This window comes from Gluconacetobacter dulcium, from assembly GCF_014174165.1.
Taxonomy (GTDB): Bacteria; Pseudomonadota; Alphaproteobacteria; order Acetobacterales; family Acetobacteraceae; genus Gluconacetobacter; species Gluconacetobacter dulcium.
In genome coordinates this window covers 113173-197513 of record NZ_JABEQN010000006.1, presented here as the reverse complement: position 1 = coordinate 197513, position 84341 = coordinate 113173, and the positions used below count along the sequence as shown (strand labels likewise).

The following is an 84341-nucleotide window of genomic DNA, read 5'->3' as shown; positions in this document are numbered from 1 at the left end:
CTCCAGAACGTCAATGCCTATGACAGTAGGCTCAAGGACTGGATGCGCCGCTTCAGAGGCGTCGCTACAAAATATCTCGCAACCTATCTCGGATGGCGCCGCATGATCGAGACGCTCCAAAACGCCCTCGCTCCCCCTTCTATCCTTATCGCTTGCACCCAGCCAGCCTGCCTCAACACCTAACGACAACAGAGCCTTTGGAAACCAGTCGTTGGAATGAAACGTCCGGTTGATAAAAAAAGGCCGCACGGCACGCGCCGCGCGGCCCTTTTTATGGTTCCCGGCCGGAGGGAGATCAGTTCGCGGTTTCGGATTCCCGCTCGCTGCCCTCGTCGCCCTCGGTGGCCGTTTCGCTCTTGGCTTCGATATATTCGAAATCCAACGCGCCGTCCTTCAGTGTGATCTTGACCGCGCCGCCCTTGACCAGCCGGCCGAACAGCAATTCCTCGGCCAGCGGCTTCTTGATGTTCTCCTGGATCACCCGGCCCAGCGGGCGGGCACCGTAGAGCCGGTCGTAACCGCGTTCGGCCAGCCACTCCTTGGCCGCCGACGAGATTTCGATCGTGACGTTGCGATCGGCAAGCTGGGCTTCGAGCTGGAAGACGAACTTCTCGACCACCCGGCCCACGATCTCGGGGGTGAGGTTGGCAAAGGGAATGATCGCGTCCAGACGGTTGCGGAATTCGGGGGTGAAGATGCGCTTGATCGCTTCTTCATCCTCGCCCTCGCGCGAATCGCGGCCGAACCCGATGGCTTCCTTGTTCAGATCGGCGGCCCCCGCATTGGTCGTCATGATCAGGACGACATTGCGGAAATCGACGGTCTTGCCGTTATGGTCGGTCAGGCGACCATGGTCCATGACCTGGAGCAGGACGTTATACAGGTCCGGATGCGCCTTCTCGATTTCGTCCAGCAGCAGCACGGCGTGCGGATGCTGGTCGATCGCGTCGGTCAGCAGGCCGCCCTGATCGAAGCCGACATAGCCCGGCGGCGCACCGATCAGGCGCGAGATCGAATGGCGTTCCATATATTCGGACATGTCGAAGCGGACGAGTTCGATCCCCAGCGTCTGGGCAAGCTGCTTCGCCACCTCGGTCTTGCCCACGCCCGTCGGGCCGGAGAACAGGTAATTGCCGATCGGCTTCTCCGGGTCACGCAGGCCGGCGCGCGACAGCTTGATCGCCGCCGCCAGCGCGTCGATCGCCTTGTCCTGACCGTAGACCATGCCCTTCAGGTCGCGCTCCAGGGTCCGCAGCGTCTCCTTGTCGTCCGACGAGACGCTCTTGGGCGGAATGCGGGCGATCTTGGCGACGATGTCCTCGACATCCTTCAGGGTCACGGTCTTGCGGCGCCGGTTCTCGGGCACCAGCATGCGCGAGGCCCCGACCTCGTCGATCACGTCGATCGCCTTGTCCGGCAGCTTGCGGTCATGGATGTATTTCGCCGCCAGTTCCACCGCGCCGCGAATGGCTTCCTCGGTGTAGCGCACCTTGTGGTGGCGCTCGTAATTGACCTTCAGGCCGCGCAGGATCTTGACCGCGTCCTCGACCGAAGGCTCGGCCACGTCGATCTTCTGGAAGCGGCGGACCAGCGCGCGGTCCTTCTCGAAATGCTGGCGATATTCCTTGTAGGTGGTCGAGCCGATGCAGCGCAGCGTGCCGGCGGCGAGCGCGGGCTTGAGCAGGTTGGAGGCATCCATGGCCCCGCCCGAGGTCGCACCGGCACCGATTACGGTATGGATCTCGTCGATGAAGAGAATGCTGCCCGGATTGTTGTCCAGTTCGGTGACGACCGCCTTAAGCCGTTCCTCGAAATCGCCGCGATAGCGGGTGCCGGCCAGCAGCGCACCCATATCCAGCGAATAGATCGTGGATTTCAGCAGCACTTCGGGCACGTCGCCTTCGACGATGCGCTTGGCCAGCCCTTCGGCGATGGCCGTCTTGCCCACGCCCGGATCGCCGACATAGAGCGGGTTGTTCTTCGTGCGGCGGCACAGGATCTGGATCGTGCGCTCGATTTCCGAATCGCGGCCGATCAGCGGGTCGACCTTCCCATCCTCGGCCTTGCGGTTGAGGTTGGTGCAGTAGGCGCTGAGCGCGTCCTGGTTCTTCTGGCTGCTCTTGCCGCGTTCCTCGCGTTCGCTTTCCGGGTTCTCCTGCGCGCTGCCGGTGATCGGGCGGCGCGTCGAACGGTCCGGCGCCTTGGCGATGCCGTGCGAGATGAAATTGACCGCGTCCAGCCGCGTCATGTCCTGCAATTGCAGGAAATAGACGGCGTGGCTTTCGCGTTCGGCGAACAGGGCGACCAGCACGTTCGAGCCCGTGACTTCATCCCGGCCGGTGGACTGCACATGAATGGCGGCGCGCTGGATCACGCGCTGGAACGCGGCCGTGGGCTTGGGATCGACCGTGCGGTCGGACGCCAGGCCGGCCAGATCCTTGTCGAGAAATTCGGTGAGGTCGGAGCGCAGCTTGTCGAGATCGACGCCGCAGGCGCGGAAGACCGTCACCGCGTCGCTGTCGTCGACGAGGGCCAGCAACAGATGTTCCAGGGTCGCATATTCGTGACGCCGATCCCCCGCTAGGGTCAGGGCACGGTGAAGCGTCTGTTCGAGATTGCGTGACAACATCCGTGACGCTCCTTTTCCTGGGCCGGACACGAACCCGCCGGGGCGGGTCGGTCGAACAGGATCATATTTGGTGTGTTTTGGACGGAAAGCCAGTGGAAAGAACGATAAAGTTCCGACGATGCCGCGCGGGCAGGGCAAGGCACCAGGAATCACGCGCGTCGCACGCGCCTGCGCGGGGTGTCCGACATCGGGGAGGGAAGCGCCTGCCCCGAGGCTTCCGGCTCTGCCGGAATGGGCTGAGTTCTGTTGAGTAATATTTAAAAACAATACCTTGGACGGGTCGTCCGGTTTTGCGGCACCCCCGTCGTCAGGCGCGGGCCTAGTCTTTCTCGATCGTGCATTGCAGCGGGTGCTGGTTCTGCCGCGCCAGGTCCATGACCTGCGTCACTTTCGTCTCGGCGACTTCGTAGGTGAAGACGCCGCAGACGCCGACGCCGCGCTTGTGGACATGCAGCATGATGTCCGTCGCTTCCTCGCGCGATTTCTGGAAGAATCGTTCAAGGACATGAACGACGAATTCCATCGGCGTGTAGTCGTCGTTGAGCATCAGGACCTTGTACATCGCGGGCTTGCGCGTCTGCGGGCGGGTCCTGACGACGACGCCGATCGTCGGGGAATCGGGGTTGTCCGGGTCGGAATCCTGTCCGTTGCCATCGCGTCGGGTCGGGTTGTTGCCGCCATGCGCCCACACCGAGCCCGACGCGCCTGTAACGCGCGGGCCGATCATGGGACGGACAGGGAAAAATGCTGCTGTCATGGTCATACCATATTGGATCGGCATCGTGGGTTGAAAGAGCGAAACAAGGGAATTTTAAGCATGGCTGGGCTCGCTTTCGGTGATCGAAGCCACCGAAAGCGGCGCATGGCTACCCGGCTCCACCCGCGGCCGGGGAGAGGTGACGCTGAAAAGACTGTATTTTCTTCCCCTTATCGCGGTTTTCTCTGGACGGGTTCAGAAAAATGGCCATAGAGTTACCAAATGACGCGGATCCTGTGACTGAGGGGACAGGCGGTGGCCGACGGAGCATGGATGGACGAGAAACGGGGATGGCTCGCCCTCCTGTGTCGCGCTGTGGTGTCCCTGGTTTCTGACGGCGGGTGCCGGCAGGCCGGTCGTGGGCGCACCTTGCGGTTGACCGTGGGTCTGGCGGCCGGGTACCTGGCGACGACCGTCATCGCGACGCCCCGCGCCCATGCCCAGTATGTCGGCCAGATCAGTTCCATCGTCATGGACGCCCGTACGGGCGCGGTGCTCTCGCAGAGCAATCCCGACCTTCAGCGTTTTCCCGCCAGCCTTACCAAGCTGATGACGCTCTACATGGCTTTCAAGGCCATGCGGGCGGGACAGATCACGCTCGATCAGGCGGTGCCGGTCTCGGCCCATTCCGCCTCCATGGAGCCGTCGAAGCTGGGGCTGGTGCCCGGCAGCTACCTGACGGTGGAGCAGGCGGTTCTGGGTCTGGTGACCAAATCGGCGAATGATGCCGCCTGCGCGCTCGGCGAATTGCTGGGCGGGGGAGACGAGGCCCGGTTCGCCGATCTCATGACCCGTCAGGCGCGGGCGCTGGGCATGGCCAACACCACGTTCCGCAACGCCTCGGGCCTGCCGAACGAGGAACAGATGACCTCGGCGCGCGACCTCGCGGTGCTGACCCGGCATATCATCACCGAATTCCCGGAATATTATCATTATTTCGCGGTGCCGGCCTTCTATTTCCACGGTCGGCAGGTGCCCAACCATGATCCGATGCTGCGGATCTATCCGGGCGCGGACGGGCTGAAGACGGGCTATACGGCGTTGGCCGGGCGCAATCTGGTCACTTCGGCGGTTCGCGAGAATGTCCGGCTGATCGGTGTGGTGCTGGGGGCGCGGACCAATCCGCAGCGCAGCGCCCTGATGGCCGGCATTCTCGATGACGGCTTCCGTCAGGAAGGCGTGGCCGATGTGCGCCGGCCGCTGGTGCTGGCGCGCGGCAACCGCCGCCGGGCGGCGGTCATGCTGGCCGCCGCGACGCGCGGCAGTGCCGGGCCGGAGCAGGTGGCGGAACTGCCGAGCACGCCCCGGCATCATGTCCTGTCCCGCCATGGCCATGCTCATGCGCCCGTGCATATGGTCGCGGCGGGCCATACCGGCAGTCGTCACGCCGCCGCCCACAAGCGCGGGCGCACCCACGGTTGACGGCCTGATCGGACAGGCGCGTGGAGGGGTAACTTCGCGCGTGTTTCCTGCCCGGCTGTGTGCTCCTCCGTGGTGTGAAAACAGCGGGCGGATGCGGGCTGTGCCCGTTCAGTCGATATCTGCGGTCGGGTTCTCGGACGGGGGTGGGCGGATGCGTCGCCCTTGCCTTGCGGCGCCGTCCCGCGCATTTATCCCCTGAGAGGCTGTCCGCGCATTGTCGGTTCGGCCTTTGGCGTTGAGGGTGCCGTTCTGCGGCGGATGAACAAGCGAGGGGCATCGTTATGGACGGTGATACGGACGCGCGGCGCGTGATCCTGCATACGCAAGAGGATTTTGCCGGCATGCGTGCGGCAGGACAATTGGCCGCGCGTACGCTGGACATGATCGTGCCGCATGTTCGCGCGGGCGTGACGACCGGGGAACTGGACCAGGTGATTCATGAGTTCATGGTCGCCAATGACGCCACGCCGGCGACGCTCGGTTATCGCGGTTATCCGAAATCGAGCTGCATCTCGCTCAATCATGTGGTGTGCCACGGTATTCCCGGTGATCGGCAGTTGCAGGATGGCGATATCCTGAACATCGACGTGACCGTGATCCTCGACGGCTGGTTCGGCGACACCAGCCGCATGTACACGGTCGGCGCGATCCCGCGGAAAGCGGAGAAGCTGATCGAGGCGACATATGAGGCGCTGATGCTGGGCATCGCCCAGGTCCGTCCGGGCAATACGCTGGGCGATATCGGCCACGCGATCCAGGAATTCGCCGAATCGCGGCGTTTTTCGGTAGTGCGCGATTTCTGCGGCCACGGCATCGGCCGGACGTTCCATGCCGCGCCGAACGTGCTGCATTACGGCCGCCCCGGCCAGGGGCTGGTGCTGCGTCCGGGCATGTTCTTCACCATCGAACCGATGCTCAATGGCGGCCGGCCGGACGTGAAGGTGCTTGATGACGGCTGGACAGCGGTGACCCGCGACCGCTCGCTTTCGGCCCAGTTCGAACACATGCTGGGCGTGACCGAAGATGGGTGCGAGGTGTTCACGCTTTCGCCCGCCGGCCTGAATCACCCGCCTTATACAGTCTCGGCCTGAATATAGTCTCGGTCTGGGGCGCGTTGCCGCGCGCCGGCCGGTTGCCCCTGACGAAAATTCCCTTGTCATTGAAAGGTTCGTAATGCGCTTTTCCCCGCTTCGTGTTCGCTGTGCCGCCCTCATGCTGGCGGGGTCGATGCTGGCGGGGCTGGCGACGCCGCTTGGGGCAGTATCGGCGGTGGCGGCCCCGGTTCAGGGGGATGTTCTGACCTTCGGCCAGGCGCAGGGCGCGTTGCCGCCGCTGGCTCCGGCGGAGGGGGCGCATGGCATGGTCGTGTCGGCCCAGCATCTGGCCTCCGAGGTCGGGGCGCATATTCTGGCGCAGGGCGGCAACGCGGCGGATGCGGCCGTGGCGGTGGCCTATGCGCTGGCGGTGGTTTATCCGGCCGCGGGCAATATCGGCGGTGGCGGCTTCATGACGCTGCGGACTCCCGATGGGCATGCCGTCTTCATCGATTTCCGCGAGCACGCGCCGCTGGCGGCGACCCCGACCATGTATCAGGATGCCAAGGGCAGCGTGGTGCCCAATCTGTCGATCACGGGCTGGAAGGCCGTCGCGGTGCCGGGAACGGTGGCGGGTATGGACATGATCCTGAACCGCTGGGGGCATCTGACGCGCCAGCAGGTGATGGCGCCCGCGATTGCCCTGGCACGGGATGGCTTCGTGCTCGCCGAAGGCGACGTGCAGTTGCTCAACACGTCGACCGCCGATTTCGCCCGCGATCCCGAAGCGCGGCGGATCTTCCTGCGGCCGGACGGCACGCCGTTGCAGGTCGGCGACCGTCTGGTGCAGGCCGATCTGGCCGACAGCCTGTCGCTGATCGCGCGGAGCGGGGCGGCCGCGTTCTATCGCGGCCCCATCGCCGATGCGATCGTCCAGGCCAGCAAGGTCGGAGGCGGGATTCTCCAGTCCGACGATTTCCGTCGTTATGCGCCCCGCGTGCTGCCGACGCTGACCTGCTCCTATCGCGGCTATCAGGTCGATACCGCGCCCCCGCCGAGCGGCGGCGGCGTCGCGCTGTGCGAGATGCTGAACATTCTCTCGGGCTATGACATGCACAAGCTCGGCCTGTACACCGCGCCCGCGGTGCAGCGCGAAGTGGAGGCGATGCGGCGTGCCTATGCCGACCGGCAGGATCTGGGCGATCCGGCCTTCGTGCAGAATCCGGTCACGCATCTGGTCGATGTGCGCTATGCGCGGCAGGTGCGCGCGGCGATTCCCACCGACCGCGCTGTGCCCTCGGCCTCGCTGAAGCCCGGCCAGATCGAGCCCGAAAAACACGAAACGACCCAGTTCTCGGTCATTGATGACAAGGGCATGGCGATTTCGGTCACCTATACGCTGAACGGCTGGTTCGGTGCGAAGGTGATCGGCGGCCATACCGGCATCTTCCTCAATGACGAGATGGACGATTTCTCGTCCCGCCCCGGCGTGCCCAACATGTTCGGCATTGTCGGCAGCGCCGCCAACGCGATCGCGCCGGGCAAGACACCGCTTTCCTCGATGTCGCCCACGATCCTGTCGCGCAACGGCAAGCCGGTGATGGTGATCGGGAGCCCTGGCGGATCGCGCATTCCGACCATCGTGCTGGCCACGATCCTGGGCGTGGTGGATTACGGGCTGGATATCCAGCAGGCGGTGGACCTGCCGCGTATCCATGAGCAATGGCAGCCGGAGCCGGTCGAGGTCGAGCAGGGGGCGCTGACCGATGCCGTCGCCGCGACGTTGGAGCAGGAAGGCTACAAGCTGGCCCCGCATGCGCCGTGGGGCGTGGCCGAAGGTATTCTGGTCGGGGCGCCGCGTCTGGGCGTGCGGCATGTCGGGACGGCACGGTATTTCGGCGGCTTCGACCGGCGGCATCCCGGTGGGGCGGCTGTCGGGGAGTAATCCCCGTTCCCTGTTCGTGAGACAAAGGAACGAGGCTTATGCTTCGTTCAGCCAGTCCTCGATCATCCGGCGGGCAATCGTTGTCGGCGCCGGGAGGGTAAAGCCCGCCGGATTGCGCACGTCATCCCGGCTCAGCCACCGTGCCTCGGCGATTTCCTGTGGGTCCAGGCGCAGGGTTTCGTCTTCGGTAAAGGCGGTGAAGCCCAGCATCAGGGCGCTGGGGAAGGGCCAGGGCTGGGCGGAATGGTAGCGGATGGCGTCCACGCGGATGCCGACTTCCTCCCATACCTCGCGCGCCACGGCTTCCTCGGGTGTTTCGCCGGGCTCGACGAAGCCGGCGAGAGCGGAAAACATGCGGCTCTCGGGGCCGAAGCGCGTGCCGCGCGCCAGCAGCACGCGCGCGCCGCGCCGGACCAGCATGATCACGACCGGGTCGGTGCGTGGAAAATGCAGATGCGTCGGGTCGGCGGTGCAGACCAGGCGATGCCCGGCCTGGTCGGGCTGATTCGGCGCGCCGCAGACGCCGCAGAATCGGCTGCGCGTGCGCCAGTGCACCATGCCGCGCGCCTGCGCCAGAATCGCCGCATCGCCGGGCGGCAGCAGTCCGGCGAGGGGGCGCAGTTCGCGGAACGTGCCCCGTGCTTCGGGAAAGAGCGCGTGCGGCTGCTCCAGGCGGTCGAGATCGAGGGCGAAGAGCGGGCGCGCCTCCAGATAGCCCAGGAACGTCCAGTGCGCCGGGTCGCGCCATCCGGGGGGTGGGCGGAGCGTGCGCAATCTCGGGAGTTCGATGCGGGCCGTATCGTCGCGCTCCTGCACGATCAGGTGCAGGCCGCGCCAGCAGGGGACGAGAAGCGTGTCGCCGTCGGTCAGGTAACGGGCGATTCGGTCGGGCTCCGTGCGGTCCTGCGCCGCACGATCAATCGGGCTGCCGGCGTAGAAAATATCGCCGGTCCGGCCGGGATCGGGTGAGGCAGGGGGCATGGTCGGCGTTCCTGTGTGTCCGTCTCTTTGTCCGGGGGAGTGTGGACGCGAAATGGATAATAATAAAATCAATAGTTTAATGGAATTCTGATGGGGGAGGTCCATCTGCGTCGTGGCGAAGCCGGCCCGGCGCCCCATTCGCCCCCTTGTATCCGACACCGGTTTGCGTGCTAAGAAGGCCGTGGGAGACCGGCAACGGACGGGCGCCTTGCCAACCCGGTCAGGTCCGGAAGGAAGCAGCCGCAGTGAGTTTCGCCCGGGTCGTCTGTCCGGTCTCCCACCTCGGGATTGATGTTCTTGAAGACGCCGCTGCCCCGGATGCGGCGCTGTATTCCCTCCGGAAATCGTGATGACCGTGTCTTCGGACCAGGAATTTTCCGGGGACCCGGATCTGCCGCTTCCGCCCGATTCGGGCATGGGCCTGTTCGGAGAGGCTCCGGCCCCCGCCGCCCCCCCGGTAACCGCTCCCGCGCAGGGGCCTTACCGTGTGCTGGCGCGCAAATATCGCCCGACCACGCTCGATGACCTGATCGGCCAGGAATCCACCGTCCGAATCCTGCGCAATGCCTTTGCGCTGGGGCGGGTCGCCCATGCCTTCATGCTGACGGGCGTGCGCGGCGTGGGCAAGACGACCACCGCGCGCATCATCGCCCGGGCGCTCAACTGCATCGGGCCGGACGGCAAGGGTGGTCCCACCGCCGATCCGTGCGGCGTGTGCGCCAATTGCGTGGCGATTCTGGCCGACCGTCATCCTGACGTGCTGGAAATGGACGCGGCCTCGCGCACCGGCGTGGACGATGTGCGCGAGATCATCGAGGCCACGCGCTTCCGCCCGATGCAGGGGCGGATGAAGGTCTTCATCATCGACGAGGTTCACATGCTCTCGCGCAACGCATTCAATGCGTTGCTCAAGACGCTGGAGGAGCCGCCGGCCCAGGTCACGTTCATTTTCGCCACGACCGAACTGCGCAAGGTGCCGGTCACGGTGCTGTCGCGCTGCCAGCGATTCGACCTGCGTCGCGTACCGCAGGCCGAACTGGCGGCCCATTTCGGCCGCATTGCCCAGGCCGAGGGCGCGGAATGCACGCCCGACGCGCTGGCGCTGATCGCCCGTGCCGCCGACGGGTCGGTACGCGACGGGCTCTCGCTGCTCGATCAGGCGATTGCCCAGGGTGGAGCCGAGGCCGGTGGTGGGCCGATCGGTGCCGAACGGGTGGCGGACATGCTGGGGCTGGCCGATCGCGGCCGGGTGTTCGACCTGCTGGAGGCCGTGCTGTCCGGCCAGCCGGACCAGGCGCTGACGATTACCGACGAAGCCCATGCCCGCGGTGCCGATCTGGGCGTCATGCTGGGCGACCTGCTGGAATTGATCCACACCGTCTCGCGCCTCAAGGCCGTGCCGGCATTGCGTCGGGCCGCCGATCTGCCGGAGGCCGAGCGCGAACGGGGCGGTGCGCTGGCCGACCGGCTGTCGGTGCCGGTGCTGGGGCGGACGTGGCAGATGCTGCTGAAGGGCCTCTCTGAGGTCGAGATGGCGGCCGACCGGCGGCAGGCGGCCGAGATGGTGCTGATCCGGCTGTGCTACGTGGCCGATCTGCCGCCGCCGGGCGACCTGGTGCGGCGTCTGACCGAAGGCGGGGCGTCTGTCCCCGCCGGTCCGGCGGTGCGGACCGGGGTATCCGATGGCGGGCCAGGCCCCATGACGGGCGGATCGGCGCAATCCGGCACGATTGCGTCCGGGCGACCGGGCGGCGGGCAGGTGGTGGCCCATGGCGGATTGCGCATGGTGGCCAATGGCGGCGTGCGGATTGCCGATCCGGCCGGGGAGCCGGCAGGCGAATCGGTCGTGGAGATGGCACCGGAGGCTGAGGATGCGCCGGCGCCGGAAGACGATACCCCGCCTGCGCTGACGACATGGCGCGAGGTCGTGGCGTTCGTCTCCGGGCGCGATGCCATGCTGCATGGCCACCTGCGCCATTCCACCCATCTGGTGGCCTTTGCGCCGCCGCGCATCGATATCCGGGTGCAGCGCGCCGGGCTGCCGGGGCTGGCGCGCCGGCTGGAAACCCTGCTGCGCCGCGAAACCGGGCAGGAATGGGAGGTTCGTTCCTCGACCGAGGAAGGGCAGGCGACGCTGGCGGAACAGGGTGCCGAGATCATCCAGTTCCATCGGGCGTCGGCCGAGAGCCACCCGCTGGTCCGCGCGATTTTCGCGCGCTTTCCCGATGCCGTCCTTGGGGCGGTGACGGATCATTCGCTTGACGATTACGGCCTGCCGCCCGAAGAGGCGGCATCCGTCACGCTGGCGCCGGATCTGGAATTCGCCCCGCTCGATGCCGAACTGGTGGACGAGGACGATCTGGACGCGGGCGACGAGAGGTAAGGAGAGACGATCGATGAAGAATCTTGCCGGGTTGATGAAGCAGGCCACCCAGATGCAGGCCCGCATGGAAGAAATGCAGTCCAAGCTGGAAGGCATGACGATCGAAGGCAGCGCCGGAGCCGGTATGGTGCAGGTGACGCTGAACGGCAAAGGCGACATGAAGGCCATCAGGATCGACCCCAAGCTGGCCGATCCGAACGAGATGGAAATGTTGCAGGATCTGGTCATTGCCGCCTGCGCCGACGCGCGCAAGCTGCTGGACGAGCGCGCCTCCGAGGAAATGAAGAAGGTCACTGGCGGCATGAACCTGCCGGCGGGCCTGAAGCTGCCGTTCTAAGAGTCGGCGCGGGTCGGGCGGCCGCATGGGTGGAGCGGACATCGAACGGCTGATCGCGCTGCTGGCGCGCCTGCCGGGATTGGGGCCGCGTTCGGCCCGGCGGGCGGCGCTGGCGCTGCTGCGCCAGCCGCAGACGCGCATGCTCCCGCTGGCCCAGGCGATGGAACAGGCGGCGCGCACCGTGCGCACCTGTTCCACCTGCGGCAATCTGGATACGCATGATCCCTGCGGCATCTGTGCCGATCCGGCGCGCGACCGGGGACTGGTCTGCGTCGTCGAAACAGTGGGCGACCTCTGGGCATTGGAGCGTGCCGGTGTCCATCGGGGCGTCTATCAGGTGTTGGGCGGCACGCTGTCGGCGCTGTCTGGCACCGGCCCCGACGATCTGAACCTCGCACCATTGCTGGCGCGGCTGGAAGAAGGCGGGGTGCGCGAGGTGATCCTGGCGCTGGGGGCTACCGTCGAGGGGGCCGCGACCACGCATTGGTTGCAGGATCGGCTGGCGGGCTTCGACGTGCCGGTCAGCCGCGTCGGGCAGGGCGTGCCGATGGGCGGCGCGCTGGACGTGCTGGATGATGGAACGCTCGCCGCCGCCCTCACCGCGCGAAAAATCTATTCGTGAACGCGCGCTGGTGGCGATCCGACGCGCGCCCGCTGTGTTCCGGCGCTCACGGCCCATAAGGCCGTTCCGCTCCGGTGCTCGCGGACACACGACGGGCGCGGCCCTATGGGCCGCTCTCGCTCACCGGCCCCCGTTTCCGAACAGATTGTTGGAGATTATGGGGAGAGGGGAATGACGATGTGGCCGATATCCGAAGCGATTCCCCGGGTGGCGTTTGTGACGGGTGGAGCCGTGCGGCTGGGGCGGGCGATCGCGCTGGCGCTGGCGGATGCGGGCTTTGCCGTGGCCATCCATTACCGCTCGGGGGAGGACGATGCCCGGCGGACGGTGGAGGACATCGCGGCGCGAGGGCAGCGCGGCTGCATGCTGCGCGCCGATCTCGCCTGCGAGGCAGAGGTGACGCCGCTGATCGACCGGGTGCGGGCGGAACTGGGGCCGGTCGGTGTGCTGGTGAACAATGCCAGCACCTTCGACCGCGACGAATGGAACGATGCGACCCGTGCCAGTTGGGATGCGCATCTGGAGCCCAATCTGCGCGCGCCCTTCGTGCTGACGCAGGCTTTCGCCTGGCAGGTGCCGGAAGGGGCCGAGGGCATGGTGCTGAACATGCTCGACGAGCGCGTCTGGTCGCTGACGCCGCATTTCGTCAGCTATACGGTGTCGAAATCCGCCCTGTGGACGCTGACACGCACTCTGGCGCTGGCGCTGGCGCCCAGGCGCATCCGGGTCAATGCCATCGGGCCGGGCCCGGCACTGCCGAGTCCGCGCCAGAGCAGGGAGCAGTTCGCGCGGCAATGCGCATCGGTGCCGATGGGGCGTGGGACGTGCCCGGACGAAGTCGCACGGGCCGCGTTGTCGTTGCTGTGCCTGCCGTCGGTCACCGGGCAGATGCTGGCGCTGGATGGCGGGCAGCATCTGCAATGGTCCCCGACACCCCAGCCCGGCCAGATGCCGGAAGAGTAACCAGAAGAACCAAGAGGCCGTTCAATGTCGATTTTCGCCGCATGGCCGGTCCAGCCGCCGCTGCGTCGCGTGTTCCTGAAGGATATGGTGCTTCAGGCCAATATCGGGGTCTATCCTCACGAGCAGGGCGTGACCCAGCGCGTCCGCATCAATATCTCGTTCGGCGTGCCGGACGAGCCGGGGCTGACGGTCGGGCGCGACGATCTGAGCCGTACCGTATCGTATGAACGGATCGTGCTGATGGTGCGGCGGATCATCGCCGAGGGCCATGTGCGGCTGGTCGAGACGCTGGCCGAGCGCATAGCCATCGGCGTGCTGGCCGACGAGCGGGTGCAGGTGGTGCGGGTACGGGTGGAAAAGCCCGACATCTTCCACGATCTCGACGCCGTGGGCGTCGAGATCGAGCGCTGGCGCACCGAATGAAAAACCCCCGCCGGAGGCGGGGGCATCTCATCAGTTGTCGTGTTCGTCGGAGTCGGTGCTGACGTCGATGTCGGCGCTGATCTCGTCGTCATCGTCGTCGAGATCCGAGGTGTCTTCCATCACGTCGTCATCGGCCTCGTCGTCGGTATCCAGATCGACGGCGGTATCGATGTCACCATCCTGGGCCTTTTTCGGGCTCTCGGGGACGGCATCCACGGGCGCGCGGCGCAGGCGGGGCACATCCGCCGGCTGCTCGGTGCCGCATTTGGGGCAGACGGCCGGGCTCTTGCCCAGATCGTAGAAACGGGCGCCGCAGGAGACACAGACGCGCTTGGTGCCGAGATTGGGCTGGGCCATGCTTGAAACCTGTCGATCCTGGAATGGGTTGGACGAAAGCCGCGGCGAAGGCTGCTTAGGGCGGAGCCCCATGCCAGCTTGTGCGCCGTATGTCAAACCGCGATCGTTGCATCCATGACATTTTCGCGTTTTTTGGTGCCGTCATGCATGGCGGTAATTGACTTCGTTGCGAACAATCCGGAAGGGATTGGTTCCATGGAAAGCATCACCGCCCCCGCTTCTCGCCCGCTGACTGTCCTTGCGGCGACGACCCCTCTTGCCGGGGCCGTCGCGGTGCCGGGCGACAAGTCGATCAGTCACCGCGCCCTGATGTTCGCGGCGCTGGCGCGCGGCGAAACCGGGATCACCGGCCTGCTGGAGGGTGAGGACGTACTGCGCACCGCCGCCGCCATGCGGGCGCTGGGCGCCACCGTCACCCGTACGGCGCCGGGCGCCTGGCAGGTGACCGGCCGGGGCCTGGGCGCGTTGCAGGAGCCGGACGACGTGCTGGACATGGGCAATTCCGGCACGGCGGCGCGGCTGCTGTCGGGCATCCTGGCCAGCCACGGCATTTTCTCGGTCATGACCGGGGACGGCAGCCTGCGCGGCCGGCCGATGAAGCGCGTGACCGATCCGCTCTCGGCCACGGGCGCACGCTTCACGTCGCGCTCGGGCGGGCGGCTGCCGCTGGCGATCGAGGGCGTGGCCGACCCGGCGCCGCTCTCCTACCGGTTGCCGGTGGCCTCGGCCCAGGTGAAATCCGCCGTGCTGCTGGCCGGGCTGAATGCCGCCGGCACCACGCGCGTCGAGGAACCGGTGGCGACGCGCGACCATACGGAAAACATGCTGCGCCATTTCGGCGCCGAGGTTTCGGTCGCGCCGCTGGGGGCGGGCGGGCGTGTCATTACCCTCACCGGCCGGCCCGATCTGGTGGCGCGCGATGTGGCGGTGCCGGGCGATCCGTCATCGGCGGCGTTCGTGCTGGCGGCGGCGCTGCTGGTGCCGGGATCGTCGGTGACGGTGCGGGGGGTGGGGCTGAACCCGCTGCGCACCGGCCTGTTCACCACCCTGCGCGAGATGGGCGCCGACCTGCGCCTGTCCAACGAGCGGGTGGAGGGCGGCGAGCCCGTGGGCGACCTGACGGCGGTGGCGGGGCCGCTGCATGGCGTGGACGTGCCCGCCGAGCGCGCGCCGTCGATGATCGACGAATATCCGATTCTGGCCGTGGTCGCCGCCCATGCGTCCGGCCCGTCGCGCTTCCGGGGGCTGGAGGAACTGCGCGTGAAGGAAAGCGACCGCCTGTCGGCGACCGTGGCGCTGTTGCAGCGCAACGGCGTCACCGTGGACGTGGTGGGGGACGACATGCTGGTGACCGGCACCGGCGGCGCGGTGCCCGGCGGCGGGCTGGTCGAGACGCGGATGGATCATCGCCTGGCCATGAGCGCCACCGTGCTGGGGCTGGTCGCGGCCGAACCGGTGAAGGTGGACGATACCGCCTTCATCGATACCAGCTTCCCCGGCTTCATCGACCTGATGAACAGCATCGGCGCGGGGCTGACGGTATGAGCCGCGCGCTGGTCATCGCCGTCGACGGCCCGGCGGCGGCCGGCAAGGGCACGTTGGCCCGGCGGCTGGCCGATGCGCTGGGCCTGCCCTATCTGGATACCGGATTGCTCTATCGCGCGGTCGGGCGGCGGATGCTGGATGCGGGGCTGGACCCGGCGGCCCAGCCGGCCGACGAGCAGGCGCGGCGGGTCACGCCGGAGGACCTGAAGCGCGGCGACCTGCGGGTGCCGGAGGTCGATCGCGCGGCCAGCCTCGTCGCCGCCCAGCAGGCGGTGCGGGCGATCCTGGTGGATGTGCAGCGCGATTTCGCCCGTGCTGCTGGCGGCGTGCTGGACGGACGGGATATCGGCACCGTCATTTTCCCCGATGCTCAGGTCAAGCTGTTCATTACCGCGTCGCCCGCCGCGCGGGCGCGCCGACGGTGGGAGCAACTGGCGCGAGACCCCGACGCGCCGGACCGCGAGGCCCAGATCGCGCGGGTGGAGGCGGAACTGGTGGCGCGTGACGCCGCCGATGCCGGCCGCGCCGTGGCGCCGCTGAAGGCCGCCGCCGATGCCGTGGTGATCGACACCGACCAGATGACGGCGGAACAGGTCCTGGCCGAGGCGCTGCGATTGGTGCGGGTGCGGGCGGGCGCTCTCGGCACCGTGTAGGCGGATTCGGCCTTGCGGGGCCGATCTGTGCCGGTTTGTGTTGACAGGCCGGGGTGCGAGGGTGTCTGTGCTTCCCACGCGCGGTCCCGCCCTGGGAGTGCGTGCAAGCATCGGCCGTCAGGCGTGTCGCGACAAGGGTCGTGGACCAAGCCGGGCAAGTCGTTCCGCCGGTGACCGGCGGTGCGCAAGACATCCGGCCCGCCTGTCGTGCCGGAGACGGGATTTACAGGTACCCCATGGCTTCAGCCACCTTACAGTCTGCCACCGACCATTTCGGCGGTGAAGATTTCGCGACCCTGCTGGACGAGACCCTCGGCCGCGACACCGCGTTCGACGGTTCGGTCGTTACCGGCCGCGTCGTGCGCCTGACCGACGAATTCGCCATCGTCGATGTCGGCCTCAAGAGCGAAGGGCGCGTGGCGCTCAAGGAATTCGGCCCGCCGGGCGTGTCGCCCGATGTGAAGCCGGGTGACGTCATCGAACTGTTCGTCGAGCGCTACGAAGACCGCGATGGCTCGATCGTCCTGTCGCGCGAGAAGGCGCGTCGCGAGGAAGCCTGGACGAACCTGGAAAAGGCGTTCGAGAACAACCAGCGCGTCAACGGCACGATCTATGGCCGCGTCAAGGGCGGCTTCACGGTCGATCTCGGCGGCGCCATGGCCTTCCTGCCGGGCAGCCAGGTCGATATCCGCCCCGTGCGCGATGTCACCCCGCTGATGGGCGTGCCGCAGCCGTTCCAGATCCTGAAGATGGACCGGGCGCGTGGCAACATCGTCGTTTCGCGCCGCGCGGTGCTGGAAGAGACGCGCGCCGAGCAGCGCAGCGAGCTGATCCAGGGCCTGAAGGAAGGCATGATCCTCGACGGCGTGGTCAAGAACATCACCGATTACGGTGCGTTCGTCGACCTGGGCGGCGTGGACGGCCTGCTGCATGTCACCGACATCGCCTGGAAGCGCATCAACCACCCGTCCGAGGCGTTGCAGATCGGCCAGCCGGTGCGCGTGCAGGTCATCCGCTTCAACCCGGATACGCAGCGCATCTCGCTGGGCATGAAGCAGCTTGAGGCCGATCCGTGGGAGAACGTGGCGATCAAGTATCCGCCGGGTGCCCGCTATTCCGGTCGCGTCACCAACATCACCGACTACGGCGCGTTCGTCGAGCTGGAGCCGGGCGTCGAAGGTCTGGTGCACGTTTCCGAAATGTCCTGGACGAAGAAGAACGTCCATCCGGGCAAGATCGTCGCGACCTCGCAGGAAGTCGACGTCATGGTCCTGGACGTGGACAGCGGCAAGCGTCGCATCTCGCTGGGTCTGAAGCAGGTGCAGCGCAACCCGTGGGAGCAGTTCGCCGAGGAGCACAAGATCGGCTCCACGGTCGAGGGCGAGATCCGCAACATCACCGAGTTCGGCCTGTTCATCGGCCTGTCCGCGGACATCGACGGCATGGTCCACATGTCCGACCTGTCGTGGGACGAGACCGGCGAAGTCGCCATGACCCACTACGAGAAGGGTCAGGTCGTCCAGGCGAAGGTGCTGGATGTGGACGTCGAGAAGGAGCGCATCTCGCTCGGCATCAAGCAGCTGCATGAAGACCCCGCCGCCGATGCGCTGGGCAAGGTGCAGAAGGGCGCGATCGTCACCTGCATCGTGACCGCCGTGCAGTCGAACGGCATCGAGGTGAAGGTCGACGACGTTCTGACCGGCTTCATTCGCCGCGCCGAACTGGCGCGCGACAAGGCCGAGCAGCGTCCGGAGCGTTTCGCCGTCGGCGAGAAGGTCGATGCGAAGATCGTGTCGGTCGATCGTGCCGCCCGCAAGCTGGCCCTGACCATCCGCGGCCGCGAGGTCGAGGAAGACAAGCAGGCGATCAACGAGTACGGCTCGTCCGACAGCGGCGCCTCGCTGGGTGACATCCTGAGTGCCGCGATCCGTCGTCGTAACGCCGACGCCTGATCGCTCCGTCTCACGGATCGACTACGAAAGGGGCGGTGCCGGAAACGGCACCGCCCTTTTTCTTTGTCCGGCGCCTGGAAGGGGAGGTCGATGGGGTGCTGCAATATTTTGTCGTGTTGCTGTCTATTGTGAAATGTAACCGAATCGGTGCAGATCTCACCTATTGAGAATGATTATCAAACTCGAATGAGGTGGTGGTGAAGATCTCGGCCCGGCGGACGATCCGTTCCGCATTTCTGTTTTCGTCGATATTATCGTCGTTGTTCTGGATTGTACCGTCATGCGCCGCCGCAGCGCCCGACAGGAGCGACCAGGACCCGAAGGGTGTGCAGCGGCAAAAGGCGGCCGGGGATGCGGCAGGCAAGGGGAATGCGAGTCGGGGGAGTGCGGCTCCGGCGGATGTGACCGATGGCCGGGAGAGCGGCGACAAGGGAGCCGAGGGCAGGAAGGCGGCCGCCAAGCATGCGGCTGCGGGCACTTTGCCGCCCAAGCCGGCGGTGACCGGGGAACATATCGAAGTGCGCTCCCGCCGGGCGAAGCGGGGGAGCTATACGGTGTCGGAGGCGAGTGCCTCCACCGGGCTGGCGCTGAGCCTGCGCGAGACGCCGCAGACCGTGACGGTGCTGACGCGCCAGTTGATGGACGACCAGCAGATCAACACGCTGGACGACGTGCTGACCATGACGCCGGGCGTGACGTCCTATGCCAACGACAATGCGGGGCGTACGACGTATCGCGCGCGTGGCTTCGACATCACCAACTACAAGATCGACGGCATGCAGATCGACGGGAGCACGAGCTTTGCCGGTCTCGGTTCGTCGATGAACATGGACCTGTACGAGAACGTGCAGATCGTGCGGGGGGCCAACGGTCTGCTGGGCGGCACGGGCGACCCGTCGGCGACGATCTATCTGCAACGCAAGCGGGCGGGGCGGACCTTCGGGGTGAACGGGTTGCTGCGTCTGGGAAACTGGAACGAGCGCCGCGTGATGGCCGATGTGAACACGCCGCTGAACAGGTCGGGCTCCATCCGCAGCCGCTATGTCTTCAGTTGGGACGATACCGACACGTTCCGCGAGCGCGAGCATGTCAACCGCATCGGCGCGCTGGCCAGTTTCGCCGCCGATCTGTCGTCGCGCGACGTGCTGAATTTCGGCTTCCAGTACGAGCGGACGCGCAATGACGGCGCATCGTGGGGGACGAACGTGCCGATCTGGTTTGCCGACGGCACGCCGGCCCATCTGCCGCGCAAGACCAATCCGGTGGCGGACTGGAGTCAGGCCACCCGCGACATGTATACGGCCTTCATCAACTACGATCATGATTTTTCCGCAGGCTGGCATCTGATGGTCGGCTACATGCGCACGCAGGGCGGATCGCTGAGCGATCTCGGCGTGGCGAAGATCAACAATGCGGCGCGCAATGTCGGCGGGTTCGCCGGGTTCTGGAAGCAGGACGGGACCGGTGGGTATCTGAACGCGCTGCACGCCGATTATGCCGACGCCCGCGACAATGCCGACGTGCATATTTCCGGCCCGCTGCATGTCCTTGGCCGCGAGCATCAACTGATGTTCGGTTTCAACGGCTATAACGATGAACTGACGCAATATACCTTCAGCAAGGCGCTGGGGAATTGTAGCATCGCCGGTGTCGCGCCGTGGTCGGGCTGCCAGTATCGCGCGGCGGGGCTGCCGATCGCCAACTGGCGGACGTGGGATGGTTCTTATCCCGGTTTCTCGACGCATCGCACCCGCGCGCGGGAGGTCGATGTGAGCCGGAATTACGGGGCCTATGTCTCCGGCCGGTTCATCCTTGCGAAGGGGCTGTCGCTGATCCTTGGCGGGCGTATCAGCACATACGAAGCCTATAGCGACCTTTATAACGTGGCCAACCGCTACACCAAGATGGCGGGCGGCGCGCGACAGAACGCGGTGCTGACGCCTTATGCCGGCATGGTCTATGATTTTACGAAGACCATGTCTGTCTATGGCAGCTATACCAATGTCTTTACGCCACAATCGAACCTGCGCGACGCGGACAACCGTCCGCTGGACCCGGTGATGGGCAAGAGTTACGAGACCGGCCTGAAAGGGGCGTTCTTCGGCCGGCGGTTGAATACGTCGCTGGCGTTCTACCTCAACCGGCAGAGCAATGTCGCGCAGGCGACCGGGGCTGTGAACGAGACCACCGGCAATGCGATCTATACCGCCATGAGCGGCGTAAAATCGGAAGGCATCGATTTCGATGCGTCGGGTGAGGTGCTGCCGGGCTGGAGCGTCTTCTTCGGCTACAGCTACCTTCAGACCAAGGGGCTGAGCTATCAGCAGGACCCGCATCATCTGGTGCGGCTGACGACCAGCTACACCTTTCCCGGCGCGCTGCATCGCCTGACCGTGGGGGGCGGGATTTCGAGCCAGACCCATACCGACTGGACGACCAATCCGGGCCGGCCGCTGGGTGGGGGGCGCTATGACAGTTCCAACATCAAGGTCAACGGCTATACGCTCATCAATCTGATGGCGCGCTATCGGTTGACCAACTGGCTGGATATTGCCGGAAACATCACGAACCTGACCGACAAGACCTATGTGCGGCAGGCCGGATTCTATGACGGCCAGATTTTCGGCGAGCCTCGGACGTTCAATTTCACGATCCGCGGCCGATATTGAGGGGGACGGCGGTGGCCTGATCGGCCGTGCACCGCCGTCCGTGCCCGTCAGGGCGTGGGGGCGGGGCCCTTGACGATTTCCGCCATGTCGCGCGGGCGGACCCAGGTGCGGAAGGCGGTCTGCACGGTGGCGGCCGTCATGCCGTAATAGGCGCGGGCCGCTTGGTCGGGGGTGTCGAGCGGCAGGCCCAGCTCGATCAGTTGCAGGTCCAGCGACGCGATCGCGTCGAGGCTGGCGCGGGCCAGCGGCAGGCCGCGCAGCAGGGCGGCCTTGGCCAGCGTCAGTTCGTCGTCGGTCACGGGATGCTCCTGCATGGTTTGCAGGTCGTGCAGGGCGGCGTCGCGCGCGCGGCCGACCTTGTCGGGATCGGCGCCGAAGCTGATGCTGTAGCCGCCGCGATGGCGCGACCACGAGAAGCTGCTGCTGACCGAATAGACGTAGCCCGTGCGCACCCGCAGGTCGCGGTAGAGGCGGGACGAGAAGCCGTTGCCCAGGATCTCGTTGCCGACGGCGAGCGCGAAATGGTCCGGGTGGGCGGCGGTCAGGCCCAGGCTTTCGGCCAGGACCGCGGTATCCTGCACGCTGGTGCGGTCGGGCACCTGCGTGCGCGAGGCGCGGCTGTCGGGGCGGGGGGGCAGGTCCACCGTGGGGGTCGGGCCGGCCGGCCGCGCCCAGGCGCCGAAGGTGCGGCCAATCACGTCCTGTGCCTGCTCGGGAGTCACGTCGCCGACTACGACGATGGTGGTCAGGTCGGGGCGATAGGCGCCGGCATAGAAGGCGCGGACGTCTTCGGCCTTCAGCGCCATGATCCTGCGCGGGTCGGGCTGGCGCAGCGTGGGGTCGCCGGCCGGCGAGACGGCGGCCTTGATCGCCCGGCCGAACAGGTAGTTCGGCGTGGTCAGCAGCCCGGCATAGGATTGGGCCGTCTGCATGCGCACGACCTGGAACGCACGGTCGGGCAGGGCCGGGTGCATTTCGTTATCGGCCAGCAGGCGCGTCGCCTTTTCGAAATCGGGCGTGAGGACCGATACGCTGAAGCCGGGGCCGGCGCTTTCGGTGGCGGCGATGTCGTCCAGCGCCTTCTGGAAGGCCAGCCGGTCGAGCGTCTGCGTGCCGTAGCTGAACAGGTTCTCGGTGATCGCGGCGATGCCGTCCTGGTCTTTCGGCTCCTGCATGTTCGCGTTCTGGCGGATCTGGCCGTAGACCGATACCGTGTGGCTGACATGCGCGGGGTGGACGATCAGTCGCAGCCCGTTGGGGTAGGTGAAGACGCTGGGCAGGCCGACCGGCGGCGGCAGGTTGACGGTCGAGAGGGCCTCGCGCGCCCAGTCGGGCAGGGCCACCGGGTGGTCGGGCGGGGTGGCGAAGGATTCGGAGCCGCCGAAGCCCTTGCCGGCGACGGGGTGGCCGGAATCCTCGGGGGTCAGCAGGGCGGTGACCGCCTGGTGGGGGTCGAGGATCTGTCTGGCCAGCCGGTTGACGTCCGCCACCGTGACGGCCTTGAGCGCGGTGCTCAGGGCGTCGGGCGAGTCGAGGCCCATGACCGCCAGCGCCTGCGACCAGGTTTCGGCCAGGCCGCTGATGCTGTTGGCGGAGAAGCCGAGTTGCGCCAACTCCTTGCGGCGCGCGGCCTCGACCAGATCGGGCGGTACGCCCTTGTCGCGGATGGCGGCGATGATGCCGTTGATTTCCGCCAGCAGGGGGGCCGGGTCCTGGGTGCGGGGATAGGCCGCCACCGCGATGCCGATGCCGGCATTGGCCTTGGGCGCGAATTCGAAGCCGGCGAACAGCGCCTTGCCGGAGGGCACCAGATCATACAGCGCGCCGCGCTGGCTGGTCAGCACATCGGCCAGGATCTGCGCGGTGGCGTACTCTTTCGAGCGCAGGCCGGGCATGCGCCACGCGACCGTGGCCAGCCCGACCGGGTAGTCGGTGGGGAAATGCAGCGTCTGCCCGGTGACCGGGCCGGGCTGGACGGGCGTACGTGCGGGCAGCGTGCGGCTGGGGATGTCGCCGAAGATGGCCTTGACCCGTTCGATCGCGTGGTCCGGGTCCACATCGCCGGCGATGACCAGGATGGCGTTGTTGGGGGCGTACCACGCATCGTAGAAGCGGCGCAGCAGGGCGGCATCGGTCTTGTCGAAGGAGGGGCGGGTGCCCAGGGCATCATGCTCGTAGGGCGTGCCGGCGAACAGGATGGATTGCAGGCGGGTCAGATACTGGTAGCTGGGGCTGGACAGGTCGCGCGCCACCTCCTGCTCGATCGCGCCGCGTTCCTTCTCCCAGTCGGCATCGGCCAGCGTCAGTCCGCGCATGCGCAGCGCCTCGATGCGCAGCATCACGTCCAGATCTTCCGCCGGAGCCGTGTAGAAATACTGGGTGACGTTCTCGGTCGTATCGGCGTTGTAGCTGCCGCCCAGTCGTGCGCCGATGGCGGATAGCTGGTCCTTGTCCAGCCCGGCGCTGCCCCGGAACATCATGTGTTCCAGCGCGTGGGCGGTGCCGGGAAAGCCTTTCGGGGCTTCGCTGGACCCGACCAGATAATTGACCTCGGTCGTGACCACCGGGGCCAGGCGGTCGCGCACCACCACAACGCGCAGTCCGTTCGGCAGGGTGGCGCGAACGGCGGTATCGGCGACGGCCGTGGCTGGTGCCGCCACGGGCCGGGCGCCCGGAACATCGGCCCAGGCATGTGGCATGGCCATAAGGGCCAGGGAGAGGCTTAATGCGGTGGTGGCCAGTCTCGCGGTCATGATTCGCTGGTACTCCTGCTGATGCTGGCAGCGTAGACGCCAGATTTCAGTGTGGAAACCGCGAAGCGGCCATGCAGGAAACGCGACGGAAAAAGGAGGATGCGATGAGCGAAACCATGCCGGTTGCGGGAATGGACGAACGGGTCGGTCAGGTGATGGACGCGGCTGTGGCGCGCGGACGGCTGGTAGGCGCCACGGTGCTGGTGTCGGTGGATGGCAGAACGGTGGTGCGCCGTGCCGCCGGGCTGGCGGATCGCGCGGCGGATGAGCCCATGCGGCCGGATACGCTGGTGCGGCTGGCGTCGCTGACCAAGCCGGTGGTGACGGCCGTGGCCCTGGCGTTGGCCGAACGGGGGGCGCTGTCGCTGGACGATGCGGTGACGCGCTTTCTGCCCGATTTTCGGCCTGCCTGTGCCGACGGATCGGTGCCGACGATCACGCTGCGGCATCTGCTGACGCATACGGCGGGCCTTTCATACAGCTTCGCCTTTCCGCGTGACGACAATCCTTATGCGAAAGCCGGAATCTCCGATGGCATTGCCGAGCCGGGCATGGCGTTGGAGGAGAATCTGGCGCGTCTGGCCTCGGTGCCGCTGCTGTTCGCGCCCGGCGAGGGCTGGGCCTATTCCCTGGCGCTCGATGTGATGGGGGGCGTGCTGGAACGCGCGGGTGATGCCGCGCTGCCGGATCTGGTGCAGCGGCATGTCGGCGCGAAGCTGGGTTGGAGGCATACCGGGTTCGCCGTGCCCGACCCCGCCTTGCTCTGCCCGCCTTATGCCGATGGCCGGCCGGCTCCGGTGGAGATGGGCGCGCGTTATGTGATGCCGCGCCAGTTGGGCGGCGGCAAGGTCAGCGAGATCGTGTTCGCGCCCGGTCGGGTGCTGGACCCTGGCTCCTATCCATCGGGCGGGGCCGGGATGGTCGGCACGGCCGAGGAGTTTCTGTCGTTTGTCGAGGCGCTGCGCGGTGGCGGTGGCCCCATCCTGTCACCGGACAGTGCCGCGCTGTTCGGGCGGAATGCCATCGGCGATCTGTCGATGGGGCCGATGAATGCCGGCATGGGATTCGCGATCGGTGCGGCCGTGGTCGAAGACCCGGCGCGGGCACGGACCCCGGTTTCGCGAGGCGGCTTCACCTGGGGCGGAGTGTACGGCCATCAATGGATTGCGGATCCGGCGCGCGGCGTGTCGATCGTGATGATCAGCAATACCGCGCTGGCGGGGATGGCGGGCGCCTATCCCGATGCGGTGCGGGATGCGGTCTATGGCGCGGGGAGATCGGGCTAGGGGGTGGCCCGATCTTTCCATGCGGTCATGGCTTCCCGATAGTTCCGCGAGTCCCGCAGCCGCCGCATGTAGGTGATGGGACGCCGGCTGGTGAGGGGCAGGGTCTGGTGCATCAGGCTGCCGCGCATGCCGCAATAGGATTTGCAGGTATTTTCGGCGTCTTCGATCAGCAGGTCCGGGCCGCGATGCGACAGGCTTAACGTGCAATGCGGCAGGGTCGGCAGCGGCGGCGGATTGGGGTCGCGATAGACGAGACGCGCCCCTTCGGCCCGACCGACGCCCCAGATATCGCAGCTATGGCCGTTATAGAATTGCAGCGAGACCCGGATATAGGCGGCCTGCGCGCCGACCGGGACGATTTCGACGACATCGTCGCTCCAATACTCCTCGCCGCTGACCAGGCCATTGCGAAAATGCGTGCTGTAGCGTCCCGCGAAGGACTGGACCGTCGTTTCGGGAGGGGGGGGGGCGGCGTGAACCGCCGCGGGAAGGGCGGCGATCAGGCCGACGGTCGCAAGCATGAAGCGGAGGCCAGCGCTGGTCTTCATCGTTCCGTCTCCTGCGTTGGAGGTGACGAGTGTATCGGACGAATGGCCGCCGTCCAGCGTGCGGAGGCAACGGGTAGGCACCATGCGCCGTGAGCGAAGGTGCCATACGTGGACGGGAGATGAGAATGCTATTGCGAACTATTATCAGTCGTGCTTGAAAGGGCGGGCACGGAGATGAGACGTCTGATGTTTGTCTGTTCTTGCAATATGCTGACCGACCAGGATGTGAAACGCGCGGTTGATGACGGGGCCACCCGCCCGCGCGAGATCTATGCCGCACAGGGATGCCGTGCGCAGTGCGGTAATTGCGTTCCGGGTGTGTTGTGCCTGTTGCGCCGGGCGCTTCAGGCGCGCAGCGAAATGGCGGCGTCGGAACCCTTGCCCGCGATGTGAGGGTCTGTCCGGCCCGATTGCGCATTTGCCTGCCGGCCTCCGAAAAGGGGATGCGGCGGTGAGGCGGGCTTGATAAAAGATTGAGCATGTCTTTCGGTGACCGCATCAATCAGTTCGACGTCTGGCTGCTGGACCGCGTGTTCCAGCCATTTGCCGATCGCCTGCCCGAGCGGGTGCCGGCGATGGCGGTCGGGATGAGCTTTCAGCTTGGCGCCATCATGCTGTCGGCGGCGTCGATCATCGCGATGATCGTGATCGGGCACATGGCGCTCAGTGACGCGATGTTCAATGTGCTCGTCTGGTGCCTCGGTCTGGCCTTCTATGTGGGCATCAACCGGGTGCGGCCGATGGTCAGGCCAGGCCATATGAACCCGTTGCGGGTGATGCTGGCGGGCATGCGGCCGCTCTCGATCCCGTTTGCGATCTATGCGCTCTATCAGGGGGCGACGGCGCCGCCGCATTTCGAGATCGCGCTGTGGTTCAATTCGCTGGCCAATATCATCTTCGTCGCCGGGATCTACCTGATCTCCTGCGAGGTCCGGCCGCCGGGACACCGCCAGACCAGCCGCGTACGCTTCGGCCGCATGCAGGAACAGGGCAGCCTGTAGGCTCGCACACGGTCTATTGTTGTGCGTACAGCCGGTATGCGCTGGTGGAGAACGATTATGTCCGCGCCGGGCGAATGGTGCTGAAGGATGCCAGCCCCGTTGCCGCGAGGGCATCGGACGGCACGGCATTGTTCGCGGCCACGCCGACCCCGGATGGTTCGCTGAATGCCGAAGCCAGTCAGTGGGCCTGCGGCGCGGCGAAAGATGCGCTGTTCTGAACGGACCTAGAAGTCGATGCAGCGGCCTTTGACGGTCCAGTCGCCATAGCGCGTCGGCTGCTTTTCCTTGGGGCCGCCATATTCCTTGGCGTCAGACGTGGTCGCCGCCGCGTCATCGGCCGGCGTGGCGGGCGAGGGGGTTTCGTTGTCGGTATCGGTGCTGGTCATGGCGCCAGCTTGGCCCGACTTTCGGCCGGCGGCAAGAAACGGGCGTGTGATCGGTCAGGGTTTGTCGGGCGGCTTCATCCAGCGATCGCCGGCATGGCGGGAATGGGCGATGAAAAAGCCGATCAACCCGCCGATCGCCGCCGCCAGGGCCGCCAGTTGCAGCCCGGCGCCGATCAGCAGCATGAAGACGGGGCCGGCCGTCACTCCGACGGCGAAGGTCAGCAGGCTCTCGCGCAAGGTCGGGCCGAAGCGCCGTTCCGCGCCGCAATGAGGGCAGATTTCCGCCGTGCCGCGAATGGTCTTGTGGCAGAACGGACATTGCTCGACGGTGCCGGCGATGGGTTCGATCATAAAGGGGCCTTCAGGTCGCCGGTGTGTCTATTGATGCTCGGACTCGGCGATCCGCTGCTGGGCGGCCATGCGCCATGGCGCGTCGGCCGGTGCGGCATCGAGCGCGCGGCGGAACAGGGCGGCGCTTTCCGGCGTCACCCGGCCGTCGGCCAGGGTCTGGGCCTCGGCGGCGCGCGCGGCGATTTCGGGGATGAACTGGATCGCGGTGGCCTGGCGCCAGGCTTCGGCCGCGGCCGCGTAATGGTTGCGCGCGGCCTCGGCCTGGCCCAGCAGCAGGAAGCCCCGGAAGCGATTGGGATCGTCGGGCGACATGCGGCCCAGTCCGGCGCGCAATTCCGCCAGCAGCCCGTCATCGCGCTTGTCCTGCGCCTTCTGCGCCAGCAGGCGCGGGGCGAGGGGCTGCGCGGGCAGGGAGGGGTGGCCACACAGCAGATACAGGCCCGTCGCGCTGACGGGCAGCAGCAGCAGGCACGCCAGCACGATCGGGGTGGTGGCGGCGCGGCCGAGACCCCGCGTCGGCGCGGCGTCGGACGCCAGCAGCCGGCGCTGGATTTCCAGGCGCGCGCCTTCATGTTCGCTGTCGGCGATCAGGCCGGATTCCCGGTCGCGGTCCAGTTCGGCGAGTTGCGCACGCAACAGGACGAGGGCTGCTTCGCGTTCGTCCCGCAGGCGGGTGGTGCGGCGGAAGGCCAGGAAAGAAGGCAGCAGCACAACGGCGCTGAGCAGGAAAATGCCAATCCAGATCATCATTATCTCAGCGCGGTCAGGTCAGGTCGGTCAGGCGCGTGCGTTCGTCGTCGCTCAGCGGCGCGGGGCCGGAGCCGCGCGCTCGGCGGAAGGACAGGAAGGCGACAAGACCGCCGACCAGCAGGGCAAGGACCGGCATCACCCACAGCAGCACCGTACCGGCGGTCAGCGGCGGGCTCAGGCGGATGAAATTGCCGTAGCGGCCGACCATCCAGTCCATGATCTGGCGGTCGGATTCGCCTTTGGCGACGTGCTCGCGCACCACATGGCGCAGGTCGCGCGCCAGTCCGGCGCTGCTGTCCTCGATCGATTCGTTCTGGCAGACCAGGCAGCGCAATTGCGACCCGATGGCCTGGGCGCGGGCTTCCTGGCGGGCGTCGGGCAGCATTTCCGACGGATCGTCCACCGCGACGGCGGCCAGTGGCGAGAGGCCGATTGCCACCGTCAGCACGGTCGCCAGCACGAAGGCCAGCCGACGCATCGCAGCCTTCATGTCCGCAGGCTCGCGGCCAGAGGCAACAGGATATCGTGCATCGTGGCCTCGTCCAGCGCAGCGGCGGAATGCCACCTGATGACGCCGCCCGGCCCGATCAGGAACGATTCCGGCACCCCGGACACGCCCCAGTCGATTGCGGTCATGCCCGACAGGTCGCTGGCGATGCGGGCATAGGGATTGCCCGCGCGGTGCACGAAACCCTGCGCGTCGGTTGGCTTATCCTTGTAGGCGATGCCCCAGATCGGTAGCCGGTCCTTCAGCGCGTTGAGCTGCGGCATCTCGGCGACGCAGGGAATGCACCAGGAGGCGAAGAAATTGACCAGCACCGGCACCTTCAGTGTCCGCAGATCGGCGGCACCGAAGCCCTGGCCGGGCGACTGGTCGGGCAGGGTGAAGTCCGGCACCGGCCTGTTCAGCGCCGGGGCCTTGATGTCATGCGGGTCGAACGAGCCTTGGCGCATACCCGACAGCATCTGCCAGAACGCGACCCCGGCGCCGCCCGCAACCACCAGCGGCGCCGCCATCAGCAGGCGCCGGCGCGTGAGGCCCGGCTGGGCTGTCTTGTCGCTCATGACGTTGCCACCAGCCCGGCCGTCGCGGCCCGGCGCGGCGCGCCCACGCGCATGCGCCGGTCGGACAGCGAGAGCACGCCGCCCAGCGCCATGATCAACCCGCCCAGCCACATCCATGGCGCCAGCGGATTGTAATGCAGGCGCAGCACGTAGGTCGTCTCCCCGCCATTCTCGTGCCGGTCGCCCAGCACGCCGTACAGGTCGGACATCAGGTTGGTATGAATGGCCACCTCCGTCGTCGTCTGGTTCTGGCTGGCGAAGGTGCGCTTGGCCGGGTGCAGCACCGTGACCAGCCGCCCGTCATGCCGGACCTCGATCGTGGCGATCAGCGCCGTGTAGTTCGGGCCGGGCGCCGCGCGCACGTCGGTCAGCGTCCACGCATCGCCGGCCAGCATTTCGGTCTGGCCGACATGGACCTCCACGATCCGGTGCTGGGCCTGCGACATCGCGGCCAGCCCCAGCACGCTGACACCGACGCCGGCATGGGCCAGCGCCGCCCCCAATGCCGCGCGCGGCAGCATGCGGGCACGCTGCCAGCTTGCCCCGACGGGAATGCGGAACAGGCGGATGCGCTCGGCGATATCGGCGATGCTGCCGGCGATGACCCAGACGGCGCATGTGGCGGCCAGAAGCGGCAGCAGGTCACGCACCCGCCATGCCATGAGGGCGAAAGCCAGCATCGTCAGGGCGCCGGACCACCACAGCCGACGCAGCACCGGCCAGAGTTGCGCGCGCTTCCACGGCATCATCGGCCCCAGCCCCATGAAGACCATCAGCGGGATCGCCATCGGTGCCGCCGTGGCATCGAAGAACGGTTTGCCGACCGAAATCGTCTTGCCGAACAGCAGCGACATGAAGGGCGGATACATCGTGCCCGTCAGCACCACCGCGCAGATCGAGCACAGCAGGATGTTGTTCAGCACCAGCAGCCCCTCGCGCGATACCGGGGCGAACACGCCGCCGGCCGTGAGCGAAGGCGCGCGGATGGCGAACAGCAGCAGCGATCCGCCGATCACCAGCCCCAGCAGGCCCAGGATGAAGATGCCGCGCGCCGGGTCGTTGGCGAAGGCATGGACGGAATTGAGAATGCCCGAGCGCACCAGGAAGGTGCCGGAGAGCGAGAAGGAAAAGGTGCCGATGGCCAGCAGCACGGTCCAGATCTTCAGCGCCTCGCGCTTTTCCACGACGATGGCGGAATGCACCAGAGCGGTGCCCGTCAGCCACGGAATCAGCGAGGCATTTTCCACCGGGTCCCAGAACCAGTAGCCGCCCCAGCCCAGCACGTAATACGACCACCACGACCCCAGCGCGATGCCGCAGGTCAGGAAGCACCAGGCGGCGACCGCCCACGGGCGCACCCAGCGGCCCCAGGAGGCATCGACCCGGCCTTCGATCAGCGCCGCGACGGCAAAGGCGAAGGGCACGGCAAAGCCGACATAGCCGGTGTAGAGAATGGGCGGATGGAAGGCGAGGCCGGGGTCCTGCAACAGCGGGTTCATGCCCTGACCGTCCATCGGCGCCGGCCACACCCGGTCGAACGGGTTGGAGGTGGTGAGGCAGAAAAGCTGGAAACCCGCCGACACCCCGCCCAGCACCGCGATGACGCGCGCGCGCAGGGCCGAGGGCAGGTCGCGGCCGAACAGCGCCACCGCGCCGCCGCACAGGCCCAGGATCAGCGCCCACAGCAGCACCGACCCCTCGTGATTGCCCCAGACGCCGGTGATCTTATACAGCAGCGGCTTGGCCACCGAGCTGTTGGCCGCGACGTTCTGGACCGAGAAATCGTCCTGGATGGCCGAATGGACCAGGCAGGCGAAGGAATAGAGCAGCGCCAGAAGCTGCCCGATGGCCAGGGCGGGGGCGAGCGCCATCAGGCGCGGGTCGCGCCGCTGTGCGCCGACCATCGGCAGCACCGCCTGCCCGGCGGCCAGGCAGCAGGCCAGCGCGAGGGCGAAATTTCCCAGTTCCGGGGTCATGTTCAGTCAGCTTCCATGCTGCGGGGCCGCTTTATCCTGGCTCGTGGCGGTCTTGGTCATGCTGTTCCAACTCGCGGCGTCGGGCGGCTTGCCGTAGCGCGGGTCCCATTTGCCGCTGCGGCGCAGGGCCTCGGCGACTTCCTTGGGCATGTAGGTTTCGTCATGCTTGGCCAGCACCTCGCTGGCGCGGAACGACCCGTCGGCCTGCACGCTGCCGATGGCCACCACGCTCTGCCCCTCGCGGAACAGGTCGGGCAGGATGCCTTCGTAATGCACCGTCACGGCGTCTTGGCCGTCCGTCACGTCGAACTGGTTGGTCGGCGTGTCGCCGTGCTTCTGCTGGCGCACCGACCCGGCCACCACCATGCCGCCCAGCCGGATGGTGCGGTCGGCGGACGGCGGATGGGCATGGACCTGCGACGGCGCCATGAAGAAGACGATGTTGGACGAAAACGCGCTCAGCGTCAGCGCGGTGGCGGTGCCCAGCCCGATCAGGCACCCCCCCACCAGCCACAGGCGGCGACTCTTGCGGGTCATGGCGCGGATACTCCGCCGGCGCGTTCGGCGCGGGATGGGCGCTCGATCGCGGCCAGCCGCGCGCGGGCCCGGCGCAGGCGCAGCGCGGCGCCGGTGCCGAGGATAACGGCCAGCCCGATGGTCATGCCGTAGGCGGCGACGATATAGGGCAGGTGGGTCATGCGACGGCTCCGCTCAGGTCGGGGCCGGAATCCTGGGCATCGCCCGGGGCCTCCGTGCGGCCCCGGCGCATGGCCAGCGCCGTGCGGACCCGGCTTTCCATCACGGCGGCGCGCAGGCGTGCAACGAGAATGGCGGCGAAGCCAAAGGTGAAGCCGATGGTGCAGACCAGCAGCGGCCACAGCATGTCGGTCGACATGGTGGGGGCCGCGGTCAGCGTGATGCTGTCGGGCTGGTGCAGGGTGTTCCACCACTGAACGCTGAACTTGATGATCGGCAGATCCACCGCCCCGGCCAGTCCCAGGATCGCGGCGGCGCGATAGCCGCGCTGCGGTTCGTCGAAGGCGCGGATCAGCGCGATATGGCCCAGATAGAGGAAGAACAGCACCAGCACCGATGTCAGCCGTGCGTCCCACACCCACCAGGTGCCCCACATCGGCTTGCCCCACAGCGAACCGGTGGCGAGGCAGATCGCGGTGACCGAGGCCCCGACCGGCCCGATTTCCACCGCCGCCAGATCGGCCAGCGGATGGCGCCACACCAGCGACAGCAGCGAACAGACCGCCAGCCCCATATAGCCGGACGATGCCAGCCATGCGGCCGGCACATGGACATACATGATCCGCACGCTGTCTCCCTGCTGCCAGTCGGCGGGCGAGAGGAACAGGCCCCAGACGATGCCGGCGACCGACAGCACGATGGCGGGCCACGTCAGCCAGGGTTGCAGGCGCGCGCCCAAGCGGAGAAACCGCCCCGGATTGGCGTAGCGGTGGAAGAAGGTGCCCGTGCGCGCGGCAAGGCTCGGTGTGGCGTTCAAGACGGTCTCGTACTCCCCACGCGCGGGGGGCTCCTGTCTGTCTGTGCGTCCGTCTGGCGACGGCGGGGCGTTTCGCTTTCCGTTCCTACACGAACATGCGAAGAAAGGCACGGCCCACGCCGGAACCATGGAGCGTTGTTCACATCCCGGCCGGGTCCGCGATTTCCGGAGGGAGATGTTCCATGCTGTTCGCCATCATCTGCACCGACAAGCCGGGGGCGCTGGAAACGCGCCTCGCCACGCGACCGCAGCATCTGGCCTATCTCCAGGCGTATCAGGACCGGATCGTTCAGGGCGGTCCGCTGATGGGCGCCGACGGGCGGCCCTGCGGCAGCATGCTGCTGATCGACGTGGCGGATCGCGCGACGGCCGAAGGCTTCGCCGCCAGCGACCCCTATGCCAAGGCCGACGTGTTCGAAAGCGTGGTGATCCGCCCCTTCCGCCCGGTCTTCCGCGACGGCGCGCTGGTGGAATAGCGGATGGCATACTGGCTTGTGAAATCCGAACCCGACGCCTTTTCGTGGGACCAGCAGGTGGCCAACGGCGTCGAGCCGTGGACGGGCGTGCGCAATCATCAGGCCAAGCGCAACCTGATGGCGATGGCGAAGGGCGACCGCGCCTTCTTCTATCATTCGAATATTGGCCGCGAGATCGTGGGCGTGGTCGAGATCGTGCGCGAAGCCTACCCCGACCCCTCGGCCAGCGACGGTGGCTGGGTCTGCGTCGATGTGCGCGCTATCGGGCCGATGCCGCACCCGGTCACCCTGGCGGCGATCAAGGCCGATCCGGACCTCGCCGATCTGGCGCTGGTCCGTCAGTCGCGCCTCTCGGTCGTGCCGGTGTCCGACACGCATTGGGCGCATCTCTGCCGCATGGGGGGCTGGGCAGGGGATTAAGTCTGCCTTCCGGGCTTTTCTACGTTCTCGGCTGGTTGGCGGGCCGTCATGGCTCGCCGGCCGCGCCCTCCGCGCCGATGGCCTCGATGCCGCGTCCCGGCTGGCCCGCATAGGTCGAATAGGTAAAGGATGCGTTATAGGCCGGCTGCACCGGGGCGTTGAACTTCACCGGCACGTCGAAGACGCTGAAATGCGAGGGCACGTCGTTGGAATCGCGTGGAGTCTGACGGGCCTCGATCGAAGGCAGGCCGGGTCCGTGGAGGGCTGCGATCTCCGGGCTGAAGGTCCGGGCGGTCACGTCTTCGTCCTCCACCACCTGATAGCCGTCGGGCGGTGGCGGGGCCGGAGGATTGTCCGGATCGACAGTCGGATCGTGGCGGGCATCGACCGGCTCCAGCGACGCGGCAACCGGCGCATTCAGGCTGCCGGTCGCGGCCGCCGACCTGGCGCGGTGCGGTGCGGCCTCGGCGCCTGGTGTCGTTGCCAGCACGCTCCAGCCCGCCACGAGGGCCATGCCGGTGCGGGAAAGCAGGCTGAGGCGCATTGGCCACATGGCGGCCCGTCTGGCCTTCTTCGCATCCATAAGGGTTCTCCTTGCGTTCGGACTGTACCTGGGCTGTGACCGGTTCGTCCTCTCCCGGCATGGACATGGCGGCCCTGCGTCACGAACCATATACGGCGTGACGGCGGATTTGCGAGAGGGGTAATATGCTTGATAAAGCGACGCCCGCCGTTACCGGTGGGGCATCATCTATTGGCCGTCGCTCCGCCCATCCGGGCGGGCGGGGGCGCATGATCGGCAGGAGGGTTGGGGAATGACCATTCAAACCGGGGGCGAGATCGCGCCAATGGTCCTGGACGCCCCGGCGATCGCCGAATTGCAGCGGGCGCTGGAAAAGGTCGAATCGGGCCGCGGCGTGCTGGTGCGGCTGGCGGACCTGATGGGCGGAGCCGTGGGCCAGGCGGCAATGCTGGGCATGCGCGGCCTGGGCATGGCGCCCACCATGCAGGCCAAGCTGAAGGGAATCGCCGAGACCGCTATTTCACGCGCTTTTGATGTCGCAATCGTCGGCATGACGCCTCTCAAGGGTGAGCAGGTGGTCTCCGACTCGTCTTCGCCGGCGTCTGCCGCTCTTTCTTCTTCGGCGCCCGTTGCCTCGGCGCCTCTCGCCACGCCGGCTTGGCGGGGGCCGGCCTTGCAGGCCGCGGTGACGGTCTCGGGTGCTGTCGGCGGCTTTGCCGGCCTGGCCGGCCTGCTGCCCGATATCACCTTCACCACCATGGCCATCATGCGCGAGATCGCACGCATCGCCCGCGAGGAAGGCGAGGATCTTTCCTCCCAGGATGCCAGGCGCGCCTGTCTGGAGGTGTTCGCGCTGCGCGCCTTCCCGGTTGGGGCCTCGGACGACGAGAGCGAACTGGGCTATTTCTCGGCGCGGGCCATGCTGCGCGGGCGGCCGGTGGTGATGCTGGTATCCGAGGTGGCGTCCCATTACGGGCTGGGCCTGTCGCGCAAGCTGGCGGTGCAGATGATGCCGGTCGCGGGCGCCCTGTGCGGGGCGTCGCTCAACGTGGCGTTCCTGGCGCATTATCGCGCCCTGGCCCGCGCCCATTTCACCATCCGGCGCCTGGAGCGGGAGCATGGGCCGGAAGTGCGGCGCACCGCCGAATCTCTGCGCGCCACCATGACGGGCGCCAGCCAGCCATTCTGACCGGCCGGCGCTTGGTGGACCCGGTCGGCGTCAGGCCAGCGCTTCGCCCTTCGCGGGCGAGCGCATCAGCAGGCCGATCAGCACGGCACTGACGACCGTGCCGGTCAGCAGCGCCACCACATAGGCGCCCAGATGCGTGACGGCGCCAGGAATGGGCAGCACGAAGACGCCGCCATGCGGCACCTTCAGTTCCACGCCCGAGACCATGGTGATCGCGCCGGCGGTGGCCGATCCCGCCATCAGGGCGGGGATTATCCGCAGCGGGTCGCGGGCGGCGAAGGGAATGGCGCCTTCGGTGATGAAGGCCAGCCCGAGCACCGCCGCCGTGGCGCCGGCCTCGCGTTCCTCGGCCGTGAAGCGCGCGCGGAACAGCCGCGTCGCCAGCGCCGCCGCCAGCGGGGGAACCATCCCGGCCACCATCGTCGCCGCCATCGGCGTATAGACCGCGCTGGCAATCAGTCCGACCGAAAAGGCATAGCCGGCCTTGTTCACCGGGCCGCCCATGTCGAAGGCCGACATCGCCCCCAGGATCAACCCCAGCAGCAGTGCGCTGGAGCCCTGCATGCCGCGCAGCCAGTCGGTGAGAAAGGCCATCAGCGCGGCGACCGGGCCGCCGATCGCATAGACCGTCAGCAGGCCGGTGATCAGCGTGCCCAGCAGCGGCAGGATCAGGATAGGCTTCAACCCTTGCAGCGTACGCGGCAGGCGGATCAGCCGGTTGAGTCCCTCCACCGCGTAACCCGCGATGAATCCGGCCGCGATGCCGCCGAGAAAACCGGCATCGACATTGGCGGCGAGCAGGCCGCCGATCATGCCCGGCGCCAGCCCCGGCCGATCGGCCACCGAAAAGGCGATGTAGCCCGCCAGCGCCGGCACCATCAGCATGAAGGCGGCTTTGGAGCCGATGGTGAACAGGGTATGGGCCAGCGTTCCGGCCGAGGCCGCATCGCTGGCATGGATACCGCCCAGTGCGAAGGCAAGCGCGATCAGCAGGCCGCCGGACACGACGAAGGGCAGCATGAACGACACGCCGGTCATCAGGTGCTTGTAGGGGCCGGCCCGTTCACCCTTGCCGGCCGGCCGGGATGCGGACGATCCACCATCGGCCACAGGCTGCACCGTCGCCTCGGCCAGAGCCTTGCTGATGACGGCGGCACCGCCGGTAATGGCCGGCTTGGCCCCGGTGACGTAGACGCGCTTGCCGCCGAAGCGGCTGCGATCCACCTCCCGGTCGGCTGCGATCAGCACCAGATCGGCCTCGGCGATTTCCGCGTCGGTCAACGGGTTGCCCGCTCCGACCGAGCCCTGGGTTTCGACGCGCAGCGTGTAGCCCAACTGGCGCGCCGCCTCCTGCAAGCCCTCGGCCGCCATGAACGTATGGGCGATGCCGGTCGGGCAGGATGTCACGGCGACGATGCGCGGCGCGCGGGTATCCGACGGCGCGGCGCCGCGCGTATCGTCCAGCGCCGCAAGGGCCCGGCCCGGATCGGCCAGCACGGCTTCCAGCGTCAGGTGACGGTCGGCCCGCGCGGCCAGCGCGTCATCGGTCGGGGCATTCGCGCCGACCAGCAGCAGCACGTCTTCCTTGCGCGGTGCGCCGTCGGGCAGGGGATTGAGGATTCCCTGCGTGGTGCGGATCTCGATATCCAGCGTGCGCCCGGTTTCGCGCCCCGCGCGACGCAGCGCCTCGCCGGCGAGAACGCCCGTCACGCTCTCTTCGCCGGCCTGGATCACCGCCAGGATGTGTTTCATGTCGTCTCTCCCGCCTCGCCGGCTTCTGTTCGTCCGGCTGATGCGATCGTCACCTGTTCCATCAGGGCCAGGATCGTTTCCCGATCCGGAAGATTCGGGCCGGCGAGGCCCAGCTTGCCGACCGCGAAGGCGGTGGACCGGCGTGCGATCTCTTCCAGCCCCACTGCGTCGGACAGGGCGGCGACCAGGCCCGCAACCATGGCGTCGCCCGCGCCGACCGTGCTGGTCACGCCCTCGGCCCGTAACCGGGCGGTCAGGGCAACCGAGTGGAACAGGAACAGCGCGCCCTCTGCCCCCATCGAGACCACGATCAGTTCCACGCCTTTCGCGGCCAGCCGGGTCGCGATGCGTAGCGCATCCTCGGCCGTTTCCACGGGTTCGCCCGCCCACTCCGCCAGTTCCCGCAGGTTCGGCTTGATGATGTTGGGCGGGGTATCGCCCTGGAGCGCCAGCAGCAGCGGCAGGCCGCTGGTGTCCAGCAGCACGCGCGCGCCCCTGCCGCGCAGCCGGGCGATCAGTTCGGCATAGAGGCCGGGCGGGCACCCCGGCGGCAGGCTGCCCGAGAGCACGATCAGGCTGTCGCTGCCGGCGAATGCCTCCACCTGCGCGATCTGTTTTTCCAGCGCAGGCGCATCGACGGCGGCCCCCCCCATATTGATGTCGGTGGTGTCCCGGTCATCCACGATCTTGAGATTGACGCGGGTGGCGCCGGGAATGCGCAGGAAACGGTCGGCGATCGTCTTTTCCGCGCACAGTGTCTCGAACAGCGCGGCATTCTCGCGGCCCAGCAGCCCGAACGCGGTGACCGGGATGCCCCAGTCGGCCAGGCAACTGGCGACGTTCACGCCCTTGCCGCCCGCATTCTGCCGCACGGCACGCGCGCGATGCACTTCGCCGGGAATCAGGTGATCGACCGTGATGGTCTGGTCGATCGCCGGGTTGAAGGTGACGGTGGCTACGCGCATCACACGGTCTTTCCATCGGGCGCGCCATCCAGCGCGCGCACTGCATCGGGTGTTCCGGCTTCCAGTGCCCGCGCGGCGAGGGCGCGCAGGGTGGCGAGGTCGGTACCGCGAATCCGCGCCTTCACGGCGGGAATGTCGCGCGGCGTCATCGACAGTTCATCGACGCCCAGCCCGGTCAGCAGGGCGGCGCCGAACGGATCGCCCGCCAGCCCGCCGCACACGCCCACCCAGCGGCCATGGCGCCGCGCGCCCGCCACCGTCTGTGCGATCAGGTTCAGCACGGCGGGGTGGAGGCTGTCGGCCTCGCTGGCCAGTTCCGGATTCTGCCGGTCGATGGCCAGCGTGTATTGCGTCAGGTCGTTGGTGCCGATCGAGAAGAAATCGGCATGTTCGGCCAGGATATGGGCCTGCACCGCCGCCGCCGGGACTTCGACCATGATGCCGACCGGCACGACCGGCGCGCCCAGTTCCACACGGATGGCCTCGCACCGCTGCCGCAGCGCGAGCAATTCGGGCACCGACGTGATCATCGGGAACATGATCAGCAATTCCCCGCCCGCCTTCGCCGCCCGATAGAGCGCGCGCAATTGCGGGTCCAGCAAATCCGGCCGGCGCAGCAGCAGCCGCGCGCCGCGCACGCCCAGGAACGGATTGTCCTCGTGGGGCAGGTCGAGATGCGGCACCTGCTTGTCGCCGCCGATATCGAGCGTGCGCACGATCAGCGGGCGATCGCCCAGTGCCGCGATCATCTCGCGGTAGACGGTGTATTGCTCGTCCTCGCTCGGGGTCTCGCCGCGTTCGAGGAACAGGAACTCGGTCCGCATCAGGCCCACGCCCTCGGCCCCCTGCGACAGGCAGAACGCGACCTGGTCGGGCCGGTTGACGTTGGCGCCGATCGCCACGCGATGGCCGTCCGTCGTCTCGGCCGGGTTGGCGCGCTTTTCTTCCTCCGCCGCGCGCAGGCGGGCACGGTCGGCCAGCCATGCGCGGGCCGAATCCAGGTCGGCCGCCGTCGGGTCCAGCCAGACGCGCCCGGTATCGCCATCGACGATCGCCGTGGCGCCGGGGGGCAGGGCCAGCAATCCGGGTCCGCCGGCCACCACCGAGGGCAGGCCGAGCGTGCGCGCCAGGATCGCACTGTGCGATGTCGGGCCGCCCAGCGCGGTCGCAATCCCGGCCACGCGGCCGATGTCCAGCGTCGCGGTGTCGGAGGGCGACAGGTCGCCGGCCACCAGAATGCAGGGTTCCTCCGGCAGGTCGTCAAGCGTGCCGGTGCCCAGATCGGGGTCGATCTGCGCCAGCACCCGGCGCCCGACATCGCGCAGGTCCGCCGCCCGCGCGGCCAGCACCGGGTTGCCGAGCGAAGACAGCTTCGCCGCCATCTGTTCCACGGCCTGATGCCAGGACCATGCGACGCCATGCCCTTCGACCATGATCTGGCAGGTCAGCGTGATCAGGTCGGTATCGTCCAGCAGTCCCGCCTGCGCGATGAAGATGGCCGCGTCTCCGGCCCCCAGGCGGCGCGTCGTGTCGTCGATCAGCCCCGCCATCTGCGCGCGCGTGCGCACCAGCGCGCCGTTGAGCAGTGCGCCGCCGGTCACGAGGTCCACGGGTTCGTCCGGAACGTCCGCTTCGGCGGCGGCAAGGATATGGATCTTGCCGATGGCCAGGCCAGGGCTGGCCGCGACGCCGGAGATCAGGCGTGGGGTGCCGGCCGGCGTCCAGCCTTTCAGCGGCCCCTTGCGGGCTGCCGCCTCGGCCTTTTCGGCGGCGCGTGCGGCGTCGGCCTTTTCCTGCACCGTCAGGCGCGTGACGACACCATGGAACCGTTCCAGCGCCGCGCGCGCATTGGCGCCGGCGGCCGAGATCACGATGCTATCCCCGGCCTTCAGGCCCAGTTGCAGCAGGGCGACCAGACTGCGCGGATCGGCGGCTTCCCCGCCATGCCGTACGCGCAGCGGGCTGCCGGCGCTCTTCGCGGTTTCGGACCATGTGGACGCCGGGCGCGCGTGCAGACCGGCCGGATAATCGACAATCCATTCGATGCGCTCGGGATAATCCTCCGCCGCGCCGGATGCGGCGGGGGGCGGTGCTTCGTCGCGCAGGGCGGCGGCAATCACCTCCGGGTCGCGCGTGGCGATCAGTTCGCGCAGGCGGGTCTCGTTCTGGATCAGGCGCGTCAGGCGGCGCAGGATCGCAATATGGCTGTCGGACCCGGCGGCGATGCCGACCACCAGATGCGCGACCTGTCCGGGATTCCATTCGATGCCATCGACGAATTGCAGCACCACGATGCCGTCGCCGCGCACCAGCCCCTTGTCCTCGCCGGTGCCGTGCGGGATGGCGACGCCGGAGCCGAGATAGGTGTTGGCCACCTGTTCGCGCCGGATCATGCTGTCTTCGTAACCGGGGACCACGCAGCCGGCGGCGACGAGCAATTGCCCGGCCTGCCGAATGGCATCCTCCTTGTCCGCCGCGCGGGCGTCGATCCGGATCAGGGTTTCGACCGTGGGGCCGATCGGGGTGGGGAGCATGCGATGCGCCTCTCCATTCTTGTTTTTCGGGTAGAGAAAACGTTCTCTCAGCCTATTGTCAATAGACAGGTATGGGAGAAGGATGCCATTGGCAGAGCATCTTCCCGTGTAGGCCATTTTTACATGGCGTGTGGAGAGAGAACGATTTCTCGATGAGCGTCGGAATCAAGGATGTTGCGCGCGTGGCGGCGGTCTCGCCGGCCACGGTTTCGCGCGTGCTGGCCGGTCGCGCCGTCGATCCGGCGATGCGCGACCGGGTGGTCGCGGCGGTGCGCGAGACGGGCTACCGGCCCAATCTCGCGGCCCGGCGCCTGCGTTCGCGCCACTCCAACACCATCGGCCTGATCGTCGCCGATATCCGCAACCCGTTCTTCACCGCCGTCGCCCGGATGGTCGAAGGCATCGCCTATGAGCACGGCCTGCGCGTCATCTTCAGCAATACCGACGAGGACGCGGCGAAGGAGGCGATGTATCTGCAATTGATGCAGGAGGAGCGCGTCACTGGCGTCATCCTCGCCCCCACACGCCATGGCGTGGACAACATCGCCCAGTACCAGAGCGATTTTCCGATCGTCCTCATCGACCGGGCGGCGTCGGACGGCGCATGCGACAGTGTGGTGCTCGATAACGGCGCCATGGCGGCACGGCTCGTCGCCCATCTTCACGCATGCGGGCACCGTCGCATTACCGGCCTGTTCGGCACCGCCACCGTCACCGGCAACGAGCGCTGCGCCGGCTACGAGCGCGCCATGGCCGATTTCGGCCTGTCGGCGCATGCCGTGCGGGTGCCGCATGAGCGTGCGGAGGCCGAGCGAATCGTCACCGATCTGCTCGCCGATGAATCGCGGCGGCCGGGTGCGCTGATCGTCAGCAACGGGGTGATGCTGCTGAGCGTGCTGCGCGCCATCAATGCGCTGGGGCTGACGATTCCCAGGGATATCGCGATTACGAGCTTCGACAACGAGCCCTGGATGGAGTTCGTCGGCGGCGGGTTGAGCGTGATCGAGCAGCCGGTCGAGGAAATCGGGCGCGTCGCGGTGACGATGCTGCTCGACCGGCTGGACCACGCCGATCAGGTCACGCGCCGGGTCGTGCTGGCTGGGCGATTCATCGCCAGGGGATCGGCCGGATGACGCAACTCCCCCCCCAAAAAAAATAAGGAGAAGATGGACATGAAACCGCCGATTGGTCGCGATACGAAACTGTGCATGTCGCTGTCGGGCCGGCCCGGCAATGCGGGGTCGCGGTTGCATAACCGGCTCTATGAACTGCTGGACCTCGATTATATCTACAAATCGTTCAGCACCACCGACCTGCCGGCGGCGATCGGCGGCGTTCGCGCGCTCGGCATCCGGGGCTGCGCGATTTCCATGCCGTTCAAGGAAGCCGTGATCCCGCTGATCGACCGGCTGGAGCCGTCGGCCCAGGCGATCGAGAGCGTCAACACCATCGTCAACGAAGGCGGCGTGCTGGTCGGGCATAATACCGATTACATCGCGGCGCGGAGCCTGCTGGCCCGGCGGGAGATCGACCCGGCGACCCCCTTCCTGCTGCGCGGCAGCGGCGGCATGGCCCGCGCGGTGGTGGCGGCCCTGCGGGATAGCGGTTTTACCGACGGCACGATCGTGGCCCGCAATGAAGAGGCAGGCCGGATTCTGGCCGACGAATACGGCTATCGCTGGCGCCCGGACATGCCCGACCAGGGGGGGCTCCTGCTGGTCAACGTCACGCCGCTGGGGATGGAAGGGCCGGACAGCACGGCGCTGGCCTTCCCCGAAACGCTGATCGGGGCCTGCGCCATCGCGTTCGATGTCGTCGCCCAGCCACCGGAGACGCCATTTCTGCGTGCGGCCCGCGCGTCCGGAAAAACCGTCATTTCCGGTGCCGAAGTCATCGTGCTTCAGGCTATCGAGCAGTTCGTGCTCTACACCGGCATTCGTCCGTCGCCGGCGCAGATCCGCGAGGCGGTCCTGTTCGCCCACGGCACCACCACGGCCGATGCCCTGGCCCTGTCAGCGGACTGAAGCCGGGGCGCGGGAGAGATTCAGGTCCGGACAGCCATTTTTGTCGCCGTCATCACGGCGCCCAGAAGATAGAAGCCGATGAGGGTGTGGGCCATGCCGGCGTAATGCGGCATGGCCAGTTCCAGGACGATGGCCGCGGCGCAACCCGCGAGGCAGGAGAGGAAGAAAGTCTGGCCAGCCTGCATGGTCATCATCCCGTGACGGGGGTCAGGGCCGGGCGGCCGGCAAGGACCGCATCGACATTATCCAGCGCCAACATGCACATGTCGGTGCGGGTCTCCACCGTGGCACTGCCCACATGCGGCGTCAGGAACAGGTTGGGCAGGGCCAGCAGGCGCGGGTCGGGGTTCGGTTCGTTGCGGCAGACATCCAGCCCGGCACCGGCGAGTTGCCCGTCCTTCAGGGCGGCAATCAGCGCGTCTTCATCCACCAGGCTGCCGCGTGCGGCGTTGACGAAGATGGCGCCGCGCGGCAGCAGGCCGAACAATTCGGCCGTCATCATCGGCCTGCCGTCCTTGCTGCCCGGCATATGCAGGCTCAACACGTCGCAATGCGGCAGCATCTCGCGCGGATCGGCAAAATAGGTGGCACCCTCTTCCTGGTCCGGTGCCAGACGGCGGCGGTTGGAATAGAGAACCTTCATCTCGAAGCCCCGCGCCCGGCGGGCGAGTGCCCGGCCGATGCGCCCCATGCCGATAATGCCCAGCGTCTTGCCGGTCACGCGGGTGCCCAGCATTTCGTCCAGCCCCAGGGACCGGCCCCAGCCCGACTCGACCAGCGCGAGATATTCCTTCGCCCGGCGTGACGCGGCCAGGATCAGCAGCATCGCCATGTCGGCATTGCAGTCGGTCAGCACATCGGGCGTGTTGGTCAGGGCGATGCCGCGCGCGAGAATCGCGGGAATGTCCAGATGGTCGGTGCCGACGCTGATGGTGGCGATTACGCGCACGCTGTCGGGCAGGGCGGCGACGGTGGCGGCGGAGACCGGCGTGCTGCTGGTCACCACCACGGCATCGGGGCGGAATGCCTGGGCCTGGGCAACCAGTTCGTCTTCCGTCAGCTTGTGGTCCGGGGCGGGGGGCGTGTCATAGTCCCGCGCGATGCGGGCGTCCGCGGCGGCCAGCAGGTGCTGGGAAACGATCAGGCGGGGGCGTATCCGGGACATGGGTCGACCTCTTTTTCGTGGGTGCCGCGCAGCCGGCGTCGGTTACAATTTCGACCGATTGCCGGTGTGTGTCCAGCCGCTTGGCACGGCACGAGGGAAAATGCGATGGGCGAGGGCATGGACATCACTCCCGAAATCATGATCCAGGCTTATTCGATCGGCCTGTTTCCAATGGCGCCCGATGCCCGGTCGGCGCGGCTGGAATGGTACGATCCGGAATTGCGGGGCATTCTGCCGCTCGACGGCTTCCATGCGCCGCGTCGCCTGTTGCGCACCGTGCTGTCCGACCGGTTCGAGATCGTCTCCGACCGCGATTTCGAGGCAACGATCCGCGCCTGCGCCGCCCCCGCGCCGGGGCGGGAGGACACATGGATCAACGAGCGGATCGTCCGACTATTTTGCGACCTGCACGCGCAGGGCCACGCCCACAGCGTGGAAAGCTGGTGTGACGGGCACCTGGTGGGCGGTCTCTACGGGGTTGCGATCGGTGGTGCGTTCTTCGGCGAGAGCATGTTCAGCCGTGCCCGCGATGCGTCCAAGGCGGCACTGGTCTCGCTGGTCGCGCGGCTGCGGTGCGGGGGCTTCATATTGCTCGACACCCAGTTCGGCACCGAGCATTTGGCGCAGTTCGGCGGGATCGAAATTCCCTCGTGGCGATACAAGAAGGACCTGGCGGCCGCATTGCGCCTGCCGGCCCGTTGGCCGGATGACGCATCGCCTCCGGAGCGCGATGCGATCCGTCATGAAATTATCGCCATGCGGGGCGGAAGCGACGCAGGCGCAATTTCGTCCGGCGACGGAAGCGGATAGGGTCGTCGGACATGATCGAAATAAGCAGGAAGGAATTCAGGACCATGATCCATCCGACAGGGGCGCGCGCGGGCCTGGCTGGCGCGCTGGCGGTGAGCCTGATGACGGCCATCGCGGTTCAGCCCGCGCGGGCGCAGAGCGATGCGGACCATCCGCCGCTGGCCCCCGCGCGCGACGTGCAGGTGCAATATGCCGTGCAGCCCGACGGCGCGCCGGCCCCCAAGACGATCGAGGCGTGGTTCACCGCCAATGGCGGCATGATGCGCATCGACAGCCCCGAGGCCATGGGCTCGACCATCCTCAACCGCACTACGCGGCAGGTGACGATCGTGCTGAACAAGCAGAAGGTCTACACGCAGTTCGACGCCCATAACGGCATCCGCAACCCGTTCCTGCTCGATCTGTCCATGCAATTCACCCGCAAGGGCAAGGCGCAGGTCGCGGGCGTATCCTGCACCGAATGGGGCGTGGTGTCGGGGCGCGGCACGGCGACCGCCTGCGTCACCGATGACGGCGTGATCCTGCGCGAGGACGGGGTGGATGGCGACGGCATGAAGGGCCGGCTGGAAGCGACGCGCGTCACCTATGGCCCTCTTCCGGCCAGCACGTTCCAGCCGCCCGAGGGCTATCAGATGGTCACGCGCCATCGGGTCGCGCCCTCGCACGCGGTGGGCAGCGGCCAGCCCGTCACCGGTGGGGTGGCGCAGTCCGGCCAATGAGGGGCGACGTGCGCCGTCTGGCGTTGGCTGGCCTGGTCCTCGTTCTGGCCCAGCCTGCCGGATCGGCGGCGCGCGCGGCCGAAGATGCGCCGTTCGTCACGCCGCAGCAGGATGTCGATATACGGTACGCCCTGGCGTCGCCCGACCCGTCGATTCCGTTGCAGCACCAGCGCATGCGCTGGTCGGCGGCCACCCGTCGGCAGCGCGTCGATCCCGAAGGGTCGGCCACATACATGATCACCGATTATCGGGCGGGCAGCCTGACGGTGATCGATCAGGCCCGTGGTGCCCGCACGGTCATTCCCGCCCCCGGTGCGGCCTTGTCGGAGCCGGGGCAGCGGGCAGCGGGCAACTGGGCGCGCGGCGAGACCATGCTGGTGGCCGGCGAGAGCTGCACCGTCTGGCATACGCATGACAGCGACGGCCGGGTCAGCGATGTCTGCTACAGCGAAGGTGGCGACATGTTGCAGGTCATGCAGGGCGACCAGATCGTGGTGCGCGCCGAGCAGGTTACCCATGACGCCCAGCCGGACACGGTCTTTGCCGTGCCGGAGGGACTGAAGGTCATCCAGGCCGCCCACCCCTGAAACGGCGGTTTCCGTCTCCTTCACTTCATGACGGAAATGGGGCGAAACCTGCCCGTAAATCGCCATGAGGGCATGGTGTGTTTCCTTTCATGCAGGATGGTTCGGTTCCTGCGCGCAAAGAAAGGGTACGGCCATGCATAAACTGGCTCGGCTTCTGCTGGTGGTTCCGGTGATGGCGGCGGGACTTGCCGCCGCTGCTCCTGCGGCCCACGCGCAATGGCGCGGTCCCGGATATGGCGGTCCCGGTCCCGGCCCCGGCTGGCACGGCGGCTGGCATGGGGGAGGCTGGCACGATGGCGGCTGGCGCAGGGGCTATTATGGTCGTGGTCCCGGCTGGGGTGGCCGGGGCTATTACGGTCGCGGCCCCGGCGTGGGCGGGGCTTTTGTCGGCGGCCTCATCGGCGGGGCGCTGATCGGCGCGGCCGGAACGGTGATCGCCGAACAGGCCTATGCGCCGCCCCCTCCGCCGCCCCCTCCGCCACCGCCGCCTCCGCCGGTCTATGTGCAGCCCTACGGGTACGCCTATCCGATCTATTGATCGGCATCAGAGTTCGGACGCCGCCTTCATCACCTCGGCGACATGGCCGGGCACCTTGACGTTCCGCCACACGCGGGCGACCCGGCCCGAGCCGTCGATCAGGAAGGTGGCGCGTTCGATGCCCATATATTTGCGGCCATACAGCGTCTTTTCGACCCACACGCCATAGGCTTCGGTTACCGTGCCGGTGGCGTCGGAGGCCAGCGGAAAGGCGAGGTTCTGCTTGGCGGCGAAATTGTCGATCGCCTTCATGGAGTCCCGCGATACGCCGATGACGGGGATGCCGGTGCTGCCCAGCGCGCCCAGCGCCTCCTGGAAGCCGCATGCCTCGGTGGTGCAGCCCGGCGTGCTGGCCTTGGGGTAGAAATACAGGATGAACGGCTTGCCCCGCATCGCCATCAGACTGACATGCCGCCCCTTGCTGGCCTGCATGTCGAAATCCGGCACCGGGGCGCCGATGGCGGGAAAAATCGGGGTCTCGGTCATGGATGGATCTCCGTTCGGCCCCGTTCGGGGCGATCAGCCGTGGGCGGGCATTCTATTTTGATGGGTTTGCCGGTGTCCGCAAGCGTTCCGCCGGGTCCTCGACCGGGCCGACCAGAGTCACGAACAGGGCGCGCACCGATCGGGCGAGGTCGTCCATCAGGCCCAGCGCCTCGTCCATCGACGCCACGCCGATTTCGCGCAGCAGGATATCGCTGGTGGCGGCGGGTATGGTGGCGGGGTCGGTCGGGGGGCGGGTGCCGAACAGGATGCGCAGCATGCTCTGTACCGATCGCCACAGCCGGTCCGCCCGCAGCAGCGTGCTTTCCGCAGCGGGGGGCAGCTCGCCATGGCGTGCCAGCAGACGCAGCGCCTCCCGCGTGCAGGGCGCGCGCGCCTCGGCGGTGCCGGCGACCAGTTGCAGCGTCTGCGCGATGAATTCCACATCCATCAGCCCGCCCGGCCGGCGCCGGATATCCCACGGTCCTTCGGGCGGCAATTCGCGCGCGATCCGCGCACGCATCGCGCTGGCATCGTCCAGAATCGCCTGGCGCGCGGCGGGGGAGCGGGTGCCATCCAGCGCGGTGCCGATCGCGGCGCGCATGGCGCGGACCAGCGGCGGCGCGCCGGCGACCACCCGCGCGCGGGTCAGGGCCATGCGCTCCCACGTCCAGGCGCTTTCCGCATGGTAGCGGCGGAAGGAGTCCAGCGACAGCGCCACCGGCCCCTTGGAGCCGGACGGGCGCAGGCGCATGTCCACCTCGTAGAGCGGGCCTTCCGGCCCCGGCGCGGTCAGCGCGGCAATGAAGGCATGGGCCAGCCGGACGAAATACTGCCCCACGGGCAGCGGGCGCGGCGGCAACCCGCCGCCCTCGGCGGTGCCCCGCGACGGGATCACGCTTTCGGTCACGTCCGCCGGATGGTCATAGATCAGCATCAGGTCCAGGTCCGAGCCGGGCATCATCTCGCGCGACCCGGCCTTGCCCAGCGCCACCACCACCATCGCCCCGCCGGGGATGCGCCCATAGCGTTCGCGATGCTCGGCTGTGACGGTGCGCAGCAGGCCACGGATCACCGCATCGGCCATGTCGGTGCGCGCCCGGCTGGCGCTGTCCACATCCATGCGATGCTCCAGCCGGGCGCTCGAGAGGCGGAATTCCTCGCCACGCACCAGTGTGCGCAGCACCGGAAGAAGCTGTTCGGTGGAGGTCGCCGCCGCCACATGCTGGCGCACGAGCTGGGCGGGCGGCAGGTCGGCGATGCGTGCGTCGGTCTCGTCGTCGCCGATGCCGCCCAGCAGCCCTTCCAGCGCCGCCGGGGTTTCCGCCAGATGGTCGGCCAGGAAGGCCGAGCCGTCGAGGATGGTGGCAATGCGCCCGATCAGCGCCGGATTGCGTTCCAGCAGCGAGAGAAACTGCACCCCGGCCCATTGGCGGGAGAGCATGGCGTCGAACCGGCGCAGGCAGGTCAACGGCTCGCGGCGCTGACCGAAGCTGGAGAGAAGGGCCGGCATCAGGCGGCGCAGCAGGCTGCGCGCGCGGTCCGAGCGCAAGGCCCGCAGGCGGTTGCCGCTCCATCGGCCCAGCAGGGCCAGCGCATCGGGAATGTCGGCCTCCGCGAAGCCGGCGCCGCGCAGATGCTCCGCCATGTCCTCGGCCTCGGGGTCGATCGAGGCTTCGGCGCCTTCGGGCTCGGCGAACTGGCGTTCGAAGATCCGGCGCGATTCCTGCATGATCGGCAGCATCATGGCCGCCAGGGCGCGGCCGCTCTCCTCCTGCATGAAGATCGCGTAGATATTGAAGGTCTCGCGCGTCGCGGGCAGGCTGTGGGTCTGGTGGTCGGCCTGCATCTGCAACCGGTGTTCGGCGCGGCGCAGCATGCGATAGGTGCGGGCCAGGCTTTCGCCCTGCGGGCGGGGCAGGATGCCGGCGCGCACCAGCCGCCGCAACGCGCCCAGCGTCGTGGGGTCGCGCAGTTCGGGTTCCCGCCCGCCCCAGACCAGTTGCAGGGCCTGGGCGACGAACTCCACCTCGCGGATGCCGCCCTGGCCCAGTTTCAGGTTGTGGCCCAGCAGCCAGTCGCGGGCCAGTCCGGGGTCATGCACCGTGCGGTCGGTCAGGCGCGACAGGCCGGAATGGCCGGCATTGCGGTGGCGGTCGATGCGCGCCTTCATGTCGTGCAGGTCGTCGATCACCGCGAAATCGAGGTGCCGGCGCCACACGAAGGGGTGGATCGCGCGCAGGAAGCGGCGGCCGGCACCGATGTCGCCGGCGACCGGGCGGGCCTTGGTCATCGCCGCCCGTTCCCAGGTCTGGCCCATGCTTTCGTAATAGGCGATGGCGGCGGGAAACGAGATCGCCGGCGGCGTCGCCGAGGGGTCGGGGCGCAGGCGCAGGTCTGTGCGGAAGACGTAGCCATCGGCATCGCGCGCTTCCATCAGGCTTACAAGATCGCTAGTCATGCGGATGAAGATCCGGCGCAAATCCTCGTGGCCCGGATGGCAATCGGGATCGTACAGCACGATCAGGTCGATATCCGAGGAGTAGTTCAGTTCCCGCGCACCCAGCTTCCCCATCGCCAGCACGACGAATCCGCTGCCCCGGCTCGGGGCGGTCGGGTCCGGCAGAATCAGTTGCCCGGTATCATGCGCCGTTTGCAGCAGATGTCTGACCGCAGCTTCCAATGCGCCTTCGGCCAGTCGGCTGAGGGCGAGCGTGACCTGCTCCAGAGTCCACAGGTTGCCGATATCGGCCAGTGCGATGGCCAGCGCGGCCTGACGCTTGGCGGCGCGCAGGGTGGCGGCGATCGTGGCGTGGCTGTCGCGCGGGGTCAGCGCCGCCATGCTGTCCAGTGCCGCCGCCATGCCCGCATCCGGCCCTTCGGCCAGCAGACGGGCGAACGGCACGGCATCGCGCCGGATCAGCCCGGCCAGATAGGGGCTGTTGCCGCCGACCGCCGCCAGCATCGCCGCCACGCCTTCGGCGCGCAGCAGGTCCGGGTCCAGCGCGTGTTCCTGCCACAGTTCGTCCAGATCCTCGCGCAGCAGGCCAGCACCGCGCGGATCGGCCGGGGCGGGCCAGGCGCGGTTGGTCCAGGCGGCCGGGCCGCAGGCGGGCGGCGCCGGCGTGGCGCGGGCGGTGCGAGGTCGGGGCATGGATCGTCCTGGTCCGGCCCCCGCGCCGTGGCGCGCCGGGGTCGCGGCGCACCCTGGACGGCGGCATGACGCAAGGTCAAGACCCTCAACCGCCCCGGCCCCGCCGGTGGGTGCGCATGCTGTGGGTGCTCGTGGCGGCCTGCCTCGCGGCGCCGGCGCTGTTGGTCCTGGGGCTGCTGACGTGGCTTTCGTGGCGGCCGGTCGATGTCACGCCGCTGGCACGGCTGGTCCTGGCGCGCGCCCTGCCGGCTGATGCACCGGGGCGGCAGCCCAACCGTCTGGATCTCGGGCGGATGCGCATCGGCTGGGACTGGCTGCATCGCGGTCTGGCCGCACCGCTGGAGGTCGCGGCTGACGACCTGCGCCTGCACCGGCCCGACGGCAGCGTGGCGGCCAGCGTGGGCGCGGTGCGGCTGGTGGTGGCCAGCGGTCCGCTTCTGCATGGGCGCTTCGCCGCGCCGGAACTGGCGCTTTCCGGCGCGCGGGTGGCGCTGCGGCGGAGCCGTGACGGCGCGGTCGGCCTCGATATCGGGCCGGCGCCCGTCCGTGGTGGCGGTGAGGGCCTTCCGTTCGACCCTCGGATGACGGAGCGTCTGGCGCTGGAGGATGTGGCGGTCACGCTGCGCGACGTGCCCACCGGCCAGACCTGGCACGCCGACGGCGTGAATGCCGACCTGCATGCCGTGCATCATGCCGCCCTGTTCGGGCTCGTCGGCCATGCGGGCCTGACCCTGGCGGGGCCAGGTGTGCGCACGTCGCTGCGGGCCGACGGTCAGGCTGACGGTGCCGCCGGGCTGGTCTGGCATCTGTCCACGACGCCGGTGACACCCAGCGCATTGGCCCCCTTGGCGCCGGGTCTGGCGCATGCCGATCTGCCCGTCTGGCTGGACGGTACGGTGCATCTTGCAGCCGGCCGGGACGGGCTGATGGCGCGCCCCGTTTCTGCGGCGCTGCGCGTGCAAACCGGTGCCGGCCGGATCGTGACGGGGCCAGGTGGCCTGATTCGCGTGGCCGATGCGCGGGCCGACCTCATCGCCGGTTTCACGCCCGATGCCGGTGGCGGCATGCTGCCCGGCGGGGCGAAGATCCGGCTGGACGCGCTGACGGCGAATCTGCTGCCGTCCGACCGTCCCGCCGGCACGCCCGCCGACACGGTCACGCTGACGGCCCATGCGGCGCTGAATATCGCCCGCCTCGACGGTCCCGGCCCGATCGACGGGTCGGCGGATGCCACCATTCCCGCGCTCGATTTCGCGACGCTCGGCGCCTACTGGCCGGCAGGGGCGATGAAGGGCGCGCGCGCATGGGTCACGCGGAACATCACGCGCGGCGCGGCGCGCGACCTGCATGTCGCGGTTGGGTTAGGCAGCCCGGCGGGGTGGAGCGGCATCACCATGCGGTCGATGACCGGCGGCGTCAGCGGCTCGGACCTGGAATTGCACTGGCTGCGCCCGATCCCGCCGATCGAGGGGATCAATGCCGTCCTGACCTTCGAGGGGCCAGATGCGCTGTCGATCGCTTTCAGCGACGGCATCCAGACCATGGAGCGCGCCGGCCGGAATGTCGGCGTCACTGGCACCGGCCATCTGGCGGTGGGCGACGGGCATATGCGCATCACCGGCCTGATGGGAAAGGACCAGATCGGCGACATCACCACCACCCTGCGCGGCAATCTGCGCGATGTGCTGGCCCTGTTGGCCGAACCGCGCCTGCACCTGCTCTCGCGCCATCCGGTCGCGTTCGAACGGCCCAGCGGCAATGCGCGGGTGCTGCTGCATCTGGTCCTGCCGCTGGACGACAAGGTGTCGGTCGATCAGATCCATCTGAACGGCCATGCCGACGTGGACCATCTGCATCTGGGCAACGTGGTGCAGGGGCGGGATCTGGATGACGGACGGGTGGCGCTGGATGCCACCACCGAAGGGTTGAACCTGCATGGCACGGCGTTGCTGGGCGGCATGCAGTCGGTCCTGACCTACGCCATGGATTTCCGGGGCACGCCCGATGTTCGCACCACCGAGACCGCGCATGTGCGCGCCCATGTCACGCCCGAGAGCGCGGCGCGCGCCGGTTTCGATGTCGGCCAGCGCTTTCATGGCAGCGCGGACCTGGACGTCGATTACGATCATTTCCCCGGCGGCGCCGGGCAGGTGGGCCTGAAGCTGGATCTGGCCGATGCCGCGCTGACCATCCCGGTATGGAGCAAGCAGCGGGGACAGCCGGGGGAGGCTTCTGCACGGCTGGGCCTGGATGACGGGCGCCTGGTTTCGGTCGAGGCCATTCACGCGACTGGCCCCGACCTGCTGATCGACGGGCGCGCCACCATGGGCCGCGATGGCGGGCGCACCCTGATCATGCGCGGCTTCCGCGTCGGCCGGTCGCGCGGCGATGCGACGGTGGGTGTCTCGCCCCGTCCGGCCGATCCGCTCCATGTGGCCGTCCATGCGTCGGTGCTGGATCTCTCGCCGCTGCTGGCCCCCCCGCCGGACCCGGCGGCCCCTCCGAAAACGCCCGCCAAAGCGGCCTATCACATGCCCGAGGCCGCGTCGGGCCGAGTGCATGGGCCACCCGGACGAAGCTGGCTGATCGATGCCGATGTCCGAACCCTGTTCTACGCCCGAGAATCGGCCCTGACCGGCGTGCATGCGCATCTGGAGGATAATGGCGTCCGCCTCACGCGGATGCGGTTTTCCATGGCAGGCCCGTCGCCGGCCAGCGCGACGCTGACGCCGGAGCATGACGGGCGGCATCTATGGGCCAGTGTCGAGGATCTGGGCCTGATGCTGCGCACACTGGGCGTGAGCACGAAGTTCGACGGCGGCCGAACCGTGATCCGGGGCGTGTTCGATGATGCCCAGCCCACCGCGCCCTTCGCCGGGGTGCTGACGGTCGATCCGATCACGGTGCGCGAGGTGCCCCGGGCGGTGCGCCTGGCCAACAATGCGTCGCTGTATGGCTGGATGCAGGCCGCACCGGCACCGGGTTTCTCGATCGCGCGCATCTCGCTTCCCTTTACCTTCCGCGACGGGATTCTGGCGGTGCATGACGGCGTGGCCAGCAATGCCTCGCTGGGCGTGACGGTCGAGGGGCCGGTCGACCTGGACCGGGGAAAGCTGGACCTGAAAGGGACGATCGTGCCGGCTTTCGCCGTCAACACCATCCCCGGCCACATGCCGGGCGTGGGGCGGCTGATGAGCCCAGAAAAGGAGGGTGGCCTGCTGGCGGCTACCTTCGCGGTCAGCGGCGCGCTGGATTCGCCGGCTCTGCGGGTCAATCCGTTCTCGCTCTTCCTGCCGGGCGTAATGCGGCGGCTGGTGGAATAGGCTGTTTTTGGAAGGAGAGGCGATGTCCGACGGTCTGGGCACCGGCATATGGGGGCTCGTGGCCCTGGCGGCGATCGCGATCGTGGCCGTTCTGGTGCTGATGGCCCGGCGCGGCGGCGGGCGCGGAACGGAGAGCGGCGATCTGCTGGCGCGTGTCTATGTCATGATGGAGCGCGATTCCTCGGCGCGCCAGGCCGATGCCGAGGCCCAGCGCACCCGGCTGGACCAGTTGCGTGGCGAGACCGCCGACCGGCTGGCGCTGATGGCGCAATCCCTGACCCGCGACCTGGCCGAGGCACGCGTGCGCCAGAGCGAGGCGCTGCGCGAGATGGCCGAGAGTTCGGCGCGCCAGCTCGAAGCCATCCGTGCCACGGTGGACGAACGTCTGCACGAAGCAGTGGAACGTCAGATGCAGACTTCGTTCCAGCGGGTGCTGGAGCAGTTCACGGCCATGCAGAAGGCGATGGGCGAAGTCTCGGCGATGACGGCGCAGATCGGCGACCTCAAGCGCCTGTTCTCCAACGTCAAGACGCGCGGCGGCTGGGGGGAGGCGCAATTGCGTGCCATCCTGGACGACGTGCTGCCTCCCGGCGCCTACGAGGCCAATTGCCGCCTGCGCGAGGGCAGTGCGGAGGTGGTGGAGTTTGCCGTACGCATGCCGGTACGGGCCACCACGCCGCCGCTGCTGGCGATCGACTCGAAATTCCCGACCGAAGCCTACGAGCGCCTGCTGGATGCCGTGGACCGGGTGGACGCCGACGCCGAACGCGCTGCCCGTCGCGCGCTGGAAACGACGCTGAAGATTGAAGCCCGCAAGATCGCGTCCAAATATATCGTTCCGCCGGTCACGGTGGAATTCGCGGTCCTGTATCTGCCCACCGACGGGCTCTATGCCGAAATCGCGCGGATTCCGGGGCTGGTGGACGAGATCGGGCGTACCTGCCGGGTGATGATCATGGGGCCGGGCCTGCTGCCGGCCATGCTGCGGACGATCCATCTGGGATACGTCACCATGGCGCTGGAGGAACGGACCGACGGCATCGCCCGCCTGCTGGGGGCCACCCGGCAGGAGATGCTGCGGATGGACGGGGTGCTGGAACGGCTGGCCCGCAATGCCTCGGCCATGTCGTCGTCGATCGACGAGGCGCGGCGGCGGACGCGGGTGGTGGCGAAGCAGTTGCGCGGGCTGGACGGGATCGACGCGGCGGCCGCGCCGGCAGTGGACGAGGGTGCGACAGAGCGTGGTGAAACCGAATTTAATGGTGCTTGAGGCGGGGTGCGATCATGCCTGACCGGACCATGAATGCGACATCGACCACAGAACCGTTTCCCTCGCCAGGGGAGGCCGGGCCAGGCCGCGAAGCCAGGCCACGGGTGCTGCTGGTGGAAGATGACGGCAAGATCGCCCAGGAAGTCGCCGAGGAGCTGGAAAGCCGGGGCTTCGCCGTCCGCCATGCGGAAACCGGGCCGGCCGGACTGGCTGCGGCGCTGGCCGAGACGTTCGACGTCATGGTCGTGGACCGGATGCTGCCCGAGATGGACGGGCTGACACTGATCGAGACCCTGCGCGGCCGTCAGGTCTCCAGCCCGGTGCTGGTGCTCTCCGCGCTGTCGGCGGTCGATGACCGTGTCAGCGGCCTGAAGGCCGGCGGCGACGATTACCTGACCAAACCCTTCGCGATGGAGGAGCTGGCCGCCCGGTTGGAGGCGCTGATGCGCCGCCCCAACAACACGCGCGAGACCATGCTGCATGTTGGCCCGTTGAGCATGGACCTGATCGAGCGTACGGTCACGCGCGACGGCCAGCCGATCGAGCTGCTGCCGCGCGAATTCCGGCTGCTGGAATATCTGATGCGCCGGCCTAATCAGGTACTCACCCGCACGATGCTGCTGGAAGATGTGTGGAACTACCGTTTCATTCCGCAGACCAACCTGGTGGATGTCCATATCGGCAAGCTGCGGCGCAAGATCGACGATCCCGCCGGCGTGCCGTTGATCCACAGCATCCGGGGTACCGGCTTCATGCTGCGCGTGCCTGAATAGGCGATGCAACTGGGCGAGGTGCTGCGCACCGCGACGTTCCGGCTGACGCTCGCGGTAGTGGTGGCGATGATCGGCACGGCGGCGCTGCAATTTTCGGTGGGATATAGCCAGACCAAGGCGTTCGAGTTCCGCCGCACGGATGCCCTGCTGCATCGTGAGGCCGCCCTGCTGGCGCAGGAAACACCGCAGGATCTGGCGCACAAGGTCAGCGAGCGCGCGACCGACGATCTGCGCGTCGTGATTAACCAGGCCGCCCTGTTCGACTCCGCCCATCATTATGTCGCGGGCGATCTGCGCGCATGGCCCGAGGGGCTCGCGGTCGACGGCCGCGTCCACGAACTGACGGTGCGACCGAACGAGGACGAGCCCTATGTGCTGCGTGTCCTGGCCGTGCCGGTCGCGGGCGGCCGGGTGCTGGTGCTGGGGCGCGGGCTGCACATGCTGGCGGAATGGCGGCTGATGATGCGCCATTCGCTGCTGGTCTCGATCGTGCCCACGGTGCTGTTCGCGCTGCTGTGCGGCATCATATTGAGCCATCGTGCGCTGGGGCGCGTGGGCAGGATGCACGAGGCGATCGACCGGATCATGGATGGCGACCTGCACGAGCGCCTGCCCGCCGGGCGTCAGCGCGACGAGATGCAGCGCCTGGCCGGCAGCGTGAACCGCATGCTGGACCGGCTGGAGCATCTGATGGGCGAGATCCGCGATGTCGGGAACGATATCGCCCATGACCTGCGCACACCCCTGGCCCGCGTGCGCGCCCGTCTGGACCGCGCGCAGGCCGGCACATTGTCGGCCGACGACCTGCGCACCGTGATCGCCCGGGCGATCGACGATCTGGACCAGTGCTTTTCCATCATCACCGCGCTTCTGCGGATCGGCGAGATCGAGAACGCCCGTCGGCGGGTCGGATTCTCGCTGGTGGACCTGAACGAGATCGCGGCCGACATTGTCGATCTGTACGAGCCGATCGCGGAGACGAGGCAGATCCGGCTGGAACTTCTCGCGGCGTCGGGGCCTGTGCCTGTGCATGGAGACCGCGACCTGCTGATCGAGGTGCTGGCGAACCTGATTGATAACGCGCTGAAATTTACCGATGAAGGCGGCGATGTCACCCTGGCGGCCTTCGCTGACGGCCAGGGTTCGGCGCGGCTGGAAATCGCCGATACCGGCATCGGCATCATGCCCCAGGAGCGTCAGGCGGTGCTGAACCGCTTCTACCGTTCGGACAAGAGCCGCCATGTGCCAGGCAGCGGGCTGGGGCTCAGCCTGGTCTCGGCCATCCTGCGCCTGCATAATGCGCAACTGACGATTTCCAACGCCCGCCAGCATGAAGAGCGCCCCGGCGCGCTGTTCGGGGTCACATTTCCCCCGCCTGCGCAGGCCATTTTTTAAATGGGAATTTCATTGGCGTGATCGAATGGCGTGCTAACGAGGCGCCGAACGATCGGGAGTGACGACGATGCACGCTTGCGGGCCAGATCGCAGGAGCGTGGCGGACAGGCAGGATAGATGCGCGGTCCAACGCGCATGGGGGGCGCGCCGCGCATGAATTCGATTGTCGTTACCGCGCTCAAGCGGCCTTATACGTTCGTCGTCCTGTCGATTCTTATCGTCGTGTTCGGTGTCCGGTCGATGGTCCAGACCCCGACCGATGTCTTCCCCAGCATCAAGATCCCCGTCGTCGCGATCGTCTGGGGGTATACCGGCCTGATGCCGGAGGATATGTCCGGCCGCGTCATCTATTATTACGAGCGCGCGCTGACCGCGACCGTCAATAATATCGAGCATATCGAAAGCCAGTCCTATTACGGACGCGGCATCGTCAAGGTGTTCTTCCAGCCGGGCACCGATACCGCGGTCGCCCAGACCCAGATCACCTCCGTCTCGCAAACCGTGATCAAGCAGATGCCGACGGGCATGACGCCGCCGCTGGTGCTGACCTACAATGCGTCCTCGGTGCCGGTGCTGACGCTCCAGGTGTCGTCGGACTCCATGACGGCCTCGCAGATCTACGACATGTCGTCGAACCTGATCCGCCCCGCATTGGTGGCGGTGGCGGGGGCGGCGATCCCGAACCCTTATGGTGGCCAGCCGGGCAATATCATGGTCGATCTGGACCAGGCGAAGCTGCTGGCGCACGGCCTGTCGGCCACCGACGTGGGCAACGCGCTGGGCAAGCAGAATATCGTGCTGCCGGCGGGCGACCAGAGGATCGGGGCGCTGGACTACATGGTCCAGACCAATGCGACACCGCGCGCGATCGACGAATTCAACGCGATTCCGATCAAGCAGGTCGGCAATGCGGTCGTCTATGTGCGTGACGTGGCGTGGGTACATCAGGGTGGGCCGCCGCAGACCAACATGGTGCTGGTCAAGGGCCATCAGGCGGTCCTGATCGTGATCATGAAGAGCGGCGATGCCTCGACGCTGGACGTGGTCAGCGGCGTGAAGGCCCTGCTCCCCGGTGTCACCGCCACCCTGCCGCCCGGTGTGCAGATCAAGGTGCTGAATGACGCCTCGACCTTCGTGAAGGAGGCGGTGCGCGACGTGGTGCAGGAAATGGGCACGGCGGCGCTGCTGACCAGCCTGGTGGTGCTGCTGTTCCTGGGCTCGTGGCGTTCGACGGTCATCATCGCCACCTCGATCCCGCTGGCCATGCTGTGCGCCATCATCGGGCTGGGCTGGGCCGGTCAGACCATCAATGTCATGACATTGGGCGGTCTGGCCCTGGCGGTCGGCATCCTGGTCGATGATGCGACCGTCATGATCGAGAACATCGACGCGCACCTGGAAATGGGCAAGGACCTGGAAACCGCGATCATCGACGCGGCGAACCAGATCGTGATCCCGACCTTCGTGTCCACCTTGTGCATCTGTATCGTCTGGATGCCGCTGTTCCAGTTGACCGGCGTTGCCGGCTGGCTGTTCATGCCCATGGCCGAGGCCATCATTTTCGCGATGATCGCCTCCTTCATCCTCTCGCGAACCCTTGTCCCGACCATGGCCAAATACATGCTGGCGGCCCAGGTCGCGGCGCATGATGCCGCTGCGCACGGCCATGCACCGCCGAAGGGGTTCTTCGGACGCTTCCAGCAGGGGTTCGAGGCCAAATTCACGCGCTTCCGCCATGCCTACCGCGACGTGCTGACGGCGCTGGTGGCCGCGCGCCTGCGCTTTATCGGCACGTTCCTGGGGGTGGCCGTCGGCTCGGTGGGGCTGTTGATGTTTGTCGGCCAGGATTTTTTTCCCGAAATCAACTCGAACGCGCTGGCCATGCATATGCGCGCGCCGCTGGGCACCAAGCTGACCGAAGCGGGCAAGATCTCGATGCTGGTCAGCAACGAGATCCATCGCCTGCTGCCGGGCGAGGTCGATGACATCGTGGCCAATTGCGGCCTTCCGTTCAGCGGCCTGAATCAGGCCTTCATCCCGACTCCCACCGTCGGCACGCAGGATTGCGACCTGACCATCACCCTGCGCGACGAGGAAGCGCCGGTGGCAGCCTACCGCGATATCCTCCGCAAGGGGCTGGGCGACCGCTTCCCCGGTACCGAAATGACCTTCATGCCCGCCGATCTGACGGCCAAGATCCTCAATTTCGGCCTTCCGGCACCGCTGGATGTGCAGATCAGCGGCCGCAACCTGACCGAGAACTTCACCTTCGCCCAGCATCTGGCCGAACGGCTGCGCCATGTGACGGGCGTGACAGACGTCTCGGTGCAGGAACCGATGACGACGCCCACGCTGCGGGTGAATGCCAGGCGCTCCTACGCGTTAGGGACCGGCCTCACGGAAGCCGATATCGCCAACAACGCGCTGGCGACCCTTTCGGGTAGCGGTCAGGTCTCGCCGACCTACTGGCTGGACCCGAAGACCGGAGTGTCGCATCTGGTCGATATCCAGACGCCGCTGCAATTCCTGCAGAAGCTGAACGATCTGGAAACGATCCCGATCGACCGGGGCGATGGCAATCCGCTGAGCAAGGCGCCGCAGATCCTGGGTGGCCTGAGCCAGATCGTCCAGACCGGCACGCCCGGCGAGGTCTCGCACTATAATATCATGCCGGTGTTCAACATTTACGCCACGAATAACGGGCTCGATCTGGGTGCGGTCTCGCGCGAGGTCAACCGGGTGGTGGAGGCATCGCGCCACGACCTGCCGCGCGGCTCCAGCCTGACGGTGCGTGGCCAGGCGGTGACGATGAATAGTGCCTACCGCCAGCTTGGCATCGGATTGGCGATGTCGATCCTGCTGGTGTACCTGATCATCGTCGTCAACTTCCAGTCGTGGCTGGACCCGTTCATCATCATCACGGCGCTGCCCGGCGCGCTGGCGGGTATCGCGTGGAGCCTGTTCCTGACGCATACCACCCTGTCGGTGCCGGCGCTGACGGGTGCCATCATGTGTATGGGCACCGCCACCGCCAACTCGATCCTGGTCGTGTCCTTCGCCCGCGAACGGCTGGAGGTGCATGGCGATGCGATCAAGGCGGCGATCGAGGCCGGGTTCGAACGTATCCGGCCGGTGCTGATGACAGCATCGGCCATGATCATCGGCATGTTGCCGATGTCCCTGAGCAATTCGCAGAACGCGCCGCTGGGCCGGGCGGTGATGGGGGGGCTGATGGTTGCGACGGTAGCGACGCTGCTGTTCGTGCCCTCCGTCTTCGCCCTGCTGCATGGTCGCCGAGCCGAGAGACACCGTAGCACCGAAGGAGAGCGCGCATGAGCGCCGTGGAACAGACCCGCGGATCAAAACCGTCGGGGCGCGGCAAGCTTCTTGCCGGCGTTGGCGTCATCCTTGCGGTGGTGGTGGTTGGCGGCGGAATCATCCAGCGGCAGATGCATGTCAGCGCGCTGCACGAGCAGACGGAAGATGCCGCGATCCCGAGGGTGCAACTGATTTCGCCCGCCAGGGGGCCGAGCATCCGCACGCTGGATCTGCCGGGCAATATCTCGGCGTGGTACCTGGCGCCGATCTATGCCCAGGTCTCGGGCTATGTGCGCATGTGGTACAAGGATTTCGGTGCCGAGGTGAAGGCGGGCGACGTGCTGGCCACCATCGACACGCCGGGTCTGGACGCGCAGTACGCGGCCTCGAAGGCGAATTTCGACGTGGCGATGGCGCGCTACAAACTGGCGCAGATCACGGCGAAGCGCTGGAAGGCATTGCAGGGCACGCAGGCCGTGTCGCAGCAGGAAGTCGACGTGCAGGTCGCGAACGCCGAGGCCGAGCAGGCGCAGGTCGAGGCGGCGCGGCACGAGGTGTCGCGGTACGCCGCGCTGATCGGCTTCAAGCAGATCGTCGCGCCGTTCGATGGCGTCGTGACCTCGCGTCTGGCCGATGTCGGCGATTATGTGAATGCGGGTGGGGGTGACGTCAGTTCTCGTGGAACGGCGACCGAACTGTTCAGCGTGGCCGATGTGCACCGCATGCGCGTGTTCGTGTCGGTGCCGCAGGATTACGCCGACATCATCAGCCCCAAGCTGACGGCCGAGGTGACCGTGCCGCAGCATCCGGGGCGGGTGTACAAGGCCACGTTCCTGGCGACCGCCGGTGCGTTCAATTCCACGACCCGCACAGTTACCACCGAACTGACGCTGGATAACAGCGACCGCACCCTATGGCCGGATTCCTATGCCACCGTTCATTTCCGTGCGCCGGGCGATCCGGACATTCTGGTGATTCCGGAAGGCGCGCTGATCTTCCGTGCGGAAGGCATGCAGGTGGCTCTGGTCGACGAGCATAACCGCATCCGGCTGCATAATGTGACGGTCGGGACCAACCTGGGCACCACAGTGCAGATCCGGGGCGGACTGAAGGTGACCGACCGGCTGGTCAACAACCCCTCGGCCGGCCTGCTGGACGGGCAGGAAGTCCGCGTGGTGGATGCGACGCCGGGTTACAACGCGCAGCGGCCCACGGGCAGCGAACCTGTCCGCTCCGACGATGTCCGTGCCATGCCGAACGATCGGGCGGGCACGGAGGAGGCGGGAGCCCGTCAATGACCCTGTCTTCTCCTGCGCGGCGAGCGCGGCTCCGTTCCGCCCGTCGATTGTGGCGTGCAGCCCGGCTGGCCGGCGGCCTGGGGGTGCTCGTCGGCGTCGCCGGGTGCGACATGGCGCCGGCGTATCATCCCGATCATTTCGTCTTTCCGGACAATTGGAAGGGTGAGGGGACGGTGCGGTATGCCGCGCCGAACGAAGCGGCCTTGCGAGGAGACTGGTGGACGCTGCTGGGCGACCCGATCCTGAACCGGCTGGAAGAGCAGGCCAATCGGGTCAATCCCGACCTGCAAGTGGCGGCGGAGACCTTTACCCAGGCGCGCGACATGGCGGCCGAGGCGCAGGCGGGGCTGTATCCGCAAGTCTCGGCCAACGCGGGCATGGGAAAATACAAGGGGTCCCAGCATCGCCTGTGGCGCGGTCATGGCGCGACGGGTCCGACCTACATGTCGTCGGAGCAATATAGCGGGACCGCGACCTGGGAGCCGGATTTCTGGTCGGCGATCCGCAACCGCAAGCGCATGCGCACCCAGCAGGCGCAGGAGCGCGCGGCCGATTATGCGGTGATGCGGCTGAGTACCGATGCCGAACTGGCATCGGACTATATCGCGATTCGTGGGCTGGACGCGCAGGATGCGGTCTATCGCGACTCGATTCGGACCTACAAGTTGGCGGTTCAGATCACGCAAATGCGGCAGGCCGGGGCGATCGCCGCCGGGCTGGACGTCTCGCGCGCGGAAAACCAGCTTTATGCGACCCAGGCGCAGGAAACGGACCTGCTGGCGCGTCGGGCGGTACTGGAGCATGCCATCGCGGCCTTCGTCGGCGTGGCGCCCGCGGCGTTCCATCTGGAGCCTGAGAACCAGATGCGCTTCCCCGATGTCGCGGTTCCGATGCTTCTGCCCTCGGCATTGCTGGAGCGGCGGCCGGACGTGGCCGCGGCGGAGCGCGAGATGGCGCAGGCCAATCGCGCCATCGGCGTCTCGCGGGCCGCGTTCTATCCGAACGTGTCGGTCAATGCGATGACCGGCTTCATGGATAACGGCTTCACGCTCGCCGACCTGTCGAACAGCATGTATTCCTATGCCGTACAGGCCGCGATGCCGCTATTCCAGGGGGGCCTGCGTCGTGCCGAACTGCAACGCACCTGGTCGCAATACCGCCAGGCGGAAGACAATTATCGCGGGACCGTGCTCCAGGCGTTCCAGGATGTCGAGGACGGGCTGACCATGACCGGTCAGTTGCGGGCCGAACTGGCGCAGCAGCATCGCTCGGTCCAGGCCGCGATGCGGACCCAGGGCATGACCATGGCGCTCTATACAGGTGGGCTGACCAATTACCTGGACGTGGTGGTGGCCCAGATTGCGGCCCTGACGGCGCGGATCGCGGAAGTGCAGGTCGAGACGCGGCGCCATCAGGCGACGGTGGCGCTGATCCGCGCGCTGGGCGGCGGCTGGACGCGGGCGCAGTTGCCCTCCGACAAGTCGATCATGCCGTTCGCGCCGCTGCAATATGACGGGCTGCGCGTGCCGAAGGAGGCTGGCGGCATCGCGACGGGCAGTGGGCCGGAGAAGCTGAACCTGACGGGTCCCGGCCTGGCGGGGGTGGGGTTGACAACCCCGGCCCAATAAGGTTAGGGACCCGCCTCTTACGGAACGCGGGAGGTCGCGTCCGCTGCCTTGCGCGGCGGGGCGACCGCAGGAACCGCGGTCCGGGTGAAACAGTCAGGAGCCCCGGATATGGCCAAAAAGATCGTTGGCTACATCAAGCTACAAATTCCCGCCGGCAAGGCGAATCCGTCCCCGCCGGTCGGCCCGGCGCTGGGTCAGCGCGGCCTGAACATCATGCAGTTCTGCAAGGAGTTCAACGCCAAGACGCAGGGCCTTGAGCCCGGCATGCCGATCCCGGTCGTCATCACCGCGTTCGCCGACCGCACCTTCACCTTCATCACGAAGACGCCGCCGAACACCTATTTCCTGATGAAGGCCGCGAACATCAAGAAGGGCAGCTCGACGGTCGGCAAGTCGGCGGCCGTCGGCAGCGTGACGATGACGCAGTTGCGCGAGATCGCCGAGCAGAAGAAGCAGGACATGAATGCCAACGACATCGACGGGGCTGTGCGGATGCTGATCGGCTCCGCCCGTTCGATGGGCCTTACGGTGGTGGAGGGCTGATCCAATGGCCAAGAACAAGCGTCTGACGGCCGGCCAGGCCTCTGTTGACCGTAACAAGGCCTATGGCCTGGACGAGGCGATCGGTCTGGTGAAGCAGACCGCGACCGCCAAGTTCGACGAGACGATCGAGATCTCGCTGAATCTGGGCATCGACCCGCGTCACGCCGACCAGATGGTCCGCGGCCTGCTGTCGCTGCCGAACGGCACCGGCAAGACCCTGCGCGTGGGCGTGTTCGCCCGTGGCGCGAAGGCCGAGGAGGCCCTGGCCGCCGGTGCCGACGTGGTCGGCGCCGAGGATCTGGCCGAGAAGGTGCAGGCTGGCGAAATCGCGTTCGATCGCTGCATCGCGACGCCGGACATGATGGCCCTCGTCGGCCGCCTGGGTAAGATCCTGGGTCCGCGCGGCCTGATGCCGAACCCGAAGCTGGGTACGGTGACCATGGACGTGAAGGGCGCCGTCACGGCGGCCAAGTCCGGTCAGGTCGAATATCGCGCCGAAAAGGCCGGTATCATTCATGCCGGTATCGGCAAGGCGTCTTTCGGCAGCGACAAGCTGGCCGAAAACATCCGCGCCTTCGTCGATGCGGTGCAGAAGGCCAAGCCGACGGGCGCCAAGGGCACCTATCTGCGCAAGGCCGCTCTGTCGTCCACGATGGGCCCCGGCGTGCGCGTCGACGTGTCCTCGTTCTCGGCGGCCTGAGCATCAGGAGATGACGTGATGCCCGCAAGGGCATCGCGGACAGGAGACGGGGCGCTTCGGGTCCCGTTCTTCCGAACCTGTCCATGACCGGATGTGGCTTATGCCTTGATGGGCCTTCGGGTCCGCAACCGGAAGACGGGGATTGCCGGATAGGGGTGGTTTCGCCGCCCGCACTGGTTGTTCCGTTGTTCACAGGACAGGCGAACCGGAGGATGGGCCGCAAGGCTCTGTCCTCCTAGGGCAAACCCGGCCTGTTGGGGCATCCCCGGCAGGTCACGACGGAGACGGGAATTGGACCGTACGGAGAAGCGGGAGTTTGTTGCCTCCCTCGCGGCCGTGTTCGCCGAGACGTCCATGGTTGTCGTAACCCGCAATGACGGGCTGACGGTGGCTGATGCGACGATCCTTCGGCAGCGCGTGCGTGCGGCTGGAGCGACTTACAAGGTCGCGAAGAACCGGCTGGCCAACCTCGCCCTGGCAGGGACCCGATTCGAAGGCATTTCGCCGCTGCTGAAGGGGCCGACCGCGATTTCGTGGTCTGCCGATCCGGTGGCCGTGGCGAAGGTGCTTGTCGAGTTCGCCAAGACCAACGAAAAGCTCGTTCTGCTCGGTGGAGCGCTCGGCACCCAGACATTGAATGTCGATGGTGTTAAGGCGCTGGCCGAACTGCCGTCCCTGGATACGCTCCGGGCGCAGCTGGTGGGGATGATCTCCACGCCGGCCACGCGCATCGCGGGTGTTCTCCAGGCGCCGGCTGGACAGCTTGCGCGGGTTTTCGGCGCCTACGCCAAGAAGGACGAGGCTGCCTGAGCCATCTGCGCCCCGCGTGCGCGGGGTGATGAAATTTACACACTCTCGTGAAATCGGGATTGTGTTGCGCCAATCAGTGTATAAATTAGGAAGACCAAATCATGGCCGATCTGACCAAACTCGTTGACGAGCTGTCCGCCCTCACGGTTCTCGAGGCCGCTGAGCTCTCGAAGCTGCTGGAAGAGAAGTGGGGCGTTTCCGCCGCTGCTCCGGTTGCCGTTGCCGCTGCGCCGGCCGCCGCCGCTGCCGCTCCGGTTGAAGAGCAGACCGAGTTCACTGTTATCCTGGCCAAGGCCGGCGACAAGAAGATCAACGTCATCAAGGAAATCCGTGGCATCACCGGCCTGGGCCTGAAGGAAGCCAAGGACCTGGTCGAGGGTGCGCCGAAGACCGTGAAGGAAGGCGTGAACAAGGACGAAGCCGAGAAGATCAAGAAGGTTCTTGAAGAGAACGGCGCGACCGTCGAAGTGAAGTAATCTGCCGGATGCAGGCGGCCTCCGGGCTGCTTCTCCTGCTTGATGCCAGGTGAGGGCGGGAAACCGAAAGGTGCCCGCCCCCTTGGCCGTTCTGGCGCCCTGACCGCAAGGTCTCGGGCGCCTTCGGCGGTAGAAGGCCCATCTTTCGGGGTGGGCGGGGGCGCCGGTTTCGGCGCCCAGGCATGGATGGTTTGTGATGATCCGCTTTCGGTCGCCGTGGCTCCGGGTTCCGGGCGCGGAAAGGTCCGGGTCGTCGGGGATGGGGGCAGGATAGACGATGAACGCCATTACGAAATCGTTCACGGGACGCAAGCGCATCCGCAAGAGCTTCGGGCGGATACCCGAAATCGCTCCGATGCCCAATCTGATCGACGTGCAGCGCGCCAGTTACGAGGCGTTCCTGCAGATGAACGTGTCGCCCGACAGCCGGACGCAGACCGGCCTGCAGGAAGTGTTCCGTTCGGTTTTTCCGATCAATGATTTCGCCGGGCGCGGCCGCCTGGAGTTCGTGCATTACGAACTCGAAGAGCCGAAATACGATGTCGAGGAATGCATCCAGCGCGGCCTGACCTTCGCGGCGCCGCTGAAGGTGGTCCTGCGCCTGATCGTGTGGGATGTCGACGAGGATACCGGTTCGCGCTCGATCCGCGACATCAAGGAACAGCCCGTCTATATGGGCGACATGCCGCTGATGACGGATAACGGCACCTTCATCATCAACGGCACCGAGCGCGTCATCGTCAGCCAGATGCACCGCAGCCCCGGCGTGTTCTTCGATCACGACAAGGGCAAGACCCATTCCTCGGGCAAGTTCCTGTTCGCCGCCCGCGTCATCCCCTATCGCGGCTCGTGGCTCGATTTTGAATTCGACAGCAAGGACCTGATCTACGTCCGCATCGACCGCAAGCGGAAGCTGCCGGTCACGACGCTGCTGTACGCCCTGGAAGGCGAGGCTTCGGCCGCCGCCCGTGCCGCGAAGACCGCCGAGGGCGGCGACGTGGACGCGTTGGAGATCCGCGGCATGGATGCCGACGAGATCCTGGGCTATTTCTACAACAAGGTCGTCTTCACCAAAGGCCCCAAGGGCTGGGCCCGTCCGTTCGACGCCGAGTCGTTCCGCGGCATGAAGCTGCTGGAGCCGCTGGTGGACGCGCAGAGCGGCGAAGTGGTGGCCGAGGCCGACGCCAAGCTGACCGCCCGCATGGTGCGCAAGATCGCCGAGACGACCAAGGAAGTGCTGGTCGGCGCCGCCGGTCTGGTCGGTCGTTACGTGGCGCATGATCTGGTCAATCCCGAGACCGGCGAGATCTATGCCGAGGCTGGCGAGGAACTGACCGAGGCGCGTCTCGAGGCCCTGGAAGAGGCGGGCGTCGACTGCCTGCCGACGCTGGCGGTCGATGCCGCGAACGGCCCGTGGATCCGCAACACGCTGGCGGTTGACAAGAACGGCTCGCGCGACGATGCGCTGACCGACATCTATCGCGTGATGCGCCCCGGTGAGCCGCCGACCCCGGAAACCGCCGAAGCGATGTTCTCGGGTCTGTTCTTCGACGCGGACCGCTACGACCTCTCGGCGGTCGGCCGCGTGAAGATGAACATGCGCCTGGGCCTGGACGCACCGGATACCATGCGCGTGCTGCGCAAGGAAGACATCCTGCGCACCGTCAAGATCATGTGCGAGCTGAAGGACGGCCGCGGCGCGATCGACGACATCGACAATCTAGGCAACCGTCGCGTCCGCTCGGTCGGCGAGCTGATGGAAAACCAGTATCGCGTCGGCCTGCTGCGCATGGAGCGTGCGATCCGCGAGCGCATGGGCTCGGTCGATATCGACACCGTGATGCCGCATGATCTGATCAACGCCAAGCCGGCGGCGGCGGCGGTGCGCGAGTTCTTCGGCTCGTCGCAGCTCAGCCAGTTCATGGACCAGACCAACCCGCTGTCGGAAGTGACGCATAAGCGCCGCCTCTCGGCGCTTGGCCCGGGCGGTCTGACCCGTGAGCGTGCCGGCTTCGAGGTGCGCGACGTTCATCCGACCCATTATGGCCGCATCTGCCCGATCGAGACGCCGGAAGGGCCGAACATCGGTCTGATCAACTCGCTGGCGACCTACGCCAAGGTGAACAAGTACGGCTTCATCGAAACTCCGTATCGCCTGGTGCGTGACGGCGTGCTGCAGGACGGCTGGAAATACCTCTCCGCCATGGAAGAGGAAAAGCTGATCGTCGCCCAGGCCGATGCGAAGCAGGATCAGGATGGCCGTCTGACCGACGAACTGGTTTCGGTGCGTCGTGGCGGGGATTTCCGTCTGGTGAAGCCGGAAGAGGTGACCGCCTGTGACGTGTCGCCCAAGCAGCTTGTCTCGGTCGCGGCCGCGCTGATCCCGTTCCTGGAGAACGATGACGCGAACCGCGCGCTGATGGGCTCGAACATGCAGCGTCAGGCGGTGCCGCTGGTCCGCTCCGATGCGCCGCTGGTCGGCACGGGCATGGAAGCGGCCGTGGCGCACGATTCGGGTGCGACGATCGTGGCCCGACGCAGCGGCGTGATCGACCAGATCGACGGCGCGCGCATCGTCGTCCGTGCCACCGACGCGGCCGGGGCGACCCAGGGCGTCGATATCTACCGTCTGCGCAAATATATGCGCTCGAACCAGTCCACCTGCATCAACCAGCGTCCGCTGGTGCGCGTGGGCGACCAGGTGCTGGCCGGCGACATCATCGCCGACGGCCCCTCGACCGAACTGGGCGAACTGGCGCTGGGCCGGAACGTGCTGGTCGCGTTCATGCCGTGGAACGGGTACAATTTCGAAGATTCGATCCTGATCTCCGAGCGGATCGCTCGCGATGACGTCTTCACCTCGATCCATATCGAGGAATTCGAGGTCATGGCCCGCGATACCAAGCTGGGTCAGGAGGAAATCACCCGCGACATTCCCAATGTCGGCGAGGAAGCCCTGCGCAATCTCGACGAGGCGGGCATCGTCTATGTCGGCGCCGAGGTGAATCCGGGCGACATCCTGGTCGGCAAGGTGACGCCGAAGGGCGAAAGCCCGATGACGCCGGAAGAGAAGCTGCTGCGCGCCATCTTCGGCGAAAAGGCATCGGATGTCCGCGATACGTCGCTGAAGCTGCCGCCCGGCACCACCGGCACGATCGTCGATGTGCGGGTCTTCTCGCGTCGCGGCGTCGACAAGGACGAGCGCGCGATGGCGATCGAGCGCGCCGAGATCGAGCGTCTGGCCAAGGACCGCGACGACGAGCGCGCGATCCAGGAGCGGTCGTTCTACAACCGGCTGCGCGAGCGTCTGGTGGGGCAGGTATCCGGCACGGGCTTCAAGGGCATCCGTTCGGGCACCGAGATCACCGAGGAAGTGCTGGCCGAGCATCCGCGCGGTGCATGGCGCAACATCACCGTCGCCGCCGATCCGGTGATGGTCGAGCTGGAAGTGCTGCGGCGCGAGTTCGATGCCGCCGTGGCCCGCATCCAGGCGCGCTTCGAAAGCAAGGTCGAGAAGCTGCAGCGCGGCGACGAGTTGCCGCCCGGCGTGATGAAGATGGTCAAGGTGTTCGTCGCGGTGAAGCGCAAGCTGCAGCCCGGCGACAAGATGGCCGGCCGCCACGGCAACAAGGGTGTGGTGTCGCGCGTCGTGCCGGTGGAAGACATGCCGTTCCTCGAGGACGGCACGCCGGTCGATCTGGTGCTGAACCCGCTGGGCGTGCCCTCGCGCATGAATGTCGGGCAGATCCTGGAGACCCATCTGGGCTGGGCCTGCGCCAATATCGGCAAAGGGATCGGCGGACTGGTGGATGAATACCAGCGCACCGGCGAGAAGAAGCAGGAACTGCTGGACCGACTGAAGGCCGTCTATGGCGACAAGGTGTATGACGATTCCATCGTCACCTTGCCCAACGAGCAACTGGTCGAACTGGCCAACAACCTGCGCAAGGGCGTGCCGATCGCGACCCCGGTGTTCGACGGCGCGTCGATCCCCGATATTGAGGCGATGCTGGCGGATGCCGGCGTCAACAAGTCGGGCCAGTCGCAGCTGATCGACGGGCGCACGGGCGAGAAGTTCGAGCGTGTGACCACGGTGGGCTACATCTACATGCTCAAGCTGCATCACCTGGTCGACGACAAGATCCATGCTCGGTCGATCGGTCCGTATTCGCTGGTCACGCAGCAGCCTCTGGGCGGCAAGGCCCAGTTCGGCGGCCAGCGTTTCGGCGAAATGGAGGTCTGGGCGCTGGAAGCCTACGGCGCGGCCTACACGCTGCAGGAAATGCTCACGGTGAAGTCGGACGACGTGTCCGGCCGCACCAAGGTCTACGAAGCGATCGTGCGCGAGCAGGACGATTTCGAGGCCGGTATCCCCGAGAGCTTCAACGTTCTGATCAAGGAACTGAAGTCGCTCGGCCTGAACGTGGATCTGGAGCAGAGTGGCGACTGACGCCGCCGTCAGTCACACCACTTCGTCTCTATCTGTTCTTTTTTCATGGATGGTTGCGGCCCGGCGGGTCGCAGCCATTCATTTCCCCCAGGGGGTTTGCGGCGCATGAACGAACTCATGAAGATCCTGGGCCAGACTGGCCAGACCACGGTCTTCGATCAGATCAAGATCCAGCTCGCTTCGTCCGAGCAGATCCGGTCCTGGTCGTACGGCGAGATCAAGAAGCCCGAGACCATCAACTACCGGACCTTCAAGCCCGAGCGCGACGGCCTGTTCTGCGCGCGGATCTTCGGGCCGATCAAGGACTACGAGTGCCTGTGCGGCAAGTACAAGCGCATGAAGTTCCGCGGCATCATCTGCGAAAAGTGCGGCGTTGAGGTCACGCTGGCCAAGGTCCGCCGCGAGCGGATGGGCCATATCGAGCTTGCCAGCCCGGTCGCGCATATCTGGTTCCTGAAGTCGCTGCCCAGCCGCATCGGCCTGATGGTCGACATGACGCTGAAGGATCTGGAAAAGATCCTGTATTTCGAAAGCTACGTGGTGCTGGAGCCCGGCACCTCGCCGCTCAAGCAGTACAGCCTGCTGAACGAAGACCAGTATCTCGACGTCATGGACGAGCATGGCGAAGAAGGGATCGAGGTCGGAATCGGCGCCGAGGCCATCAAGAAGGTCCTGGAGCGGATCGACTGCAAGGCCGACAAGGAGCGTCTGCGCCAGGAGTTGAAGGACACGACGTCCGAGGCCAAGCGCAAGAAGCTGGTCAAGCGCCTGAAGCTGATCGAGGCGTTCGCCGAGAGCGAATCGCGCCCCGAGTGGATGATCATGGACCTCATCCCGGTGATCCCGCCGGAGCTGCGTCCGCTCGTCCCGCTCGATGGCGGCCGTTTCGCGACCTCCGACCTGAACGACCTGTATCGCCGCGTCATCAACCGTAACAACCGCTTGAAGCGGCTGATCGAGCTGCGCGCGCCGGACATCATCGTCCGCAACGAAAAGCGCATGTTGCAGGAATCGGTCGATGCGCTGTTCGATAACGGCCGTCGCGGCCGGGCGATCACGGGCGCCAACAAGCGGCCGCTGAAGTCGCTGTCCGACATGCTCAAGGGCAAGCAGGGTCGCTTCCGTCAGAACCTGCTGGGCAAGCGCGTCGATTATTCGGGCCGTTCGGTGATCGTGGTCGGGCCGGAACTGAAGCTGCACCAGTGCGGTCTGCCTAAGAAGATGGCGCTGGAGCTGTTCAAGCCGTTCATCTACTCGAAGCTCGAGAAATACGGTCACGCCACCACCATCAAGGCCGCGAAGCGGATGGTGGAGAAGGAGCGTCCCGAGGTGTGGGACATCCTCGAAGAGGTCATCCGCGAGCATCCGGTGATGCTGAACCGCGCGCCGACGCTGCACCGCCTGGGCATCCAGGCGTTCGAGCCGGTGCTGATCGAAGGCAAGGCGATCCAGCTTCACCCGCTGGTCTGCACTGCCTTCAACGCGGATTTCGACGGCGACCAGATGGCCGTGCACGTCCCGCTGAGCCTCGAGGCCCAGTTGGAAGCGCGCGTGCTGATGATGTCGACCAACAACATCCTCAGCCCCGCCAACGGCAAGCCGATCATCGTGCCGTCGCAGGACATCGTGCTGGGGCTGTATTATCTCAGCCTCGAGACCCCCGAGTTCCGCGTCACGCCCGACCGTAACGAGTACGACGCCGAGGGCCGGATCACGGTGCAGGGCGCCTCGTCCTTCGCCACGGTCGGCGAGGTCGAGTACGCCCTGTCGGCCGGCGCCATCAAGCTGCATGACAAGATCGTCGCGCGGTACGAGACGGTGGATGCCGACGGCAAGCCCGTGCGCCAGACCGTCATCACCACGCCGGGCCGTATGCTGATCGCGCAGATCCTGCCGCGTCATGCGGCGATTCCCTTCGCGCTGATCAACAAGCAGCTGACGAAGAAGAACGTGTCGGACGTGATCGACGCGGTCTATCGTCACTGCGGTCAGAAGGAAGCGGTGATCTTCTGCGACCGCATGATGGGGCTGGGCTTCCGTCACGCGGCCAAGGCCGGCATTTCGTTCGGCAAGGATGACATGATCATCCCGACCGAGAAGAAGGGCCTGGTCGATCGCACCGCCACCGAGGTGAAGGAGTTCGAACAGCAGTATCAGGACGGTCTGATCACCGCTGGCGAGCGCTACAACAAGGTGGTCGATGCCTGGTCGCGCTGCACCGACGAGGTGCAGGCCGCGATGATGAAGGAGATCTCGCGCCAGGAGGTCGGCAAGGTCACGAACTCGGTGTGGATGATGAGCCATTCCGGTGCCCGTGGGTCGCCGGCGCAGATGAAGCAGCTGGCCGGCATGCGCGGCCTGATGGCCAAGCCGTCGGGCGAGATCATCGAGCAGCCGATCATCGCCAACTTCAAGGAAGGCCTGTCGGTTCTCGATTACTTCACCTCGACCCACGGCGCCCGCAAGGGGCTGGCGGACACCGCGCTGAAGACCGCGAACTCGGGTTACCTGACCCGCCGTCTGGTCGACGTGGCGCAGGACTGCATCATCGTCGAGGAAGATTGCGGTTCCGAGCGCGGCCTGACGGTTCGTGCCGTGATGGATGGCGGCGAAGTCGTCTCCTCGCTGTCCGAGCGGATTCTGGGCCGCACGGTCGCCGCCGATGTGCTGGACCCGGCGACGGGCGACGTGCTGGTGAAGCGCGACCTGCTGATCGACGAGGCCCTGGCCGAGAAGATCGAGAAGGCCGGCGTGGAAAGCATGCTGATCCGTTCGGTCCTGACTTGCGAGAGCCGGGTCGGCGTCTGCGGCCTGTGCTACGGGCGCGATCTGGCGCGCGGCACGCCGGTCAATATCGGCGAGGCTGTCGGCGTGATCGCGGCCCAGTCGATCGGCGAGCCGGGCACCCAGCTCACCATGCGTACCTTCCATATCGGCGGTGCGGCGCAGCGTGGCGCCGAGCAGTCGATGGTCGAGGCGTCGCGTGACGGACAGGTGACGATCAACAACCGCAACGTCGTTCATAACAGCCAGAACGTGCCGATCGTGATGTCGCGTAACTGCGAGATCGTGCTGACGGACGAGAAGGGGGTCGAGCGTGCGCGCTTCCGCGTGCCTTACGGCGCGCGCCTGCTGGTGGAAGAAGGGGCCACGGTCACACGCGCCCAGAAGCTGGCCGAGTGGGATCCGTACACCCTGCCGATCATCACCGAGCAGTCGGGAACGGTCGAGTATCTGGACCTGATCGACTCCATCACGCTCGTCGAGCGGATGGACGAAGTGACGGGCCTGACCTCGAAGGTGGTCGTCGACTACAAGCAGGCGGCCAAGGGTGTGGACCTGCGTCCGCGTCTGCAGCTCAAGGACGCGAACGGCAACGTCATCAAGCTGTCCAACGGCAACGACGCCCGCTACTTCCTCTCGCCCGATTCGCTGCTGTCGGTCGAGAACGGGGCGCAGGTCAGTGCCGGTGATGTGCTGGCCCGTATCCCGCGTGAAGGCTCGAAGACCCGTGACATCACGGGTGGTCTGCCCCGCGTCGCCGAACTGTTCGAGGCACGGCGTCCGAAGGACCATGCGATCATTTCCGAGACCGACGGCCGCGTCGAGTTCGGCAAGGATTACAAGGCCAAGCGCCGGGTCATCGTGAAGAACGACGAGACGGGCGAAGAGACCGACTACCTGATCCCCAAGGGCAAGCACGTCTCGGTCCAGGAAGGCGATTTCGTCCGCGTGGGCGATCCGCTGGTCGACGGTCCGCGCGTGCCGCATGACATCCTGAAGGTTCTGGGTGTCGAGGCGCTGTCGGACTACCTGGTGAACGAGATCCAGGACGTCTATCGACTCCAGGGCGTGAAGATCAACGACAAGCACATCGAGGTGATCGTTCGCCAGATGCTGCAGAAGGTCGAGATCCTCGAACCCGGCGACACGACCTATCTGGTCGGCGAGACGGTGGACCGGATCGAGTACGAGACCGAGAACACGAAGCGCCTGAACATGGGCGAGCGCCCGGCCGCGGCCATGCCTGTGCTCCAGGGCATCACCAAGGCCTCGCTGCAGACCCAGTCCTTCATCTCGGCGGCGTCGTTCCAGGAGACGACTCGTGTCCTGACCGAGGCCGCCACGGCCGGCAAGCGCGACACGCTGAACGGCCTGAAGGAAAACGTGATCGTCGGGCGTCTGATCCCGGCGGGCACGGGCAGTGTGATGAACAAGCTGCGGGCGATCGCGGCAGGGCAGGACCGCCAGCGCCTCGCGCAGGGCCGTCCCGTGGTCACCAAGGCCGGCTGAGCGCGTCTCGGCGGTGTTTGCCGCCCCTTGTGAAGGGGCGGGTTGTGGAAGGGGCCGGGTGGCAACACCCGGCCCCTTTCCTATGGGGCCGAGGTCCTGTATCTGATGGCCGACCGGATCGCGCCGAATCGGATGATTGGCACGGTCGGGATGCGCGACGATCGCGCGACGGCGGGCCTGCCGTGACTGCATGCCCGCCATCGCCTGCCTGCCGAGATAATTCGGCGGGAATCGGCCGCGAATCCCGAGGTAACACTTGACTCAAGGGCAGGGGCTTCGTAGGTTCCGCGCCCTCGGCTAGCCCCGTCTCGTATGACGTCGTTGGCCGTCGAATGCAGCATGCAGGCATGCGGTGCCGTGGTCCGAAAGGGCCGCCAAGGCCGGATGTAAATATGATGCCCAGGCGAATGATCCTCATTCGGTGGGATTTTGTTGTGAACGACAGTCGGCAACCTGAGACGCGGTTGGCCGGCCGAAATTTGTAAGGATCGGGAAAGGCGTATGCCGACCATCAACCAGCTGATCGCCAAAGGCCGCGAGCCCGCAGCCAAGCGCAATAAGGTGCCTGCTCTGCAGGGTTGCCCGCAGAAGCGCGGTGTCTGCACCCGCGTCTACACAACCACACCGAAGAAGCCGAACTCGGCTCTGCGTAAGGTTGCGAAGGTGCGTCTGACGAACGGCTATGAGGTCGTCAGCTACATCCCCGGTGAAGGCCACAACCTGCAGGAGCACAGTGTGGTCCTGATCCGCGGTGGCCGCGTCAAGGATCTTCCGGGCGTTCGTTACCACATCCTGCGTGGCGTTCTGGATACCCAGGGTATCGCCAAGCGTCGTCAGCGTCGCTCGCTCTATGGCGCGAAGCGTCCGAAGTAAAAGGAATAACCAGGCATGAGTCGCCGTCATCGCGCCGTGAAGCGCGAGATTCTTCCCGATCCGAAATTTGGTGATGTCGTCATCACGCGCTTCATGAATGCGCTCATGTATGACGGCAAGAAATCCACCGCCGAAGGCATCGTCTATGGTGCGCTTGAGGTGTTGCGTCGCCGTGGTGGTGCAGCAGCCGATCCGGTTGTGATGTTCCACAGCGCGCTGGACAACGTGAAGCCGGCCGTCGAGGTCCGTTCGCGTCGCGTCGGTGGTGCCACCTATCAGGTGCCCGTCGAAGTGCGCACGGAGCGTCGTCAGGCGCTGGCGATCCGCTGGCTGATCGACGCCTCGCGCAAGCGCGGCGAGAACACCATGCAGGAACGTCTGTCCAACGAGCTTCTGGACGCGGTCAACAATCGTGGGTCCGCCGTGAAGAAGCGTGAAGACACGCATCGCATGGCCGAGGCCAACAAGGCGTTCAGTCATTATCGCTGGTAAGGGGCGTTTGTCCGGTCTAAAGACCGGCACGCTTCCGGTTAGGAACATTTCAACCCGACTCCCGGCCTGTGGGCCGAGGTAACGGAGATAGACGATGGCAAAGGCTAAATTCGAGCGGACGAAGCCGCACTGCAATATCGGCACGATCGGTCACGTCGATCACGGCAAGACGTCGCTGACCGCCGCGATCACCAAGACGCTGGCGAAGACCGGTGGCGCCACCTTCAAGGCGTACGACCAGATCGACGCGGCGCCGGAAGAGCGCGCTCGTGGCATCACGATCTCGACCGCCCACGTCGAGTACGAGACCGCCGCGCGCCACTACGCGCACGTCGACTGCCCCGGTCACGCCGACTACGTGAAGAACATGATCACCGGTGCGGCGCAGATGGACGGCGCCATCCTGGTGGTTTCCGCCGCCGACGGCCCGATGCCGCAGACCCGCGAGCACATCCTGCTGGCGCGTCAGGTCGGCGTTCCGGCGCTGGTCGTGTTCCTGAACAAGGTTGACCAGGTCGACGATCCGGAGCTGCTGGAGCTGGTCGAGATGGAAGTGCGCGAGCTTCTGTCCGCTTACCAGTTCCCGGGCGACGATATCCCCATCATCAAGGGCTCGGCCCTGGTGACGCTGGAAGAAGGCGATCCGGAAGTTGGCGAGAACCGCGTGCGCGACCTGATGGACGCCGTGGATGCCTACATTCCGCAGCCGGAGCGTCCGGTTGACCGTCCGTTCCTGATGCCGATCGAAGACGTGTTCTCGATCTCTGGTCGTGGCACCGTGGTGACCGGTCGTGTCGAGCGTGGCGTCGTGAACGTCGGTGACGAAATCGAAATCGTCGGTCTGCGCGCGACGCAGAAGACGACGGTGACGGGTGTCGAAATGTTCCGCAAGCTGCTGGATCGCGGCGAGGCCGGTGACAACATCGGTGCGCTGGTCCGCGGCACGAAGCGTGAAGACGTCGAGCGTGGCCAGGTTCTGGCCAAGCCGGGTTCGATCACCCCGCACACGAAGTTCAAGGCCGAGGCGTACATCCTCACGAAGGAAGAGGGTGGCCGTCACACGCCGTTCTTTACCAACTACCGCCCGCAGTTCTATTTCCGCACCACCGACGTGACGGGTGTCGTTCACCTGCCGGAAGGCACGGAAATGGTCATGCCGGGCGATAACGTTGCGATGGACGTCGAGCTGATCGCGCCGATCGCGATGGACGAAGGTCTGCGTTTCGCCATTCGTGAAGGTGGCCGCACCGTCGGCGCCGGCGTGGTGGCCTCGATCACGGCCTGATCGGGTTCGTAACCAGAACTGGCGACCCCGGCCGGAGCAATCCGGCCGGGGTCTCCTTTGGCGGCTCGGGTTCCCCCGAACCATTGAAGTTGGACTGAATAGACGATGGACAACCAGAACATCCGCATTCGCCTGAAGGCGTACGATCATCGGGTGCTCGATAACAGCACCAAAGAGATCGTCAACACGGCGAAGCGTACGGGTGCGCGGGTTCGGGGTCCTATCCCGCTGCCGACGCATATCGAACGGTTCACCGTGAACCGCTCTCCCCACGTGGACAAGAAAAGCCGCGAGCAGTTCGAAATTCGGACTCATCGCCGGCTGCTCGACATTGTCGAGCCGACCCCGCAGACCGTGGACGCTCTCATGAAGCTCGACCTCGCCGCTGGCGTGGACGTCGAGATTAAACTTTAAGGTCCAGACGATGCGCACCGGATTGATCGCAAAGAAGCTGGGCATGACCCGGCTGTTTAAGGAAGACGGCACCCATGTGCCTGTCACCGTCCTGCATATCGACAACGTGCAGGTGGTGGATGTCCGTACCCAGGAGCGTGATGGCTATACGGCCGTGCAGCTCGGGCTCGGCAACGCCAAGGTGAAGAACGTCTCCAAGCCGAACCGCGGCCATTTTGCCCGCGTGAAGGTCGAACCCAAGAAGAAGCTGGTTGAATTCCGCGTTGCGGAAGATGCCGTGCTGGAAGCAGGCGCCACTCTCTCTGCCGCCCATTTCGTGGTGGGGCAGAAGATCGACGTGACGGCCACCAGCAAGGGCAAGGGCTTCGCCGGCGCCATGAAGCGCTGGAACTTCGCGGGTCTCGAAGCTTCGCACGGCGTGTCCATCAGCCATCGTTCGCATGGTTCGACGGGTAACCGCCAGGATCCGGGCAAGACCTTCAAGAACAAGAAGATGGCCGGGCACCTGGGCTCTGAGCGCGTGACCACCCTCAATCTCGAGGTGGCGGCGGTGGATGCCGAAAAGAACCTGCTCCTGGTCCGTGGCTCCGTGCCCGGCGCCAAGAACGAGCTGGTGCTGGTTCGTGATGCGATCAAGAAAGCCCGTCATGCCGAGGCGCCGTATCCGGCGGCCCTGGTTGAGGCTGCGGGCTGAGGATAGAGGGCAATGGATTACGAAATCAAAACCCTCGACAACGGGAGCGCCGGCACGGCCGTCCTTCCGGACGAGATTTTCGGGGTGACGCCGCGGGCCGATATCATGGCGCGTGTGGTGCACTGGCAGCTGGCCAAGCGCCGCGCCGGCACGCACAAGGTCAAGGGGATGGGCGAAGTCTCCGGCACGACCAAGAAGCCGTACCGCCAGAAGGGCACGGGTAGCGCCCGTCAGGGCTCGCTGCGTGCGCCGCAGTACCGCACCGGTGGTGCCGTGCATGGGCCGGTCGTTCGCGATCATGGCTACGACCTGCCGAAGAAGGTGCGTCGTCTGGGCCTGATCTCCGCGCTGTCGCAGAAGGCTGCCGAAGGCAAGCTGGTGGTGCTGGACGCCGCCACGTCGTCGGGCCGCACTGCCGAGCTGGCCGCGAAGGTCCAGGCGCTGGGCTGGAAGTCCGCCCTGATCGTCGATGCGACGGTCGAGGAGAATTTCGGTCGCGCCACCCGCAACCTGCCGAAGATCGACGTGCTGCCCACCATCGGCGCGAACGTCTACGACATCCTCAACCACGACGTGCTCGCGATCACCCGCGCCGGCGTCGAAGGCCTGAAGGAGCGCCTGGCATGACCAACGTGCTCGCAATCCGCAAGAAGGCGGAGCGCATGTCGCGTGAGACGATGTATGACATCGTTCGCGCGCCGCTGATCACCGAGAAGGCGACGGCGCTGTCCGAGAAGAACCAGGTGGTCTTCAAGGTCGCGATCGACGCCACGAAGCCGGAGATCAAGGTCGCGGTCGAAGGTCTGTTCGGCGTGAAGGTCCTGGGCGTGAACACGCTTGTCCAGAAGGGCAAGACGAAGCGCTTCAAGGGCCGCCCGGGCCAGCGTTCCGATGTGAAGAAGGCGTTTGTGCAGCTTGCCGAGGGTCAGTCCATCGACCTGACCGCGAAGCTGGTCTGACGCGGGGTAGCAAGACATGGCACTGAAGCACTTTAATCCGGTCACCCCCAGCCTGCGCAATACGGTCCTGATCGACCGTAAGGAGCTGTGGAAGGGTAAGCCTGTAAAGGCTCTGACCGAAGGCAAGAACAAGTCCGGCGGACGCAACAACCATGGGCGCATCACCTCGCGCTTCATCGGTGGCGGCCACAAGCAGTCCTATCGCTTCGTCGATTTCAAGCGGCGCAAGTTCGATGTGGCCGGCACGGTCGAGCGTCTGGAATATGACCCGAACCGCACCGCCTTCATCGCGCTGGTGAAGTATGAGGACGGCGAGCTCGCCTACATCCTGGCGCCGCAGCGCCTGAAGGTGGGTGACCAGGTGGTGGCCGGCGCGCGCGTCGACATCAAGCCGGGCAACGCGATGCCGCTGTCGGCCATTCCGGTCGGCACCATCGTGCATAATATCGAGCTGAAGCCGGGCGCCGGCGGCAAGATTGCCCGCTCGGCCGGCACGTACTGCCAGCTGGTCGGCAAGGATGCCGGCTATGCGCAGATCAAGCTGCAGTCGGGCGAGCTGCGCGTCGTGCGCGGCGAGTGCATGGCGACGGTTGGCGCGGTGTCGAACCCGGACAACATGAACCAGCATATGGGCAAGGCCGGTCGCGGTCGCTGGCTGGGTCGTCGTCCGCATAACCGCGGCGTCGTGATGAACCCGGTCGACCATCCGCATGGTGGTGGCGAAGGCCGCACCTCGGGCGGCCGTCATCCGGTCACGCCGTGGGGCAAGCCGACCAAGGGTTACAAGACCAGGGTTAACAAGCGTACGGACAGTCTGATTATCCGTCGCCGGAAAACCGGTAAGTAAGGGGCAAAGAAGATGGCACGTTCCGTCTGGAAGGGCCCGTTCGTGGACGGGTATCTGCTGAACAAAGCCGATGCGTCGCGCGCGTCGGGCCGTAACGAAGTGATCAAGATCTGGTCGCGTCGCTCGACAATCCTGCCGCAGTTCGTCGGTCTGACGTTCGGCGTCTATAACGGGCACAAATTCCTGCCCGTTCAGGTGTCGGAGAACATGGTGGGGCACAAGTTCGGCGAGTTCTCGCCGACGCGTACCTTCACGGGGCATTCGTCGGACAAGAAGGCGAAGCGGGGCTGATATGAGCAAGCCGAAGCATCCGCGCACGCTCGCGGAAACCGAGGCGCAGGCCGTCACGCGGAATATCCGCGTGAGCCCGCGCAAGCTGAATCTGGTCGCGGCGCTGATTCGCAACAAGCCGGCGGCCCAGGCCGTGGCGACACTGACGTTCTCGAAGCGTCGCATCGCGCAGGACGTCAAGAAGACCCTGCAAAGCGCGATCGCGAACGCAGAGAACAATCATCAGCTGGATGTCGACCAGCTGGTGGTGGTGCGCGCCGAGGTTGGCAAGTCGATCGTCATGCGTCGTTTCCATGCGCGTGGTCGTGGTCGTTCGTCCCGCATCGAGAAGTTCTTCAGCCATCTGAAGATCGTCGTGGCCGAGCGTTCGGCCGAGGCGGAGACAACCGAGCAGAAGGCGGCCTGATCCATGGGACACAAAGTCAATCCGATCGGGCTGCGGCTCGGTATCAACCGCACCTGGGACAGCCGTTGGTACGCTGGCCCCGACTATTCGCGCCTGCTGCATGACGACCTGAAGCTGCGTTCGCACCTGCGCCGCAAGCTGTCGGGTGCTGGCGTGTCCCGCGTGGTGATCGAGCGTCCGGCGAAGAAGCCCCGCGTGACGATCTACGCCGCCCGTCCGGGCGTCGTGATCGGCAAGAAGGGTCAGGACATCGACGTTCTGCGCAAGGATCTGACCCGTATGGCGAAGACCGACGTTGCGCTGAACATCGTCGAGATCCGCAAGCCGGAAATCGACGCGACGCTGGTGGCCGAGAACATCGCTCAGCAGCTGGAGCGCCGCGTGGCCTTCCGTCGCGCCATGAAGCGCGCCGTGCAGTCGGCGATGCGTCTGGGCGCGCAGGGCATCCGGATCAACTGCGGTGGCCGTCTGGGCGGCGCCGAGATCGCGCGTGTCGAGTGGTATCGCGAGGGCCGGGTGCCGCTGCACACGCTGCGCGCGGACATCGATTATGGCGTGGCCACGGCGAAGACCACCTATGGCACCTGCGGTGTGAAGGTCTGGATCTTCAAGGGTGAGATCCTCGCCCAGGACCCGCTGGCGCAGGATCGGCGCGCCGCCGAGCAGGCTCCGCAGCGCTAAGCTGCGGAACCTAAGGATCTAGAACGGCGCCAGGCGGCGCGTGAGGATTTAGAACAATGCTTTCTCCCAAGCGGACAAAGTACCGCAAGGCCCACAAGGGCCGCATTCATGGGCTGGCGAAGGGCGGAACGACGCTGAATTTCGGTGCGTTCGGCCTCAAGGCCCTGGAGCCGGAGCGGGTGACCGCCCGGCAGATCGAGGCCTCCCGCCGGGCCATTACCCGTGCGATGAAGCGTGCCGGTCGCGTCTGGATTCGGATCTTCCCCGATCTTCCGGTCTCGACAAAGCCCGCCGAAGTGCGTATGGGCTCCGGCAAGGGATCGCCGGAATACTGGGTGGCCCGTGTGAAACCGGGTCGTATCCTGTTCGAGATCGAAGGCGTTTCGCCGGAACTGGCGCGCGAAGCGCTGGCGCTGGGCGCTGCGAAGCTGCCGATCAAGACCAAGTTCGTGACCCGTATCGGAGAGGCGTGAGATATGGCAAAGGCAACCAAGCCGGCCGATCTGCGTGCCAAGACCGCGGAAGAACTGGAGGCGCTTCTCATTGACCTGAAGCGCGAGCAGTTCAACCTGCGGTTCCAGCGCGCGACCGGCCAGAATGAAGGACAGGCGCGTGTTCGTACGGTGCGTCGTGAGATCGCCCGTCTGAAGACGATCGCGTCCGAGGCGTTGAAGAAGAGTGCAGCCGGCGCGGAAGCGTCGGCCGCGAAGTCCTGAAGGGAGACGGGCGATGCCGAGGCGCGTCCTGAGCGGACGGGTGACCAGCGACAAGATGGACAAGACGGTGACCGTTCTTGTCGATCGTCGCGTCATGCATCCGCTGTATAAGAAGTTCATCCGCCGCTCGAAGAAATATGCGGCGCATGATGAGCAGAACGAATGCAAGGTTGGTGACACGGTGCGCATCGAAGAGTGCAAGCCGATCTCCAAGCGCAAGACCTGGACCGTGATCGTCCGTAACGGCGCCCAGCTGGGCACCGCCGGCGTCGAGTCCGGCGCGCAGGCGTAAGAAGGGCATAGGTTATGATCCATCCCGAGACCAACCTGGACGTCGCCGATAATTCGGGCGCGCGTCAGGTGCAGTGCATCAAGGTGCTGGGCGGTTCCAAGCGGAAGACTGCCTCGGTCGGCGACGTGATCGTCGTGTCCGTCAAGGAAGCGATCCCGCGCGGCAAGGTCAAGAAGGGCGACGTTCACCAGGCGGTGATCGTGCGTACCTCGTACCCCGTGCGTCGTCCCGATGGCAGCGCCATCCGCTTCGACCGGAATGCGGCCGTCCTGATCAACAAGCAGCAGGAGCCGATCGGCACCCGCATCTTTGGGCCGGTTGTGCGTGAACTGCGTGCGCGCAAGTTCATGAAGATCATCTCGCTGGCGCCGGAGGTGCTGTAATGGCCGCGCGTATCAGGAAAGGCGACCAGGTCGTCGTTACCACCGGGTCGTCCAGGGGCGTCCGGGGCGAGGTGCTTTCGGTCCTGCCCGGTGACAACAAGGCCGTGGTGCGCGGTGCGGCAGTGGCCAAGCGCCACACACGCCCGAACCGCATGGGTGAGCAGGGAGGCATCATCGAGAAGGAGATGCCGATCCACCTGTCGAACCTGAAGCTGGTCGATCCCAAGAGCGGCAAGCCGACGCGTGTCGGTTTCCGTGTTCTGGAAGATGGCCGCAAGGTCCGCGTCGCCAAGGCGACCGGCGAAGTCATCGAAGGCTGAGGAGGCGCGGATGTCTGAAGTACAAGCCACCCGCTCGGTGCCGCGTCTGCAGAAGCGTTATCAGGACGAGCTGCGTGCGAAGCTGCGCGAAGAGTTCGGCTACAAGAACGTGATGCAGGTTCCGCATCTCGAGAAGATCGTCATCAACATGGGTGTTGGCGAGGCCGCGGGCGACCAGAAGAAGCTGGACGCCGCCGTTGCCGAACTGACGCTGATCGCCGGACAGAAGCCGGTCAAGACGATCGCCAAGAAGGCGATCGCCGGCTTCAAGATCCGCGCCGGTCTGCCGATCGGCTGCAAGGTCACCCTGCGCCGCGCCCAGATGTACGAATTCCTCGACCGTCTCGTGACCATCACGTTGCCCCGCGTGCGCGATTTCCGCGGCCTGCCCGGCAACAAGGGTTTCGACGGCCATGGCAACTTCGCCATGGGCATGAAGGAACAGATCGTGTTCCCGGAAATCGAGTACGACAAGGTCGACGATATCCGTGGCATGGACATCATCTTCGTCACCAGCGCGAAGACGGATGCGGAAGCGAAGGCTCTTCTGAAGGCGTTTGATCTGCCCTTCGCTGCGTAATTGCGGCGATTGGGGCTTCCGCCCAGAGGTCAGAAGACCTATTAGACACGTTGTTTGGAAAACCGTCGGGATGGCCCGACAGGTTCCGGAGGGTAGAACAAGGCATGGCCAAGATCTCCGCCGTTAACCGGAATGCCAAGCGTCAGCGCATGGCAACCCGGGACAAGGCTAAGCGGATTGCGCTCAAGAACATTGTCATGGATCGGACGCTTCCGGTCGAAGACAGGTTCGAGGCAACTCTGAAACTCGCAGAGCTTCCCCGCAATGGTTCGCGCGTTCGCGTGCGTCTGCGGTGCAAGCTGACGGGGCGTTCACGCGCCAATTACAGGAAGTTCGAACTCTGCCGTATCGCGCTGCGCGATCTGGCTTCCAGTGGCCAGATTCCTGGCATGGTCAAGTCGAGCTGGTAAGGGCAGGGAACGATGTCGCTTTCTGATCCGTTGGGTGATATGCTCACCCGGATCCGCAACGCGCAGCGCGCGCGTCATGCGGCCTGTGTCTCGCCGGCGTCGAAGCTGCGCGCGAATGTTCTCGAGGCCCTGCGCCGCGAGGGCTACATTCGTGGCTACGCCCAGGAAGAGGTGCGCAAGGGCATTGCCCAGCTGCGCATCGAGCTGAAATACCTGGATGGCGAGCCGGTCATCAAGGAGATCCACCGCGTGTCCAAGCCGGGCCGCCGGGTCTACTCGAAGATCAAGGAATTGCCGCGGGTCTATGCCGGCCTGGGCGTTTCGATCCTGTCGACGCCGCGTGGCGTCCTGTCCGATGCGGAAGCCCGCGCTGCCAATGTTGGCGGCGAGGTCCTCTGCCGCGTGTTCTGAGGAGGGATACATGTCGCGTGTAGGCAAATATCCCGTCGAAGTTCCGTCGGGCGTCCAGGTCTCGATCGTCGATGGCGTGTTCGTGGCCAAGGGCAAGTTGGGCGAGCTGAAGCTGCCGCTGTCCTCGCATGTCGAAACCGAAATCACCGACAACAAGGTTGCGGTTCGTCCGGTCGGCACCCAGGCGCAGGCCCGGATGATGTGGGGCACCACGCGCGCGCTGGTGGCCAGCATGGTCAAGGGCGTGTCCGTGGGCTTCTCCAAGACCCTGGAAGTGACCGGCACCGGCTATCGCGCCGCCGTGCAGGGTAGCAACCTGGTCATGAACCTCGGCTATTCGCATGACATCGTCTATGCGATTCCGCCGGGC

At 66.6% G+C, this 84341-nt stretch carries 82 protein-coding genes, 1 other RNA gene and 1 pseudogene (1 of these 84 running past the window's edge); 61 read left to right on the top strand and 23 right to left on the bottom strand.

Features of this window, described 5'->3' with window-relative positions; all coding sequences use genetic code 11:
- Nucleotides 1-183 (top strand): annotated as a pseudogene (locus HLH25_RS07315) (hypothetical protein); the annotation flags it as partial.
- A 112-nt stretch (nt 184-295) separates the two neighbouring features.
- Here the strand turns inward: HLH25_RS07315 and clpA are convergent.
- On the bottom strand, nt 296-2629 hold the full coding sequence (gene clpA, locus HLH25_RS07310) for an ATP-dependent Clp protease ATP-binding subunit ClpA (protein WP_182973423.1): 2334 nt from the start codon (nt 2627-2629) through the stop codon (nt 296-298).
- A 319-nt stretch (nt 2630-2948) separates the two neighbouring features.
- Complete coding sequence (clpS, locus tag HLH25_RS07305; RefSeq protein ID WP_182973436.1) at nt 2949-3356, bottom strand: ATP-dependent Clp protease adapter ClpS; 408 nt, start codon at nt 3354-3356, stop codon at nt 2949-2951.
- A 303-nt stretch (nt 3357-3659) separates the two neighbouring features.
- Here clpS and HLH25_RS07300 point away from each other — a divergent pair, with 303 nt between their 5' ends.
- The 3 genes from HLH25_RS07300 (at nt 3660) to ggt (ending at nt 7787) form a co-directional block, all read left to right on the top strand.
- Nucleotides 3660-4808 carry a D-alanyl-D-alanine carboxypeptidase family protein gene (locus HLH25_RS07300; RefSeq protein ID WP_182973422.1) on the top strand — a complete coding sequence of 383 codons (1149 nt, stop codon included), beginning with the start codon at nt 3660-3662 and terminating at the stop codon, nt 4806-4808.
- A 281-nt stretch (nt 4809-5089) separates the two neighbouring features.
- Entirely contained in the window at nt 5090-5899 is an 810-nt protein-coding gene (gene map / locus HLH25_RS07295; RefSeq protein ID WP_182973421.1) for a type I methionyl aminopeptidase, read from the top strand.
- Between the two features lie 121 nt (nt 5900-6020).
- Nucleotides 6021-7787, top strand: coding sequence for a gamma-glutamyltransferase (gene ggt / locus HLH25_RS07290; protein WP_375271508.1), 1767 nt, complete (start codon nt 6021-6023; stop codon nt 7785-7787).
- 36 nt (nt 7788-7823) lie between these two features.
- Here ggt and nudC read toward each other — a convergent pair whose 3' ends face one another.
- Nucleotides 7824-8768, bottom strand: coding sequence for an NAD(+) diphosphatase (gene nudC, locus HLH25_RS07285; RefSeq protein WP_182973419.1), 945 nt, complete (start codon nt 8766-8768; stop codon nt 7824-7826).
- Between the two features lie 184 nt (nt 8769-8952).
- Between nudC and ffs the strand changes: the two genes are divergently transcribed.
- From ffs to folB, 6 genes are all read left to right on the top strand, one after another.
- Nucleotides 8953-9049: signal recognition particle sRNA small type (ffs, locus tag HLH25_RS07280), an RNA gene on the top strand.
- A 68-nt stretch (nt 9050-9117) separates the two neighbouring features.
- Entirely contained in the window at nt 9118-11151 is a 2034-nt protein-coding gene (locus tag HLH25_RS07275) for a DNA polymerase III subunit gamma/tau (RefSeq protein ID WP_182973418.1), read from the top strand.
- Nucleotides 11152-11164: 13 nt separating this feature from the next.
- Nucleotides 11165-11488, top strand: a complete 324-nt coding sequence (locus HLH25_RS07270) for a YbaB/EbfC family nucleoid-associated protein (protein ID WP_114727438.1) — start codon at nt 11165-11167, stop codon at nt 11486-11488.
- Between the two features lie 25 nt (nt 11489-11513).
- Complete coding sequence (gene recR / locus HLH25_RS07265) at nt 11514-12110, top strand: recombination mediator RecR (protein ID WP_182973417.1); 597 nt, start codon at nt 11514-11516, stop codon at nt 12108-12110.
- A gap of 171 nt (nt 12111-12281) precedes the next feature.
- Nucleotides 12282-13073, top strand: coding sequence for an SDR family oxidoreductase (locus HLH25_RS07260; RefSeq protein ID WP_182973416.1), 792 nt, complete (start codon nt 12282-12284; stop codon nt 13071-13073).
- 24 nt (nt 13074-13097) lie between these two features.
- Nucleotides 13098-13496, top strand: coding sequence for a dihydroneopterin aldolase (folB, locus tag HLH25_RS07255; RefSeq protein ID WP_182973415.1), 399 nt, complete (start codon nt 13098-13100; stop codon nt 13494-13496).
- Nucleotides 13497-13526: 30 nt separating this feature from the next.
- Here the strand turns inward: folB and HLH25_RS07250 are convergent, their stop codons facing one another.
- On the bottom strand, nt 13527-13853 hold the full coding sequence (locus HLH25_RS07250; protein ID WP_114727442.1) for a TIGR02300 family protein: 327 nt from the start codon (nt 13851-13853) through the stop codon (nt 13527-13529).
- Between the two features lie 195 nt (nt 13854-14048).
- Here HLH25_RS07250 and aroA point away from each other — a divergent pair, with 195 nt between their 5' ends.
- From aroA to HLH25_RS07230, 4 genes are all read left to right on the top strand, one after another.
- Entirely contained in the window at nt 14049-15398 is a 1350-nt protein-coding gene (aroA, locus tag HLH25_RS07245; protein WP_182973414.1) for a 3-phosphoshikimate 1-carboxyvinyltransferase, read from the top strand.
- The gene (gene cmk, locus HLH25_RS07240; RefSeq protein ID WP_182973413.1) at nt 15395-16051 is read left to right on the top strand and encodes a (d)CMP kinase; all 657 of its coding nucleotides are present in this window, start codon (nt 15395-15397) and stop codon (nt 16049-16051) included. Before aroA ends, cmk begins: the two co-directional genes overlap by 4 nt.
- A 236-nt stretch (nt 16052-16287) precedes the next feature.
- Complete coding sequence (rpsA, locus tag HLH25_RS07235; RefSeq protein ID WP_114727445.1) at nt 16288-18003, top strand: 30S ribosomal protein S1; 1716 nt, start codon at nt 16288-16290, stop codon at nt 18001-18003.
- Nucleotides 18004-18329: 326 nt separating this feature from the next.
- Nucleotides 18330-20672, top strand: a complete 2343-nt coding sequence (locus tag HLH25_RS07230; RefSeq protein ID WP_310889064.1) for a TonB-dependent siderophore receptor — start codon at nt 18330-18332, stop codon at nt 20670-20672.
- A gap of 47 nt (nt 20673-20719) precedes the next feature.
- Here HLH25_RS07230 and HLH25_RS07225 read toward each other — a convergent pair whose 3' ends face one another.
- Nucleotides 20720-23425, bottom strand: coding sequence for a M16 family metallopeptidase (locus HLH25_RS07225; protein WP_182973412.1), 2706 nt, complete (start codon nt 23423-23425; stop codon nt 20720-20722).
- 104 nt (nt 23426-23529) lie between these two features.
- Between HLH25_RS07225 and HLH25_RS07220 the strand changes: the two genes are divergently transcribed.
- Nucleotides 23530-24711 (top strand): serine hydrolase domain-containing protein, encoded by a 1182-nt coding sequence (locus tag HLH25_RS07220; protein WP_182973411.1) that lies wholly within the window; start codon nt 23530-23532, stop codon nt 24709-24711.
- Here HLH25_RS07220 and HLH25_RS07215 read toward each other — a convergent pair.
- Nucleotides 24708-25259 carry a hypothetical protein gene (locus HLH25_RS07215; RefSeq protein WP_182973410.1) on the bottom strand — a complete coding sequence of 184 codons (552 nt, stop codon included), beginning with the start codon at nt 25257-25259 and terminating at the stop codon, nt 24708-24710. The genes HLH25_RS07220 and HLH25_RS07215 overlap by 4 nt on opposite strands.
- Before the next feature lie 186 nt (nt 25260-25445).
- Here HLH25_RS07215 and HLH25_RS07210 point away from each other — a divergent pair, with 186 nt between their 5' ends.
- The 3 genes from HLH25_RS07210 to HLH25_RS07200 all read left to right on the top strand — a co-directional run bounded on the left by HLH25_RS07210 (nt 25446) and on the right by HLH25_RS07200 (nt 26478).
- Nucleotides 25446-25652: a (2Fe-2S)-binding protein gene (locus HLH25_RS07210; protein WP_182973409.1), complete on the top strand. Its 207-nt coding sequence runs from the start codon at nt 25446-25448 to the stop codon at nt 25650-25652.
- An 86-nt stretch (nt 25653-25738) separates the two neighbouring features.
- The gene (locus HLH25_RS07205; protein WP_182973408.1) at nt 25739-26260 is read left to right on the top strand and encodes a hypothetical protein; all 522 of its coding nucleotides are present in this window, start codon (nt 25739-25741) and stop codon (nt 26258-26260) included.
- 44 nt (nt 26261-26304) lie between these two features.
- Nucleotides 26305-26478 carry a hypothetical protein gene (locus HLH25_RS07200; protein WP_182973407.1) on the top strand — a complete coding sequence of 58 codons (174 nt, stop codon included), beginning with the start codon at nt 26305-26307 and terminating at the stop codon, nt 26476-26478.
- A gap of 6 nt (nt 26479-26484) precedes the next feature.
- On the opposite strand, the gene HLH25_RS07195 is transcribed toward HLH25_RS07200, so the two are convergent.
- Genes HLH25_RS07195 through HLH25_RS07155 form a run of 9 tightly spaced genes read right to left on the bottom strand, consistent with a single transcriptional unit; the run spans nt 26485 to nt 32301 of the window.
- Nucleotides 26485-26646 carry a DUF1674 domain-containing protein gene (locus HLH25_RS07195; RefSeq protein ID WP_182973406.1) on the bottom strand — a complete coding sequence of 54 codons (162 nt, stop codon included), beginning with the start codon at nt 26644-26646 and terminating at the stop codon, nt 26485-26487.
- Nucleotides 26647-26700: 54 nt separating this feature from the next.
- Nucleotides 26701-26997 (bottom strand): hypothetical protein, encoded by a 297-nt coding sequence (locus HLH25_RS07190; RefSeq protein ID WP_114727453.1) that lies wholly within the window; start codon nt 26995-26997, stop codon nt 26701-26703.
- Nucleotides 26998-27024: 27 nt separating this feature from the next.
- A complete protein-coding gene (gene ccmI, locus HLH25_RS07185) occupies nt 27025-27744 on the bottom strand; it encodes a c-type cytochrome biogenesis protein CcmI (protein WP_182973434.1) in 720 nt (239 codons plus the stop codon).
- Nucleotides 27745-27760: 16 nt separating this feature from the next.
- Nucleotides 27761-28237, bottom strand: a complete 477-nt coding sequence (locus tag HLH25_RS07180) for a cytochrome c-type biogenesis protein (protein WP_246401556.1) — start codon at nt 28235-28237, stop codon at nt 27761-27763.
- Nucleotides 28234-28812, bottom strand: a complete 579-nt coding sequence (locus HLH25_RS07175) for a redoxin domain-containing protein (protein WP_182973405.1) — start codon at nt 28810-28812, stop codon at nt 28234-28236. The genes HLH25_RS07180 and HLH25_RS07175 overlap by 4 nt, the downstream gene beginning before the upstream one ends.
- Complete coding sequence (locus HLH25_RS07170) at nt 28809-30788, bottom strand: heme lyase CcmF/NrfE family subunit (RefSeq protein WP_182973404.1); 1980 nt, start codon at nt 30786-30788, stop codon at nt 28809-28811. The genes HLH25_RS07175 and HLH25_RS07170 overlap by 4 nt, the downstream gene beginning before the upstream one ends.
- A gap of 6 nt (nt 30789-30794) precedes the next feature.
- A complete protein-coding gene (ccmE, locus tag HLH25_RS07165) occupies nt 30795-31325 on the bottom strand; it encodes a cytochrome c maturation protein CcmE (RefSeq protein ID WP_182973403.1) in 531 nt (176 codons plus the stop codon).
- Nucleotides 31322-31486 carry a heme exporter protein CcmD gene (locus HLH25_RS07160; RefSeq protein WP_114727458.1) on the bottom strand — a complete coding sequence of 55 codons (165 nt, stop codon included), beginning with the start codon at nt 31484-31486 and terminating at the stop codon, nt 31322-31324. The genes ccmE and HLH25_RS07160 overlap by 4 nt, the downstream gene beginning before the upstream one ends.
- Entirely contained in the window at nt 31483-32301 is an 819-nt protein-coding gene (locus HLH25_RS07155; protein ID WP_182973402.1) for a heme ABC transporter permease, read from the bottom strand. Before HLH25_RS07155 ends, HLH25_RS07160 begins: the two co-directional genes overlap by 4 nt.
- Before the next feature lie 182 nt (nt 32302-32483).
- On the opposite strand from HLH25_RS07155, the gene HLH25_RS07150 reads away from it, so the two are divergent.
- Nucleotides 32484-32777 (top strand): YciI family protein, encoded by a 294-nt coding sequence (locus HLH25_RS07150; protein ID WP_182973401.1) that lies wholly within the window; start codon nt 32484-32486, stop codon nt 32775-32777.
- A 3-nt stretch (nt 32778-32780) separates the two neighbouring features.
- Nucleotides 32781-33197, top strand: a complete 417-nt coding sequence (locus HLH25_RS07145) for an EVE domain-containing protein (RefSeq protein ID WP_182973400.1) — start codon at nt 32781-32783, stop codon at nt 33195-33197.
- Between the two features lie 46 nt (nt 33198-33243).
- Here HLH25_RS07145 and HLH25_RS07140 read toward each other — a convergent pair whose 3' ends face one another.
- Nucleotides 33244-33780: a hypothetical protein gene (locus tag HLH25_RS07140; protein ID WP_246401554.1), complete on the bottom strand. Its 537-nt coding sequence runs from the start codon at nt 33778-33780 to the stop codon at nt 33244-33246.
- A gap of 232 nt (nt 33781-34012) precedes the next feature.
- Between HLH25_RS07140 and HLH25_RS07135 the strand changes: the two genes are divergently transcribed.
- A complete protein-coding gene (locus HLH25_RS07135) occupies nt 34013-34909 on the top strand; it encodes an EcsC family protein (RefSeq protein WP_182973399.1) in 897 nt (298 codons plus the stop codon).
- 30 nt (nt 34910-34939) lie between these two features.
- Here the strand turns inward: HLH25_RS07135 and HLH25_RS07130 are convergent, their stop codons facing one another.
- The 3 genes from HLH25_RS07130 to ptsP are packed head-to-tail and all read right to left on the bottom strand — an operon-like array spanning nt 34940 to nt 40160.
- The gene (locus HLH25_RS07130; RefSeq protein WP_182973398.1) at nt 34940-36661 is read right to left on the bottom strand and encodes a PTS fructose transporter subunit IIC; all 1722 of its coding nucleotides are present in this window, start codon (nt 36659-36661) and stop codon (nt 34940-34942) included.
- On the bottom strand, nt 36658-37626 hold the full coding sequence (gene pfkB, locus HLH25_RS07125; protein WP_182973397.1) for a 1-phosphofructokinase: 969 nt from the start codon (nt 37624-37626) through the stop codon (nt 36658-36660). The genes HLH25_RS07130 and pfkB overlap by 4 nt, the downstream gene beginning before the upstream one ends.
- On the bottom strand, nt 37626-40160 hold the full coding sequence (gene ptsP / locus HLH25_RS07120) for a phosphoenolpyruvate--protein phosphotransferase (protein WP_182973396.1): 2535 nt from the start codon (nt 40158-40160) through the stop codon (nt 37626-37628). The genes pfkB and ptsP overlap by 1 nt, the downstream gene beginning before the upstream one ends.
- 152 nt (nt 40161-40312) lie before the next feature.
- On the opposite strand from ptsP, the gene HLH25_RS07115 reads away from it, so the two are divergent.
- On the top strand, nt 40313-41293 hold the full coding sequence (locus HLH25_RS07115; RefSeq protein ID WP_182973395.1) for a LacI family DNA-binding transcriptional regulator: 981 nt from the start codon (nt 40313-40315) through the stop codon (nt 41291-41293).
- Between the two features lie 39 nt (nt 41294-41332).
- Complete coding sequence (locus tag HLH25_RS07110) at nt 41333-42184, top strand: shikimate 5-dehydrogenase (protein WP_182973394.1); 852 nt, start codon at nt 41333-41335, stop codon at nt 42182-42184.
- Nucleotides 42185-42204: 20 nt separating this feature from the next.
- On the opposite strand, the gene HLH25_RS07105 is transcribed toward HLH25_RS07110, so the two are convergent.
- The gene (locus HLH25_RS07105; protein WP_182973393.1) at nt 42205-42369 is read right to left on the bottom strand and encodes a hypothetical protein; all 165 of its coding nucleotides are present in this window, start codon (nt 42367-42369) and stop codon (nt 42205-42207) included.
- 5 nt (nt 42370-42374) lie between these two features.
- Nucleotides 42375-43349 carry a 2-hydroxyacid dehydrogenase gene (locus HLH25_RS07100; RefSeq protein ID WP_182973392.1) on the bottom strand — a complete coding sequence of 325 codons (975 nt, stop codon included), beginning with the start codon at nt 43347-43349 and terminating at the stop codon, nt 42375-42377.
- 105 nt (nt 43350-43454) lie between these two features.
- Between HLH25_RS07100 and aat the strand changes: the two genes are divergently transcribed.
- From aat to HLH25_RS07080, 4 genes are all read left to right on the top strand, one after another.
- Nucleotides 43455-44159, top strand: coding sequence for a leucyl/phenylalanyl-tRNA--protein transferase (gene aat / locus HLH25_RS07095; RefSeq protein ID WP_182973391.1), 705 nt, complete (start codon nt 43455-43457; stop codon nt 44157-44159).
- Between the two features lie 44 nt (nt 44160-44203).
- Complete coding sequence (locus HLH25_RS07090; RefSeq protein ID WP_182973390.1) at nt 44204-44878, top strand: DUF4412 domain-containing protein; 675 nt, start codon at nt 44204-44206, stop codon at nt 44876-44878.
- Nucleotides 44875-45465: a hypothetical protein gene (locus HLH25_RS07085; RefSeq protein ID WP_182973389.1), complete on the top strand. Its 591-nt coding sequence runs from the start codon at nt 44875-44877 to the stop codon at nt 45463-45465. Before HLH25_RS07090 ends, HLH25_RS07085 begins: the two co-directional genes overlap by 4 nt.
- Before the next feature lie 133 nt (nt 45466-45598).
- Nucleotides 45599-46003, top strand: a complete 405-nt coding sequence (locus tag HLH25_RS07080) for a hypothetical protein (RefSeq protein WP_182973388.1) — start codon at nt 45599-45601, stop codon at nt 46001-46003.
- A 6-nt stretch (nt 46004-46009) separates the two neighbouring features.
- Here HLH25_RS07080 and HLH25_RS07075 read toward each other — a convergent pair whose 3' ends face one another.
- Both HLH25_RS07075 and HLH25_RS07070 read right to left on the bottom strand, forming a co-directional pair.
- Nucleotides 46010-46489, bottom strand: a complete 480-nt coding sequence (locus HLH25_RS07075; protein ID WP_182973387.1) for a peroxiredoxin — start codon at nt 46487-46489, stop codon at nt 46010-46012.
- Nucleotides 46490-46541: 52 nt separating this feature from the next.
- Nucleotides 46542-49640 (bottom strand): bifunctional [glutamine synthetase] adenylyltransferase/[glutamine synthetase]-adenylyl-L-tyrosine phosphorylase, encoded by a 3099-nt coding sequence (locus HLH25_RS07070; RefSeq protein ID WP_182973386.1) that lies wholly within the window; start codon nt 49638-49640, stop codon nt 46542-46544.
- A 116-nt stretch (nt 49641-49756) separates the two neighbouring features.
- Between HLH25_RS07070 and HLH25_RS07065 the strand changes: the two genes are divergently transcribed.
- The 34 genes from HLH25_RS07065 to rplF form a co-directional block, all read left to right on the top strand.
- Nucleotides 49757-52963 (top strand): AsmA-like C-terminal region-containing protein, encoded by a 3207-nt coding sequence (locus tag HLH25_RS07065; protein ID WP_182973385.1) that lies wholly within the window; start codon nt 49757-49759, stop codon nt 52961-52963.
- Between the two features lie 22 nt (nt 52964-52985).
- On the top strand, nt 52986-54233 hold the full coding sequence (locus HLH25_RS07060; RefSeq protein WP_182973384.1) for a DNA recombination protein RmuC: 1248 nt from the start codon (nt 52986-52988) through the stop codon (nt 54231-54233).
- A 14-nt stretch (nt 54234-54247) separates the two neighbouring features.
- On the top strand, nt 54248-55006 hold the full coding sequence (locus HLH25_RS07055; RefSeq protein ID WP_375288959.1) for a response regulator transcription factor: 759 nt from the start codon (nt 54248-54250) through the stop codon (nt 55004-55006).
- Between the two features lie 3 nt (nt 55007-55009).
- Nucleotides 55010-56401, top strand: coding sequence for a sensor histidine kinase (locus HLH25_RS07050; protein ID WP_182973383.1), 1392 nt, complete (start codon nt 55010-55012; stop codon nt 56399-56401).
- Nucleotides 56402-56554: 153 nt separating this feature from the next.
- Entirely contained in the window at nt 56555-59737 is a 3183-nt protein-coding gene (locus tag HLH25_RS07045) for an efflux RND transporter permease subunit (RefSeq protein WP_182973382.1), read from the top strand.
- Nucleotides 59734-61017 carry an efflux RND transporter periplasmic adaptor subunit gene (locus HLH25_RS07040; protein ID WP_182973381.1) on the top strand — a complete coding sequence of 428 codons (1284 nt, stop codon included), beginning with the start codon at nt 59734-59736 and terminating at the stop codon, nt 61015-61017. Before HLH25_RS07045 ends, HLH25_RS07040 begins: the two co-directional genes overlap by 4 nt.
- Nucleotides 61014-62645 carry an efflux transporter outer membrane subunit gene (locus tag HLH25_RS07035; protein ID WP_182973380.1) on the top strand — a complete coding sequence of 544 codons (1632 nt, stop codon included), beginning with the start codon at nt 61014-61016 and terminating at the stop codon, nt 62643-62645. The genes HLH25_RS07040 and HLH25_RS07035 overlap by 4 nt, the downstream gene beginning before the upstream one ends.
- A gap of 108 nt (nt 62646-62753) precedes the next feature.
- Complete coding sequence (gene rplK / locus HLH25_RS07030) at nt 62754-63188, top strand: 50S ribosomal protein L11 (RefSeq protein ID WP_182949585.1); 435 nt, start codon at nt 62754-62756, stop codon at nt 63186-63188.
- A 4-nt stretch (nt 63189-63192) separates the two neighbouring features.
- Nucleotides 63193-63888, top strand: coding sequence for a 50S ribosomal protein L1 (gene rplA / locus HLH25_RS07025; protein WP_182973379.1), 696 nt, complete (start codon nt 63193-63195; stop codon nt 63886-63888).
- A gap of 291 nt (nt 63889-64179) precedes the next feature.
- Nucleotides 64180-64698, top strand: a complete 519-nt coding sequence (rplJ, locus tag HLH25_RS07020; RefSeq protein WP_182949581.1) for a 50S ribosomal protein L10 — start codon at nt 64180-64182, stop codon at nt 64696-64698.
- Between the two features lie 101 nt (nt 64699-64799).
- Nucleotides 64800-65174, top strand: a complete 375-nt coding sequence (rplL, locus tag HLH25_RS07015; protein ID WP_182973378.1) for a 50S ribosomal protein L7/L12 — start codon at nt 64800-64802, stop codon at nt 65172-65174.
- Between the two features lie 277 nt (nt 65175-65451).
- On the top strand, nt 65452-69624 hold the full coding sequence (gene rpoB, locus HLH25_RS07010) for a DNA-directed RNA polymerase subunit beta (RefSeq protein WP_182973377.1): 4173 nt from the start codon (nt 65452-65454) through the stop codon (nt 69622-69624).
- A 105-nt stretch (nt 69625-69729) separates the two neighbouring features.
- Entirely contained in the window at nt 69730-73917 is a 4188-nt protein-coding gene (gene rpoC, locus HLH25_RS07005) for a DNA-directed RNA polymerase subunit beta' (RefSeq protein ID WP_182973376.1), read from the top strand.
- Nucleotides 73918-73959: 42 nt separating this feature from the next.
- Nucleotides 73960-74103, top strand: a complete 144-nt coding sequence (locus tag HLH25_RS19975; protein WP_220791712.1) for a hypothetical protein — start codon at nt 73960-73962, stop codon at nt 74101-74103.
- Between the two features lie 315 nt (nt 74104-74418).
- Nucleotides 74419-74790 (top strand): 30S ribosomal protein S12, encoded by a 372-nt coding sequence (gene rpsL, locus HLH25_RS07000; protein WP_003621118.1) that lies wholly within the window; start codon nt 74419-74421, stop codon nt 74788-74790.
- A gap of 15 nt (nt 74791-74805) precedes the next feature.
- A complete protein-coding gene (gene rpsG / locus HLH25_RS06995; RefSeq protein WP_182949575.1) occupies nt 74806-75282 on the top strand; it encodes a 30S ribosomal protein S7 in 477 nt (158 codons plus the stop codon).
- 94 nt (nt 75283-75376) lie between these two features.
- A complete protein-coding gene (gene tuf, locus HLH25_RS06990) occupies nt 75377-76567 on the top strand; it encodes an elongation factor Tu (RefSeq protein ID WP_182973375.1) in 1191 nt (396 codons plus the stop codon).
- Between the two features lie 105 nt (nt 76568-76672).
- The gene (gene rpsJ / locus HLH25_RS06985) at nt 76673-76981 is read left to right on the top strand and encodes a 30S ribosomal protein S10 (protein ID WP_007282720.1); all 309 of its coding nucleotides are present in this window, start codon (nt 76673-76675) and stop codon (nt 76979-76981) included.
- A gap of 10 nt (nt 76982-76991) precedes the next feature.
- Nucleotides 76992-77675: a 50S ribosomal protein L3 gene (gene rplC / locus HLH25_RS06980; protein ID WP_114727489.1), complete on the top strand. Its 684-nt coding sequence runs from the start codon at nt 76992-76994 to the stop codon at nt 77673-77675.
- Between the two features lie 12 nt (nt 77676-77687).
- On the top strand, nt 77688-78302 hold the full coding sequence (gene rplD, locus HLH25_RS06975) for a 50S ribosomal protein L4 (RefSeq protein ID WP_114727490.1): 615 nt from the start codon (nt 77688-77690) through the stop codon (nt 78300-78302).
- Nucleotides 78303-78337: 35 nt separating this feature from the next.
- On the top strand, nt 78338-78634 hold the full coding sequence (locus HLH25_RS06970) for a 50S ribosomal protein L23 (protein ID WP_174787951.1): 297 nt from the start codon (nt 78338-78340) through the stop codon (nt 78632-78634).
- A 16-nt stretch (nt 78635-78650) separates the two neighbouring features.
- Nucleotides 78651-79481 (top strand): 50S ribosomal protein L2, encoded by an 831-nt coding sequence (rplB, locus tag HLH25_RS06965; protein WP_114727492.1) that lies wholly within the window; start codon nt 78651-78653, stop codon nt 79479-79481.
- Nucleotides 79482-79493: 12 nt separating this feature from the next.
- Entirely contained in the window at nt 79494-79772 is a 279-nt protein-coding gene (gene rpsS, locus HLH25_RS06960) for a 30S ribosomal protein S19 (protein WP_007399623.1), read from the top strand.
- 1 nt (nt 79773) lies between these two features.
- Nucleotides 79774-80178: a 50S ribosomal protein L22 gene (gene rplV, locus HLH25_RS06955; protein WP_114727493.1), complete on the top strand. Its 405-nt coding sequence runs from the start codon at nt 79774-79776 to the stop codon at nt 80176-80178.
- 3 nt (nt 80179-80181) lie between these two features.
- Entirely contained in the window at nt 80182-80859 is a 678-nt protein-coding gene (rpsC, locus tag HLH25_RS06950) for a 30S ribosomal protein S3 (protein WP_182973374.1), read from the top strand.
- 56 nt (nt 80860-80915) lie between these two features.
- On the top strand, nt 80916-81332 hold the full coding sequence (rplP, locus tag HLH25_RS06945; protein ID WP_114727495.1) for a 50S ribosomal protein L16: 417 nt from the start codon (nt 80916-80918) through the stop codon (nt 81330-81332).
- Between the two features lie 3 nt (nt 81333-81335).
- Nucleotides 81336-81575, top strand: a complete 240-nt coding sequence (gene rpmC, locus HLH25_RS06940; protein WP_182973373.1) for a 50S ribosomal protein L29 — start codon at nt 81336-81338, stop codon at nt 81573-81575.
- 13 nt (nt 81576-81588) lie between these two features.
- A complete protein-coding gene (gene rpsQ, locus HLH25_RS06935) occupies nt 81589-81867 on the top strand; it encodes a 30S ribosomal protein S17 (RefSeq protein ID WP_114727497.1) in 279 nt (92 codons plus the stop codon).
- A 14-nt stretch (nt 81868-81881) separates the two neighbouring features.
- Nucleotides 81882-82250, top strand: a complete 369-nt coding sequence (gene rplN / locus HLH25_RS06930) for a 50S ribosomal protein L14 (RefSeq protein WP_042059420.1) — start codon at nt 81882-81884, stop codon at nt 82248-82250.
- A complete protein-coding gene (gene rplX / locus HLH25_RS06925; RefSeq protein ID WP_114727498.1) occupies nt 82250-82570 on the top strand; it encodes a 50S ribosomal protein L24 in 321 nt (106 codons plus the stop codon). The genes rplN and rplX overlap by 1 nt, the downstream gene beginning before the upstream one ends.
- Before the next feature lie 10 nt (nt 82571-82580).
- Entirely contained in the window at nt 82581-83150 is a 570-nt protein-coding gene (gene rplE, locus HLH25_RS06920; protein WP_114727499.1) for a 50S ribosomal protein L5, read from the top strand.
- Between the two features lie 104 nt (nt 83151-83254).
- A complete protein-coding gene (rpsN, locus tag HLH25_RS06915; RefSeq protein ID WP_114727500.1) occupies nt 83255-83560 on the top strand; it encodes a 30S ribosomal protein S14 in 306 nt (101 codons plus the stop codon).
- 12 nt (nt 83561-83572) lie between these two features.
- Complete coding sequence (gene rpsH / locus HLH25_RS06910) at nt 83573-83971, top strand: 30S ribosomal protein S8 (protein ID WP_114727501.1); 399 nt, start codon at nt 83573-83575, stop codon at nt 83969-83971.
- 10 nt (nt 83972-83981) lie between these two features.
- Nucleotides 83982-84341, top strand: the 5' portion of a protein-coding gene (gene rplF / locus HLH25_RS06905; RefSeq protein ID WP_114727502.1) for a 50S ribosomal protein L6. The gene runs 174 nt beyond the window's last position; the window shows 360 of its 534 coding nt (coding positions 1-360); its start codon is at nt 83982-83984; the stop codon falls past the right edge of the window.

Bases quoted from the DNA above. Each gene is read 5' to 3' on its own strand.
- clpA (WP_182973423.1), bottom strand. From the start codon at position 2,629: ATGTTGTCACGCAATCTCGAACAGACGCTTCACCGTGCCCTGACCCTA.
- clpS (WP_182973436.1), bottom strand. From the start codon at position 3,356: ATGATCGGCCCGCGCGTTACAGGCGCGTCGGGCTCGGTGTGGGCGCAT.
- HLH25_RS07300 (WP_182973422.1), top strand. From the start codon at position 3,660: ATGGACGAGAAACGGGGATGGCTCGCCCTCCTGTGTCGCGCTGTGGTG.
- map (WP_182973421.1), top strand. From the start codon at position 5,090: ATGGACGGTGATACGGACGCGCGGCGCGTGATCCTGCATACGCAAGAG.
- ggt (WP_375271508.1), top strand. From the start codon at position 6,021: ATGCTGGCGGGGTCGATGCTGGCGGGGCTGGCGACGCCGCTTGGGGCA.
- nudC (WP_182973419.1), bottom strand. From the start codon at position 8,768: ATGCCCCCTGCCTCACCCGATCCCGGCCGGACCGGCGATATTTTCTAC.
- HLH25_RS07275 (WP_182973418.1), top strand. From the start codon at position 9,118: ATGACCGTGTCTTCGGACCAGGAATTTTCCGGGGACCCGGATCTGCCG.
- HLH25_RS07270 (WP_114727438.1), top strand. From the start codon at position 11,165: ATGAAGAATCTTGCCGGGTTGATGAAGCAGGCCACCCAGATGCAGGCC.
- recR (WP_182973417.1), top strand. From the start codon at position 11,514: ATGGGTGGAGCGGACATCGAACGGCTGATCGCGCTGCTGGCGCGCCTG.
- HLH25_RS07260 (WP_182973416.1), top strand. From the start codon at position 12,282: ATGACGATGTGGCCGATATCCGAAGCGATTCCCCGGGTGGCGTTTGTG.
- folB (WP_182973415.1), top strand. From the start codon at position 13,098: ATGTCGATTTTCGCCGCATGGCCGGTCCAGCCGCCGCTGCGTCGCGTG.
- HLH25_RS07250 (WP_114727442.1), bottom strand. From the start codon at position 13,853: ATGGCCCAGCCCAATCTCGGCACCAAGCGCGTCTGTGTCTCCTGCGGC.
- aroA (WP_182973414.1), top strand. From the start codon at position 14,049: ATGGAAAGCATCACCGCCCCCGCTTCTCGCCCGCTGACTGTCCTTGCG.
- cmk (WP_182973413.1), top strand. From the start codon at position 15,395: ATGAGCCGCGCGCTGGTCATCGCCGTCGACGGCCCGGCGGCGGCCGGC.
- rpsA (WP_114727445.1), top strand. From the start codon at position 16,288: ATGGCTTCAGCCACCTTACAGTCTGCCACCGACCATTTCGGCGGTGAA.
- HLH25_RS07225 (WP_182973412.1), bottom strand. From the start codon at position 23,425: ATGACCGCGAGACTGGCCACCACCGCATTAAGCCTCTCCCTGGCCCTT.
- HLH25_RS07220 (WP_182973411.1), top strand. From the start codon at position 23,530: ATGAGCGAAACCATGCCGGTTGCGGGAATGGACGAACGGGTCGGTCAG.
- HLH25_RS07215 (WP_182973410.1), bottom strand. From the start codon at position 25,259: ATGAAGACCAGCGCTGGCCTCCGCTTCATGCTTGCGACCGTCGGCCTG.
- HLH25_RS07210 (WP_182973409.1), top strand. From the start codon at position 25,446: ATGTTTGTCTGTTCTTGCAATATGCTGACCGACCAGGATGTGAAACGC.
- HLH25_RS07205 (WP_182973408.1), top strand. From the start codon at position 25,739: ATGTCTTTCGGTGACCGCATCAATCAGTTCGACGTCTGGCTGCTGGAC.
- HLH25_RS07195 (WP_182973406.1), bottom strand. From the start codon at position 26,646: ATGACCAGCACCGATACCGACAACGAAACCCCCTCGCCCGCCACGCCG.
- HLH25_RS07190 (WP_114727453.1), bottom strand. From the start codon at position 26,997: ATGATCGAACCCATCGCCGGCACCGTCGAGCAATGTCCGTTCTGCCAC.
- ccmI (WP_182973434.1), bottom strand. From the start codon at position 27,744: ATGATCTGGATTGGCATTTTCCTGCTCAGCGCCGTTGTGCTGCTGCCT.
- HLH25_RS07180 (WP_246401556.1), bottom strand. From the start codon at position 28,237: ATGAAGGCTGCGATGCGTCGGCTGGCCTTCGTGCTGGCGACCGTGCTG.
- HLH25_RS07175 (WP_182973405.1), bottom strand. From the start codon at position 28,812: ATGAGCGACAAGACAGCCCAGCCGGGCCTCACGCGCCGGCGCCTGCTG.
- HLH25_RS07170 (WP_182973404.1), bottom strand. From the start codon at position 30,788: ATGACCCCGGAACTGGGAAATTTCGCCCTCGCGCTGGCCTGCTGCCTG.
- ccmE (WP_182973403.1), bottom strand. From the start codon at position 31,325: ATGACCCGCAAGAGTCGCCGCCTGTGGCTGGTGGGGGGGTGCCTGATC.
- HLH25_RS07160 (WP_114727458.1), bottom strand. From the start codon at position 31,486: ATGACCCACCTGCCCTATATCGTCGCCGCCTACGGCATGACCATCGGG.
- HLH25_RS07150 (WP_182973401.1), top strand. From the start codon at position 32,484: ATGCTGTTCGCCATCATCTGCACCGACAAGCCGGGGGCGCTGGAAACG.
- HLH25_RS07145 (WP_182973400.1), top strand. From the start codon at position 32,781: ATGGCATACTGGCTTGTGAAATCCGAACCCGACGCCTTTTCGTGGGAC.
- HLH25_RS07140 (WP_246401554.1), bottom strand. From the start codon at position 33,780: ATGGATGCGAAGAAGGCCAGACGGGCCGCCATGTGGCCAATGCGCCTC.
- HLH25_RS07135 (WP_182973399.1), top strand. From the start codon at position 34,013: ATGACCATTCAAACCGGGGGCGAGATCGCGCCAATGGTCCTGGACGCC.
- HLH25_RS07130 (WP_182973398.1), bottom strand. From the start codon at position 36,661: ATGAAACACATCCTGGCGGTGATCCAGGCCGGCGAAGAGAGCGTGACG.
- pfkB (WP_182973397.1), bottom strand. From the start codon at position 37,626: ATGCGCGTAGCCACCGTCACCTTCAACCCGGCGATCGACCAGACCATC.
- ptsP (WP_182973396.1), bottom strand. From the start codon at position 40,160: ATGCTCCCCACCCCGATCGGCCCCACGGTCGAAACCCTGATCCGGATC.
- HLH25_RS07115 (WP_182973395.1), top strand. From the start codon at position 40,313: ATGAGCGTCGGAATCAAGGATGTTGCGCGCGTGGCGGCGGTCTCGCCG.
- HLH25_RS07110 (WP_182973394.1), top strand. From the start codon at position 41,333: ATGAAACCGCCGATTGGTCGCGATACGAAACTGTGCATGTCGCTGTCG.
- HLH25_RS07105 (WP_182973393.1), bottom strand. From the start codon at position 42,369: ATGCAGGCTGGCCAGACTTTCTTCCTCTCCTGCCTCGCGGGTTGCGCC.
- HLH25_RS07100 (WP_182973392.1), bottom strand. From the start codon at position 43,349: ATGTCCCGGATACGCCCCCGCCTGATCGTTTCCCAGCACCTGCTGGCC.
- aat (WP_182973391.1), top strand. From the start codon at position 43,455: ATGGGCGAGGGCATGGACATCACTCCCGAAATCATGATCCAGGCTTAT.
- HLH25_RS07090 (WP_182973390.1), top strand. From the start codon at position 44,204: ATGATCCATCCGACAGGGGCGCGCGCGGGCCTGGCTGGCGCGCTGGCG.
- HLH25_RS07085 (WP_182973389.1), top strand. From the start codon at position 44,875: ATGAGGGGCGACGTGCGCCGTCTGGCGTTGGCTGGCCTGGTCCTCGTT.
- HLH25_RS07080 (WP_182973388.1), top strand. From the start codon at position 45,599: ATGCATAAACTGGCTCGGCTTCTGCTGGTGGTTCCGGTGATGGCGGCG.
- HLH25_RS07075 (WP_182973387.1), bottom strand. From the start codon at position 46,489: ATGACCGAGACCCCGATTTTTCCCGCCATCGGCGCCCCGGTGCCGGAT.
- HLH25_RS07070 (WP_182973386.1), bottom strand. From the start codon at position 49,640: ATGCCCCGACCTCGCACCGCCCGCGCCACGCCGGCGCCGCCCGCCTGC.
- HLH25_RS07065 (WP_182973385.1), top strand. From the start codon at position 49,757: ATGCTGTGGGTGCTCGTGGCGGCCTGCCTCGCGGCGCCGGCGCTGTTG.
- HLH25_RS07060 (WP_182973384.1), top strand. From the start codon at position 52,986: ATGTCCGACGGTCTGGGCACCGGCATATGGGGGCTCGTGGCCCTGGCG.
- HLH25_RS07055 (WP_375288959.1), top strand. From the start codon at position 54,248: ATGCCTGACCGGACCATGAATGCGACATCGACCACAGAACCGTTTCCC.
- HLH25_RS07050 (WP_182973383.1), top strand. From the start codon at position 55,010: ATGCAACTGGGCGAGGTGCTGCGCACCGCGACGTTCCGGCTGACGCTC.
- HLH25_RS07045 (WP_182973382.1), top strand. From the start codon at position 56,555: ATGAATTCGATTGTCGTTACCGCGCTCAAGCGGCCTTATACGTTCGTC.
- HLH25_RS07040 (WP_182973381.1), top strand. From the start codon at position 59,734: ATGAGCGCCGTGGAACAGACCCGCGGATCAAAACCGTCGGGGCGCGGC.
- HLH25_RS07035 (WP_182973380.1), top strand. From the start codon at position 61,014: ATGACCCTGTCTTCTCCTGCGCGGCGAGCGCGGCTCCGTTCCGCCCGT.
- rplK (WP_182949585.1), top strand. From the start codon at position 62,754: ATGGCCAAAAAGATCGTTGGCTACATCAAGCTACAAATTCCCGCCGGC.
- rplA (WP_182973379.1), top strand. From the start codon at position 63,193: ATGGCCAAGAACAAGCGTCTGACGGCCGGCCAGGCCTCTGTTGACCGT.
- rplL (WP_182973378.1), top strand. From the start codon at position 64,800: ATGGCCGATCTGACCAAACTCGTTGACGAGCTGTCCGCCCTCACGGTT.
- rpoB (WP_182973377.1), top strand. From the start codon at position 65,452: ATGAACGCCATTACGAAATCGTTCACGGGACGCAAGCGCATCCGCAAG.
- rpoC (WP_182973376.1), top strand. From the start codon at position 69,730: ATGAACGAACTCATGAAGATCCTGGGCCAGACTGGCCAGACCACGGTC.
- rpsL (WP_003621118.1), top strand. From the start codon at position 74,419: ATGCCGACCATCAACCAGCTGATCGCCAAAGGCCGCGAGCCCGCAGCC.
- rpsG (WP_182949575.1), top strand. From the start codon at position 74,806: ATGAGTCGCCGTCATCGCGCCGTGAAGCGCGAGATTCTTCCCGATCCG.
- tuf (WP_182973375.1), top strand. From the start codon at position 75,377: ATGGCAAAGGCTAAATTCGAGCGGACGAAGCCGCACTGCAATATCGGC.
- rpsJ (WP_007282720.1), top strand. From the start codon at position 76,673: ATGGACAACCAGAACATCCGCATTCGCCTGAAGGCGTACGATCATCGG.
- rplC (WP_114727489.1), top strand. From the start codon at position 76,992: ATGCGCACCGGATTGATCGCAAAGAAGCTGGGCATGACCCGGCTGTTT.
- rplD (WP_114727490.1), top strand. From the start codon at position 77,688: ATGGATTACGAAATCAAAACCCTCGACAACGGGAGCGCCGGCACGGCC.
- HLH25_RS06970 (WP_174787951.1), top strand. From the start codon at position 78,338: ATGTCGCGTGAGACGATGTATGACATCGTTCGCGCGCCGCTGATCACC.
- rplB (WP_114727492.1), top strand. From the start codon at position 78,651: ATGGCACTGAAGCACTTTAATCCGGTCACCCCCAGCCTGCGCAATACG.
- rpsS (WP_007399623.1), top strand. From the start codon at position 79,494: ATGGCACGTTCCGTCTGGAAGGGCCCGTTCGTGGACGGGTATCTGCTG.
- rplV (WP_114727493.1), top strand. From the start codon at position 79,774: ATGAGCAAGCCGAAGCATCCGCGCACGCTCGCGGAAACCGAGGCGCAG.
- rpsC (WP_182973374.1), top strand. From the start codon at position 80,182: ATGGGACACAAAGTCAATCCGATCGGGCTGCGGCTCGGTATCAACCGC.
- rplP (WP_114727495.1), top strand. From the start codon at position 80,916: ATGCTTTCTCCCAAGCGGACAAAGTACCGCAAGGCCCACAAGGGCCGC.
- rpmC (WP_182973373.1), top strand. From the start codon at position 81,336: ATGGCAAAGGCAACCAAGCCGGCCGATCTGCGTGCCAAGACCGCGGAA.
- rpsQ (WP_114727497.1), top strand. From the start codon at position 81,589: ATGCCGAGGCGCGTCCTGAGCGGACGGGTGACCAGCGACAAGATGGAC.
- rplN (WP_042059420.1), top strand. From the start codon at position 81,882: ATGATCCATCCCGAGACCAACCTGGACGTCGCCGATAATTCGGGCGCG.
- rplX (WP_114727498.1), top strand. From the start codon at position 82,250: ATGGCCGCGCGTATCAGGAAAGGCGACCAGGTCGTCGTTACCACCGGG.
- rplE (WP_114727499.1), top strand. From the start codon at position 82,581: ATGTCTGAAGTACAAGCCACCCGCTCGGTGCCGCGTCTGCAGAAGCGT.
- rpsN (WP_114727500.1), top strand. From the start codon at position 83,255: ATGGCCAAGATCTCCGCCGTTAACCGGAATGCCAAGCGTCAGCGCATG.
- rpsH (WP_114727501.1), top strand. From the start codon at position 83,573: ATGTCGCTTTCTGATCCGTTGGGTGATATGCTCACCCGGATCCGCAAC.